Source organism: Arthrobacter livingstonensis, assembly GCF_003219815.1.
Lineage (GTDB): Bacteria > Actinomycetota > Actinomycetes > Actinomycetales > Micrococcaceae > Specibacter > Specibacter livingstonensis.
Genome location: NZ_QJVD01000016.1, coordinates 1 through 114,523, shown reverse-complemented (window position 1 = coordinate 114,523; position 114,523 = coordinate 1). Strand labels below are relative to the sequence as shown.

101 protein-coding genes, 1 tRNA gene and 5 pseudogenes (1 of these 107 cut by a window edge) are annotated in these 114,523 nt (G+C 65.4%); 43 read left to right on the top strand and 64 right to left on the bottom strand.

Annotation, left to right across the window (positions count from 1 at the left end; genetic code table 11):
- Positions 1-1,949, top strand: a pseudogene (locus tag CVV68_RS25085) (Tn3 family transposase); its annotated part reaches 492 nt to the left of the window's first position; the annotation flags it as partial.
- Between the two features lie 160 nt (positions 1,950-2,109).
- Here the strand turns inward: CVV68_RS25085 and CVV68_RS14995 are convergent.
- The gene (locus CVV68_RS14995) at positions 2,110-2,586 is read right to left on the bottom strand and encodes a MarR family winged helix-turn-helix transcriptional regulator (protein ID WP_110501802.1); all 477 of its coding nucleotides are present in this window, start codon (positions 2,584-2,586) and stop codon (positions 2,110-2,112) included.
- Between the two features lie 148 nt (positions 2,587-2,734).
- On the opposite strand from CVV68_RS14995, the gene CVV68_RS14990 reads away from it, so the two are divergent.
- The 5 genes from CVV68_RS14990 (at position 2,735) to CVV68_RS14970 (ending at position 6,931) form a co-directional block, all read left to right on the top strand.
- Positions 2,735-3,670 carry an NADP-dependent oxidoreductase gene (locus CVV68_RS14990; protein WP_110501801.1) on the top strand — a complete coding sequence of 312 codons (936 nt, stop codon included), beginning with the start codon at positions 2,735-2,737 and terminating at the stop codon, positions 3,668-3,670.
- A gap of 984 nt (positions 3,671-4,654) precedes the next feature.
- Complete coding sequence (locus tag CVV68_RS14985; RefSeq protein WP_110501800.1) at positions 4,655-4,984, top strand: PadR family transcriptional regulator; 330 nt, start codon at positions 4,655-4,657, stop codon at positions 4,982-4,984.
- 2 nt (positions 4,985-4,986) lie between these two features.
- Positions 4,987-5,352, top strand: coding sequence for a DUF1048 domain-containing protein (locus CVV68_RS14980; RefSeq protein WP_110501799.1), 366 nt, complete (start codon positions 4,987-4,989; stop codon positions 5,350-5,352).
- 23 nt (positions 5,353-5,375) lie between these two features.
- A complete protein-coding gene (locus CVV68_RS14975; protein ID WP_211320861.1) occupies positions 5,376-6,173 on the top strand; it encodes an ABC transporter ATP-binding protein in 798 nt (265 codons plus the stop codon).
- A complete protein-coding gene (locus CVV68_RS14970) occupies positions 6,170-6,931 on the top strand; it encodes an ABC transporter permease (protein ID WP_110501798.1) in 762 nt (253 codons plus the stop codon). Before CVV68_RS14975 ends, CVV68_RS14970 begins: the two co-directional genes overlap by 4 nt.
- Positions 6,932-6,978: 47 nt before the next feature.
- On the opposite strand, the gene CVV68_RS14965 is transcribed toward CVV68_RS14970, so the two are convergent.
- The 3 genes from CVV68_RS14965 to CVV68_RS24295 form a co-directional block, all read right to left on the bottom strand.
- Positions 6,979-9,369 carry an ATP-binding cassette domain-containing protein gene (locus tag CVV68_RS14965; RefSeq protein ID WP_110501797.1) on the bottom strand — a complete coding sequence of 797 codons (2,391 nt, stop codon included), beginning with the start codon at positions 9,367-9,369 and terminating at the stop codon, positions 6,979-6,981.
- 68 nt (positions 9,370-9,437) lie between these two features.
- Positions 9,438-9,809 carry a VOC family protein gene (locus tag CVV68_RS14960; RefSeq protein WP_110501796.1) on the bottom strand — a complete coding sequence of 124 codons (372 nt, stop codon included), beginning with the start codon at positions 9,807-9,809 and terminating at the stop codon, positions 9,438-9,440.
- A gap of 175 nt (positions 9,810-9,984) precedes the next feature.
- Positions 9,985-10,374: a GNAT family N-acetyltransferase gene (locus CVV68_RS24295; protein WP_245933558.1), complete on the bottom strand. Its 390-nt coding sequence runs from the start codon at positions 10,372-10,374 to the stop codon at positions 9,985-9,987.
- Positions 10,375-10,716: 342 nt separating this feature from the next.
- Between CVV68_RS24295 and CVV68_RS14950 the strand changes: the two genes are divergently transcribed.
- A complete protein-coding gene (locus CVV68_RS14950) occupies positions 10,717-12,141 on the top strand; it encodes a S53 family peptidase (RefSeq protein WP_146238913.1) in 1,425 nt (474 codons plus the stop codon).
- Here the strand turns inward: CVV68_RS14950 and CVV68_RS14945 are convergent.
- The 7 genes and pseudogenes from CVV68_RS14945 to CVV68_RS14920 all read right to left on the bottom strand — a co-directional run bounded on the left by CVV68_RS14945 (position 12,092) and on the right by CVV68_RS14920 (position 17,872).
- Positions 12,092-12,526 carry a P-loop nucleotide/nucleoside kinase family protein gene (locus CVV68_RS14945; RefSeq protein WP_110501794.1) on the bottom strand — a complete coding sequence of 145 codons (435 nt, stop codon included), beginning with the start codon at positions 12,524-12,526 and terminating at the stop codon, positions 12,092-12,094. The two genes, CVV68_RS14950 and CVV68_RS14945, sit on opposite strands and share 50 nt — an antisense overlap.
- 27 nt (positions 12,527-12,553) lie before the next feature.
- Positions 12,554-12,988 (bottom strand): GNAT family N-acetyltransferase, encoded by a 435-nt coding sequence (locus CVV68_RS14940; protein ID WP_110501793.1) that lies wholly within the window; start codon positions 12,986-12,988, stop codon positions 12,554-12,556.
- Positions 12,985-13,719 (bottom strand): phosphotransferase, encoded by a 735-nt coding sequence (locus tag CVV68_RS14935; protein WP_110501792.1) that lies wholly within the window; start codon positions 13,717-13,719, stop codon positions 12,985-12,987. The genes CVV68_RS14940 and CVV68_RS14935 overlap by 4 nt, the downstream gene beginning before the upstream one ends.
- A gap of 249 nt (positions 13,720-13,968) precedes the next feature.
- Positions 13,969-14,511, bottom strand: coding sequence for a GNAT family N-acetyltransferase (locus tag CVV68_RS14930; protein WP_110501791.1), 543 nt, complete (start codon positions 14,509-14,511; stop codon positions 13,969-13,971).
- On the bottom strand, positions 14,453-14,830 hold the full coding sequence (locus CVV68_RS23945; RefSeq protein WP_497707313.1) for a Clp protease N-terminal domain-containing protein: 378 nt from the start codon (positions 14,828-14,830) through the stop codon (positions 14,453-14,455). Before CVV68_RS23945 ends, CVV68_RS14930 begins: the two co-directional genes overlap by 59 nt.
- Before the next feature lie 23 nt (positions 14,831-14,853).
- A pseudogene (locus CVV68_RS25145) lies at positions 14,854-14,955 on the bottom strand (hypothetical protein); the annotation flags it as partial.
- A gap of 121 nt (positions 14,956-15,076) precedes the next feature.
- Positions 15,077-17,872, bottom strand: coding sequence for an aconitate hydratase (locus CVV68_RS14920; protein ID WP_110501790.1), 2,796 nt, complete (start codon positions 17,870-17,872; stop codon positions 15,077-15,079).
- Positions 17,873-18,011: 139 nt separating this feature from the next.
- On the opposite strand from CVV68_RS14920, the gene CVV68_RS14915 reads away from it, so the two are divergent.
- From CVV68_RS14915 to CVV68_RS14905, 3 genes are read left to right on the top strand one after another with little or no spacing between them, the layout of a single operon-like run.
- The gene (locus CVV68_RS14915; protein ID WP_110501789.1) at positions 18,012-18,197 is read left to right on the top strand and encodes a hypothetical protein; all 186 of its coding nucleotides are present in this window, start codon (positions 18,012-18,014) and stop codon (positions 18,195-18,197) included.
- Positions 18,194-18,859, top strand: a complete 666-nt coding sequence (locus tag CVV68_RS14910; protein WP_110501788.1) for a peptide deformylase — start codon at positions 18,194-18,196, stop codon at positions 18,857-18,859. Before CVV68_RS14915 ends, CVV68_RS14910 begins: the two co-directional genes overlap by 4 nt.
- A gap of 41 nt (positions 18,860-18,900) precedes the next feature.
- Positions 18,901-19,854 (top strand): putative RNA methyltransferase, encoded by a 954-nt coding sequence (locus tag CVV68_RS14905; protein ID WP_110501787.1) that lies wholly within the window; start codon positions 18,901-18,903, stop codon positions 19,852-19,854.
- 435 nt (positions 19,855-20,289) lie between these two features.
- Here CVV68_RS14905 and yczE read toward each other — a convergent pair whose 3' ends face one another.
- Positions 20,290-20,997: a membrane protein YczE gene (gene yczE / locus CVV68_RS23540; protein WP_170133189.1), complete on the bottom strand. Its 708-nt coding sequence runs from the start codon at positions 20,995-20,997 to the stop codon at positions 20,290-20,292.
- Positions 20,998-21,056: 59 nt separating this feature from the next.
- Between yczE and yczR the strand changes: the two genes are divergently transcribed.
- From yczR to CVV68_RS14875, 4 genes are all read left to right on the top strand, one after another.
- A complete protein-coding gene (gene yczR, locus CVV68_RS14890) occupies positions 21,057-22,466 on the top strand; it encodes a MocR-like transcription factor YczR (RefSeq protein ID WP_110501784.1) in 1,410 nt (469 codons plus the stop codon).
- Between the two features lie 63 nt (positions 22,467-22,529).
- Positions 22,530-23,015 (top strand): NfeD family protein, encoded by a 486-nt coding sequence (locus CVV68_RS14885; RefSeq protein ID WP_110501783.1) that lies wholly within the window; start codon positions 22,530-22,532, stop codon positions 23,013-23,015.
- A 90-nt stretch (positions 23,016-23,105) separates the two neighbouring features.
- A complete protein-coding gene (locus CVV68_RS14880; RefSeq protein WP_110501782.1) occupies positions 23,106-24,047 on the top strand; it encodes an SPFH domain-containing protein in 942 nt (313 codons plus the stop codon).
- 241 nt (positions 24,048-24,288) lie between these two features.
- Positions 24,289-24,630 carry an RNA polymerase-binding protein RbpA gene (locus CVV68_RS14875; RefSeq protein ID WP_110501781.1) on the top strand — a complete coding sequence of 114 codons (342 nt, stop codon included), beginning with the start codon at positions 24,289-24,291 and terminating at the stop codon, positions 24,628-24,630.
- A 143-nt stretch (positions 24,631-24,773) separates the two neighbouring features.
- Here CVV68_RS14875 and CVV68_RS14870 read toward each other — a convergent pair whose 3' ends face one another.
- The 18 genes from CVV68_RS14870 to CVV68_RS14785 form a co-directional block, all read right to left on the bottom strand.
- Entirely contained in the window at positions 24,774-25,505 is a 732-nt protein-coding gene (locus CVV68_RS14870) for a polyprenol monophosphomannose synthase (RefSeq protein WP_110501780.1), read from the bottom strand.
- Positions 25,506-26,039: 534 nt separating this feature from the next.
- Positions 26,040-27,677, bottom strand: coding sequence for an amidohydrolase (locus tag CVV68_RS14865; protein ID WP_110501779.1), 1,638 nt, complete (start codon positions 27,675-27,677; stop codon positions 26,040-26,042).
- A gap of 66 nt (positions 27,678-27,743) precedes the next feature.
- Positions 27,744-30,626: a DEAD/DEAH box helicase gene (locus CVV68_RS14860; RefSeq protein ID WP_438502645.1), complete on the bottom strand. Its 2,883-nt coding sequence runs from the start codon at positions 30,624-30,626 to the stop codon at positions 27,744-27,746.
- A gap of 52 nt (positions 30,627-30,678) precedes the next feature.
- Entirely contained in the window at positions 30,679-31,473 is a 795-nt protein-coding gene (gene tatC / locus CVV68_RS14855) for a twin-arginine translocase subunit TatC (RefSeq protein ID WP_110501777.1), read from the bottom strand.
- A 59-nt stretch (positions 31,474-31,532) separates the two neighbouring features.
- Positions 31,533-31,823, bottom strand: a complete 291-nt coding sequence (gene tatA, locus CVV68_RS14850; protein ID WP_110501776.1) for a Sec-independent protein translocase subunit TatA — start codon at positions 31,821-31,823, stop codon at positions 31,533-31,535.
- A 23-nt stretch (positions 31,824-31,846) separates the two neighbouring features.
- Entirely contained in the window at positions 31,847-32,176 is a 330-nt protein-coding gene (locus tag CVV68_RS14845; RefSeq protein WP_245933557.1) for a hypothetical protein, read from the bottom strand.
- A 48-nt stretch (positions 32,177-32,224) separates the two neighbouring features.
- Positions 32,225-34,315, bottom strand: coding sequence for a WYL domain-containing transcriptional regulator (locus CVV68_RS14840; RefSeq protein WP_110501774.1), 2,091 nt, complete (start codon positions 34,313-34,315; stop codon positions 32,225-32,227).
- A gap of 107 nt (positions 34,316-34,422) precedes the next feature.
- A complete protein-coding gene (locus CVV68_RS14835) occupies positions 34,423-34,818 on the bottom strand; it encodes an FKBP-type peptidyl-prolyl cis-trans isomerase (RefSeq protein WP_110501773.1) in 396 nt (131 codons plus the stop codon).
- Between the two features lie 28 nt (positions 34,819-34,846).
- Positions 34,847-35,824, bottom strand: a complete 978-nt coding sequence (locus tag CVV68_RS14830) for an FKBP-type peptidyl-prolyl cis-trans isomerase (protein WP_170133192.1) — start codon at positions 35,822-35,824, stop codon at positions 34,847-34,849.
- A 171-nt stretch (positions 35,825-35,995) separates the two neighbouring features.
- Positions 35,996-37,369: a Pup--protein ligase gene (pafA, locus tag CVV68_RS14825; protein ID WP_110501771.1), complete on the bottom strand. Its 1,374-nt coding sequence runs from the start codon at positions 37,367-37,369 to the stop codon at positions 35,996-35,998.
- A gap of 2 nt (positions 37,370-37,371) precedes the next feature.
- The gene (prcA, locus tag CVV68_RS14820; RefSeq protein ID WP_110501770.1) at positions 37,372-38,106 is read right to left on the bottom strand and encodes a proteasome subunit alpha; all 735 of its coding nucleotides are present in this window, start codon (positions 38,104-38,106) and stop codon (positions 37,372-37,374) included.
- 1 nt (position 38,107) lies between these two features.
- Entirely contained in the window at positions 38,108-38,905 is a 798-nt protein-coding gene (gene prcB, locus CVV68_RS14815) for a proteasome subunit beta (RefSeq protein ID WP_110501827.1), read from the bottom strand.
- A gap of 29 nt (positions 38,906-38,934) precedes the next feature.
- Entirely contained in the window at positions 38,935-39,141 is a 207-nt protein-coding gene (locus tag CVV68_RS14810) for a ubiquitin-like protein Pup (protein ID WP_110501769.1), read from the bottom strand.
- Between the two features lie 94 nt (positions 39,142-39,235).
- Positions 39,236-40,813, bottom strand: coding sequence for a depupylase/deamidase Dop (dop, locus tag CVV68_RS14805; RefSeq protein WP_281268295.1), 1,578 nt, complete (start codon positions 40,811-40,813; stop codon positions 39,236-39,238).
- Positions 40,814-40,827: 14 nt separating this feature from the next.
- Positions 40,828-42,624, bottom strand: coding sequence for a proteasome ATPase (gene arc / locus CVV68_RS14800; RefSeq protein WP_110501767.1), 1,797 nt, complete (start codon positions 42,622-42,624; stop codon positions 40,828-40,830).
- A 99-nt stretch (positions 42,625-42,723) separates the two neighbouring features.
- The gene (locus CVV68_RS14795; protein WP_110501766.1) at positions 42,724-43,815 is read right to left on the bottom strand and encodes a tRNA (adenine-N1)-methyltransferase; all 1,092 of its coding nucleotides are present in this window, start codon (positions 43,813-43,815) and stop codon (positions 42,724-42,726) included.
- A 77-nt stretch (positions 43,816-43,892) separates the two neighbouring features.
- Positions 43,893-45,044, bottom strand: a complete 1,152-nt coding sequence (locus CVV68_RS14790; RefSeq protein ID WP_245933556.1) for a site-2 protease family protein — start codon at positions 45,042-45,044, stop codon at positions 43,893-43,895.
- The gene (locus CVV68_RS14785; protein ID WP_110501765.1) at positions 45,041-45,808 is read right to left on the bottom strand and encodes an HAD family hydrolase; all 768 of its coding nucleotides are present in this window, start codon (positions 45,806-45,808) and stop codon (positions 45,041-45,043) included. Before CVV68_RS14785 ends, CVV68_RS14790 begins: the two co-directional genes overlap by 4 nt.
- A 141-nt stretch (positions 45,809-45,949) precedes the next feature.
- Here CVV68_RS14785 and CVV68_RS14780 point away from each other — a divergent pair, with 141 nt between their 5' ends.
- Entirely contained in the window at positions 45,950-46,798 is an 849-nt protein-coding gene (locus CVV68_RS14780; RefSeq protein WP_245933564.1) for a PAC2 family protein, read from the top strand.
- Between the two features lie 173 nt (positions 46,799-46,971).
- On the opposite strand, the gene mshC is transcribed toward CVV68_RS14780, so the two are convergent.
- Together mshC and CVV68_RS14770 are read right to left on the bottom strand one after the other, a co-directional pair.
- Positions 46,972-48,258: a cysteine--1-D-myo-inosityl 2-amino-2-deoxy-alpha-D-glucopyranoside ligase gene (gene mshC / locus CVV68_RS14775; RefSeq protein ID WP_110501764.1), complete on the bottom strand. Its 1,287-nt coding sequence runs from the start codon at positions 48,256-48,258 to the stop codon at positions 46,972-46,974.
- Positions 48,259-48,351: 93 nt separating this feature from the next.
- Positions 48,352-49,188, bottom strand: a complete 837-nt coding sequence (locus tag CVV68_RS14770; protein ID WP_110501763.1) for an undecaprenyl-diphosphate phosphatase — start codon at positions 49,186-49,188, stop codon at positions 48,352-48,354.
- Positions 49,189-49,272: 84 nt separating this feature from the next.
- Between CVV68_RS14770 and CVV68_RS14765 the strand changes: the two genes are divergently transcribed.
- On the top strand, positions 49,273-50,202 hold the full coding sequence (locus tag CVV68_RS14765; protein WP_110501762.1) for an aldo/keto reductase: 930 nt from the start codon (positions 49,273-49,275) through the stop codon (positions 50,200-50,202).
- A gap of 7 nt (positions 50,203-50,209) precedes the next feature.
- Here CVV68_RS14765 and CVV68_RS14760 read toward each other — a convergent pair whose 3' ends face one another.
- Positions 50,210-50,482: a hypothetical protein gene (locus tag CVV68_RS14760; RefSeq protein WP_110501761.1), complete on the bottom strand. Its 273-nt coding sequence runs from the start codon at positions 50,480-50,482 to the stop codon at positions 50,210-50,212.
- A gap of 115 nt (positions 50,483-50,597) precedes the next feature.
- On the opposite strand from CVV68_RS14760, the gene CVV68_RS14755 reads away from it, so the two are divergent.
- Positions 50,598-50,837 carry a DUF5703 family protein gene (locus tag CVV68_RS14755; protein WP_110501824.1) on the top strand — a complete coding sequence of 80 codons (240 nt, stop codon included), beginning with the start codon at positions 50,598-50,600 and terminating at the stop codon, positions 50,835-50,837.
- Here CVV68_RS14755 and CVV68_RS14750 read toward each other — a convergent pair whose 3' ends face one another.
- A complete protein-coding gene (locus tag CVV68_RS14750) occupies positions 50,838-51,989 on the bottom strand; it encodes an acyl-CoA dehydrogenase family protein (protein ID WP_110501760.1) in 1,152 nt (383 codons plus the stop codon).
- A gap of 89 nt (positions 51,990-52,078) precedes the next feature.
- On the bottom strand, positions 52,079-53,383 hold the full coding sequence (locus tag CVV68_RS14745) for a M20/M25/M40 family metallo-hydrolase (protein WP_110501759.1): 1,305 nt from the start codon (positions 53,381-53,383) through the stop codon (positions 52,079-52,081).
- A gap of 195 nt (positions 53,384-53,578) precedes the next feature.
- Here CVV68_RS14745 and CVV68_RS14740 point away from each other — a divergent pair.
- Positions 53,579-53,661, top strand: a tRNA-Leu gene (locus CVV68_RS14740).
- Positions 53,662-53,735: 74 nt separating this feature from the next.
- On the opposite strand, the gene CVV68_RS14735 is transcribed toward CVV68_RS14740, so the two are convergent.
- Positions 53,736-54,224, bottom strand: a complete 489-nt coding sequence (locus CVV68_RS14735) for a hypothetical protein (protein WP_110501758.1) — start codon at positions 54,222-54,224, stop codon at positions 53,736-53,738.
- A 207-nt stretch (positions 54,225-54,431) separates the two neighbouring features.
- Between CVV68_RS14735 and CVV68_RS14730 the strand changes: the two genes are divergently transcribed.
- Together CVV68_RS14730 and CVV68_RS14725 are read left to right on the top strand one after the other, a co-directional pair.
- Positions 54,432-54,962, top strand: coding sequence for a sigma-70 family RNA polymerase sigma factor (locus CVV68_RS14730; RefSeq protein ID WP_281268294.1), 531 nt, complete (start codon positions 54,432-54,434; stop codon positions 54,960-54,962).
- Positions 54,959-55,699 (top strand): zf-HC2 domain-containing protein, encoded by a 741-nt coding sequence (locus CVV68_RS14725; protein WP_170133191.1) that lies wholly within the window; start codon positions 54,959-54,961, stop codon positions 55,697-55,699. The genes CVV68_RS14730 and CVV68_RS14725 overlap by 4 nt, the downstream gene beginning before the upstream one ends.
- 519 nt (positions 55,700-56,218) lie before the next feature.
- On the opposite strand, the gene CVV68_RS14720 is transcribed toward CVV68_RS14725, so the two are convergent.
- From CVV68_RS14720 to CVV68_RS14700, 5 genes and pseudogenes are all read right to left on the bottom strand, one after another.
- Positions 56,219-56,734 (bottom strand): COG4315 family predicted lipoprotein, encoded by a 516-nt coding sequence (locus CVV68_RS14720; RefSeq protein WP_110501823.1) that lies wholly within the window; start codon positions 56,732-56,734, stop codon positions 56,219-56,221.
- A 483-nt stretch (positions 56,735-57,217) separates the two neighbouring features.
- Positions 57,218-58,706: pseudogene (locus CVV68_RS14715) on the bottom strand (MFS transporter); the annotation flags it as partial.
- A gap of 282 nt (positions 58,707-58,988) precedes the next feature.
- Complete coding sequence (locus CVV68_RS14710) at positions 58,989-59,888, bottom strand: MaoC family dehydratase (RefSeq protein WP_110501821.1); 900 nt, start codon at positions 59,886-59,888, stop codon at positions 58,989-58,991.
- A 23-nt stretch (positions 59,889-59,911) separates the two neighbouring features.
- The gene (locus tag CVV68_RS14705) at positions 59,912-61,285 is read right to left on the bottom strand and encodes a 3-oxoacyl-ACP reductase (RefSeq protein ID WP_110501755.1); all 1,374 of its coding nucleotides are present in this window, start codon (positions 61,283-61,285) and stop codon (positions 59,912-59,914) included.
- Between the two features lie 5 nt (positions 61,286-61,290).
- Positions 61,291-62,634 carry an acetyl-CoA C-acetyltransferase gene (locus CVV68_RS14700; protein ID WP_110501754.1) on the bottom strand — a complete coding sequence of 448 codons (1,344 nt, stop codon included), beginning with the start codon at positions 62,632-62,634 and terminating at the stop codon, positions 61,291-61,293.
- Positions 62,635-62,704: 70 nt separating this feature from the next.
- On the opposite strand from CVV68_RS14700, the gene CVV68_RS14695 reads away from it, so the two are divergent.
- On the top strand, positions 62,705-63,418 hold the full coding sequence (locus CVV68_RS14695) for a TetR/AcrR family transcriptional regulator (protein ID WP_245933562.1): 714 nt from the start codon (positions 62,705-62,707) through the stop codon (positions 63,416-63,418).
- Positions 63,411-65,486 (top strand): acyl-CoA dehydrogenase family protein, encoded by a 2,076-nt coding sequence (locus CVV68_RS14690; protein WP_110501752.1) that lies wholly within the window; start codon positions 63,411-63,413, stop codon positions 65,484-65,486. Before CVV68_RS14695 ends, CVV68_RS14690 begins: the two co-directional genes overlap by 8 nt.
- A 142-nt stretch (positions 65,487-65,628) precedes the next feature.
- On the opposite strand, the gene CVV68_RS14685 is transcribed toward CVV68_RS14690, so the two are convergent.
- Together CVV68_RS14685 and CVV68_RS23210 are read right to left on the bottom strand one after the other, a co-directional pair.
- On the bottom strand, positions 65,629-66,321 hold the full coding sequence (locus tag CVV68_RS14685) for a PKD domain-containing protein (RefSeq protein WP_110501820.1): 693 nt from the start codon (positions 66,319-66,321) through the stop codon (positions 65,629-65,631).
- A 197-nt stretch (positions 66,322-66,518) separates the two neighbouring features.
- Positions 66,519-67,226, bottom strand: a complete 708-nt coding sequence (locus tag CVV68_RS23210) for a DUF6318 family protein (protein WP_146238910.1) — start codon at positions 67,224-67,226, stop codon at positions 66,519-66,521.
- A gap of 320 nt (positions 67,227-67,546) precedes the next feature.
- Between CVV68_RS23210 and CVV68_RS14675 the strand changes: the two genes are divergently transcribed.
- The gene (locus CVV68_RS14675) at positions 67,547-69,661 is read left to right on the top strand and encodes an HNH endonuclease signature motif containing protein (protein WP_170133190.1); all 2,115 of its coding nucleotides are present in this window, start codon (positions 67,547-67,549) and stop codon (positions 69,659-69,661) included.
- Positions 69,662-69,977: 316 nt separating this feature from the next.
- Here CVV68_RS14675 and glgA read toward each other — a convergent pair whose 3' ends face one another.
- Positions 69,978-71,177: a glycogen synthase gene (gene glgA, locus CVV68_RS14670; RefSeq protein WP_110501749.1), complete on the bottom strand. Its 1,200-nt coding sequence runs from the start codon at positions 71,175-71,177 to the stop codon at positions 69,978-69,980.
- A gap of 104 nt (positions 71,178-71,281) precedes the next feature.
- Between glgA and glgC the strand changes: the two are divergent.
- From glgC to pepN, 4 genes and pseudogenes are all read left to right on the top strand, one after another.
- Positions 71,282-72,542: pseudogene (gene glgC / locus CVV68_RS14665) on the top strand (glucose-1-phosphate adenylyltransferase); the annotation flags it as partial.
- A 286-nt stretch (positions 72,543-72,828) separates the two neighbouring features.
- Positions 72,829-74,268 carry an SDR family NAD(P)-dependent oxidoreductase gene (locus tag CVV68_RS14660; protein ID WP_110501747.1) on the top strand — a complete coding sequence of 480 codons (1,440 nt, stop codon included), beginning with the start codon at positions 72,829-72,831 and terminating at the stop codon, positions 74,266-74,268.
- Positions 74,262-75,344, top strand: a complete 1,083-nt coding sequence (locus tag CVV68_RS14655; RefSeq protein ID WP_110501746.1) for a YeiH family protein — start codon at positions 74,262-74,264, stop codon at positions 75,342-75,344. The genes CVV68_RS14660 and CVV68_RS14655 overlap by 7 nt, the downstream gene beginning before the upstream one ends.
- A gap of 159 nt (positions 75,345-75,503) precedes the next feature.
- Positions 75,504-78,161, top strand: a complete 2,658-nt coding sequence (gene pepN / locus CVV68_RS14650) for an aminopeptidase N (RefSeq protein WP_110501819.1) — start codon at positions 75,504-75,506, stop codon at positions 78,159-78,161.
- A gap of 76 nt (positions 78,162-78,237) precedes the next feature.
- On the opposite strand, the gene CVV68_RS14645 is transcribed toward pepN, so the two are convergent.
- The 6 genes from CVV68_RS14645 to CVV68_RS14620 all read right to left on the bottom strand — a co-directional run bounded on the left by CVV68_RS14645 (position 78,238) and on the right by CVV68_RS14620 (position 83,040).
- Positions 78,238-79,323 (bottom strand): tellurite resistance/C4-dicarboxylate transporter family protein, encoded by a 1,086-nt coding sequence (locus CVV68_RS14645; RefSeq protein WP_110501745.1) that lies wholly within the window; start codon positions 79,321-79,323, stop codon positions 78,238-78,240.
- Positions 79,320-80,381 (bottom strand): lipoate-protein ligase LplAB, encoded by a 1,062-nt coding sequence (lplAB, locus tag CVV68_RS14640; protein ID WP_110501744.1) that lies wholly within the window; start codon positions 80,379-80,381, stop codon positions 79,320-79,322. Before lplAB ends, CVV68_RS14645 begins: the two co-directional genes overlap by 4 nt.
- A 123-nt stretch (positions 80,382-80,504) precedes the next feature.
- Positions 80,505-80,759: a type B 50S ribosomal protein L31 gene (locus CVV68_RS14635; protein WP_110501743.1), complete on the bottom strand. Its 255-nt coding sequence runs from the start codon at positions 80,757-80,759 to the stop codon at positions 80,505-80,507.
- A 126-nt stretch (positions 80,760-80,885) separates the two neighbouring features.
- Positions 80,886-81,344: a peroxiredoxin gene (locus CVV68_RS14630; protein ID WP_110501742.1), complete on the bottom strand. Its 459-nt coding sequence runs from the start codon at positions 81,342-81,344 to the stop codon at positions 80,886-80,888.
- Positions 81,345-81,353: 9 nt separating this feature from the next.
- Positions 81,354-82,172 carry a TrmH family RNA methyltransferase gene (locus CVV68_RS14625; protein WP_110501818.1) on the bottom strand — a complete coding sequence of 273 codons (819 nt, stop codon included), beginning with the start codon at positions 82,170-82,172 and terminating at the stop codon, positions 81,354-81,356.
- An 82-nt stretch (positions 82,173-82,254) separates the two neighbouring features.
- Complete coding sequence (locus CVV68_RS14620; protein ID WP_110501741.1) at positions 82,255-83,040, bottom strand: ABC transporter ATP-binding protein; 786 nt, start codon at positions 83,038-83,040, stop codon at positions 82,255-82,257.
- Between the two features lie 97 nt (positions 83,041-83,137).
- Here CVV68_RS14620 and serB point away from each other — a divergent pair, with 97 nt between their 5' ends.
- Positions 83,138-84,043, top strand: a complete 906-nt coding sequence (gene serB / locus CVV68_RS14615; RefSeq protein ID WP_110501740.1) for a phosphoserine phosphatase SerB — start codon at positions 83,138-83,140, stop codon at positions 84,041-84,043.
- Between the two features lie 852 nt (positions 84,044-84,895).
- On the opposite strand, the gene CVV68_RS14610 is transcribed toward serB, so the two are convergent.
- Together CVV68_RS14610 and CVV68_RS14605 are read right to left on the bottom strand one after the other, a co-directional pair.
- Positions 84,896-85,636: an SDR family oxidoreductase gene (locus CVV68_RS14610; RefSeq protein ID WP_110501739.1), complete on the bottom strand. Its 741-nt coding sequence runs from the start codon at positions 85,634-85,636 to the stop codon at positions 84,896-84,898.
- 41 nt (positions 85,637-85,677) lie between these two features.
- A complete protein-coding gene (locus CVV68_RS14605; RefSeq protein WP_110501738.1) occupies positions 85,678-86,412 on the bottom strand; it encodes a beta-ketoacyl-ACP reductase in 735 nt (244 codons plus the stop codon).
- 142 nt (positions 86,413-86,554) lie between these two features.
- Here CVV68_RS14605 and CVV68_RS14600 point away from each other — a divergent pair, with 142 nt between their 5' ends.
- From CVV68_RS14600 to CVV68_RS14585, 4 genes are all read left to right on the top strand, one after another.
- Positions 86,555-87,037, top strand: a complete 483-nt coding sequence (locus CVV68_RS14600; RefSeq protein WP_110501737.1) for a DUF3099 domain-containing protein — start codon at positions 86,555-86,557, stop codon at positions 87,035-87,037.
- Between the two features lie 14 nt (positions 87,038-87,051).
- Entirely contained in the window at positions 87,052-87,267 is a 216-nt protein-coding gene (locus CVV68_RS14595) for an acetone carboxylase (RefSeq protein WP_110501817.1), read from the top strand.
- A 3-nt stretch (positions 87,268-87,270) separates the two neighbouring features.
- The gene (locus CVV68_RS14590) at positions 87,271-88,164 is read left to right on the top strand and encodes an SURF1 family cytochrome oxidase biogenesis protein (RefSeq protein WP_110501736.1); all 894 of its coding nucleotides are present in this window, start codon (positions 87,271-87,273) and stop codon (positions 88,162-88,164) included.
- Between the two features lie 116 nt (positions 88,165-88,280).
- A complete protein-coding gene (locus tag CVV68_RS14585) occupies positions 88,281-88,772 on the top strand; it encodes a YbaK/EbsC family protein (RefSeq protein WP_245933555.1) in 492 nt (163 codons plus the stop codon).
- 83 nt (positions 88,773-88,855) lie between these two features.
- Here CVV68_RS14585 and CVV68_RS14580 read toward each other — a convergent pair whose 3' ends face one another.
- Both CVV68_RS14580 and CVV68_RS14575 read right to left on the bottom strand, forming a co-directional pair.
- A complete protein-coding gene (locus CVV68_RS14580) occupies positions 88,856-89,428 on the bottom strand; it encodes a hypothetical protein (RefSeq protein ID WP_146238909.1) in 573 nt (190 codons plus the stop codon).
- A gap of 41 nt (positions 89,429-89,469) precedes the next feature.
- Positions 89,470-90,048, bottom strand: coding sequence for a hypothetical protein (locus tag CVV68_RS14575; protein WP_146238908.1), 579 nt, complete (start codon positions 90,046-90,048; stop codon positions 89,470-89,472).
- Between the two features lie 240 nt (positions 90,049-90,288).
- On the opposite strand from CVV68_RS14575, the gene CVV68_RS14570 reads away from it, so the two are divergent.
- Positions 90,289-93,135, top strand: coding sequence for an AfsR/SARP family transcriptional regulator (locus tag CVV68_RS14570; RefSeq protein WP_110501733.1), 2,847 nt, complete (start codon positions 90,289-90,291; stop codon positions 93,133-93,135).
- On the opposite strand, the gene CVV68_RS14565 is transcribed toward CVV68_RS14570, so the two are convergent.
- Complete coding sequence (locus CVV68_RS14565) at positions 93,122-94,720, bottom strand: ABC-F family ATP-binding cassette domain-containing protein (RefSeq protein WP_110501732.1); 1,599 nt, start codon at positions 94,718-94,720, stop codon at positions 93,122-93,124. The two genes, CVV68_RS14570 and CVV68_RS14565, sit on opposite strands and share 14 nt — an antisense overlap.
- A gap of 135 nt (positions 94,721-94,855) precedes the next feature.
- On the opposite strand from CVV68_RS14565, the gene CVV68_RS14560 reads away from it, so the two are divergent.
- The 3 genes from CVV68_RS14560 to CVV68_RS14550 are packed head-to-tail and all read left to right on the top strand — an operon-like array spanning position 94,856 to position 96,908.
- Positions 94,856-95,515, top strand: a complete 660-nt coding sequence (locus CVV68_RS14560) for a biotin transporter BioY (protein WP_110501731.1) — start codon at positions 94,856-94,858, stop codon at positions 95,513-95,515.
- 20 nt (positions 95,516-95,535) lie between these two features.
- The gene (locus tag CVV68_RS14555; RefSeq protein ID WP_110501815.1) at positions 95,536-96,231 is read left to right on the top strand and encodes an energy-coupling factor ABC transporter ATP-binding protein; all 696 of its coding nucleotides are present in this window, start codon (positions 95,536-95,538) and stop codon (positions 96,229-96,231) included.
- Entirely contained in the window at positions 96,231-96,908 is a 678-nt protein-coding gene (locus CVV68_RS14550; RefSeq protein ID WP_110501730.1) for an energy-coupling factor transporter transmembrane component T family protein, read from the top strand. The genes CVV68_RS14555 and CVV68_RS14550 overlap by 1 nt, the downstream gene beginning before the upstream one ends.
- Positions 96,909-96,934: 26 nt before the next feature.
- Here CVV68_RS14550 and CVV68_RS14545 read toward each other — a convergent pair whose 3' ends face one another.
- The 8 genes from CVV68_RS14545 to CVV68_RS14510 form a co-directional block, all read right to left on the bottom strand.
- On the bottom strand, positions 96,935-98,119 hold the full coding sequence (locus CVV68_RS14545) for a thiolase family protein (protein WP_306415696.1): 1,185 nt from the start codon (positions 98,117-98,119) through the stop codon (positions 96,935-96,937).
- Entirely contained in the window at positions 98,100-99,548 is a 1,449-nt protein-coding gene (locus tag CVV68_RS14540) for a class I adenylate-forming enzyme family protein (RefSeq protein ID WP_110501729.1), read from the bottom strand. Before CVV68_RS14540 ends, CVV68_RS14545 begins: the two co-directional genes overlap by 20 nt.
- A gap of 167 nt (positions 99,549-99,715) precedes the next feature.
- Entirely contained in the window at positions 99,716-100,066 is a 351-nt protein-coding gene (locus tag CVV68_RS14535; RefSeq protein ID WP_110501728.1) for a metal-sulfur cluster assembly factor, read from the bottom strand.
- Positions 100,067-100,087: 21 nt separating this feature from the next.
- Positions 100,088-100,855 (bottom strand): Fe-S cluster assembly ATPase SufC, encoded by a 768-nt coding sequence (gene sufC, locus CVV68_RS14530; RefSeq protein ID WP_110501727.1) that lies wholly within the window; start codon positions 100,853-100,855, stop codon positions 100,088-100,090.
- Between the two features lie 51 nt (positions 100,856-100,906).
- A complete protein-coding gene (locus tag CVV68_RS14525; RefSeq protein WP_110501726.1) occupies positions 100,907-101,263 on the bottom strand; it encodes a non-heme iron oxygenase ferredoxin subunit in 357 nt (118 codons plus the stop codon).
- Positions 101,263-102,582: a Fe-S cluster assembly protein SufD gene (gene sufD / locus CVV68_RS14520; protein WP_110501725.1), complete on the bottom strand. Its 1,320-nt coding sequence runs from the start codon at positions 102,580-102,582 to the stop codon at positions 101,263-101,265. Before sufD ends, CVV68_RS14525 begins: the two co-directional genes overlap by 1 nt.
- The gene (gene sufB, locus CVV68_RS14515) at positions 102,583-104,058 is read right to left on the bottom strand and encodes a Fe-S cluster assembly protein SufB (RefSeq protein ID WP_110501724.1); all 1,476 of its coding nucleotides are present in this window, start codon (positions 104,056-104,058) and stop codon (positions 102,583-102,585) included.
- Positions 104,058-104,828: a helix-turn-helix transcriptional regulator gene (locus CVV68_RS14510; RefSeq protein ID WP_110501723.1), complete on the bottom strand. Its 771-nt coding sequence runs from the start codon at positions 104,826-104,828 to the stop codon at positions 104,058-104,060. The genes sufB and CVV68_RS14510 overlap by 1 nt, the downstream gene beginning before the upstream one ends.
- Before the next feature lie 257 nt (positions 104,829-105,085).
- Between CVV68_RS14510 and CVV68_RS14505 the strand changes: the two genes are divergently transcribed.
- The 3 genes from CVV68_RS14505 to CVV68_RS14495 are packed head-to-tail and all read left to right on the top strand — an operon-like array spanning position 105,086 to position 107,714.
- Positions 105,086-105,985: an ABC transporter ATP-binding protein gene (locus CVV68_RS14505; protein WP_110501813.1), complete on the top strand. Its 900-nt coding sequence runs from the start codon at positions 105,086-105,088 to the stop codon at positions 105,983-105,985.
- A complete protein-coding gene (locus tag CVV68_RS14500) occupies positions 105,982-106,752 on the top strand; it encodes an ABC transporter permease (RefSeq protein ID WP_110501722.1) in 771 nt (256 codons plus the stop codon). The genes CVV68_RS14505 and CVV68_RS14500 overlap by 4 nt, the downstream gene beginning before the upstream one ends.
- A complete protein-coding gene (locus tag CVV68_RS14495; RefSeq protein WP_110501721.1) occupies positions 106,743-107,714 on the top strand; it encodes a COX15/CtaA family protein in 972 nt (323 codons plus the stop codon). The genes CVV68_RS14500 and CVV68_RS14495 overlap by 10 nt, the downstream gene beginning before the upstream one ends.
- 262 nt (positions 107,715-107,976) lie before the next feature.
- On the opposite strand, the gene CVV68_RS14490 is transcribed toward CVV68_RS14495, so the two are convergent.
- The gene (locus tag CVV68_RS14490) at positions 107,977-108,957 is read right to left on the bottom strand and encodes a heme o synthase (RefSeq protein WP_110501812.1); all 981 of its coding nucleotides are present in this window, start codon (positions 108,955-108,957) and stop codon (positions 107,977-107,979) included.
- Positions 108,958-109,316: 359 nt separating this feature from the next.
- Between CVV68_RS14490 and tkt the strand changes: the two genes are divergently transcribed.
- The 4 genes and pseudogenes from tkt to CVV68_RS14470 form a co-directional block, all read left to right on the top strand.
- Entirely contained in the window at positions 109,317-111,473 is a 2,157-nt protein-coding gene (gene tkt, locus CVV68_RS14485) for a transketolase (protein ID WP_110501720.1), read from the top strand.
- A gap of 113 nt (positions 111,474-111,586) precedes the next feature.
- Positions 111,587-112,708, top strand: a complete 1,122-nt coding sequence (tal, locus tag CVV68_RS14480; protein ID WP_110501719.1) for a transaldolase — start codon at positions 111,587-111,589, stop codon at positions 112,706-112,708.
- A 2-nt stretch (positions 112,709-112,710) separates the two neighbouring features.
- Positions 112,711-114,348, top strand: a complete 1,638-nt coding sequence (locus CVV68_RS14475; protein ID WP_110501718.1) for a glucose-6-phosphate isomerase — start codon at positions 112,711-112,713, stop codon at positions 114,346-114,348.
- A 14-nt stretch (positions 114,349-114,362) separates the two neighbouring features.
- Positions 114,363-114,523: pseudogene (locus tag CVV68_RS14470) on the top strand (glucose-6-phosphate dehydrogenase); the annotation flags it as partial.

Here is a 114,523-nt window from a genome sequence, read left to right as displayed (position 1 = left end):
GAGGGTGGCCAGATGACGCCAGCCGATCTGGCCAAGTTCGAACCACAACGCCGTTACGCCACGTTGGTGGCGGTGGCGGCAGAAGGCATGGCTACCGTCACCGATGAAATCATTGACCTGCACGACCGCATCATCGGCAAGCTCTTCAATACGGCCAAGAACCGACACCAGCAACAATTCCAGGCCTCCGGAAAAGCAATCAACGACAAGGTCCGTCTCTTCGGCGCATCGGCAAAGCACTGCTGGATGCCAAGGAAAGCCGCACCGACCCATAGGCTGCGATCGAATCCGTTATGTCCTGGGATGCCTTCACAGCCAGTGTGGACGAGGCTCAAAAGCTCGCCCAACCTGGGGATTTCGACTTCCTACACCGCATCAGTGAAAGCTATGCAACGGTGCGCCGCTACGCACCTGCATTCCAAGCCGTTCTCAAACTGCGGGCAGCACCGGCCGCCAAGGACCTACTTGAGGCCATCGACGTGCTACGTTCCATGAACATCGATACCGTGCGTAAGGTGCCGGCAGAGGCACCACCGGATTCGTGAAGCCGCTGGACCAAACTTGTCTTCACCAGCGAGGGGATCGACCGGAGGTATTACGAGCTTTGTGCGCTGTCGGAGCTGAAGAACGCGTTGCGCTCAGGTGATATCTGGGTACGGGGCTCACGCCAGCTCAAGGACTTCGACGAATACCTCGTTCCCACGGAAACGTTCGTCAATCTCAAAGTTGCTGGCGCCTTGCCATTGGGAATATCCAGCGATTGTGACCACTTCCTGCATGACCGACTCGGATTGCTGGAACAGCAATGGGCGAAGGTCGACCGTCTGGCCGGGAACGACGGTCTGCCCAATGCCATCATCACCGCCTCCGGGTTGAAGGTCACCCCGCTCGACGCCGCTGTTCCCGACGCGGCGCAGGTCCTGATCGATCAGCCAGCAGCACAGCTGCCGAACATCAAGATCACCGACATGCTCACGGAGGTCGATGAATGGACCGGATTCACCGGCCACTTCGCACACTTGAAGAACGGAGACACGGTCAAGGACAAAAAACTCCTGCTGACAACGATCTTGGCCGACGGGATCAACCTCGGGCTGACCAAAATGGCCGAATCCTGCCCTTGCACAACCTACGCCAAACTATCGTGGCTGCAAGCCTGGCACATCCGGGACGAAACCTACGGGGCCGCTCTCGCTGAACTGGTCAATGCGCAATCCCGGCAACCCTTGGCAGGGAACTGGGGCGACGGCACCACATCAATCCCAAATATGGCACGGAGCCGGGGCGGATGTTCTTTACCCACATCTCGGACCAGTATTCGCCCTTCAGTGCCAAGATCGTCAATGTCGGCGTCCGGGACTCAACCTACGTTCTCGACGGCCTGCTCTACCACGAGTCGGATCTGCGGATTGAGGAACACTACACGGACACAAATGGATTCCCCGACCAGGTCTTTGGCCTGATGCACCTACTCGGCTTCCGCTTCGCACCCCGCATCCGCGACCTGGACGAGACCAAGCTGTACATTCCCAAAGGTGACACTACCTATGACGCACTCAAGCCCCTCATCGGTGGCACCCCCAATGTCAAAGCCATCCGTACTCATTGGGACGAGACCCTGCGGCTGGCCACCTCCATCAAACAAGGCACAGTGACCGCATCACTGATGCCGCGCAAGCTCGGCAGCTACCCACGCCACAACGGCCTGGCCATCGCCTTGCGCGAACTGGGCCGGATCGAACGGACACTCTCTATCCTGGACTGCTCCAAAGCGTCGAACTGCGCCGACGGGTCAACGCCGGACTGAACAAGGGCGAGGCACGCAACGCGCTTGCACGCGCAGTATTTTTCAACCGCCTTGGCGAAATCCGGGACCCGGAAATGAACAACAACGCTACCGCGCCTCCGGACTCAACCTCCTCACCGCTGCCATTGTGCTCTGGAACACCCCAAGTTGAAGCACGAAAAGCGCCAGATCTCGGCTTCTGGTTCAACTGAAATGTCTCGATCCTGCCCATCCTTATCACTTCAGCGAATCAAACCCTCGAATCTAGCAATCGGGCCCAGGCCGCAGATTGCGCGGCGGTGTGGGCTGTCGCGGGGACAGCATCACTTGCGGTTGTCGAGTTGTTCGCGGACTGTCCCGGCGATGCGGGAGAGCGCAATTCCGAGGTTGCGTTGCTGCGTAATGCTGAGCGGGTCGAACACGAGCTCGCGCACGCGATTCACATGATCAGGGGCGCTCGCCACGACTTTCTGAACTCCGGTTTCGGTCAGCGTGGCGAGTGTGTATCGCCCGTTGTCCGGATCAGGGCTGCGGGTGACCCAGCCGCGCTGCTCGAAGCGGACCATGACCTTCGATAGCCGGGGCTGGCTGCTGTCGCATTGAGCGGCCAAGTCGCTGAGGCGGAGGGTGAGGTCTGGGGCCATGGAGAGGCGGGCCAGAACGCTGTATTCGTAGTTCGTCGTCTCGGCGTCGCGTTCCAACTGGCGATCGAGCAGCGTCGGCAGCGCGATCACGACGGTGAGCAGGTCCTGCCACACCGCCTGTTCGTGCTCGTCGAGCCATCGGGGGGAATCGGTCATGACACCAAAGCATACCTCAGCTTAAACTCGGTTGACTTGCCGAGGCAAGTCAGGCAGAGTCTTCTCAGTTGCCCAGGCAAGTTCCGGAGCAGCATTCGGCCCTCATTACCGCAGGACCGTTGACCATAAACATCATGAGGAGAGTCCTGTGAAGGCAATTCGATACCATCAGTTCGGCGGCACCGAGGTTCTGCGCGTGGAGGAGGTGGAACTCCCCGTTCCCGGCCCCGGCCAAGTGCTCGTGAAGGTAGCCGCGACCTCGTTCAACCCGGTGGACGGCCACATCCGACTGGGCATGCTCGCGGAAGCCATCCCGACCCCGCTGCCGATCACGCCGGGCCTGGACGTTGCGGGCACGATCGTCGAACTTGGTGAGGGCGTCACCGGGCTCCAGGTCGATGACCTCGTCATCGGGATGTTCCCTCTCAACGAGCACGGCGGTGCCGCGGAGTACGCGGTCATCGCAGCCGAGTTCGTCGCCACAGCACCGCGCACACTGCCGCTGGCCGAGGCCGCGGCACTGCCGCTGACAGGACTGGCGGCCCGGCAGGCCGCCATTGAACTGGCCGATATCCAAGCCGGGCAGAGCGTGCTCGTCAACGGCGCGGGTGGTGCAGTGGGCAGCATCGTCGTGCAACTCGCCGTCGACGCCGGCGCGACGGTGACCGCCGTCGACGGGCTGCAGCATGCCGACCGTCTGCTCGAGCTCGGCGCCTCCCAGGTTGCCGGCCCGCTGGATCTCGATGCTGGCCCAATGGCCGTGGGCGGGCCCTTCGACGTCGTGATCAACCACGTCCGCCTCGACCCGGAGGGTCTGGCGAAACTGAGGGCCTACGTTGCTGACGGCGGTATTGCGGTCAGCTCCGCTGGAGCCGTGCCAGCCGACGATGAGCGCATGGTGCGGACAGCGAGTGTGTGGGTGACGCCAAACGGTTCCCACTTGGCTGACTTGGTGTCGCGCCTGGATCAGGGCCGGATCAAACTCAACATCGTCGACCGCCGGACGCTGCAGGACCTGCGCGCCGTCCACGAAGACGCGGAAAATGGCAAGCTCCTTGGCAAGACCGTCCTGACGGTCAGCTAACGGACGCAGGGGGATGACACTGCGGACACGCGGCGTCATCCTCCCTTTCAACCGGCTCCAACGTTTCAATGGCCGACAGCACAAGCGGAGCTTGTCCGGCCACTCCGTCAGCACGAGCGATGCCTTGGTCTCGTCGAGGGAACCGTGGGTGGCCGCTTAAGTGCCGATGGGGTGAAGCCTGGGGGAGCGAGGCCGGAAGGGTAATCCCAAAGGGCTGCGAAGCCACACCCACCATGCCTGGATCAAGGTCCAAGCGCATCAGTGGTCACGATCACACCAGTACTCAAACCCAACATGGCACCGGTTCGTTGCACAGCGCCACAGGCCCGCAAAGTTGTGTTGCCGCTGGTAAGCGGCGGTGCGTCGGATGGGAGGGAATTCTCGAAGCGGATCATCCAGGAATCCGACAGATGACCGGTTGTGGCGTCAGGGGACAACTGTCAGAAGGATCAGTTACACATCTACTTTACATAATGTAGATTATCGGCGGTAAACCAGTACACATTCCGGCGTTCAAAACAGGCTCAAGTTTAGCGTCCAGGCGCGGCGGGCAAATCGTGAGCCATGTCCCTCCGCTGAAGATCAGCTTATCCATCTCCCGGATGATTCCGACCAGCCTTCGTCGGGCGGCGAAACAAGAATTCGCATCATTTGAAGCGCCCTGACTATTTCGCAAGCCGACGCCCGCAACCCGGCGCCGAACCATTTTGACAAGGAATTCGATCGGGGTGGCCTGCGGCTTCGCCCGCCGTTCAAGCGAGAGCAACTCTCACCTGTGGCGCATCGATGATTTCGCATTGGGACTCGGGACGCTGATTGGTGGAACAGCCCTCGCGCTCCCCCATCGCGCCGAAGGCAAGGCCGGCAGCAAGGCCGACAGAAACTCCGTCGAAGTTTATCCTCGTTGGGGGTGTTGCGCTCCTGCTACTTAACGCTACTATATACTAGTAGCTAGTAACACAGAGTAGTTGAAGGAGGAGCAGAGTGGGCAAGCAAATAACGGAGATGCTCAAGGGCACGCTCGAAGGCATCGTCCTTGCCATCCTTTCCGTGCAGCCCGCGTACGGATACGAGATCACGCAGCGGCTGCGGGAGCAGGGATTCACCGATATTGCCGAAGGCACCGTGTACGCACTGCTCGTCAGGATTGAACGCAACGGCCTCGTCGAGGTGGAGAAGGTCCCGTCAGAGAAGGGTCCGCCACGCAAGGTGTACTCACTGAACGTCCCCGGACGGGAATACCTTGAAGAGTTTTGGACGACATGGGGCTTCCTGGCCGAACGGCTGGGACAGCTGAAGGAGGAAGGGAAATAGCCATGGCCAAGAATTGGATCGAGCTGGTCACCGGCTCGCTCGAGCAAAAGAAGCAGTACAAGCAGTGCAAGGCCCGCACCAAGGCGCTTCCCGCGGACTACCGCACGGCGATCGAGGCGCTGGACCGGTACCTGATGTACTTCGGGTCCATCACAAAAGGGGAAACCCTGGTGTCGATGATGGAGGATCTCGCCGATCTCTTTGAGCAGAGCGCCGCGAATGGAACCACGGTCCGCGACATCGTCGGGGAAGACGCCGTCGAGTTCGCGGAGACGTTCCTGGCGAACTACTCGGAGGGCCAGTGGATCAACAAGGAGCGGAAGCGGCTCACCGACGCGATTAACGGCGTCGCGGACAACGAACCGTAACGGGAGCGGGAAAGGAAATCCCCATGACAACGCATCAGATACAGCTGCCCGCCATTGAAGTGCAGGACCTGGAAAAGTCCTACAAGGAATTGCACGTGCTGCGCGGCGTGACATTCGATGTGGCACCGGGGCGCATCTTCGCCCTTCTGGGCTCGAACGGGGCCGGAAAGACCACTATCGTGCGAATCTCGTCCACGCTTCTGAGGCCGGACGCCGGCACAGCCTCCGTCAACGGCTTCGACGTCGCGACGCAACCGGTCAAGGTTCGCGAATCCATCAGCCTGACGGGGCAGTTCACCGCGGTCGATGAAATCCTCACCGGCAGGGAGAACCTGGTACTGGTTGCCAAGTTGCGGCATCTGCTTGACCCCGGCCACGTGGCGGATACTCTTCTCGCCCGCTTCAAGCTTGCCGAGGCGGCATCGCGCAAGGTGTCAACATATTCAGGCGGCATGCGCCGCCGCCTTGACATCGCGATGAGTCTGATCGGGCAACCGCGAGTGATCTTCCTTGATGAGCCGACCACGGGTCTCGACCCCGAAGCACGCATCGAAGTGTGGCGGGTCATTAAGGATCTTGCCCATCAGGGCACCACCGTTCTGCTCACCACACAGTACCTTGACGAGGCCGAGCAACTCGCCGACCGGATCGCCATTCTTCATCAGGGGCGCATCATCGCCAACGGCACGCTCGCCGAGCTGAAACAACTGCTCCCTCCGGCGAAGGTCGAGTACGTGGAAAAGCAGCCGAGCCTCGAGGACATCTTCCTCGCACTTGTCGGCAATGACGGCAAGGACGAAGCAACCAAGGACCAGCCATGAGCAAATACTTCTTCGCGGACACGGGCGTCCTGCTGGGCCGCTCCATGCGCCACATCACCCGCAGCCTGGACACCATCATCACGACTGCGATCACGCCGATCGCCCTCATGCTGCTCTTCGTCTATGTGTTTGGCGGTGCAATTAAGACAGGCGCCGGCAACTACGTGAACTACCTGCTGCCCGGAATCATGCTGATCGCCATCGCGTCGGGCATCGCGTACACAGCCCTTCGGTTGTTTAACGACCTGAACAGCGGAATTTTCGAGCGCTTCCACTCCATGCCGATCGCACGGTCCTCCGTGCTGTGGGCACATGTCCTGACCTCGCTGGTATCCAACGGGCTCACGCTCGTGATCATTGTGGTCGTGGCGCTTGTAATGGGGTTCCGTACTTCGGCGGGTCCCCTGGCCTGGCTTGCGGTTGCCGGCATCCTGGCGCTGTTCACCCTGGCGCTCACCTGGATTGCCGTTCTCGCCGCCCTGTCAGCGAAGTCCGTGGACGGTGCCAGTGGATTCTCCTACCCGCTGATCTTCCTGCCGTTCATCAGCTCGGCCTTCGTCCCCACCAGCACCATGCCGGGTCCCGTACGGGTCTTTGCTGAGAACCAGCCGGTGACCTCCATCGTCAACACGATTCAGGATCTGTTTGCCCAACGGCCGGCCGGCAGTGACATCTGGGTTGCACTCGCCTGGTGCCTGGGAATTCTCATTCTCGCCTATGTCCTTGCCATGGCCGCCTACCGGCGCAGGATCGCTTAAGGGCAGGGGTCCACTCCCCTGCCGCCGGCCGGACCGCCGGTGCCGGTTCAGCTGCCGACGTAGGCCGCCAGGTGTTCGCCGGTGAGGGTTGACCGGGCCGCCACCAGGTCCGCGGGCGTGCCCTCGAAAACAATGCTTCCGCCGTCGTGGCCGGCGCCGGGGCCGATGTCAATGATCCAGTCGGCGTGGGCCATGACCGCCTGGTGGTGTTCGATCACGATGACCGACTTGCCGGCATCAATCAGCCGGTCAAGCAGCCCCAGGAGCTTTTCGACGTCGGCCAGGTGCAGTCCGGTGGTTGGCTCGTCAAGCACGTAGACCCCGCCCTTCTCCCCCAGATGCGTGGCCAGCTTGATGCGCTGGCGCTCACCGCCGGAGAGTGTGGTCAGCGGCTGGCCCAGCGTCAGGTAACCAAGCCCGACGTCGGACAGGCGGGTGAGGATCCTGTGTGCGGCAGGGAGCGTGGCGTCCCCGGAGCTGAAGAACTCCTGGGCCTGGTCCACCGACATGGTGAGGACATCGCTGATGTTCCGTCCGCCCAGGTGGTACTCCAGGACCGCCGCCTGGAATCGCCTGCCCTCACACTCCTCGCACAGGGTGGCCACGCCGGCCATCATGCCCAGATCGGTGTAGATGACCCCTGCACCGTTGCATGTGGGGCACGCGCCCTCGGAGTTGGCGCTGAACAGGGCGGGCTTGACGCCGTTGGCCTTGGCGAATGCCTTGCGGATCGGTTCCAGCAGCCCGGTGTAGGTGGCCGGGTTGCTGCGGCGGGATCCGCGGATGGCGCCCTGGTCAACCGTCACCACGCCCTCGCGCCCGGATACGGATCCGCGGATGAGCGAGCTCTTGCCCGAGCCGGCCACACCGGTGATGACGGTCAACATGCCAAGGGGGATGTCGACGTCGACCATTTTCAGGTTGTTGGTGTCGGCGCCCCGCACCTCCAGCGCGCCTGTGGCGTTGCGGAAGGACTCCTTCACGGAAACCCTGTCATCGAGGTGCCGGCCCGTAAGGGTGCCGCTGGCGCGCAGGCCCTCAATGGTACCCTCGTACACCACTTCGCCGCCCTGGGTTCCCGCGAGCGGACCAAGGTCAATGACATGGTCGGCAATGGCGATGGCTTCAGGCTTGTGCTCAACCACCAGGATGGTGTTGCCCTTGTCCCGCAGCTGCAGCAGGAGCTTGTTCATGCGCGCAATGTCGTGCGGGTGCAGCCCAATGGTCGGCTCGTCGAAGACGTAGGTGATGTCCGTCAGCGAGGAGCCGAGGTGGCGGATCATCTTGGTCCGCTGCGCCTCGCCGCCGGACAGCGTCCCGGCCGGACGGTCCAGGCTGAGGTAGCCGAGCCCGATCTCCACGAAGGAGTCCAGCGAGTCGCCCAGCGCCCCCAACAGCGGGGCCACCGACGGCTCCTGCAAGGAACGCACCCAGGCGGCGAGGTCGCTGATCTGCAGGGCGCAGGCATCGGCGATGCTGACACCGTTGATCTTCGACGACCGGGCGTGCTCGGCCAGCCGCGTCCCCTCGCACTCCGGGCAGGTGGTGAAGACGACGGCGCGCTCCACAAAGGCGCGGATGTGGGGTTGCAGGGAGTCAACATCCTTGGCCAGCATGGACTTTTGCATCTTGACGATGACCCCCTCATAGGTGAGGTTGATGCCCTCAACCTTGATCTTGGTGGGCTCCCTGTAGAGGAGGTCGTTGAGTTCCTTCTTGGTGAACCCGCCAACCTTCTTGTCCATGTCAAAGTAGCCCGAGCCGGCGAAGATGCGGCCGTACCAGCCGTCCATGCTGTAGCCGGGGACCATGAGGGCCCCCTCGGAAAGGGACTTCCCGGCGTCGAACAGCGCCTCGAGGTTGAAGTCGTTGACCCTGCCCATGCCCTCGCAGCGCGGGCACATGCCGCCGGTGATGGAAAAACTGCGGCGTTCCTTGACCTTCTCGCCGCCGCGTTCAATGGTGACGGCACCGGCGCCCGAGATCGAGGCGACATTGAACGAATAGGCCTGGGGCGAGCCGATGTGCGGCCGGGCGAGCCTGCTGAAGACGATGCGAAGCATGGCGTTCGCGTCGGTGACGGTGCCGACAGTGGAGCGGGGGTTGGCGCCCATGCGCTCCTGGTCCACCAGGATGGCGGTGGTCAGGCCCTCCAGGACGTCAACGTCGGGACGTGCCAGCGTCGGCATGAAACCCTGCACAAAGGCACTGTAGGTCTCGTTGATCATGCGCTGCGACTCCGCGGCAATCGTGCCGAACACGAGGGAGCTCTTGCCCGAACCGGACACGCCGGTGAATACCGTCAGCCGGCGCTTGGGGATCTCGACGCTGATGTCCTTGAGGTTGTTCACGCGCGCGCCCTGTACGCGGATCAGATCGTGCCTGTCGGCAGCGTGCGACGCCGGCGCGGGCGTTTCGGTTCCAGTGTCCGTGGTCATGCTGGCTCGTTTCCCTGTGGCTGGTTGTTGCTGTCTACTTTATCGGTGCCCCAGGACGACGCCGGCGCTCAGCGGTCCTCGACGACGCCCAGTACATTGCCGTCGGGATCGGTGACGCTCGCCACCCAGCGGGTGCCGCCGACGTTGTGGGCCGGTTCCGTCACGGTGGCACCCGCGGCGGTCAGTTCGGCCAGCTTGGCCTCGATGTCCGCCACCTGCCAGTAGGCCACCGGCGCGGCCATGGCCTGCGGACCGCCATTGGGCACCAGTCCGATGTGCTGCCCTGCGGCATCGAAGCCGACGTAGTACGGCGAGTCCGCCTGCGGCTCCATGCCGAGCAAGGCAGCGTACACCCGCTTGGCCGCCGCCAGGTCGCTGACCGGATGCAGCACGATCTTAATTCCTTCAGTGTTCGATTCCTGCCTGGGTGAACCGGTCATGACGACTCCTTCAATGGTGGGCCATGGCGGCCCGGTGTGTGCTGTCGAATTCAACTCTAGGTGCCCGGCGCGGGTGGCGCTTCTTGAATCCTGCCCACATGCCGCCGCCGGTTTCGCCAGCAATTTTTCCACCGGGGAAAGACGGCGACGTTCCGGGACATTGCGGTCTGCTCCTCTATCGAAGGTCCGCCGGGGCGGGCCGCACGGCACGCATGAGCAGCCCGACGCCGCCGGTGAAGCCGGTGGTGTGGCACCTTGGTGCCCGTGCCGCCTCCGCAAAGCCCCATTGCCGGTGGAGCTCGATCGAGGACAGGTTGGAGGCATTGACCACATAGAATGCTTCGCCCGCGCGCGCCCAGATCCAGTCCAGGCGCGTTTGGGTCAAGGCCGTGGCCAGCCCACGCCGTCGAAGTTCCGGCCGGATAACAATGCCGCCCAAATAATGGCCGACCGGAGCCGCTCCGTCCGGCTTATCCCAATAGTGGGTCTTGCCCCAGCCCATGACGACTTCGCCTGCCGTGGCGACGAGGACCAGGCGGTGAGGGTCGCGTACCGCCAGATGCAATGCGGCAACGCTCCCTGGCGGGCGCCCGGAAGCCCTGTTGACGGCAGCGTCCCGGCGATGTCGCCGTCCGTCGCCCGCCGGATAAGGGTGCGTCCATTCGGAAGCAGGTGCCGGCCCCCGTTGGGCGGCCCATTCCGTCCGTCAGCGTTGCCTGGCGTCTGCAGCGGGCCCACCTCCCCTGGTTTTGGCGATTGCAACACCGGGTTGGCACCGCCCTGTCGTTTTGGAACACTTGAACCCGAATGGGACATGAGTTTGCCAATTCCATTTAATTCATTGCAGACGGTCCGGTGGGCGCGTATAACGTTCCTGTAACATTACTCTGATAATGGGGTGGCGGTCATGGCAATTCGACTGCATTTGCGTGCGTTTTGGTGTTTCATTTCTGTCCTGCTCCTCACGGTGGCGATGGCCATGGTGTGGGGCCCCGGGGCAACCGCCCGGGGTGGATCCGTTCCCCTTGCGCCGCCGCCCGGCACTCTCGCAGTATCCCTGCATGCCAGCCTGCCACTGCACATCACCGGGCCAAAAGTTGCACCGAGCGACGCACAGTGCAGGGCGCAGATTGGTGTCCCCTGCTACAGCCCGCAGGAGATCAGGCAGGCCTACGGGCTCACGCCGCTCCTCAACAAGGGCTACACCGGGGCGGGGCAGACAATTGTCATCATTGACTCTTATGGAAGCCCGACGCTGGAGGCGGACCTGGCGGTGTTCGACGCCGACTTCGGACTGCCCGCCCCGCCCAGCCTTAAGGTGCTCGCCCCCCTCGGGACGGTGCCGTTCGATCCGTCCAACAACGACATGCTTGGCTGGGCGGAGGAGACTTCCCTGGATGTCCAGTGGGCACATGCCATGGCGCCGGGCGCCGGCATCGTGGTGATGACCAGTCCGGTGTCGGAAACGGAGGGCGTGCAGGGCCTGCCCGAATTCCTGCAGCTTGAGCAATATGCCGTCAACCACCACCTGGGCAAGATCGTTTCGCAAAGCTGGGCAGCCACGGAAGAGACACTCCTGACGACGTCGGGCCGGGCTGTGATGGCGCAGTTCAATGCGTTCTACCGCCAGTCCACGCTGCGCGGCGTCACGTTCCTGGGCTCCACGGGAGATTCCGGGACCGCCAACGTCGCGGTGGACGGCTCCACATATCCGTACCCGACAGTCAATTTCCCCGCCATCTCACCGTGGGTCACTGCCGTGGGCGGAACCAGCCTGTATGCAAGCACCACCGGTGCCTACCAGAGCGAAACGGTGTGGAATGACGGCATCGGTTCGGCCACCGGCGGCGGCGTCAGCAAGGCAACGGCCGAACCGTTTTACCAGCGGCTGCTGCCGAGGCAGGACCAGCGGATCCTGGCCGGACAGCGTGCCGTCCCGGACATTTCCTTTAATGCGGATCCCAATACGGGTGTGCTTGTCCACCTTGGTTTCCTGGGTGCCGGCAACAACGGCTACTACATCTTTGGCGGCACCAGCGAAGGCTCGCCTGCCTGGGCCGGAGTGGTTGCGGACCTGAACCAGCGCGCGGGATTCGCGTTGGGCTTCCTCAATCCAACCCTGTACGCGCTGGGCGCCGCGAAGCTGATATACCCGGCCGTGCTCCACGATGTGACGGTCGGCAACAACGCCCAGCCGCCCATCGCCGGGTTTAGCGCCGGTGCCGGATGGGACGCGGCCACGGGCTGGGGAACACCCAAGCTGAGCGGTTTCGCCGATTCGTTCATCCGCCAGGCCGCCCGCAGCGCAAGCTCGGGCTTGAACGGCAGGTAGGCGGGGCATCGCGCCACGGGATCGGCTGCCGGGCCAAGTACCGCTCCCAGGCCAGCCGCGCGGGAACCTCACACCAGACTTCAACCATTGCCGGGGTTCCCGCCGCAATGAGACCCTGCTTCACATAGTCCAAGTCACGCGGACCGAACCACCACGATTCCACGATGGCGCGCCCGGGGACCAGTCCCGCCAGCCGCCACATCGTGTCGGAGGCGAGGGCACCCAACGCCGTGCGTCCCACGGTGCCGACGGTGATGTCGGCCAGCGGTTCCTTGATGGCATCCTTTGAAATGACCGGAATGTCCAGGTGGCTCCCCAAGGCCCGCGCCAAGGTTGACTTGCCCGAGGCCGGCAGGCCGTTGACCAGGATCAGCTGCGCTGCCATTATCCTGCCTCCGCCGAGAGCCGGAAATCAGTCGAATCGTACAAAGGCCCGCACCGCTCCCCCGTGAAAATCAACCGTTTCCTGGTATCCAAGCCACTGGTAGAACGCTCTCTGACCAGGCTCGCCGTCGGTCAGCAGCACCTTTTGACGCACCTTCGCATACGGGGCCAGCACCCGGACCACCAATTCGCGGCCAACCCCCAGGCGTTGAAAGCCGGGGTGCACGAGGACGTCCTGCAGGTAGCAGATGGTGGCGCCGTCGGAGATGACGCGGGCCAGGCCCACCAGCAGACCGCCTGACCTGGCGGCCACAACCGTGGAGGAACCGCGCACCGCCGCAGCCAGGGCCTCCGGTTCCTTTGTATAAGTGGTCCAGCCGACGGCATCGAACAACTCCAGCAGCTCCGGGAGGGTTGGGCGGGCCGCAGCCTCGTAGTCAATCGCTGCCGCGGGTCCCGTCATTCCGCCTCCGTCGACACGGCTGCCAGGAACCGGGCGTCGCGCTCGTACATGTCGGCGTCGCCGTTCAGTTCCGGCTTGCCGAGCTCAACCGCCTTCACCCTGGACATGTCCGCCAGGTCCCACAACCTGATGACGGCCACCCGCACCACGTCTTCCCATGTCTCCTCGGAGCCGTAGGCAGCCAAAATGACTTGGACGCGCCTGCGCGCGTGGTTCATCCCTGGAGCGTTCGACGGCGGATCCTGCGTCAGGGGGACGGCGCGGGTTGCGAAGTAGGCGAGGTCCCAGAGCCGGGGGCCCGGCGAGCACATGTCAAAGTCAATGGCACCAGTCAGCTGGCCCGCTGCAAAGGCCAGGTTGTGCGGGGCAAAGTCGTTGTGGCAGATAACTTCCGCCGGGACCTTGGCCGGGGACTGCCATACAGCGCCGTCCATGCCGAACCCGATGCTGGCGTCGTGCAGCTGGCGAAGCCTGCGGGCGCCGTCGACCAGCACGCTTTCCTCCCAAACCCATGTGGGCAGCGGGTACAGCGGCACCTCTCCCCCAACAAATGTCAGCCGCTCCCGCCCGCATTCAACTCCCAGCGGCTGCGGGATCCAGTCCACGCCCGCGCGGGCCAGGTACCGCAGATAGCGGTGGACCGTTGGCGTCCACGGCCCGGCATGGCGGGTGACGGTGCAGCCGTCGCGCTCCACGGCGTTCATGTTCCCGCCGCGCAATGGTTCAGTCATGGTGCCCTTCGGTTCAACTTGGGGAAGGTGCGCGTCCGCGATGAATCCCCTCAGGAAAGTCCCGTATTCGGCGTGGCTGGGGTCCAGTTTCAGGACTTTGTCCGTGTCGACCCAGCGGAGGCCGGAGTGTTCGTTGGGTGCTGCGTTCCGGAAAACGTGGCGACGAAGCCGGCCGAAGGCACATCAAGATGCCGCATGGTCCGGTGGTGCTGCCGACCACGATCTTCTCCGCGGCATCAACCACCCGGGCTAGGAATTCAGCCCAGGTTTCTTGGCCACAAACAGTTCGCAGGTGGCGTTGTAGTACTTCTTGGACAGGCCCTTTCCCTTCATGCCGAGGCGGCGGCACACGCTCTGGGAGGCCTCATTGGCGGGGTTGGTCACCGCCACCACGCGCTCCAGCCCGTGGGCGAAGGCATGCTCCAGCACTGCCTGCGCCGCCTCGGACGCAAAACCGCTCCCCCAGTGGTCGGGATGGAGATGCCAGCCAATCTCGACGTCGTTGGAGGGCTGGAGCGGTTCCTCACCGGAGGCGGGAATGGGTTTCAGGAGCAGGGCGCCCACAGGATCCCCGTCATCCTTGCGGGTCACGGCCCAGATGCCGTGCACCTCATGGTCGACGGCCTGGAAACGGGCCACGCGCTCCACCGCTTCCGAGCGGCTTTCCATGACGCGGGGCTCGTTGCCGATGAAGCGCTGCACCACCCATCGGGAGTACAGGTCAAACACAAAGTCAACGTCCGAGTCTTGCCATGGCCGCAGTATGAGTCGTTCCGTCGTTATGGTCTCCATTTACCCATTCTGCATGGTTTGCCTCGGCATCGGCCTGTGCGGCGGCTACCGTTTGCGTAACAAAGTTCACTGCAGCGGGCGTGTCCACCGCCAATTTGGCTAGAACCCCGGTCCCGGCGCCGTACCCCAGTAGGGCCAGCAAAAGGTGTCCGGTGCCCACATGCTTGTGGCCCAGCCGCAAGGCCTCGCGAAAGGCCAGCTGCAGGACCTTCCCGGCGCCGCCGTCGTACGGCAGGAGCTCGGGAACGGAATCCACGCGCGCGGGGAGCTCTTTGGCCGCAGCATCGCGCACGGCTTGGAGCGGGATGCCCTGCTCCAGAAGCGCCTTACTCCGACGGACTCCGGCTCCGCCAAGAGCCCCGGCACCAGGTGTTCGGCTTGGATATCGGCACTGCCGGCAGCATGGGCCTCATTCTGGGCGGCCACCACCGCATTGCGCGCCTCCGGCGTAAAGCGGCTGAAGCCCTGGCTGGCGTCGAGGTCCGACCAGGACTCCCCCGGCCGGAGCCGGGATGGACGGCGGCGGCCCGGCGCGGCCGTCCATCCGTCCCGAGCACAGGCAGGCTCAGGCGTCCAGCAGCTGCCGCAACACGTACTGCAGGATGCCGCCGTGAACGTAGTAGGCCTCCTCGGCGGGGGTGTCGATGCGCAGGGTGGTCACGACGTCGCGGGAGCCGCCCTCGGCCTCGATGCGTACAGTGATCTCGCGGGGCAGCGGGCTGGCACCGGCGAGTCCCACAATGGAATACGTCTCCATGCCGGTCAGGCCCAGCGACTCCGCAGTGTCCCCGTCCTTGAACTGCAACGGAAGCACGCCCATGCCGATCAGGTTGGACCGGTGGATGCGCTCAAACGACGCCGCGATCACCGCCTTCACACCCAGCAGCATGGTGCCCTTGGCCGCCCAGTCACGGGAGGAGCCCGAGCCGTAGTCGGTGCCGGCGATGACCACCAGCGGCGTGCCCTCTGCCTGGTAGGCGTTGGAGGCGTCGAAGATGGTCTCCACGTCCCCGTCCGCCGAGCGCTTCGTGAAGCCGCCCTCCACGCCCGGCACCAGGAGGTTGCGCAGGCGGATGTTCGCGAAGGTGCCGCGGATCATGACATTGTGGTTGCCGCGCCGGGAGCCGTAGGAGTTGAAGTCGGCCTGGGCCACGCCCTGCTCGAGGAGGTACTGCCCGGCTGGGGAGGACTTCTTGATGTTGCCGGCCGGGGAGATGTGGTCCGTCGTGACCGAGTCGCCCAGCAGGGCCAGCACGCGGGCCCCCACAATGTCGGCCACGGGAGCGGGCTCCCGCTCCATGCCGTCGAAGTACGGTGGCTTGCGCACGTAGCTGGATTCCTCGTTCCAGGCGAACATGTCCCCCTCCGGGACGTGCATGCCACGCCAGTTGTCGTCTCCGTGGTAAACGTCCGCATAGCCGTCGGTGAACATTTGGGCTTCCAGGCTGGAGTCGACCACGGACTTGATCTCCGCCGTCGTCGGCCAGATGTCCTTGAGGTACACGGGGCTCCCGTCGGTGCCCTCGCCCAGGGGGTCGTTGAGGAGATCCACGTGCATGCTGCCTGCGAGCGCGTAGGCGATGACCAGCGGCGGGGAGGCGAGGAAGTTCATCTTCACCTCGGGGTGGATGCGGCCCTCAAAGTTGCGGTTGCCGGAGAGCACGGCGGCGACGGAGAGATCGTTGCCGTTCACAGCCTGGCTGACAGCCGGGATCAACGGCCCGGAGTTGCCGATGCATGTGGTGCAGCCATAGCCCACCAGGTCAAAGCCAAGCTTCTCCAGGTACGGCGTCAGGCCCGCCCGGTCAAAGTAGTCCGTGACCACGCGGGAACCCGGTGCCAGGGTGGTCTTGACCCAGGGCTTGCTGGAGAGCCCAAGTTCCACCGCCTTTTTCGCCAGAAGCCCGGCACCGATCATGACCGACGGGTTGGAGGTGTTCGTGCAGGAGGTGATGGCGGCGATGACCACATCGCCGTGGTCCAACGTCAGCTTCTGTCCGTCCAGGACAAGTTCTGCCGGGTCACTGGGCCACTCGAGCTCGACGCCGTCGTCCTCATACACGCGCGGCGGCGCGTCCCGCGCAATGCGGGAGCTGATGGCCACGGGGTCGCTGGCCGGGAACGATTCGTCCCCGGCGTCGTCCAGCCCGCCGGCCAGCACGGCTTCCTCCTGGGACTCCCCGGCCAGCAGCCCGCGCACGGCACGAGCGGCGCTGCGCAGTGGGATCCTGTCCTGGGGCCGCTTGGGCCCGGCGATGGAGGTTTCGACCGTGGAGAGGTCCAGCTCCACCACCTGGCTGAAGTCCGGCGTGTGGCTGGGATCGTGCCACATGCCCTGCTCCTTCGCATACGCCTCCACGAGCTTGATCTGGTGCTCGCTGCGGCCGGTCAGGCGCATGTAGTCCAGCGTTTCCTGGTCTATGGGGAAGATGGCGCAGGTGGAGCCGTACTCCGGGCTCATGTTGCCCAGCGTGGCCCGGTTCGCGAGCGGCACATTGGCCACGCCGGGACCGAAGAACTCAACGAACTTGCCCACCACGCGGGTCTTGCGCAACAGTTCGGCCACGGTGAGCACCAGGTCTGTGGCGGTGGTGCCCTCGAGCAGTTCGCCGGTCAGCTTGAAGCCCACCACCTGCGGGACCAGCATGCTCATGGGCTGGCCCAGCATGGCGGCCTCCGCCTCGATGCCGCCCACACCCCAGCCCAGCACGCCCAGGCCGTTGACCATGGGGGTGTGCGAGTCAGTGCCCACGAGGGTGTCCGGATAGGCCTGCCTGACGCCGTCGTGGTCCCTGGTGAACACGACACGGGACAAGTATTCGAGATTGACCTGGTGGCAGATCCCGGTGTCCGGGGGGACCACCAGAAAGTCGTTGAACGACTGCTGTGCCCAGCGCAGCAGCTGGTAGCGCTCCTGGTTGCGCTTGAATTCATACTCGGAGTTGATGGAGAACGCGTTGGGCACGTTGAAAACGTCCGCGATCACCGAGTGGTCAATGACGAGTTCCCCGGGGATCAGCGGGTTGATCTTCCTTGGATCCCCGCCCAGGTCGGACATCGCGTCCCGCATGGCCACCAGGTCGACCACACAGGGGACGCCGGTGAAGTCCTGCATCAGGACCCGGGCCGGGGTGTACTGGATTTCCGCGTTAGCTTCCGCCGCAGGGTCCCAATTCCCGACGGCGCTGACTTGTTCGGCCGTGACGAGCCGGCCGTCCTCATTCCGGAGCAGGTTCTCCAGCAGGACCTTCAGGCTGTACGGCAGCCTGGCCGAGCCGGACACCTTGTCCAGCCGGTATATTTCGTAGTCCTGGTCATCAACCGTGAGCCCACTGCGTGCGTCGAAACTGTTGGAAGACATGTCGATCCTTTGCTCATTAACCCTTTTAGGCCCACCATAGCCATAAGCGCACCGATAGCAAGGGCGTGCAGGATGGCCTTGGGTGGGGCCGTTTTTGACACAATGGTTGCCACCGCCCGCCGCACCTGAGGAGCCTGCCATGAAGTTCGTTCTTGAAGTTGTCCTGGACGCCGTTAAAGAGGCGCCCGCCGAGGAGCTGGGACGGATCCTGCACTATTGGGCGGGAAACGTCGGCCACCACCCGCTGGAACCCGGCTCGGGTGAAGCCATCATGGACAGCGCCTACACCGCCGTTGGCTCGTGGCGGATCGAGGACGGCCAATGAGTGCCCGATTCCACGGAGCCACCGGGGGCAGGCTGTTGTACACGGACGCCTACGTCCGGAAGGCCGTGGCCGCCGTTTTGGAGGCCGATACCCTGCCCGCCATTGTCCAGGCGGGCCACCCGGTGCTGCGCGCCCAGGCCGTGGCCTTCACCGGCCAGCTGCCGGCGGCGCAGCTGGCCAGGCTCATCGAGGTCATGCGGGACACCATGCACGCCGCCCCCGGGGTCGGGCTGGCCGCCCCGCAAATAGGCATCCCCCTGCAGCTGGCCGTCCTCGAGGACCTTTATGACGTCCCGGAGGAGAACGCCGAAGCCCGCGACCGCCGGCCGTTGGACTTCTTCGCCATCCTCAACCCGCACTACACCGCGGTGGGAGCTGAAACGGCGTCGCACTATGAAGGCTGCCTCTCCATGTCCGGCTGGCAGGCCGTGGTGGACCGCGCCGCCACCATTGACCTGGCCTACGACGATGAAAACGGCGCCGCGGCAATGCTGCGACTCGCGGGGTGGCAGGCACGGATTGTCCAGCATGAGACAGACCACCTCGCCGGCACCATGTACCTGGACAAGGCCCACACTCGGTCCCTGGCCTCCAACGCCGAGTACGCTGCCAACTGGTCCCTGCCCGACATTGCCGAAGCCCGCGAGACCCTGCACTTTTGAGCCTGCACGTCCGGGCCGGCCCGCCCGCCTAGGATGAATTCATGGACAACCGTGCGCTCGACGCCCTCATCTGCCCTGTCTGCGGACTGGAATTCATGGAGGTCCTGCCCGGGGAGATGTCACTGGTGTGCATCGACGGGCACACCTTCGACATCGCACGCCAGGGGTACGTCAACCTGCTGACCGGGCATGGCACCAAATTCACCCAGGACACCGCAGCCATGGTGGCCGCGCGCGACGAGTTCCTCGACGCCGGCCACTACCGGGCACTGGCCGACGCGCTCGCAGGCACGGTGGAGCACATACTGGCGGCCGCCCGCAGCGGGGCGGCCAGCCCCGCACACCGACCGCTCATCCTCGATGCCGGCACCGGAACGGGCTGGTACCTGCAGCAGCTGCTGGCACGCCGTGGGGATGGCGGGCTGCTGGAGACCGTCGCAGGCGCGGATGCTGACGCGGACGCCAACGCGGGTGCGGGTGCCGAACCGGCCGTCGACGCCATCGGGCTGGACATTTCCAAGTTCGCACTGCGCCGGGCGGCCCGCCGCAACCCCCTCGCCGCAAGCCTGGTCTGGGACCTGTGGCAGCCGCTGCCCATGGAAGCCCACCGGGCCGACGTCGTCCTGGTGGTTTTCGCACCGCGCAACGCCGCGGAGTTTGCGCGGGTGCTCACGCCGGCAGGGCGGCTGGTGGTGGTGACGCCGCGGCCCGGGCACCTGGCGGAGATCGCCCGGCAGGCCGGCATGCTCGGCATCCACCCGGAAAAGGACGCGGCCCTGGCGGCATCCCTGGCATCCCACTTTGAGCTCGAAAGCAGCCAGCCGGTGACGGCCGCCCTGCGCCTGACCGTGGCGGACATCGCCAACGTGGCGCTGATGGGGCCGGCCGGGCACCACCTGGATCCACGGGAGCTGGACCGCACCGTGGCAGGGCTGCCGAAATGGACGGATGTCACGGCCGAATTCACCATTTCAGTGTTCCGCCGGCTTCCCTGACGCCTGCCGCTTCGTCGTAGGTTCGCAACGTGGGGCTGTTTCCATGGTTCCATCCATGGTGCTGACGTGGTCGCAGGGTAGCCGCAGCGATTTCCGGCGTGGGATGACGTTTGGGCTGGTTTTAGCCGTTGGACCGGTAGTTGGGCGTTGGAGCTGGTGTTAGCCGTTGGACCGGTAGTAACAACGGCCTTTTGGTTGCCAACACCAGCCCAAACGTATCTGCCGCTGCGTGCTCCCATTCAACTGAAGCCTGGCCGCACTGCCGGTCTGTATCCCGCCTCAATCATCGAGAAAGCAGCCGGGATCCGGGGAAACTACCCGCATGAACCGCGGCGAGGGCCTGCGTTTGCGAGGGCAAGTTGTGTGGGCCCACTGCCGCGAGGGACCCGCTGTGAACTCGCCAGCAGCAGGAGCGGACGGGGAATATCACAAACCTCAACGAAGGGGATGGTCGCCTTCACCGGAGCAGAGGGCGCCTTCGGCCGGCTGCACCGGCGCGGGAGTCCTGACGTCCACCAGGCGGGACTTGGCGGAGCTGCCGTGCAGGTCCACGTGGAGCCACTTCAGCGTTACCTGGGTTAGCGGCCCCACGCCAAGGGCAAACGCCGCCGTGCCGGCGCCCACCACGCCACCCATGAAGAACCCCACCACCACCACGGTTAGCTCAATGCCCGTGCGGATCACCCAAACCGGCCTGCCCGTGACTCGCACCAGGCCGGTCATCAGGCCATCGCGCGGACCGGGACCCAGGCCGGCGCCAATGTAGAGGGCGGTGGCGAAGGCCAGGATGAACAGGCCCGCTCCAAAGAGCAGGCACTGCAGGAAAAGGTGGTTGGCCTGCGGGATGAGCGCCAGCCCGAGGTCGGCGAAGACGCCGACCAGCACGGCGTTGGCGAAGGTGCCGAAGCCGGGCCTTTGCCTGATCGGTATCCAGAACAACAGCACGATCCCACTGATGATGATGGTGCACAGGCCAAAGGAGATCCCGGTGGTCCGTGAGGCGCCCTGGGCAAACACGTCCCACGGGGAGGCACCGATGTTGCCGCGGATCATCAACGAGATGGCGATCCCGTACAGAAAGAGGCCAACCACCAGGCGGGCCAGGCGGACGGGGAGGTTTGGGGTTGTGACGAGGCGGGGCATGGAACAAGTTTAGCCAAACTGGCCTTATGCACTAGGGCCAATTGCCCTAAGGTGGCTTTATGAACACTCTTGTCACCGGACGGCGCCTGGCGCGGGAACTGGGCGAATGGCGGTCCGCGGGGCCGGCCTACCGTGCACTGGCGGACAGGATACGGGTCCTGCTGATGGACGGACGACTTTCCAGCGGCGCGCGCCTTCCCGCCGAACGGGAACTCAGCACTGCCCTGGCGCTGAGCCGGACCACCGTGGCCGCCGCCTATTCCAAGCTGCGCGACGATGGATACCTCGCCAGCGTTCGCGGTTCCGGCAGCACGCTGGTCCTGCCCGGGCGCGAGCGCGGTGAACACACTCTGCACAACGGCCTTCCGCTGGACTTCACCAAGGCCACAGCACCCGCCTACCCTGGCATGGCTGCCGCCTACCTCGCCGCCGCGCAGGAGATGCCCGGCTACCTGACCCGCGACGGCTTTGACATGGTGGGCCTGCCGGACCTGCGTGAGGCGATCGCGCAAAGCTACCGGGACCGCGGCCTGCCAACATCCCCAGACCAGGTCATGGTGACGGTGGGTGCACAGCATGCGCTGAACCTGGTGACCCGCACCCTCTACTCCCCCGGCGAACGGATCCTGGTGGAACAACCCACCTATCCGCACGCGCTGGACACCTTTGCCTCCGTGGGTGCGCGCATCCTGGCGTTCCCGGTGCGGCAGGACGGTGGCTGGGACCTGCCGGAGGCACTGCTGCAGATCCGCCGCGCCGCGCCGAGCATGGCGTTCCTGATGCCCGACTTCCACAATCCCACCGGCATGAGCATGACCATCCCGGAACGTGAATACCTGGCCGCCGCCGCCGGACGGGAGGGCACCGTGCTGGTGGCCGACGAAACCACGGCACTGCTGGACATTGACCGCGGCGCGCTTCCGCCGCTGGCCTGCTTCTCCCCCAGCGTCATCACGCTGGGTTCCCTGGGCAAGATTGCCTGGGGCGGGCTGCGGATCGGCTGGGTCCGGGCGTCCCGGGAAGTCCTCGCCAGGCTCCTGCGCAACCGCCCGTCGTCGGACTTGGGGACGCCTTTGTTTGAGCAGCTCGTGGCCACCTCCCTGGTCCGTGACCTGCCACAGCTGGCAGCCAGCCGCAGCCTGGACCTGAGGATTGGGCGGGACACGCTCGTTGCCCTGCTGACGGAGCAGTTGCCGCAATGGGACGTCGTCGTGCCCGACGGCGGGCTGTCCCTGTGGATCAACACCGGCACTGTCTCCACCTCGGCCCTGGCGCTGGCCGCGCGCAATGAAGGTCTGGGACTGGTTCCGGGGCCGCGGTTTGGACTGGATGGGGCCTTTGAACGGTTCCTGCGCCTGCCGTTTGGCAACGGCGCCGGGCAATTGCGCGACGGCGTTGCCATACTGGGGCGGATCAGCCCCCAGGTTGGGCCCGATCCCTTGAAGATGCCACTGCAGGCGGTGATCTAATCGGGATATTCCCACACATACGTAGTAGGCTGGATTATACGTTAAGTCACAAAGGGGGACTCAATGCTCCAATGGATCAATGACTTCGGCTGGATCATCTGGCTGACAGTCTTCCTGCTGCTGGCCGTCGCTGAAATGCTGACGCTGAACCTATACTTCATCCTGATGTCCGTCGGCGCCCTTGCCGCACTGGTGGCATTCCTGTTCCACGCCGACCTGTGGCTGCAGATTGTCATCTTCTGCGTGGTTGCCCTGGCCACCACGGTGCTGATCAGACCCCTCGCACTGGCGCATCTGCGCCGCGGGCCGGCCGATTCGCTCTCCAATATTGAGCGCCTCATCGGGCACCAGGCCGTCGTCCTGGAAGCGGTCGGCGCGAATCGCGGACTCGTTAAGATCGGTGGGGATGTCTGGACCGCGCGGACTCGCGGCGGGGTTGACGTCCCGGCCGGCGCCTCGGTTGAGGTCTCCGCCATCGACGGCGCCACGGCCATTGTCAGCTTCCCCAATGTGCATAAAACCACCGGAACCGCCACAACAACCGCCTAGCACCCTCAGGCTGAGGCTGCCGGGCGAGACCTTTCCTGCGCCAAAAGGCGCACGGGATACGCGTTCTTCACATAGAAAAGAGGGGATTTCATGCCAGATGGAGCCGGAGCAGTAGTGTGGCTTTTCGTTGTTATTGTCCTGCTGATATTCGTAGTCATTGTCCTCGTTCGCTCGGTGCGGATCATCCCGCAGGCCCGGGCCGGGGTCGTGGAACGGCTGGGCAAGTACCAGCGCACGCTCAATCCGGGCCTGACGGTGCTGATTCCGTTCGTGGACCGGCTGCTGCCGCTGCTGGATCTTCGCGAGCAGGTTGTCTCCTTCCCGCCCCAGCCGGTCATCACCGAGGACAACCTGGTGGTGTCCATCGACACAGTGGTCTACTTTCAGGTCACCGACCCGCGGGCTGCCACCTACGAGATCGCAAACTATATCCAGGCCGTTGAACAGCTGACCACCACCACCTTGCGTAACGTGGTCGGCGGCCTGAACCTGGAAGAGGCGCTGACCTCCCGTGACCAGATCAACGGGCAGTTGCGCGGCGTGCTTGATGAGGCCACAGGCCGCTGGGGCATCCGCGTCAGCCGCGTTGAGCTCAAGGCCATTGACCCGCCCCTGTCCATCCAGGACTCCATGGAAAAGCAGATGCGCGCCGAACGAGACCGCCGCGCCGCGATCCTGACGGCCGAGGGCACCAAGCAGTCTGCCATTTTGACTGCTGAAGGTGAGCGCCAATCCTCCATCCTGAAGGCCGAAGGCGATGCCAAGGCCGCCATTCTCCGCGCCGACGGTGAGTCGCAGGCCATCCAGAAGGTCTTCGACGCCATCCACAAGGGCAACCCGACGCAGAAGCTGTTGGCCTACCAGTACCTGCAGACCCTGCCCAAGATTGCCTCCGGTTCCTCGAACAAGCTGTGGATCATTCCCAGCGAGGTGGGCGAGGCCCTGAAGGGAATCGGCAACGTCCTGGGGAACACCGCCGCAGACGGCGACAGCGACGACGCGTCCGACGTCGCGCGCGAGGCCCAGCCGTAAGCCTCCGGGTGAAACCGGCACCATCTGCATCAACCGCACGGCCAAGCACGTATAATGGGTGTTTGGCCGTGCGGCGTTTTCCCCGGCCACATTTTCATGCATTGGAGGGAACGGCGGAACATACGCGCCCGGCAATGCGTTGAACCAATGACGAACAAGGTTCCTGCAGGCCGCCCGTACGTGGGCAACGGGAACCGAGCCGGTTCGCCTTGTGAACCGGCAACAACATGAGGGAGAAGTCATGAGCGATCGCAGCTTGCGAGGCATGCGCCTGGGCGCACAGAGCATGGAGACCGAATCAGGGGTGGAGCCGGCACCCCGTCAGCGTGTGGAATACCGCTGCGCCGATGGCGAGCAGGTGTTCGTGACGTTCTCATCCGAGGCGGAAATCCCCCCGGTGTGGGTTTCCAAAACAGGCAAGGAGGCACTGCTCGTCAATGGCGAGGCACCCGACACCTCCAACGACAAGCCCGTGCGCACGCACTGGGACATGCTGCTGGAACGCCGGTCGCTGCCGGAGCTTGAGACCATCCTGGCCGACCGCCTAACCATCCTGCGCGAGAAGCGCGGCGAGAAGGTCTAGTCCCCGGAAATGCCCGAGCGCAAATGACGCCCCTGAGATGATTCTCAGGGGCGTCATTTATTCAGACTGGAATCTGTGTTGCAGTAGGTACATTAAAACCGCTTCGGAGAGCGCTATCCAATGCAATATCTGCAACACAGATGTTATTTGTTGCGGCCTGTCAGCTTGTTCCAGCGGGCGGCCAGGCCCCACTTGGTGACATTGACCATGGCCTCCTGGACGATGTTGCCGCTCATCTTGGAGGCCCCAAATTCGCGCTCCACAAAGGTAATCGGCACCTCCACCACTGTCAAGCCCTTCTGGCAGACCCGCCAGAGCATGTCCACCTGGAAGCCGTAGCCCACGGAGTCCACCGCGTCCAGGTCCAGGGCCTCCAGCGTGCTGCGGCGGAAGGCCCGGTATCCGCCGGTGATGTCCCGCACGGAGATGCCCAGCAGGATGCGGGAGTAGAGGCTGCCGCAGGTGGAGATCAGCTTGCGGTGCAATGGCCAATTGACCACCTTGCCGCCGGGGACCCAACGGGAACCGAGCACCAGGTCTGCGCCCTGCTCCACCGCCTCCAGCAGTAGAGGCAGCTGCTCGGGCTGGTGGGAGCCGTCGGCATCCATTTCCACCAGAACGTCGTAGCCGGCTTCCATGCCCCAGGCAAAGCCGGCCAGGTAAGCGGCGCCCAGCCCCTCCTTGCCCGCGCGGTGCAGCACGTGCACCTGGGGGTCGGCGGCGGCAAACCCGTCAGCGATGCGGCCGGTGCCGTCCGGGCTGTTGTCGTCGGCAATCAGTACGTCAACATACGGAACTGCCGAGCGCAGCCGCGTCAGAGTCTTGGGCAGGGACTCAAGCTCGTTGTAGGTGGGAATGATTGTCAGGACACGCAACAGGGGTGCCTTTCCGTAGGAAAGTGTATAAGGGCAGTGCAGGCAACGGCAGAGCAAGGGGTCGGCACCGACCATCGCCGCCACGTGACGAAGCATCCCATGGAATGCAGCCGGCGCGCGGAGCCAAGTCCCCATTATAGGTGACGGAACGTTGCCGGCCGCTCCCGGAACTGGGCCGGAGCGAGGCCGGAGCGGAATATGCCGGGGGCCAGCACGGGCAAAAAGGGCTGGAAGTAGAGATAAGCCCACGCGCCTTCGGGCCAAACGGGGCTGCGGCCAAGGACCAACCGTCCCGTTTGTTTTCTACTGGCGCGTGAACTTATCTCCCGAGCACCGGAACGGGGTAAGGCCGAATCCGGCTGGGATCCCCCATTGGGGTGGTCCGCTCTAATAGAAACTAATTCCCACCGCCCTGGCTGTCAACACGGCGCTGACCTGCGGTGATGGATATTGCTGCAGGTCAGGCCGTGGTGCCGGCGCAGCGAATGTTCTCCGCGTCCCGGCGTGTTGTGCCTTTGTTCGGCGTGGCGGATCCTAGGCGAAATCACCCGCCGCATAGAGCTCCCGCCCGCGGTGCACGGTTTGCAGGCAGCGGGGGCTGTGGTCCGTGTCCAGGGCGGGCAGCAGGGGCGTGCCGGCACGCGCGTCGGTGGACCAGGACTGCACGCGCTCATCGGCCACCTGAACCATGAGCTGGTCGATTTCCCAGAGGGCGAAGGTGGCCGGCGCACCCGGGGCGAGCTGCCCCAGCATCGGGTCGGACCCGCGGGCGGCCCGCCAGCCGGCGCGGGTGTGTCCTATGAACGCTGCCCTGGCGGATATGCGTTGTGCCGGCTGGTGATGGTTCAGCGCCGCTCGCACGCTGGCCCAGGGGTTGAGGGGGGTGACCGGCGCGTCGGAACCGAAGCAGATCGGCACCCCGGCCTCGTAGAATCCCGCCACGGGGTTGAGCGTTGCGGCCCTCTCCCCACCCAGGCGCCGGGCATACATGCCCTCTCCCCCGCCCCACAGGGCGTCAAAGACGGGCTGGACGGAAACTGTCACGGCGTGATGGGCCAATGCCGCCATGGCGGCGGCGTCCACCATTTCGGCATGTTCGAAGCGGTGCCCGGCGGCGCGGACCTTATCCAGCCCAACCCGTTCGGCCGCACGCGCCAGGCCTTCGGCGGCAATGGCCATGGCGCCGTCGCCAATGATGTGGAATCCCCCGGAAATGCCCAGTTCGGACGTGGCGGCCAGATGGTCGGCCACCTGCCCGGCGTCCAGGTAGGCCTGGCCGTGGTTGCCGGCTGCGCCAGCGGGAAGGTCGGCGTAGGGTCCGCGCAGGAACGCCGAACGCGAGCCCAGCGAGCCGTCAATGTTCAGGTCCCCGGCCAGTCCCAGCACGGGCGTGCCAAGCGACGCCAGCAGCTCGTGTGCCTCCTGAGCACTGGAAACGGCCTGTCCCCAATACGGCAGGACCTGCGGCAGGGCCGCCGGCGCATCGGCGGCCGTTAATGCGGCCAGCGCCGCCAGGTCCTCAGGGGAACCCACATGCGGGGCGGCCATCTCGGCCAGCGCCACATAGCCGTTGGCCGCGGCGTGGCGCAGGGCCCGTTCCTGCGCGCGCCGGCGGCTGCCAGCGTCAAGCCGGCGGGTGGCGTCCCGGGCCGCGGCATGGGCGGGCCCGGTCACCAGTCCGCTCCCGTCCCAGCCGCCCAGGTTCGCCAGCCCGCACCGTTGCGCCAGGGCGGAGGAGACAACGCCTGAGTGCACGTCCACGCGCGCCAGGTAGACTTCGCGGCCGCCGGTGGCTCGGTCGAGCTCAACCGCCGCCAGCGGGCGCTGCTCGGCCCAGGCGGAGTCGTCCCAGCCGTGCCCCAAGACCACGCCCGACCCGGCGGCTGCGGCTGCTGCAACCAGGTCCAGCGCCTGCGCCACGGAACGGGCGCCGGACAGGTCAACGGATTCCAGGGCCAGGCCTGTCTCCGTCACGTGGACGTGTGAGTCCACAAAGCCCGGCGTGATGAGCGCACCGTCGAGGTCCACCAGCCGCATGCGGGCGTCCAGCAGCGAGGCGGCCGCATGCTCGGAGCCCACCCACGCCACGGTGCCGCCGTCAACCAGCATGGCCGTGGCGAACGGGTCGGCGGCGCTGTAGACGGAGCCGTTGCGGTACATGGTCAATGACATGGTGGTGGGGTCCTTTCAAAAAACGGATTCCCGGCGGGTCCGGGACGGGGACAGCAAAAATTGCGGCTATTGAACAACCGTCGTGTAGGCAACCACGCCGCGCCGGATCAAGCCGATGGCCGCACTGCACAACCGGGAGAACTCCCGCTCCATTCCCGGCACCTTGCCCAGCTGGTCCAGCAGGTCCACCACCTGTTTGGTCCAGCGCACAAAGTCGCCGGCCGCCAGTTCGGTGCCCTTGAGTGCTTCCTGCAGGGACCGGCCCCTGGCCCATTTGTACATGGGCCACACCAGCCCGAGTTCCGGCTCCCCCGTCAATGGCAGCCGGTGGGACTCCTCGGCGTCCTCCAGCACGGACCACAGGCGCACCACGGCTTCCACTGACGTTTCCAGGCTGACGCTGGGCATCCGGGGCCGGGTGCCGCCGTCGTCCCGCTTGGCCTGGAAGACCACGGCGGAGGCAAAGGCGGCCAGCTCGGCGGCGTCCAGGTCGCCAAAGGCGCCGTCGCGCAGGGCGAGGGCTATGAGCAGGTCCTTTTCACCGTAGACGCGCCGCAGCCGCTGGCCGTCGGGGCTGGGACGCAGGTCACCGGCGTCGTCCGTCTCTACAAAGCCGTAGGCGGCGAGCAGGTCGGTGACCCGGTCAAACGTCTTGGCAATGGTGTTGGTGCGCTGCGCGATGGCACGGACCAGGCCGTCGGTTTCGCGGCGCAGCTTCCACCAGCGCTCGGACCACCGGGCGTGTTCCTCCCTGTCCGGGCAGCCGTGGCAGGGGTGCGCACGCAGGGCCCTGCGCAAGGTGTCGATGGCTTCGTCCTGGCTGCGCGCGGAGTCCGGAACGGTGAACGCGGATGACCTCTCCGGGCGCAGGGACCCGCTGCCGGCCACGGCGTCCTGGACCTGCTGCGCCAGGTTCCGCCTGTCCTTGGGCAGCTTCGCGTTGAAGCCCTTGCCGATGCGCACGCGGGCCACCGAAACGGCAGGGCCGTCGAGTTCATGGATGCCCAGGCGCCGCAGTTCCCTGCCCGCCGTCAGGATCCCGGGGCGCGGCTCGCGGGCGTGGGGATCGGACTCAAGTACGACGGCGGGCCCCGGGTTCCGGCCGGCCGGCACCATCACCACATCCCCGGGACGCAGCGTGGCCAGGGATTCCGCCACCAGAGCCCGGCGCTGCTTCGCCTTGGTCCTGGACGCGCCGGATTCGTGGTCGGAAAGTTCTCGGCGGAGCTTGGCGTATTCGGTGAAGTCGCCCAAGTGGCAGCTCATGGCCTTTTCGTAGCCGGCAAGGGACTCCTCGCGGGAGCGTACCTGGCGGGCGAGGTCCACCACTGACCTGTCGGCCTGGAACTGCGCGAAGGAGGATTCCAGGATGTCCCGGGTGCGGCGGCGGCCGAACTGGGCCACCAGGTTCATGCTCATGTTGTAGGTGGGCCGGAAACTGGAATTTAGCGGGTAAGTGCGCCGGGAGGCCAGCCCGGCGACGGCGGTGGGGTCCGTGCCCGGCTGCCACAGCACCACGGCGTGACCCTCCACATCGATGCCCCGGCGCCCGGCCCGTCCGGTGAGCTGGGTGTACTCCCCCGCCGTGATGCCCACGTGGGCCTCACCGTTGTACTTTTCCAGTTTTTCCAGCACCACGGTGCGGGCGGGCATGTTGATGCCCAGGGCCAGCGTCTCGGTGGCAAAGACCGCCCGCACCAGCCCGTCGGCAAACAGCGACTCCACCACTTCCTTGAAGCTGGGCAGCATGCCGGCGTGGTGGGCGGCCAGGCCCCGCAGCAGCCCGTCGCGCCAGCCCCAGTAGCCCAGGACCTCGCGGTCCGAATCGGGCAGATCGGCGCATGCGGCGTCGACGCGGCGGGCGATTTCCTCACGTTCGCCCGGGGTGGTGAGCCACAGGCCGGCGGCGGCACATTGCTCCACGGCGGCGTCGCAGGCAGCGCGGGAGAAGATGAAGGTGATGGCAGGCAGCAGGTCCCGGCTTTCCAGCGCTCGGATTACCTGCGGCCGTGAAGCCCGCTTGACCATTCCGCCGTCGGACGGCGCGTGGCCGGCGAAGGATCCGCCGCCCCTCTTGTCCCTGCCGCCCCTGCGGTCCCGCCGGCCCGGCCGGGATCCGTAGCCGCCCCGGTTTGGGCGGCCCGATTCGCTGCGGGCCAGCTTCAGCAGTTCCGGATTGACCTTGAAGCGCCCTGCCGCGGTGGTGGCGTCCGCCCCGTCCCCAAGTTCCGCCGCGATCTCGTCGAAGGACTGGTTGGTGGCGAACAGGTCCACGATGTCACGCTGAACCATGACGTGCTGCCAGAGCGGGACCGGCCGGTGTTCGGAGACCACCACGGCCGTGTCGCCGCGGACGGTGCCGAGCCAGGCACCAAATTCCTCGGCATTGGAGACGGTGGCGCTCAGCGACACCACGGCAACTTCCGTGGGGAGGTGGATGATGACTTCCTCCCAGACGGCACCCCGGAACCTGTCCGCCAGGTAGTGGACCTCGTCCATGACCACGTAGGCCAGCCCGGACAGCGTGTCTGAGTCGGCGTACAGCATGTTGCGCAGCACCTCGGTGGTCATGACCACCACGGGTGCCTCGGAGTTGATGCTGGTGTCCCCGGTCAGCAGCCCCACGTTCCCGGAGCCGTACTTGCGGGCCAGTTCCTGGTACTTTTGGTTGCTCAGCGCCTTGATGGGGGTGGTGTAAAACGCCTTGTAGCCGCGGGCCAGTGCCAAATACACGGCAAACTCGCCCACAATGGTCTTGCCGGCCCCGGTGGGTGCCGCGACCAAGACACCGCGGCCGGCCTGTACGGCACGGCACGCGGTGAGTTGGAACTGGTCAAGGTCAAAGTCATGGCTCTGCCTGAAGGCACCGAAGTCGGTGCCGGCATCCGCTGAATTGTCCTTGGCCGCAGCGTAGCGCTCGGCGGGTGTTGCGGGCTGATTCATCGGCATTCTTCCAGCCTATGCCAGCGCGTGCGGTGCCCGTGACAGGGACAAGCGCAGGCTAGGGGCCTTCGATCTCGGACAAGGGTGAGGCAGTGTCAGCCGTTGCCTCGGTCTCCTGTGTTTTTTTTGCGTTCCTGCGGTCCCGGCGCTTGTCGTTGAGAATGCAGAGGCCGATGGCGCCGAAGTACAGCACCAGCAACGGGATGGCCAGGAAGAACATGGACATGACGTCCGAGCCCGGGGCGGCCATGGCCGAGACAATGGTGACGCCCAAAATGGTGAAGCGCCAGGCCTTCAGGTAGGTCTTCCCCCGGACGAGGCCCACGGCGTTGAGGGCGAACAGCAGCACGGGAACCAGGAAGGCCACACCCATGAACAGCATCAGCTGCATGGCAAAGCGCAGGTAGTCCAGTGCGTCCAGGATGTTGGATCCGCCCGGGGGCGTAAACGACGTCATGGCGCGGACAATGTTGGGCCAGATGATCCAGCCGGCATACACCCCGGCCAGGAACAAAGGCACCGACGCAGCCATGTAGGACAGCGTGTAGCGGCGTTCCTTCTTGGTGAGCCCCGGTGTGATGAAGGCCCACAGCTGGTAGATCCACACCGGCGAGGCGATAACCAGGCCCAGGATGAGCGAGATCTGCAGCTTCAGGTCAAAGGATGTGGTGACCCCGGAATAGTTCAGCGACATGAAGGTGTGCCGTTCCGCGACCATTTGCACCAACGGGGCGGTCAGAGCCGCCATCAACGGCACGTAAAGGATCCAGCCGATGACGATGCCCGGGATCATGGCCAGGGCGCTCTTGAACAGCCGGTTCCTTGCCTCAATCAGGTGTGCCTTAAGCGGCATCCTGCCTTCGGGGTTGGCTTTGCGGCCCTTCGACGCGTTCACCGGCTCTGCGAGAGCTTCTATGACTGGGCGCCGGTGCCCGTGCCGGCACCGTCGCCTGACGTGCTGCCCGGCTGAGTCGGGTTGTTGACGATCTTGCCCTCAACGGGCGGTTCCGGCGTGGCGGCGGGAGCGCCGGCAGGCGGGGTGTCCTTGCCGTCGTTCTTCATTTCCTTGACCTCGGACTTGATGATCCGCATGGACTGTCCCAGGCTTCTGGCCATGCCAGGGAGCTTCGGTGCGGCAAACAGCAACACGACCACAATGATGAGGACAATGATGACAGCCGGGTTCTCAAATATTCTTCCCACGGTTTAACGCCTTTCCTTTTGGTTCATCCTACGTCTTCAAGTGCATTGATGTCGCGCAAGGATTGGAGCTGTCCGCGTTCTTTCCTGCGGGCGACGCGCCGTTGAAGTCGGGCAAAACGCCGTTCTTCCTTGGCAGCTAGGTAATCATCCTTCATTTGTTCCGGTGTTGCAAAGATCGCCGCGCCCGGCACCGCCGTCCGCACTGCCGTCGGCTTTTGTGCAGCGGCACGCTCGCGGTCCGCCCAGTGGGCGCTCAGTTCATCGCCCACTGCCGTGACGGCGTGCAGCGTCTTCGTTCCGTCCCGCCACACCTTCAAGCCCATCAGTACGACGAAGAGCAAGGCCAGCGCCACGAGCGCAACCCAAATTACAATCCATGACCACCAAGGCATAGCTCGAGTCTAGCCATCCAGTCTGGGTGTAGGCGGTACGCTTTCGCCCACAGCGTGATCGCCCGCATAGCCGGCCAGCGCCGCTGCCAGCCAGTCCTGGACCTGGACCCGGACGTTCGCCGGCCCCGCCACCTGCGCGTGCCCGGCCAGCCTGGCCATGAGTGGCGCCACCGTGCTGACATCTCCCACCAGGATCCGCAAGCCCAAAAGCGGCGGCTGCTTCCCGCTGGATGTTTCGTTGGGTCCGCCGGGTTCGGCCGGAACTTCGTGCAGCACGCCGTTGTAGGCCGGTGCCAGGCGGCGGGCCGTGGTGGCGTCAGCCAGCAGCTGGATCTCTGTGTCCCCGGCGCCAGGTGTGTAGGCGCCGTCCGGACGGCCAGGGTCCGGCCGCATGGACTGCACCTGCGGTCCGGCCGCGGCCAGGGACCGGATGTTCTCCACCCTGAAGCTGCGCAGCCCGCCCGCCGTGCGGCACCAGGCGCGCACATACCACGTGGAGTCGATGGAGAAGATCCGGCGCGGTTCAATGATGCGCTCGGTGTATTCATCACGGCGGCGCACCAGGTACTTCATGCCTGCTGCCGTCCGGTCGCGGATCATGGCCTGCAGGGCCGCGATGGTCTCCAGCTCCGTGCCTGTCACCAATTGCAGTGCGACGGCGTCCGCGAGCCAGGCGTCCCGGCCCGCCACGCGCTTGACGGCGTCAATGGCCGTGTGCAGGGAGCCGGCCTCGCTGCTGCCGGAAACGGCTGTCAGTGCTTCCAGGCCGACCAGCAGCGCGCATGCCTCCTCCTGGGTCAGGCGCAGCGGAGCGGAGAGGGTTTCGGCGTCCCGGATGAACACCTGGCCCCGCTCGGTCACGACATCCATCAGGTCTCCGTGCAGGTAGCCGGGCAGGCCGGTGACGCTGAGGGTATCCAGGTCGCGGGCCAGCTGGGCAGGGGCCAGGTTGAATTCGGCGGCAAGTTCTGTTTCGGGAATCCCGGGGTTGGCGACCAGGAACGGCGCCATGGACAGCAGCCTGAGCAGGCGGTCGCGGGAATCGGCCCGCTTCACGGAGCCGCGTTGAACCTCGGGTCCGAATCCGCCGGGCACCACGCCCCGGGCCGCAGCGTCTGCCGCCTGAAGCCGCTGCACCACGGACCGGCGCAGCAAAGCCGGTTCCCGCACAACAGCCTGGGCACCGAGGGAGGCAAGGTCGTCAGCCATCAGTTCGGGTTCCCGGTAGGAGATGGAAAGAAGTTCGGTACCCGGACGTGACCCGGCGCCGGCGATGGCGGTGCCTTCCCGGCTGCGCAGGTGGTGCGCCCCGTCCGTGGGCACCTCGACGAGTGCGCTGGCCGGTTCCCCGGTGCCCAGGCCTTCCAGTACCTGGGCAATGGAGAATCCTTCCGGGCGCTCAAAGTGCCCCGTACTGTCAATGGCCACCTCGGAGGAGATGCGAGAAAGCCGGAAGTTTCTCGGGGCGTCCCTGTCTACGTCAAATCCGGAAAGGTACCACTCACCGTACTTGCTGCCCAGGCCCCAGGGCCGGACGGTCCTGGTGGCGGTTTCTGCGGCACCGGCGCCCCGATAGCCAAAGGACACCGGGTGGCCGTTGCGCAGCGCTGCCCACAGGGGTTCGAAGGCCGGTTCCAGGGTGCGGATGCGGGACTGCACGATGGTGTCGTCGTCGTACCATCCCAGCCCGGCGCGGGTGGCAACCTTGCGCAGGGCGGATTGGGCCGCCTCACTGAAGGCCGCCCCGCTCCACACGTTCGCGGCGACAGCCAGCATCATCATGGACTGTTCGTCGAGGCGGATCTCCGGGACCCGATAGTCGGCCGGGTCGATGCGGTAGAGGGTCTGCTCCTGCTCGTCGTCGTCAAAACTGGTGGCGGAGATGATGGGAATGCCCACCTGGCGCAGGGTGTCCTTGTCGCGCTCGAACATGCGCTCAAAGGCCACCTGCAGCTTTTCCTCCCCGTCGGCGGTCCGGCCTGAGCCGGCATAGCCGTTGACGTTCTGGCGGATGAACTTCCTGCTCCGTCCGCGCCGGGTCCCCAGCAGCGCTATGACCAGGTTGAGCAGGCGTTCGACTGAATCGATTTTCGTTGGCACCCCACCAGACTACTGGGCGGCCGGGCAAATCCATGCTCCATGCCAACGACAACACCGGCCCCCAAGAAAAACCTGGGGGCCGGCGTCGGACATGGACTGCTGGCAGGTCAGCGCACGCCCACAAGGTCAACCACAAAGATCAACGCTTCGTTGGGGCCGATCGCTCCGCCGGCGCCGCGCGAGCCGTAGGCCAGCTCGGAAGGGATCTCCAGGCGGCGGCGGCCGCCGACCTTCATGCCGATCAGGCCCTGGTCCCAGCCCTGGATGACCTGGCCGACGCCGGCGCGGAAGTCCAGCGGCGTGCCGCGGCCCCAGGACGAGTCGAACTCTTCGCCGGAGGAAAAGGCAACGCCCACGTAGTGGGTGGACACGGTGCTGCCGGGGACAACTTCGGTACCCGTGCCCTCAATGATGTCCTCGATGACGAGTTCAGTGGGGACGGCGTGGTCCGGGAAATCAATCTCGGGCTTGGTACGGTCGAAATCGCGGGTGCCAAATGACATGGTGCTCCTTGGGTCTGGGGTGTGTGGATTACTTCTTCGCATCAATCTTAACAACAAACACCAGGGGCCCGGCAGGCTTGCCCGAATCCGGGGAGTCGCCGTAGGCCAGCGAGGACGGAATGGTCAGCAAAACCGTGGAGCCAACCTTTTGTCCGGCCAGGCCAAGGGTCCACCCCGGGATGACACTCTGGAGGCTGAAGTCGACGGGCGCGCCTTTGTCAAAGCTGGAATCAAACTTCTTGCCATCCGACCAGGTCCAGCCGGTGTACAGCGCGGAAACGGAGTCGGTGGCCTTGAGGACCTCGCCCTTGCCCTCCGTCAGGACCTGCACGGCCATGTTCGCGGGTGCGGCCTTCTTCGGGACGGTGATGCTGGGAATGCCCTTGGCGTCAAACTTTGCCGTGGGCAGTCCACCGGACTTTTCCAGGGCCAAGACGTCCTTGGCGCTCATGAGCTTGGCCGGATCCTTGGCGCTGGTGATCTGGAAGACGCTCATGGCGGCACCCCTGGCGGGCTGCGCCGCGGCGGTGGCCGTAGCTGCCACGGCGGGCGTGGCCGGGGTGCCATAGGCAATGTAGGCGCCGACCTTGGCACCGGTGAACGTGCTGTCGACCAGCGGGAACTGGCTCTTGAAGGTCTCGCTCAAAGTGATGGTGCTGCCGGCGTCCTGGGTAAAGTTCTCTCCGACGGTCTTTCCGGTGGTGGCATCCATGGCAATCTCGTGGAAGTCAACCACCTGGCCGTCCTTGACGGCAGCACCCGTGCCGTCCTTGACGATCTTCATGGACTCGGCGGTGATTTTCAGCGGCGACACAAAGGTGACCTTCGGAGCCTTCTTTTTGCCCTGGTCGGCCACCTTGACGGAGGAGAGCACTTCGGCATTGGCCGGCGGAATCGAGACCGAGGCGCCGGCGGTTGGGGAGTCACCCGGCTTCGCCTGTGTTCCCGCGCCACACGCGGTCACCACCAGCAGCAGGGGAAGGAGCAGTATAAGAAGTCGGCGCACAGAGAACACTTTCGATGGCAGGAATCGTGGGGATATCAAGGCCCCGCCTCCTATTGGGGCTCTGGGACCCGTTCAGCCTATCTCCCAAAGCTGAACAAAAGCTGTCCGTCCCTACTGCGTTGCGTCCTGGCCCCGCATCCCTGCCAGTGTTCCGGTCTCAGTAGTCTGGCCTCAGTAGTCCGGCCTCAGAGACGCGATCAGTTCATCGACGCGTTCGTCAGTGTTTTGGAACGGGTCCTTGCACAGGATGGTCTGGTGGGACCGGTCGTTGAGCTTGAGGTGCACCCAGTCCACCGTGTAATCACGGCCGGAGTCACGGGCCGCCTGGACGAAGCGGCCGCGCAGGTGGGCCCGCGTGCTGGGCGGAGCCTCGTCGACGGCGCGTGCAATGGCGTCGTTGCTGGTGACGCGTGCCGTGGCGCCGCGGCGTTCGAGCACGTTGAACAGGCCACGCTGTGGGGAGATGTCATGGTAGCGCAGGTCCAGCTGTGCCACGTTGGCCGAGCCCATGCCGACGTCGTGCCGGGCCGAGTAGGCTGCCAGCAGCTTGAGCTTGATCGCCCAGTCGATTTCGGTGTCGATGGCCGAATAGTCCTGGCTTTCGATGGCGTTCAGGGTGCGTTCCCACAGTTCGAGGATGCGCGGGACCAGCTCGTTGTGGGCGCCGTGTGAGCGGACAAAGCCGGTGACCTTCTCCAGGTAGTGGCGTTGGATGTCGATGGCGTTCATGGTGCGGCCGTCGGCCATCTTGACGGCGTGCTTGCCGGTGAGGTCATGGGAAATTTCGCGGATGCTGCGGATGGGATTTTCCATCCGCATGTCCGTCATGATGGTGCCGGCCTCGATCATGCGAAGGATCAGGTCCACGGTGCCGACCTTGAGCATCGTGGTGGTCTCGGACATGTTGGAGTCACCCACGATCACGTGCAGGCGGCGGTACAGCTCCGCGTCGGCGTGGGGTTCGTCGCGGGTATTGATGATGGGGCGGGACCGGGTGGTGGCGGAGGAGACGCCTTCCCAAATGTGGTCGGCGCGCTGGGAGAACGCAAAGTGTCCGCCCTGCGCGGCGCCGAGCACCTTGCCCGCGCCGGCAATGAGCTGGCGGGACACCAGGAACGGGATCAGGATGTCGGCGACGCGGTTGAATTCACCGCGCCGGGTGATCAGGTAGTTCTCGTGGCTGCCGTAGGAGTTGCCGGCGGAGTCAACGTTGTTCTTGAACAGGAAGATCTTCCCCGAATAGCCTTCCAGTGACAGCCGGGCCTGCGCCTCGGTGACGAGGTCGTTCAGGATCAGCTCGCCGGCCCGGTCGTGGGCAATGAGCTGTTCCAGGCCGTCGCATTCGGCCGTGGCGTATTCGGGGTGCGAGCCCACATCCAGGTACAGGCGTGAGCCGTTGGGCAGGAACACATTGGAGGAACGGCCCCAGCTGACCACCTTCCGGAACAGGTAGCGGGCCACCTCCTCGGGTGACAGGGGGCGCGAACCGGGCGCCGAGTAGGCAATGCCAAACTCCGTCTCGATGCCAAAGATGCGACGGTCCACCGCTAGGCCTTTCCGCTGGAAGTGAGAATGTGCGCCACGTCCGCTTCGGGCAGGCGACGGAAAGCCCTTTGCGTGCCGCGCACTTCACGCACATCGCGTTCCAGCACGGCCACTTCCAAGCTGGCCGCGTCCAGCGGCTCCGGCTGCCCCGGACCGGCGGCCGCCTCGCGGGGGGCCCGGAGTGCGGCAACGGCCCAGGAAAGCGTCAGCGCCAAGTCGGCGCCGCCCCCCCACACGTCGGCGAGCCGCTGTTGGACCAGGCCCGCCTGGCCGCCCATGGCCAGGAAACCCTGTTCGTCGGCGATGGAGCCGTCAAAGGTGAGCCGAAAGATATGGTCCATCGCCTGGGTGGGTCCGACCTCAGCCACGGCCAGTTCCACTTCGAAGGGCTTTTGTTCGGCGGTAAAGACGGTGCCCAGGCTTTGCGCGTAGACGCTGGCCAGCCCGCGTGCAGTGACGTCGGCACGGTCGTAGGAATAGCCGCGCACGTCCGCATAACGCACTCCGGCCTGGCGCAGGCTTTCAAACTCGTTGTATTTGCCGACGGCGGCGAACCCGATGCGATCGTAAATCTCGCCTATCTTGTGCAGTGTGGGCGAGGGGTTCTCGGCCACCAGGGCGATGCCCCCGGCAAAGCTGACCACCACCACGGAGCGGCCGCGGGCTATGCCCTTGCGGGCAAAGTCGGCACGGTCCTTCATGATTTGTTCGGGGGAAACATAGAACTGTTGTGACATCTCAGGCCTCCCTTCCTTCGGCGGTCCGCCGGTCCACGATGCCGTGCACCACCGAAGCCAGCGTTTCGGCCGGGACCCGGGTGGCGCCGTCGTCCGTCACCACGTAAACAATGGGCCAGAGCTTGCGGACCAGGTCGGGGCCGCCGGTGGCCGAGTCGTCGTCCGACGCGTCAACAAGGGCCTCCACCGCCACCTCGACGGCACCGGCCTGGTCCATGTCCGGGCGCCACAGTTTCTTCAGGGCACCGCGGGCAAAGACGGAGCCGGAGCCCACGCTGTGGTGTTCGAGTTCCTCGTACCGGCCCCCGGTGACGTCGTAGGAGAACAGCCGCCCCACGGAACCGTCCGTTTCGACGCCGGCAAACAGCGGCACCACGGACAGGCCCTGCAGCGCCATGGGCAGGTTGGCGCGGATCATGGCGCCGAGCCGGTTCGCCTTGCCCTCCAGGCTGAGCAGCGTGCCTTCGATCTTCTCGTAGTGCTCCAGTTCCACCTGGAACAGGCGCACAATGTCGATCGCGATCCCGGCGGTCCCGGCGATGCCCAGCACCGAGTACCGGTCCGCGGGGAACACCTTCTCAATGTGCCGGTTGGCAATCATGGTGCCCATGGTGGCGCGCCGGTCCCCGGCCATCAACACGCCCCCGGCAAAGGTGAGCGCCACAATGGTGGTGCCGTGCGGGGTGGGGGGCAGCTGGCCGGCGGGCAGGGACCGGCCAAACGGCAGCAGGGCCGGGTTGCTTTGCGTGACGAAGTCAAGGAACGACGACGACGCGCCTGCGGCTTCCAGCGACGGGATGGCACCCCTTTGGTGGAAGTCCACGGAGCCTACTGTCCGCCCTTTTGGACAAATCCGCGCACAAATTCCTCGGCGTTTGATTCCAGCACGCCGTCAATTTCATCCAGGAGGTCGTCAACGCCGGTCGTGGCAGCCTGGCCGGCCCCGGAATCCGGAGCGGGCGTGGGTAGCGGGGCCTCGTCAAGTTGTTCTTCCTCGGTGCGGGAGGAGACGTTCTTTTGTTCCTGGGAAGCCATGATGTGTCCTTATGCCTGGTAGCCGGTCGTTCTCCTCCATCCTGCCACGGCCGCACCTGGAATGCGCTGTGTGGCGTGGCCTGTGTTTGGCAGGCTAGTGTGTTCCGGCGAGCAGCCGGCCCAGGAAGGTTGCCGCGTCCGGGCTGGTCTCAAAGAGCGCGCCCGTGAGTTCCTTCGTGCCGCGCAGCGGTTCCTTGGTGGGGATGCGCTGGAGCCGGCGCTGGTTGGGCAGTTCAAAGATGACCGAGTCCCAACTGGCCCCCACCACATTGGCCCCGTACCGCTGGATGCATTGGCCCCGGAAGTACGCCCTGGTGTCCTCGGGCGGCTGTTGGGCGGCCCGTGCGATGGATTCGTCGCTGACCAGGCGTTCCATCTTGCCCAATTGCAACAATTTGTAATACAGGCCCTTTTCCGGCCGGATGTCCGACCATTGCAGGTCAATGAGCCCAAGCCGGGGATCGTTCCAGGCCAGGGCGTCCCGGGCACGGTACTGCTGGAGCAGGTTCAGCTTGGCCACCCATTCCAGCTGCGGGGCCAAGGCCATGGGGTCGGTGCCCAACCCGTTGAGCACCTGTTCCCAACGTTGCAGCACGGCGGCCGTGTGCCCGTCCCCCGTATCGGGGTCCGAGGAACCGTTGGCCGCGGCATGAGCCGTGGCGGCCTTGAAGTAGCGCCACTGGATGTCCAGGGCTCTGATGCGCCGGCCGTTGGAGAGCAGGTGTGTCCGGGCCAGCTCCCAGTCGTGGCTGACGTCCTGGAGGGTGGCAACGGGATCGGCCAGCTGAAGTTCCGGGCACGTGCCGTGTTCAATCATGTCCAGCACCAGTGCCGTGGTGCCGAATTTCAGGTAGTTGGAGACCTGGCTCAGATTGGCGTCGCCGATGATGACATGCAGGCGCCGGTACTTTTCAGACGTCGCATGGGGCTCGTCGCGGGTGTTGATGATGGGCCGGCGGATGGTGGTTTCCAGCCCCACCTCGGCCTCAAAGAAGTCGGCCCGCTGGCTGATCTGGAACCCGGTTCCGGCCCCGTCCTGGCCGCGTCCCACCCGGCCGGCGCCGCAAATGAGCGCGCGGGTGGCAAAGAACGGGGTCAGTCCGGCCACAATGGCGTTGAACGGCACCGCCCGCGGCATGAGGTAGTTTTCGTGGCTGCCGTAGGAGACGGACTTGTTGTCCGTGTTGTTTTTGTACAGGTTGATGGCCGGCAGCCCCGGTGTGGCGGCGATCCGGCGGACCGCAGCGAGCGCCACAAGGTCCCCGGCCGCGTCCCAGCGGACGGCGTCCAGGGGGTTGGTCACCTCGGGAGAGGAATATTCCGGGTGGGCGTGGTCAACGTAGAGCCTGGCGCCGTTTCCCAGCACCATGTTCATCATCAACGGCCCCGACGGCTCCAGGGTCTCGCCGCCCTCCAGTGCGATCTGGGCGGCCGTCAACTCGGGCTCGACGTCGGTGAGCTGGCTTGGGTCCGCCTGGCTGCGGGGCACGGCCCAGCCGCGGGCATCTGCCAGCGGGTCCTCATCGGTGTAGTCCCAGCGGGTCTCCCCGCCTGCCGCGGCGCGGTGCCCGGTCTCGCGTGAATAGGCGTGGACCACCTGCGTGGACAGCCACGTGGCGTTGAACGTGTTGGTTCCGGGGGTGTGGATGCCGTATTCGGTTTCCGCCCCCATGACCCGGCAAACGCTCATAGGTACTGGCCCGTGTTGTGGACTGTTTCCAGGGTCCTGCCCGGCACCTGACCTTCCTTGCTCTGGACAATGGTGCGGATATACGTGATCCGTTCGCCCTTCTTCCCGGAGATCCGGGCCCAGTCGTCCGGGTTGGTGGTGTTGGGCATGTCCTCGTGTTCACGGAACTCGTCCACCACGGCCCGAAGCATGTGCTCGATCCGGATGCCCCGCTCGCCGCTGAGCAGCAGGTCCTTGATGGCGTATTTCTTGGCCCTGTCCACCACGTTTTGGATGACGGCGCCGGAATTGAAGTCCTTGAAGTACAGCATCTCGGTGTCGCCGTTGGCGTAGGTGACTTCCAGGTATTCGTTGGACTTGTCCGTGGCGTACATGGCCTCGACAGTGCGCTGGATCATGGCGTCGACGGTTTCCTGCAGGCTGCCATTGTTCGCTTCAACGTCGAAGCGGTGGAACGGCAGGTCCGTGGTGACGTACTTGGCAAAAATGTCGGCGGCAGCCTCGGCGTCGGGCCGGTGGATCTTGACCTTCACGTCCAGCCTCCCGGGACGCAGGATGGCCGGATCGATCATGTCCTCCCGGTTGGAGGCGCCAATGACAATGACGTTGTCCAGCCGTTCCACGCCGTCGATCTCGCTGAGCAGCTGGGGGACGATGGTCGTTTCCACGTCGGAGGAAATGCCTGTGCCGCGCGTGCGAAAGAGCGAGTCCATCTCATCAAAGAAGACGACGACGGCGCTGCCGTCAGCAGCCTTCTCGCGGGCACGGCTGAAGATGAGCCGGATTTGGCGCTCCGTCTCCCCCACGTACTTGTCCAGCAGTTCCGGGCCCTTGATGTTCAAAAAATAGCTCTTTTGGTCCTTCACGCCGGAGCGTTCCGCGGCGCGCTGGGCCAGCGAGTTCGCCACGGCCTTGGCGATGAGCGTCTTGCCGCAGCCGGGAGGGCCGTACAGCAGGATGCCCTTGGGTGCCTTGAGCCCGTGCTCGCGGTACAGGTCCGGGTGCAGGAAGGGCAGTTCCACGGCGTCGCGGATTTGTTCGATCTGGGAGGCCAGGCCGCCAATGTCGGCATAGGAGATGTCCGGAACCTCCTCCAGAATCAGGTTCTCCACCTCGGAGCGCGGGATCTTTTCCAGCGCGTAGCCGGTCTTGCCTTCGACCGTCAGGGCGTCGCCCACGCGCAGCCGTTCCTCCTGCAATGCCCCGGAGAGCCGGACCACCCGTTCGTCGTCGGAACGGCCGGTGACCAGCACGCGGTCGGTGCCCAGCAGCTCCTTGACCGTGACCACCTCGCCCACCCGTTCAAAGCCAAGCCCGGCGATGATGGTAAACGCCTCGTTGAGCAGCACTTCCTGGCCCACGCGCAGCTGGCCGATCGGCACCAGAGGGCTAACGCCCACACGCATCTTGCGCCCGGACGCGTAAACGTCGACGCTTTCCTCGGTGACGGCGACGCCCGCTCCGGCAGTGCCGGCGGCGGCCGGCCCTGCCACTGCGCGCGGGTGCAGCGCCACCACGGTGCCGAAGCCGTACGGCGGCTGGCCATCGTCCTCCAGGGCACTGCGCAATTTCTGGATTTCAGCCTTGGCGGTCTCGAGCACGGTGACGAGCCTGGTGTTGTTTTGTGTGGCCGTGGAGAGCTGCCGGTCCAGGTTGCGGGCCTTGTCGCGCAGTACGTTGAGCTGGCGCTCCAGCACTGCCAGCTGGCCGGGACCTGCCGCGTACGGGAACGCCCCGGGCGCCGGTGGTTCGGCCGCGCCGTGGCCGGCTGGATTGTTCGTTGCGTCGCTCATGATGCTGTGTCCTTCCGCAAGGATCCGGTGGCGGTGCGGCCGGGGGCCGGCGCTCCGCTGCTACGTGCTGCAGATAGCCAAATGCTTCTACTACTGACCTTACTGGTCGCCTGGGCCACCGGGTGTTTCGGTGGCGGCATTTTCATTTTTGCTCTTGGTGCGCTTGGTTTGCACGGTGGAGGCCGCGTCGCGGGCGGCACGGCGGAGCTTGCGGTCGGAAACGGCACGCTCCCCCACAGCCTCCGGCGTCCAGTGGCTCAGGTCTTCGTCACTGAATTCGGCCTTGGCCTTCTTCTTCAGGTTCAGCCCTGTCACCCCGTCGGCCAGCCGGCGGGTGACCATGAGGAAGCCGGTGTGGGCCACCATGCGGTGGTCCGGCCGCACGGCCAGCCCTTCCAGGTGCCAGCCGCGCACCATTGATTCCCACGCATCCGGCTCGGTGAAGCGTCCGTCGGCGCGGATGGCCTCCGCTGTCCGGGAAAGCTGGGTGACCGTGGCAACGTAGTTGACCCAGACGCCTCCGGGGGCCAGCACGGTGGCCACGGCATCCAGGCACTCCCACGGTGCCAGCATGTCGAGCACCACGCGGTCTATGCTGCCGGGCGCCTCCTGGGCCACCACCTGGTCCTGAAAGTCCCCTAGGGAGATCTTCCAGGCAGGGTGCGGGCCGCCGAAAATGGTCTCGACGTTGCCGCGGGCGATGTCGGCAAACTCCTCGCGGCGTTCAAAGGAATGCAGGTAGCCGGAGTCCCCCACGGCGCGCAGCAGCGAGATGGACAGGGCGCCGGAGCCGACTCCGGCCTCCACCACCCGTGCGCCGGGGTAGATGTCCCCCATGGTGATGATCTGGCCGGCGTCCTTGGGGTAAACCACTGCGGCGCCGCGCGGCATGGACAGCACAAAGTCGGAGAGCAGCGGACGCAGGGCCTGGTACTGCTGCTCCACATTGTTCTCCACCACGGAGCCTTCCACCTGGCCGATCAGCAAATCGTGGTTCAGGAAGCCCTTGTGCGTATGGTAGGCCGTTCCCGGCGTCAGCGTGATGGTGTTCATCCGGCCGCGCTCATCCGTCAGCTGCACCCGCTCGCCGGAACGGAAGGGCCCGCGGCGGGCTGCCGCGCCGTGCGGTTCGCCGGTTTCGGCCGTGCCGGGTGTGGTGCCTGTGTTGTTGTTGTTTTCGCTTTGGCTCATGCGTGGTGTCCTAACGGGCGTCGTGGCGCGAAGTGATGTTGGTGCGGGGTTTTGTGGTGCAGGTGCAGGCGGCGATGCTATTTTCCGGTGATGGCGGCAACCACCTTTGCCTGGCTGAGCAGTCCCGTCACCCGGCCCCGGGCGTCGATGACCGCGTACTCTGTATCCGGGAGCTGGGACAGGTACTGGACCAGTTCCTCCCCGAAGGCGGATTCCGGCACAAAGGCCCCGGCCGTCAGCGAGCGGGCCACCGCGTTGGCGGGCGTTTGGCCGGCTGCGTGGGGCGGCACCGCGGCCAGCGCATGTTCGTCGACGACGGCGGCAGGGCGGCCGTCCGCCGAGCACAGCACGATGGGTTCGTTGGGATACCGGGACCTCAGTGTCCACAGCTGTGCAACACTGCAGTCGATGGCGGCGCTGACGGCAGGGGCCGCCAGCGCCGAAGCGTTGATGGCGGGCAGGCGCAGCCGGATGGCGGCACCCTTGATGGACGCCGACGCCCCCATCCACAGGAAACCGGCCAGCAGCACCACAATGAACGTGGTGGTCAGGTCCGGCTGTGTGCCGCGCACATAAGGCAGCACCAGGACACCCACCACAATCAGCACCACGATGATGCGCCCGGCCCAACCGGCAGCCAGGGTACCCTTTTCCTGGTTTCCCGTGGCCTTCCATACGATCGATTCCACCAGCCGGCCGCCGTCCAGCGGCAGGCCGGGCAGCACGTTGAACAGGCCGATGAGCAGGTTGGCCCAGATGAAGATGTTGGCCAGCAGCAGCACGATTGACCCTGAGAGGGATGTTGGATTCGAGGCAGCCAGCTGCAACGGCCACGCGAGTCCGGCCAGCACAAAGTTCGCGACAGGCCCCGCAAAGGCAACCACGAGGGCCCGGCCGGGTGTGGCTTTCGTAAAGTCGAATTCAGTGTGCCCGCCCCAAAGGTTGAGCACAATCTTGTGGGTGGGCCAGCCGTACACCTTCGCGGCGACGGCGTGGCTCAGTTCGTGGACAAACACCGAGAACAGCAAGAGAAGGGCGTAGGCAAAGGCCACCAGATAGGCGCCCGCGCCCAGCGACGGACGCGCGTTCAGAAGTTGCGGGCCAAACACGATCACGGTGAACCCGGCAATCAGGAACCACGAGTACGCCAGGATGATCGGGGTACCACGTACGGAGCCCAGCACAATACCTTCGCGCCGGGGCGCCTTCCCGGTGGCGGAACTGCTCACAAGGCGGCCCCGGCGGGACCGCCACTTGCGGCCAAAACAGCGGCAACGTCGTCGTACGTCCGCCCTGCAAGGGTGTGCCAGGTGGCGCGCCCCGCGTCCTCGGGCAGCGGCACCACATGCGGTATTCCGATGGTGGCCACCTGCGCCGCCATGGCGGACGCGACGCCGGGAATGGAATCCTCCAGGGCCACGCAATCGCCGGCCGTGAGCGTCGGATCCGTTTCGCGCAGGATCTCAATGGCGGTCAGATACGGCTCCGGGTGGGGCTTGCCGCGGCGCACCTGGTCCCCGGTGACGAGAAATTCAAAGTATGGTTCATCGAGCGCATTGACGATCTCCTGCGCCAGGGGGCGTTCGCTCATCGTCACCAGCACGCAGCGCACGCCGCGGCCGTGCAGCTCGGCCAGCAGTTCCCGGGCACCGGGGCGCCAGGGCAGCTTCCGCCGCACCCCGGCAACCACTTGGGCGGAGAGGTGCTCCACGATCTCACGGACGGACAGTTTCACGCCAAGGCCCTGGAAGATTTCCGCGGATGATTCCAGTGCGTTGCCCACCAGCGTGGTGGCCATTTCTTCGTCCCACTGGCCGCCGTGGGCGGCGACCAGCTCGATTTCAGCGGCAATCCAGTAGGGCTCGGTGTCCACGAGCGTGCCGTCCATGTCCCAGAGGACGGCCTTGAGTGCGGGGGACGTGGCGGGTGTCGGCGCAGCACTGGATTCCAGCGCAGTACTGGATTGCAGCGTGGCGGCAGGGGGTAAATGCATGCCTCCAGTCTACGTGGCCCGGCGCGGCGCATTACTTCCGCAGCGCGCCTGCGGGCGGTTTGCAGTGGCGCAAATCGCTGTGCGACGTAGGCTGGAGGCGTGACGACTGAGAACAACGGCCAAGCCGCAGACTTCCACCGCCTGCTCGGCCCGGCCGGCGGCGGCGGACGTGCCACCGTGATGATGGCCGCCTTCGAGGGGTGGAACGACGCCGGCGAGGCGGCCAGCGATGCCCTGAAGTACCTGCACCGCCTGTGGGGAGCCAAGCGCGTTTCCGTCATCGAACCTGACGAATATTACGATTTTCAGTTCACCCGGCCCGAGGTGCGCCGAACCGCCACGGGGGCCCGCAAGATCAAGTGGCCCGTGACCAAGATTGCCAAGGCGACCATTCCGGGCACGGACGTCGATGTGATCTTTGTGCACGGCATCGAGCCGTCCTACCGCTGGCGCGCCTACACCGCAGAGCTGCTGGCGAAGGCGTCGGAACTGGACGTGAACTATGTGCTTTTGGTGGGCGCGTTGCTGGCCGATGTCCCGCACTCCCGTCCCATCCCGGTGACCGCCACGTGCGACGATGACGAACTGCGCGAACGCCTGGACCTGCAGGCCAGCGAATACGAGGGCCCCGTGGGCATAGTGGGCGTGCTCAATGAGCTGTCGCTGCTGGCCGGGCTGCCCACCATTTCGCTGTGGGCGGCCGTGCCGCACTATGTTGCGCAGGCACCTTCGCCCAAGGCAGAGCTGGCGCTGCTGAACAAGATCGAGGACTTCCTCCAGGTTGCGCTGCCCACGGGCGAGCTTGCCGACGACGCCCAGGCCTGGGAGCGCGGGGTGAACGAGCTGTCGGCCGGTGACGCCGAAATCGCCGCCTATGTGCACCAGCTGGAGGAAGCCAAGGACACCGAGGACCTCCCGGAGGCCACGGGCGAGTCCATTGCCAAGGAGTTTGAGCGCTACCTGCGCCGCCGCGGCCGCGACCAGCCGTAGAGCGCGACCAGCCATAGAGACAGCCGCCCGGGGTATTGAGGTTGTCGAGATCCCGCGCCGGAGTCGGTATTTTTTGTAGTCCGGCGTCAGGGAGGCCCGGAGGCCGCCCGCGGACGAGGACCGGAAAGCCGGACGGAAAAATGCCGACTCCGCCGCATGCTTCTAACCAGAAATTAGAGCTCGACGCCGAGCAGCGCTTCAATGGCGTCCGACACCAGCGCGGCGTCGCGCTCCGAACGTTCCTTCTCCCCTGCAAGTGCCTGCCGGGCCCAATGGTCGACGGCGGCCAGCGCCCTGGGTGCGTCGAGGTCGGCCGCCAGCGCGGCCCGGATTTCTCCCACCACCGCGGTTGCGGAGCCTTCCGGGGCGGCATCCACGGCCTTGCGCCAGGTAGCCAGCTGCTGTTGCGCATTCTTTAGCAGGGAGTCGGTCCAGCTCCAGTCGGAGCGGTAGTGGTTGGCAAGGATGGCCAGCCGGATGGCGGCCGGTTCCACGCCGTCGGCGCGCAGCTTGGAGACAAGGACCAGGTTGCCCTTGGACTTGCTCATCTTTTCCCCGTCGAGGCCCACCATGCCCGTGTGCGCGTAGTGCCCGGCCATGGGGACGTGGCTGAGGGCGAAGGCGTGCCCGGCGCCCATCTCATGGTGCGGGAAGATCAGATCGGAACCGCCGCCCTGCACGGTGAAGGGCTCGGGAAGGAAGCGCTGGGCGATGACGGTGCATTCAATGTGCCAGCCGGGGCGGCCTTCGCCGAGGGAAGCGCCGTCCCAGCTGGGCTCCCCATCGCGGGCCACGCGCCACAGCAGGGCGTCGAGGGGATGCTTCTTGCCGGCGCGGCCGGGGTCGCCGCCGCGTTCGGCGAAAACGGGGAGCATTTCCTCCTGCGTCAGCCCGGACACCTGCCCCAGCCACCAGGGGCCTTCGATGCCGCCCTGATCCGTGGCGGCGGACGCGGCTTCCACGGAGAAGTAAATGTCGCCGTCGGGCTCGCCGCCGGCGCCGGCGACAGGGTACGCCAGGCCGGACTCAACCAGCTTCTGGACCTTCGGCACAATCCATTCGATGGCCTCAACGGCCCCGATGTAGTGGTTGGGTGCCACGACATTGAGTGCTTCCATGTCCGCCTGGAACAGGGCAGTCTGCGCGGCGGCCAGCTCTCGCCAGTCAACGCCGTCGCGGGTGGCACGTTCCAGAAGGGGATCATCCACGTCCGTGACGTTTTGGACGTAGCTGACGGTGCGGCCGGCGTCGAGCCAGGCCCGGTTCAGCAGGTCAAAGGCGACATAGGTGGCTGCATGGCCCATGTGGGTGGCGTCGTAGGGGGTGATGCCGCAGACGTAGAGGCTCGCCAGGTCTCCACCGGGTAACGCGATGACGCGATTTTCGGTCGTTTCATGGAGAAAAAGCTCCGAGATGGCGCCGGGGAGTTCAGGAACAGGACGGGATTTCCAAGTTTTCACATCCCCCAGCCTAGCGTCCGGGGGGCCCCGGGTGAGCGCAGCGAGTTTGGGGAGGGCGCGACGGCGCTGGCGTCCGGGGGGCCCCGGGCCAAGTCAGGCTGTGATGACGCCCAGGCCCAGCAGGATGAACAGCAGCAGGCCAAGGGCAATCCGGTACCAGACGAACGGGCGGAAACTCTTCGTGGAGATGAATTTCAGGAACCAGCCAATAATGAGATATCCCACACCGAAGGCGATGACCGTGGCCAGCGCAATCTGGCCGATGTTGAAGGGCCCCTCCGCACCTTCGTGCTTGCCCAGCACTTTGTAGAGTTCGTACAGGCCACTGCCGAAAACGGCGGGGATGGCGAGCAGGAAGGAGTACCTGGCGGCGGCTTCACGGGTGTAGCCCATGAGCAGGCCGGCGGTGATGGTGCCGCCGGAGCGGGACACGCCCGGAATCAGGGCCAGGGCCTGGGCGAATCCGTAGATGATGCCGTGTTTATAGCTGAGGTCCTTAAGTTCACGCTCCTGGCTGGCCACGGAGTCCGCCACGGCCAGGATCAGCCCAAATACGATCAGTGTGCACGCCACAATCCACAGGTTGCGCAGCGTCGATTCAATGTAGTGCTGGAAGACCACGCCGAGTATGGCGATGGGGATGGTGCCGATAATGACCAGCCAGCCCATGCGGACGTCGGGCGTGTCGCGCGGGACGGATCCGCGGAGGGAACCGAACCAGGCTTTGATGATGCGCACGATGTCACGCCAGAAAAAGACCAGCACGGCGGTTTCGGTGCCGAGCTGACTGACCGCGGTAAAGGCTGCGCCGGGGTCCTCACCCGTTGGCAGGAACTTGCCGACAATAAAGAGATGGGCGCTTGAGGAAATGGGGAGGAATTCCGTCAGGCCTTGGATCAGGCCCAGGAAGGCCGCTTCAAACCAGTTCACGGGCTTTAGCCTAAAGCATCCCGGCAGCGGGCCGCGGTGACCGCGCCGCAAAAGCACCGCCGTGTTCCCCGTAAGCTGGAGCGCATGGAACAACGATTCGTGGGCACCAGCGGACTGCGGGTGTCCGCACTGGCACTGGGCACCATGGCATGGGGACGGGAAACCGACGCGGAAACCGCCAGCGAGCAGCTGCGCGCATTTGTGGACGCGGGCGGAACCACCGTGGACACGGCCATGAGCTACGGCGAGGGCCGCAGCGAGGCCATCCTTGGCGAATTGCTCGGCGACGTGGTGCCGCGCAGCGATGTGGTGCTCGTTTCCAAGGCCGGCGTCAGCCACCGCGGCGGCAGGCAGATGGTGGATACCTCGCGTCGGGCCATGCTGGCCAGCCTGGATGCAACATTGGCACGGCTGGGAACTGACCACCTGGACCTGTGGCTGGCCCACGTCTGGGACGAGAACGTTCCCCTGGAGGAGACCCTGAGCGCCCTGGACCTGGCCGTTTCAACGGGCCGTGCCCGGTACGCCGGGGTCTCCAACTACACCGGCTGGCAGCTGGCGCGGGCCGCGACGTTGTCTGAAACCGCCCTGGTGGCCAACCAGGTGGAGTATTCCCTGTTGGCCAGGGGTGTGGAAGATGAAGTGATGCCCGCCGCCGAACATGTTGGCAGCGGCGTGCTGTGCTGGGCCCCCCTGGGCCGCGGCGTGCTGACGGGGAAGTACCGCGGGCAGATACCTGCGGATTCCCGTGGCGCCAGTGAAACCATGGGCAGCTATGTGGAGCCCTACTTGAAGGGCCGGCCGAGCCGGATCACCGAGGCCCTGGTCACCGCGGCCAAGGGCCTTGGCCGGCCTCCCCTGGACGTGGCATTGAGCTGGGTTCTTGACCAGCAGACAGTGGCCGGCGCGGTGGTGGGGCCACGCACCACCGAACAGCTGGAGGAAATTCTTCAGTCCTCCCTGGACCCGCTGCCGGAACAGATTGCCACGGTGCTCAATGAAGTATCCGGCTGACCGGGCGTCAGCCGTCGATGGGGTCCAGGTCGTCGTCGAGGGCCTCGCCTGAGTCGTCATCGTCAAAGCCTGCCTCGTCCTCGCCGTAAATGACCAGCGGGGTCACCTCGTCAAATGCATCAAAAAGCGCTTCCTCATAGACTTCAAAGGCATCAATGATGCCGAGGAAGGTCGCTTCCACAATGGGGTCTTCCTCTCCACGGCGTGCCGAAGCCGCAATCAGGTGTTCCTCGAGGGCGGTGGTCAAGGCACTCAATGCTGCACGCGGATCAATGCTCATGCGCACGACGCTACCAGTGTGTCTGCCAACATGAAAGACCCCTGGCGGGCACTGGAACGGGTAGCTTTAAGCAAGAGGGTATGCACCCCGCGTGGCGGATGAAGAATGGATGGCGATGAAGGAAACGTTGCAGCCGGTGCGCACCGGAAAAGGTGCGCCGAGCCGGCAGTACGAGTATTTGATACTGTCGGTACGCCCCGACGAACCCGTCCCCATTGCCTACCAGCGGCTGCGCGAGCATGCCGAGTACGGCAAGTGGGAGCTGGAGCGCACCCGCCTCTACATTGGCGGCAGCCGCAGGTATTGGATGCGGCGCAAGGTGATGCGGGTCGAACGCACGCTGGACGTGTACTGACTACTCTTCGATGGGCCCCAGCCACGCGTTGGCCACGGTGCCGTGGGCGGATTCGTCGTCGGACGGGTGGAACATGCCGGCCAGGACGTCCCGGTACAGCCGGCCGAGCTCACTGCCAGAAAAATAGCTGCCGCCGCCGCTGACCCGGATTGCCGCATCCACCACGGTGCGGGCGGTTTCGGTCGCCCGGACTTTCAGGCCCACCAGTTTCGGGAACCACATGGCGCCGTGGTTAACCAGTGCGTCCACGTCGCCTGCCACGGCGTCCAGCTGCGGGTACAGGCCGTCCATGGCGATGGCGGCGTCGGCCAGGCGCCAGCGGATGTCCGGATCCTGTGAATACGGTTTGCCGGACTTCTTGGACATGCGCCTGTGTACTGTCTCCACGCCAATGTCCAGGGCCCGCTCCCCCAGCCCCGTGTAAACGGCCGCAAGGAGGGTTTCAAAGCAGGCAAAAATGGCGAAGATCAGCGGGTCGGCGTTGGGTCCCACGGGCAGCTTCCGGAACACGCGCCCGGCAGGTGCGACGACGCCGTCGAGCACGGTGGTGTTGGACTGGCTGGCGCGCATGCCCAGCGTGTCCCAGTCGTCCTTGATGGTGTAGCCGGGTGTCTGCCGCGTAATGAAGGCGTGGACCAGCACGGGTTCTTCGCCGGTGGAGTCCTTGCCAAAGATGCCCAGTCGCGTCCAGGCGGGCGAAAGCGAGGTGAAGATCTTGGTGCCCGTGAACGAGTAGCCGCCATCCGCAAGGGGTTTCGCCACGGTGTTGGAATCAAACAACACCGAGTCATTGCCGGCCTCCGAATTGCCGAAGGCAAACACCTCCCCGGCCACCGCCTCCCGAAGCACGTAGTGGAGGGAGTCATCTCCGCGCGCCTGCAGGAGATGGGCGACGCCGGTCCACACCAGGTGCATGTTGACCGCCAGGGCGGTCGCCGGGGCAGCGGTGGCGAGCCTGCGCTGCGCGGCGGCGGCCTGTTGGAGCCCAAAGCCGAGACCGCCGTCGTCCGTGGCCGCAAACATGGCCAGGTAGCCCTGCCCCTTGAGCTCAGCCAGGTCCTCGTGGAAGAACTCGTTGCGTTCGTCGTAGCCCTTGGCGCGGATGCGGAACCGCTCCAGCATTTCGTCCGGCAGCAAGTCCTCGGGTGTCATAATTGTGCCTTCCGTGGTCGAAGGTGGGCCCACGCCGGCCAGGTTGCCGGGAAATCGCGTCAGCGATTTGTCGGCCCGGCCGGTGGGGATTAGTAGTTGGTCAGCAGCCTGTCGAGGACCCGGGCACCGAATTTCAGCGAAGCGGTGGGCACGCGTTCGTCGACGCCGTGGAACATGCCGGTGAAATCCAATTCCGGCGGGAGCTGCAGCGGCGCAAAGCCGTAGCCGGTGATGCCCAGGCGCGAAAGTGACTTGTTGTCGGTACCGCCGGAGAGCGTGTAGGGCAGGACGGTGGCGCCGGGGTCCTCCGCGTGCAGGGAGTCGATCATGGCGTCCACCAGGTTTCCGGCGAACGGGGTTTCCAGGGACACGTCGTCGTGGATGGTGGTGACGTCCACGCCGTCCCCGGCCAGCTCCCGAACCAGCTCCAGGACCCGTTCGTGCTGGCCGGGCAGGGTGCGCACGTCCACCATGGCCTCTGCCGTGGCCGGAATAACGTTGGCCTTGTAGCCTCCGGAAAGGAGCGTGGGATTGGACGTGTTTTGCAAGGTGGCACCGACAAAGCGGGACACCGTGCCCAGCTGGTCCAGCAGGGTTTGCGGGTTTCCTTCGTCAAATTCAACGCCGGTCAGCTCGGAGACGCCCTCAAGGAAGGCGCGGGTGGTGTCCGTGTACTCAATGGGCCATTCGTGCGCACCGATCCGGGTCACTGCACGGGCCAGCCGGGTGACGGCGTTGTCAGTATTAATCTGCGAACCGTGTCCCGCGCGGCCGTGGGCGGTCAGCCGGAGCCAGGCCAGCCCCTTCTCGGCCGTCTGGAGCAGGTAGGCGCGCCTGCCGCCAATGTCCGCGGAGAAGCCGCCCACCTCGGAGATCGCCTCGGTGGCGCCCTCAAAAAGTTCGGGGCGGTTCTCCACCGACCACCGGGCGCCGTATATGCCCCCGGCTTCCTCGTCGGCGAAGAAGGCAAACACGATGTCCCGTTTTGGCTTGCGTCCGTCCCGCGCCATGGAACGCATCACGGAGAGGATCATGGCGTCCATGTCCTTCATGTCGACGGCGCCGCGGCCCCAGATCAGCCCGTCCTTCTCCTCCGCACCGAACGGGTCCACGCTCCATTCGTGCGCCAGGGCAGGCACGACGTCGAGGTGTCCGTGCACCACCAGCGCCGGCAGGGAGGAATCGCTTCCCGCCACCCGGGTGACCACATTGGCGCGGCCCGGATCGGATTCGTAGAGTTCCGGGGACAGCCCCACCTCGGAGATCAGGGCGGCCACGTGTTCGGCCGCCGCACGCTCCCCGGGCCCCTCATTGTTGCCAAAGTTGCTGGTGTCAAAGCGGATAAGATCCTGACAAATGCTTACGACTTCGTCTTCCGGCCGAACGGTGTTCACGCGTGACTCCTTGGGGCTTTTCGGGTGTTCACTTCAGCCTACATCCGTGCCCCAACAGGTCCGTGAACCGGGCCGTGAAAGGTCCGCAAATTACCCGATTGTTGTTTCAGTCAAAAGCTGTGCTATCGTATTTCTCGCTGCTTCGGGGGCGAACGATTAGTCCGTTAGGAAGATCGCTCCTCCCGTAATCACCTTGCGCGGGTGGCGGAATGGCAGACGCGCTAGCTTGAGGTGCTAGTCCTGGAAACGGGGTGGGGGTTCAAGTCCCCCTCCGCGCACACACAGCCCGGAAGATCGTCACTGATCTTCCGGGCCTTTTTTGTGTATGACGCCTCACCCGGCCCCGCACCGCCTAGGACCCGAGGACACCGCCCCAAACGGCCCGCGAGCCGGCCTCACCGGTGACCACCACGTCAGCCGTGGCGCCCGCGCAGACGGCCAACACCGCAACGATGAGGAGCACCGCCGCGGTGCGGCCCCACCCGGTTCCCAAGTGGACGGCGATGCGCTTTTGCATTGACACGCGGTGCCACAGCCAGGCAGCGAGCGACGCCCCCAACAGCGCCCAGGCCCACGGGAGCAGCGTCCTGCCGTCGTTTGCGTGGGCCAAAATGGCGGGGGTGTGCCCCACCCGAAGCAGCAGCCACTCCCCCGCCTGCTGGGTGACAAACACGAGGGCAGGACACACCAACCCCAGCAGTGGAGTGGCCATACCCAGTCGGCGCCTGGCGGTGGGCCACAGCATGGTGGCCGCCGTACACAAAGCAGCAACGGGAAGTGCGACCACCACGGCATGAACGAGGAGTATATGCAGTGGAAGGCCGTTGAATTCATAGTTCATGGAACCGCCCCCTGGCAGTGGAAACTGGTTTATTGGCAATGCAACCCACAGCCGTAAGACGGTCTCCTGCCCTGAGGGGTTCAACGGGCGGCTGCAACGGGCAGAATTCCATCGGGCCGTCAAGGCAGTGAACCAATCGGGCCGGGGCTTCGTAGTATGGGTACACCGCAGCTGCGGCAGAGCCATCCTGGAGCAGAAAGGGGCGCCGTGGAACAGCATGCACGCACCGGCGCGCCGGCACGCGAAGAGGCCATGCGTGCGCTGCACCGCGACTACGCCCCGCAACTGGCGCGCTTCGTTCAGCGCCTGACCAGCGAGGGCACGGTGGCGCAGGACGTGGTGGCTGAGACCCTGCTCCGCGCCTGGGAGAATCCGGAAGTCCTCCAGCGGCCGGAACCCGGGCTGCGCGCCTGGTTGTTCACCGTGGCCCGCAACCTGGTCATTGACGACTGGCGCAGCGCGCGGCACCGCCGCGAGATCGGCACCGACCAACTCCCGGAACAGCCCGGGCCCGACCAGACGGACCGCATCCTCGACGCCTGGCTGGTCGAGGACGCCCTGCTCACGCTGACCCCCGAACACCGCGAGGTCATCCGGCTCGCCTACTTCGACGGCCAGGACACCCGCACCATCGCCGGCGCGCTGGGTGTCCCGGACGGCACCGTCAAATCCCGGCTGCACTACGGCCTGCGGGCCCTGCGGCTGGCCCTCGAGGAAAGGGGCGTGAGCAGCCGGTGACCCCCACCCCGTCCCCCCTTGACCCGCACGCGGACTGGGATGCGGCCTACGTGCTGGGCTCGCTGCCCCCGTCCGAGCGCCACGAGTATGAACAGCACGTGGCCGGCTGCGCCCGGTGCCGCGGCCGCCTCGCCGAGCTCTCCGGCCTCCCGGGCCTGCTGGGCCTTGTTGACGCGGGCGCACTGGATCCCGCCGCGCCACCGCTGAATCCGGCACCTTATGCTGTTTTTGCCCAAAAAGTACGACGCCGGAGGGCCGGTTGGGCGGCCGCCGCAGCTGCCGCTGTGCTTGTTTTGGCAGGCAGCACGGCTGCGGTGACCGCCGGCCTGCTGCCACAGGGACCCCCTTCGTCTGCCCAGACAACGGCCACGCCTGGCACGGCCGGCGTGCAGCTTGCCTTCACCTCGACCGGCCAGCAGCTGCTGGCCGCGCACGGCCAGGCACGGCCGGAACCGTGGGGAACACAGCTGTCGTGGACGTGCAGCTACAGTGCGTCAGGCAGCCGCCCTGGCGAGAACTCCCGTTACAGTCCCACGGCGGCTGCGACGGTGTATGAGCTCGTGGTGGTCACCACGGCGGGCGACCACGTCGTCGTTGCGACGTGGCAGGCTGCACCGGGAAGCACCGTCTCCCCGGTCGCCACCACCACGATTCCGGTGGCGTCGATGAAGGAGCTGCTCATCCAGGAAAATGCTTCCCCCGGCCCGTTGGCCCCGTTGCTGCGCGCGCAACTCTAGCGTCAGGGTTCCAATGGGCCGGTCACTGCGGAGGCGGCCCACTGCCGGGGCCGTCTACGCCGTTGCCTGGCCAAGCCGGTTTTCCGCGGGGGCTACGTCGATTTCATCCACTGAACCGTCCTTTACGGTGGACATCCGAGGCCCTGCCTCGAGGGTGCCTGAACAGTCCTGGATGGGTGCCGCCTTCCACATTATGAGGGTGACTGGCACGGATACGGCGCGAAGCCTGCAACCCCAGTCTCGCCGTCCAGCCAGTCTCGCCGTCCAGCCAGACATGGTGCGCGTGCCGGAGGTGGCTTTTCGCGTTCGGCAGTGCGGTGTCGATGACCTAGTGCGGGCGCGTGGAAAACTCGCCCTGGAGGCCGTCGAGTGCAGTTATGAAGTTGGCCAGGGGGGCATGGTCGTCCTCTTGCGGCGGAGCCGCCGGGGGCAGGGACTTGCCACAGGGTGCCGAAGGGCCGGTTCGCGGAGCCTGGCACCAGGCCCTGACTGAGGAACAGGCCCCCGCCGGCCTTGCCGTCAGTACCCCTGCCCCGATGATCCGCTGGTGGCTGGTGCCGGTGTTGCGGCGACCTTGTTGCCGTCAGGCCCGACGACCCACCAGATTCCACCGTACCCCTGGCCGGCATCCTCGCCCGGCTTGGTGTCGGGCGTGTACGTGTACAGCGGCAATCCGTTCACGGTGACCTGCCTGGTCCCATTGGGCAGCGCGATCGTGGCGACCTTGCCGGTCACACCGTTGACCTGCGGGCTGGCCGTGGGCGAGGTGATGGCGGGCCACAGGGCGATGCAGGGGCCGGTGCAGGCGCTGGTGCCGGCATTGGCGGTGTCCTTGTCAAAGACATAGGCGGTCATCCCCTGCCCGTTCACCACGATGGTGCCCAATGCCGTCTGCCCAGTTTTGAGTGCCACGGACGGTTGGCTGCCGGCAACGGTCGATGAGGCCGGAGGCGCGGTGCCGCCGCTGGAGCATCCCGCCAGGAAGAACGCCCCCAGTGCCGTTGCGGCTGACAGTTTCCAGATTTGCCGTTTCATGATGGTGCGCTCCATTCGCTGCAGGCTCGCGGCATTCAGCTGCCGCATTTCTTGAACGCAGTGGCACCGCCGCTGGTTCAGTGTCCGGCAACTTCCCTCTCCAAAAGCCTCGAATGTGGGCACCGTGGCCCTGGCGGCGGCAGACAAGCCGTCAGCGCGCAGCCGCCATGCCCCGGCGCCCGCCGCGGAAGCCAGGTAGGGCCCGGTCCGCAAAGCTGGCCGCATGGAGGTCCGCAAGCAGGGGGCCCCAGTGGGTCCTTGTTTAAGAGACGGCAGCCGGTGCAAGTTGTGACAACTGGCACCACCTGCGCGCCCCTGCGGGCTTGATGTCCTACTTCGTTGGTTCGGGGGCTCCGACGACGGCGTCAGCCATGGATTCCAGGGACTCCTCGGCAACGGTTACGACACTTTCGCTGCCAGCAGCATGCCTCCCCGCCCCTGCACTGCCTGCACCGGGCTCGGCTGCCGGTTTGGTGTCCACCATGTCGATGGTTCGGCGCAGCGGGATTTCCTTCATGAACAGCACTGCGATCAGTGCCACCACCGTGATGATGGCACTGATCATGAAGATCAGTGCGGCGCCGTCGCCGTAGGCTGCGCGCACAATGACCTTCACGGGCGCCGGCAGGCTGGTCAGGTCCATGGTGGCGCCCGAACCGCCGGCGGGCTTGATGCCGATTTTGGCCAGGCCCTCGTTGATGAGGTTCGCGACGCGGGTACTCATGAGGGCGCCAAGGACTGCCACGCCGGCCGCACCGCCCACGGTGCGGAAGAAGGCGACTGCCCCGGATGCCGAGCCAATGTCCTTAACGGCCACGGTGTTCTGGACTGCAAGGACCAGGTTCTGCATCATCATGCCCAGCCCCAGGCCGAAGATGAATGTGTAGCTGCCGACCAGCGTCAGGTTGGTCTCGTGGCTGATGGTGCCGGTGAAGCCCAATCCGACGATGAGCAGTATGGCCCCACCCACCAGGAACCGCTTCCACTTGCCGTACCGGGTGACCATCTGGCCGGAGAACACGGCGCCGGCCAGGTTGCCCGCGATCATGGGCAGCGTCAGCAGGCCGGCCTCGGTGGGAGTGGCCCCGCGCGCGACCTGATAGTACTGGCCCAGGTAGGTCGAAGCGGCGAACATCGCAATGCCCACGGAGACCGAGGCGATGATGGCCAGGGCAGGGGTCCGCTGGACGATGATCTTCAGCGGGATGATGGGCTGGGAAACCTTGGTTTCTACCCAGATCAGCGCGGCGAGCAGGACGACGGTGCCGCCGACCATGAGGGCGGACTGCACCGAGATCCAGTCATAGTAGCCGGCCTGTCCGGCAAAGGAGACCCAAATCAGGATGAGGCTGACACCGGAGGCGAGCAGCAGCGAACCGACCCAGTCAACCTTGGCGGGGCGGCGGATGTGCTCAATCTTCAGGGTGAACTGCAGGAGCAGCAGGGAGAGCACGGCCAATGGCACGCAGACGAAGAACGTCCAGCGCCAGCCCAGGGGGCTGTCCACAATGTAGCCGCCCAGAAGTGGTCCACCTGCGGTGCCCACGGCCATGACGGCACCCATGTAGCCGGAGTACCGCCCGCGCTCGCGGGGGGCGATGATGGTGCCGATGATCGCCTGGGCCAGGGCGGTCAGCCCGCCCATCGCGATGCCCTGGATGACGCGCGCCGTCAACAGGAACGGGATGGTGGTGGCGAAACCGGCCATGACCGAGCCGCCCACGAAGATGATGATGCTCACCTGGACCAGCAGCTTCTTGTCAAAGAGGTCCGCCAGCTTGCCCCAGATGGGCGTGGTGGCAGCATTGGCCAGCAGGGATGCCGTGATGACCCAGGCAAAGTCCGTCTGCGTGCCGTGGAGCTGGTCCATGATGGTCGGCAGGGCGTTGGCCACGATGGTGGAGGAGAGGATTGCCGTGAAGAACGCGGCCAGCAGGCCTGTCAGTGCCTGAAGGACCTGGCGGTGGGTCATTCCTGCGCTGTTGGTGGCAGAGGCGGGGGTGGCCCGTGCCGCCTTCTCAGGTGGGGCCGGGGTCGATCTGTTTTTCATGGTGCCTATTCGTCTTAGTGCTCAAGGTGGGGGGGTGCGGCGTCGGCGCCCACAGCGGGACGACATTGGAAGTTGCCTTTCACAACTATAAAACCCGGGAATCCTTAGGGCAACTAAATAGTGAGGGGAGATGCGTCACTTAAAAGGCAACGCCCGCCACCGGTGACACTGGTGGCGGGCGGGCACTGCGTCCGGGAGGGCAGCTCAGGCCTGCTTGGTCCCGGCAGCAACGCTGCCGCGGAAGTGCAGCCGGGCGCTGCGGGCATTCCAGGCGGTGAACTCGCTGCCCAGCCAGCCGCCGTCGTCCGCCCTGGTGTCCGCGATGTGCAGGGACACCGTGGCCGGAAGGAACACCGGGGACTCAAAGGTGATGTCCCAGCTGAAGGCGTCCGGCTTGGGCGAACCAATGTCGGAGACAACGCGGGAAGCGGCATACATTCCATGGGCGATTGACCGCCGCCGCCCCAGCGCCTTCGCCGAAAGCACGCTCAGGTGGATCGGGTTGAAGTCGCCGGACACGGCTGCGTAGGCGCGCCCGGTGTCTACGCCCAGCTTCCACTGCGCGGTTGGCCGCGGCGGCGAGAACGTCTCGCGGGGCGCTCCGGCGGGGCGGGCCGCAGGCTTGTCCAGTCCGGGCAGGTAAATGCCCTTGGCCAGGTAAGTTGACACGCCGCGCCAAAGAAGTTCGGTGCCCTCGCTGTTGCGCACCTCCACCACCAGCTGCACCTGCGTGCCTGCCCGGTGGCCCGCCAGGTCCCTGGCCCAGGACCGGATGGTCAGTACGTCCGTAAACAGCACGGGGGCGTAATGGTCCACTTGGTTGCGCAGGTGGATCATCCCCAGCAGCGGCAGCGGAAAGTCCTCCTGGACCATGACGCTCATCGCCACGGGGAACGCCAGGGCGTGGATGTAGCCGGAGGGCAGCACGTCGCGGGCCGGCTTGCCCATCAGGTGCTGGAACTGCGTCAACCTGGCAAGGTCTGCGGTGACGCCGCGGACTTCCAGCGCCCGCGGGGGCAGCGCCACCACGGGTTCGACCCGCTTGATCCGCGCCCGGGCCGCAGTGGCCGCCGCGTTGACATAGAGCTTGGACAGGGACGGCATCTCCGTCAGCACGTGGTCCGCGGTCACTGTCCGACCAGGTTCTGTCCGCACACCCGCAGCACGTTGCCGGTGACGCCGTCCGACGCCTCCGACGCGAAGAAGGCGATGGCCTCGGCGACGTCGCCCGGCTTCCCTCCCTGCTGCAGGCTGTTGAGCCTGCGGGCCACCTCGCGGGTGGCAAACGGGATCTTCGCCGTCATGTCCGTTTCAATGAAGCCCGGTGCCACGGCGTTGACCGTTCCCCCTTTCCCGCTCAGGAGTGGGGCCGTGGCGCGGACCATGCCGATGACGCCTGCCTTGGACGCCGCGTAGTTCGTCTGGCCCCGGTTTCCGGCAATGCCGCTGGTGGAGGAGACACTGATGATCCTTGGATTGTCCGTGAAGTGGCTGCTGGCCAGGAACGCCTGGTTCATGCGCAGCTGGGCGGCGATGTTAACGGCAATTACGGAATCCCAGCGGCCGGGATCCATGTTGGCCAGCAGCTTGTCCCGGGTGATGCCCGCGTTGTGCACCACAATGTCCAGCCGGCCGTGGCGCTGCGCCGCGTGATCCAGGATGCGGGCGCCAGCCTCGGTGACGGTGATGTCCAGCTGGAGCGCCGTCCCGTGGATTTCATTGGCGACGGCGGCCAGGTGGTCCCCCGCCGCCGGCACGTCCACCACCACCACGCGGGCGCCGTCCCGGGCGAGTGTGCGGGCAATGGCGGCGCCAATGCCGCGGGCCGCGCCGGTGACGACGGCCACCCTCCCCTGAAGCGGCTTGTCCCAGTCCTGCTGCACCGCGGTGCCCTCGGCGGCGGCCGTGAGGAACTGTCCGTCCACGAAGGCCGAACGCGCGGAAAGGAAGAAGCGCAATGCGGACAGGGCACTGGGCGCGTTGGCCAAGACGCCGTTGGCCAGGACCACACCGTTGGCGGTGGAGCCGGCCCGAAGTTCCTTCGCGAGCGAGCGCATGATTCCGTCGACGGCGTTGCGGGCGGCTGCCACCTCGGGGGCATCGTCGCTGCGGACCTGCCCGGAGATGCTGATAATCCGTCCATTGCGGTTGAGGTCGCGCAGCGCAGCGCCCACCTCCCGCAGGGGAGCGGAAAGCTGGTCCGGATGAGCCAGTTCGTCCAGCACCAGCACCACGGCGCCGAGTTTCTCCTTGGGTGTGGCGTGGCGGCGCACGTCCTGGCCCCATGAAAGGAGAACCGAAGCAACGGCATCGGACCCTTCGGTGTGGCCGACCACCAGGATGGGACCCTGAACCAGCGGCGCACCCGGGGTGTAACGGCGCAGGACTGCCGGCTGAGGCAGCCCCAGCCGCTTGGCAAGGTCGCGGCCCAGGCCGCGGCTGACAAACTCGGTGTACTTGTCCGGGTGATCGTTCTGCTGTGCAGGTTTCTGTGCAGCCATGCCCTCTACCTTGCTTCCAACAGTGCGACAACGCCCTGGCCGCCGGCCGCGCAGACGGAGATGAGTCCGCGGGCCGGGCGGCCGTCGACCTGGCCGCGCTCGCTGAGCATCTTGGCCAGTGTGGCGACCAGGCGGCCGCCGGTGGCGGCGAACGGGTGGCCGGCCGCAAGTGAGGAGCCGTTGACGTTGAGCCTGCTCCGATCAACCGTGCCGAAGGCGCCGTCAAGACCCAGCCGCGTCTTTCCGAATTCCTCGTCCTCCCACGCGGCCAGGGTGCTCAGGACAGTGCCGGCAAAGGCTTCGTGGATTTCAAGGTAGTCAAGATCGGCCAGTGTCAGCCCGTTGCGTGCCAGGAGGCGCGGAACGGCGAACGCGGGCGCCATGAGGAGCCCGTCCTTGCCGTGGACAAAGTCAACTGCGCCGGCTTCGCCGTCGACCACGTTGGCGAGCATGGGGAGGTCGTGGGCCTGGGCCCAGTCTTCGGAGGCCAGGAGCACCGCCGAGGCGCCGTCCGTGAGGGGGGTCGAGTTGCCGGCGGTCATGGTCGCGGCGTCGCCAAGGTTTTTGCCAAAGACGGGCTTGAGCTTGGCCAGCTTTTCCAGGGTGGAATCGGCGCGAAGGTTGGAATCGCGGGTCAGGCCGCGGTACGGCGTCACGAGGTCATCAAAGAAGTGGCGGTCATAGGCGGCGGCCATGTTCTTGTGGCTGGCCAGCGCCAATTCGTCCTGGGCTTCCCGGCTGATCTTCCACTGCGCAGTGGTCAGGGCCTGATGCTCACCCATGGACAGCCCGGTGCGCGGCTCTCCGGTGGACGGTGCATCCGGGGACAGGTCCTTGGGGCGGATGCGGCCCAGGATCTTTACCTTGTCCGTCAGGGACTTCGCGCGGTTGAGGTCCAGGAGGATGGTCCGCAGGCCCTCGCTGACAGCTATGGGGGCGTCGGAGGCGGAATCGACGCCGCCGGCAATGGCGGAGTTGATCTGGCCGAGCTTGATCTTGTTGGACAGCCCGATCACGGCTTCCATGCCCGTGGCGCACGCCTGCTGGAGGTCGTAGGCAGGGGTGGTGGCCGAAAGCGCCGAGCCAAGCACGGCCTCGCGGGTGAGGTTGAAGTCGCGTGAGTGCTTGAGGACCGCACCGGCGGCGACCTCGCCGATGGCTTCATCCTGCAGGCCAAATCGTGCCACCAGTCCGTCCAGCGCGGCCGTGAGCATGTCCTGGTTGGACGCGTGGGCGTAGGCTCCGCCCGACCGGGCGAAGGGGATGCGGTTTCCGCCGACGATGACCGCCTTGCGGATGCCTCGGTTGGCGGCGGGGCGTGCCGTGTTTTCTGCCGTGGGGGAACTCATGGAGCGGTCTCCTTCGATGTGCCTTGGATTACTGATACCCAGCGTACCTGATACGCTGGGTATCGTGAACATGTTACAGACAGGGCAGGCCATGCCGCCGCCGGCCCCCTCTCCCGACGGCGCCGGCACAACAGTTGACGGGCGCTCGGCGCGGTGGGAAGTGCACCGCGAGGAACGCCGTCGTGAGCTCATCAAGGCAGCCCGCCGGGCCATCCACCAGCTTGGCTTTGACTCGTCCATGGAGGACATTGCGGCCAATGCCGGCACCTCAAAGTCCGTGTTTTACCGCTATTTTGGCGACAAGGCCGGGCTCCAGCAGGCGGTGGGCAAGGTGGTGATCGGCCAGATGCAGGCCACCATCGTGGCGGCCGGGAAGACTGCCAGGACTCCGCGCGAGGGCCTGGTCAACATGGTCACCGCGTACCTGCAGATGGCCGAGACGTCCCCGAACGTCTACACGTTTGTGACGTCACCCTCCGATGCCGGAGCCCTGCCGCAAGGCGAGCTCAGCGGATTCTTTGACGCCGTGACGGCCATGATCTCCGAACCCCTGCGTGACCTGCTGGGCGACGCCGACTCGCCCCTGTTGGGCTACTGGCCGACGGCGGCGATCGGTCTGGTGCGCACCGCGGGGGAATTGTGGCTGAAGACGCCAGCCTCCCGGGCAAAACCAGACCACCGCGCAATGGCTGAACAAATGTCCGACTGGCTTTTCGACGGCGTCGGGCAGCAAGTCTCCCCCGCCCACTCCAACAACTTCAATCAGAAGGAATTCCATGACTGACTTATTGACCCCTGCAGCGAAGGCCTCGGGAGACGACGGTGCGAGCGTTGACGTAGCGGCCCTGGGCCGGGCACTGCTGGGCCGGTGGGCCGATATCCGGCTCCAGGCCCGTGAGCTGGCCGGCATGCCCGAACTGCACAAGGTGGAGGGGCTCACCCACACCGAACACCGAGAACGGGCCTTCAAGCAGCTGGGCATCCTGGTGGAGCAAAACGGCGTGCACCGCGCGTTCCCTTCACGGCTGGGCGGCAGCGACGACCACGGAGGAAACGTTTCCGGCTTTGAGGAACTCGTCACGGCGGACCCGTCGGTACAGATCAAGGCCGGGGTGCAGTGGGGCCTGTTTGGTTCCGCAGTGATGCACCTGGGCTCTCAGGAACACCAGGACAAGTGGCTGCCCGGGATCATGTCGCTGGAGATCCCCGGCTGCTTTGCCATGACGGAAATTGGGCACGGATCCGATGTGGCCTCCATCGCCACGACAGCAACGTACGATCCCGCCACCGAGGAGTTCGTCATCAACACCCCGTTCCGGGCGGCGTGGAAGGAATTCATCGGCAACGCCGCCGTCGACGGCCTGGCCGCAGTGGTGTTTGCCCAGTTGGTCACCCGCGGGGTGAACCACGGCGTGCACGCGTTCTACGTTGAACTTCGCGACCCTGACACCAAGGAGTTCCTGCCGGGCGTTGGCGGCATTGACGACAACATTAAGGGAGGGCTCAACGGCATCGACAACGGCCGCCTGCACTTCGCCAATGTCCGCATCCCGCGCACCAACCTGCTCAACCGCTATGGCGACGTGGCCGTGGATGGCAGCTACTCCTCCCCCATCGCCAGCCCTGGGCGGCGTTTCTTCACGATGTTGGGCACGCTGGTGCAGGGACGCGTATCCCTGGACGGCGCCGCCGTAGCAGCCTCCAAGGTGGCGCTGAAGATCGCCATCCAGTACGCCACGGAACGACGCCAGTTCAACGCGGCTTCCGACACTGAGGAAGTGGTGTTGCTGGACTACCAGCGCCACCAGCGCCGGCTATTGCCCCGCCTGGCCACGACTTACGCCGCTGCGTTTGCCCATGAGCAGCTTTTGCAAAAATTCGATGACGTGTTCTCCGGGGCGCACGACACCGACGAAGACCGCCAGGACCTTGAAACACTGGCTGCCGCGTTTAAGTCGCTGTCCACATGGCATGCGCTGGACACCCTGCAGGAGTGCCGCGAGGCCTGTGGAGGGGCAGGTTTCATGGTGGAGAACCGCTTCACGTCGCTGCGAGCGGATCTGGACGTATACGCAACGTTCGAGGGCGACAACACGGTGCTGCTGCAACTGGTGGCCAAGCGTCTGCTGGCGGACTACTCCAAGGAATTCCGAAACCTGGACTTTGGCGTGCTGGCCCGGTTCGTCGTGGGCCAGGCCGCCGATTTGACCTGGCACCGGACGGGCCTGCGGGCGGTGGCCCAGTTCGTGGCCGACTCCGGCTCGGCACAAAAGTCCGCGAAGGCGCTCAAGGACGAGGACACCCAGCACGAGATGCTGGCGGATCGCGTGCAGACCATGGTGGCGGAGGTCGCCACTGCCCTGAAGGGAGCGGCGAAGATGCCCAAGGAGAAGGGCGCGGAGATCTTCAACGAGCACCAAAATGAGCTGATCGAAACTGCGCGCGCCCACGCTGAATTGTTGCAGTGGGAGGCGTTCACCGCAGCACTGCGCGGGATTACCGACCCGGGCACCCACAAGGTGCTCACGCGCCTGCGTGATCTCTTTGGCCTGACGCTCATCGAGAAGCACCTGGACTGGTACCTCATGAACGGGCGCATCTCGATGCAGCGTGCTCGCACCCTGTCGCCCTACATCAACCGCGTGCTGGCCAAGCTACGCCCGCACGCCTTGGACCTCGTCGACGCTTTTGGGTATGGTCCCGAGCACCTGCGGGCCACCATCGCCACCGGCATTGAGCGTGAGCGCCAGGACGAGGCCCGCGAGTACTACCGGACCCTGCGTGCCAGCAAGGACGCGCCCGTGGACGAAAAAGTCCTGCTGCAGAAAGCCAAAGCGCACGGCAGGAAGTAATTCGAGCGACTGCTCCGCTTTGTGGGGAGATCCGCTTTGTGGGGAGAGGCTTCCCACCGCGGGCTCAGAAGTTGAAGTTCGACGGCGGCAGCCGGCCAGGCGCACTCGCCTGCCGGGTGCCGCCGTTGGAGTTTTGATGGCGTCAGCAGCCGGTGCCGTTGGGGTTTTCGTTGCAGTTGTCGGCGTAGTTGTGGGTGACGGCGCGCCAGACGGTCAGGCCCAGGGGGTTGGAGGCGATGTTGCCTTGGCCGGGGATGGGGAGGTTGGGTCCGCCGTTGACCGTGTAGGTGCCGTTGAAGTGGGTGGTGAGGTTGATGGCGTATTTGCCGGTGGCGGTGTAGATGTGGCTGGTTTTGGTTTGTTCGCCGATTCGTTCGTCGGGGAGGGGTGCGCCGGCGCTGATGGTGGGGCCCCAGAGGGTGCCGTCGCCGTAGTTCCAGGTGTAGGTGGCGGGGGTGGCGGTAATGTGGACTTTTTGGCCCAGGAGGGTGATGTTGAATTCCTGTACTGTGGCGTCGGCGTAGAAGTTGGTTTCCTGGCCGCGGAGGGTGTGGGGGCCGGGTTGGCTGCCGACGGTGGCTGGTTGGATCGGTGATTTTTGGAATTCGTGGGCGATTTGGGCTGCGATTTCGGCTAGGATGTCGCGGGGCTTTTCGGCGTAAATGCAGGTCGCACGGGATACGACAGTCCAGCGCTGTGGATTCGGCGGCTTAAGTGATCTAAACCAGTCGACAGACTGTCCGCCCTCCGCCGCAGTGCACTCACGAGCGCCTATGATGCAGTTTGTTGCCTGGTTTGAGTTTGATTCGGTGCAGGATAAAACGTACTTGAACATGTATGGGTCGAACGGCCCAGACTCAGGAATCGGGCCGAACAAGTCCTTTCCAGAAACCTTGCTCCAGACATCAGTCCCAACTCCAGTGTCGCCCCAGTTCGACCTATGGCGGTCGCTGGACGCGAACACGACGGATGCACCCGGCACCAAAGAGAAAAAAGAGATAAGCACCATCGAAGCAATGAATCGGCGCATTTCTATTCCTTGGTCAAATGCTCAGCCGTTTGCGCAGTCCACCCAGCGTCGGTATACGTGGCTACTACGATGTCCGCCCGGGCCACGGTGGGGTCTAGTGCTTCGTCGAGGGTACCGTCGGGGGTGTAATAGCTCACCTGGGCCTGTTCGATCATGAGGACTGCCTGGTATGAACCATCTGACGCCTGCTGGAATGAGCTGGTCGATGAATAGACCTTCATCTTGCCACCAGTTATCCACCCGCCTGACTCGTACCACTCGCTGGCAGGACCATTAGTTCGTGCACACGTTTTACAAGATGGGTCCGTAATGGCCATCATTGGCTCCGAATTACCCGTCTCATATACGTAGCCGAGGGTGGAGTACCAGTAGCGGGCGAATTCTTCGAGGCCCGCTTTGGAGTATTCCTTGGCTTTGACGGGCAGGACGGGTACCGGCACGTTTTGGGCTCGGCCGTTGGCGGTCGCCGGTTTGTAGACCGGTGCGGCTGGCGGCGTTGTGGGCGCGGAACTCGTGGCCGGTATCGTTGCACGTGCCGTGGCCGGGTCGGTTCCGGCATTGAGCGGGGCGTCCTTGGGAGTGCAGCCGGTCAGGGACAGTGCCGTGGCGAGTGCCAGGGTGAGGAAGGCCGCGGCCAGGTGCTGCCGCCGTCGACGGTGCCGGCGCGTTGGGGTGCGATGTGGCTGTGAGTGCAAACTGATGGTAATCATGCGGGCCCCCGCGGGAATCTATTCCGGGGATCCGCCCTGAGGGGACCCCACTTCAGCTAGACAACAAGCTACCCCAAATAAGTGACCCCGACCACATGATATCCACAGCCCAGTCATGCTGGGTGGAGTGGGCTGCCATGGCCAGCGAGATCCCAAGGGAGGACTTTGCGTGGCCAGACAGGCCCGTGAACGGGCACGGAAGGCGGCCAGGGATGCATCTTTTGGGGTGGCTTCCTCCACAGCGTATATATGTCCTAGTGTTTTCCACATTCTCGGTACCTTCTCGTAGAATGTCAGTGGTCTCCGGTAAAATTTTGGGTATGGAAGATAAGGCACGGCAGCCGGGAAAAACCGGCAACCACACAGGGAGAGGGACCGCTGGTGAACACGTTCACCAGATCCTTCACCTTGCTGCCGCCCTCACCATCGCCACCCGGGCAGCCGCAGCCCGTCCCGCAGACGGCCATCCGCAGGCAGCACCCGCCAGCGATTTTGCCGGCACCGACCAGGGCACTGGGCAGGGGTTGGTCGGCGCGCCCCTGGGGCTGGACCTTGAAGCGCTAGCGGATGCGCAGCTAACGGACTGGGCACAGGACCTTGAAGCGCTCTCGCACGTCATGGAGGCCCTGCAGGTCCAGGTCGCCGCGGCCCTGGCCGGGCGGGTGCGGGCGGGCCGCTTCGACGCCGAGGGCGTGAAGCAGCCTGCAGACTTGTTTTCAGCCACGCTCAAGCTCAGCCGGGCCGAATCGGCCCGCCGGCTGCGCCTGGCTGAGCACTTCATGCCCACCACGAACGCCCTGACACTTGTCACGACCCCGCCTGCCCAGCCGGTCGCGGCGTCGGCGTTTTTCGCCGGGAACCTCTCCGCGGAACAGGCCCACACGGTCTCCCGCTTCACCGAGGAAGCGCAACATCTTGTAGAGGCAGGCCAGATCGAGCCAGAACTGGCCGCCGAACTGGAACGAACACTCACCCGGCATGCCCGGGACATGGACCCGGACTCCCTGGCCCGCATCGGGACCCGGGCCGTGAACGTGCTGGACCCCGACGGGCAACAACCCAGCGAAGGCGAACTGCGAGTCAAACAGGGACTGGTCTTCCGCCGTCCACGCCGCGGACTCGTCGGCTTCAACGGCTATCTGACGATCGCCCAATACGAGATGTGGCGCACGGCCATCGAATCTGCTTTGAACCCCCACGCACACAATGACATCAACACGGTCAATGCCGATGCGGACCCGCTCAACCCCGCAGATTCCCTGAGACCCGACCCCGAGCCCGGCAGCACATCCAGCCCGCGGACCGATCCCGCTGACGTGATCCCCGGGCAGACGGAATTCTTGGACTTGCTGCGCAACGCCACCACCCCGGCACCCGCAGCACCAGAACCCGCCACCACCCCGGCACCCGCAGCACCAGAACCTGCCACCAGTGGCACAGGATCCGGCCGGGCAGGTCCAGGTCGGCCGTTTGCATGGTCAGCTGACGTGGCCGGGGGCACCGCTGCCTGGCCGCCAACCCAAGGTCCCATCCCGGACTGGGCCCAGGCACCCCTGCCGCCGACGAAAGCCGAGGACAACGGCTGGATTCCTCTCCCCGATACCGGCACGGATGACGGCTGGGTCACGCCGAACCAATCCCAAGACAGCCATGGCTGGTCGCTGCCGGGCATTCATAACCCAGGCGCCGGCATCGGCGCAGGCGGTGCCGCGCTGGGAACGGAACCATGGCCTCACATGGTCGACGGCATGAGTGTGTCCGAGCCCGGCACCGACGAAGACATCCCCGGCCTGAACCCCATTGACCCCGCCAGCACCGACGCGGCAACCCAGGACACGCGCTCCCGCGCCCAACGACTCCTCGACGCCAGCATCGACTGCATCAAACTTGCCGCACGCAAGGGCCTGCTGCCCATGAATGGCGGGCTGAAGACCCAATTGTTCATTGGCACCACCAAAGCAGACCTCCAACGCTGCACCAAGGACGGCAGGCCCGGCGGCATCGCCTTCCTGCCCTACTCCGGCCCCCAGCCGCTTGTGCTCTTCGCCCCAGACCTCTGCGACGCGGACGTCACCACCATGGTCCTCGGCGACGGCCATGACATCCTCAACGTGGGGCGCACCCAACGCCTGTTCACCTTCGCACAACGCAAGATTTTGACCGCCCGCGACATCGGGTGCGCTTTCCCCGACTGCACGCGCCCGGCCTACTGGACTGAAGCCCACCACATCATTCCCTGGCAGGACGGTGGCAAGACCAACATCGGCAACGGTGTCATCGCATGCAGCTACCACCACCACCTGCTCCACGACACCGATTGGACGGTCAAACTCGTCCACGGCATCCCGTTGTTCACACCACCCTACAAAATCGACCCCGCCCAACGCCCCCGCCGCAACACCTACCATCACGGCCTTCCCCGCGACACTGACTGAACCCAGACCTCGACGCCCGGCGTCGACAAGGGTCCACCCCCGAGGGCCGGCCAAGAAACGGCGCGGGGAATGGGTCCGGGGAACGGTTGGGGACCGACTGCCGGGAACCGACCTCGACAGGCTATCCGGCCCCGACATGGGGACACCCCCGCAAGAATGGCCCAGGGCAATGAATGAGACCGGGAACGGCTGGGGACCGACTACAGGGAACCAGCCTCGGCGGGCTACCGATCCCTACATGGGGGCCAAGACCACGGACGGCCCGGCCGAGAAATGGCTCCGGGGATCTGCCCGGAACCGGCCACCGGGTCCGCAACTATTGCGGCAAGACGCTTCGATACACCGCAAGGGTCTTTTCAACTATTGATCCCCACGAGAAGTTTTCCTGTGCACGGACTCGCCCCTTCTCCCCCATCGCGCGGGCGCGGTCCGGGTCGCTGACAACCTCGATGAGGGCGGCCGCAAAGTCGGCAACGAACTTCTCCTGGTCCAACGGCGTGCCTGTTCCGTCGGTGACCTGCTCCAACGGCACCAGCAGGCCCGTCTCACCGTGGGCAACCACTTCCGGAATGCCACCCGTGGCGCTGGCCACCACGGCCGCTCCGCAAGCCATGGCTTCGAGGTTCACGATGCCCAACGGTTCATATATCGAAGGGCAGGCAAACACGGTGGCGTGGCTGAGCACCTGGATGAGTTCGTTGCGCGGCAGCATTCGCTCAATGACGATCACACCGTCGCGCTGGGCCCTGAGCCCTTCAATAAGGGAATTCACCTCGGCGCCGAGTTCGGGAGTATCGGCAGCCCCCGCGCACAGGACCAGCTGCACCTCCGGCGGAAGCGCCGCGGCCGCCTTCAAAAGATAGGGCACACCCTTCTGCCGCGTTACGCGTCCGACCCACACCACGCTGGGACGGCCGGGATCAATCCCCAGCGAACGGACGACGTCGTCCTTCTCATCACGCTGCCAGGAATCAACGTCTATGCCGTTGTGGATTACCTTCACCTTGGCGGGGTCGACGTCCGGGTAGCTGCGCAGGATGTCCTGGCGCATGCCATCGGACACGGCGATGATGGCTGCAGCTGCCTCATACGCCGTCTTCTCCACCCACGAAGAAACGGCGTAACCACCGCCGAGCTGCTCAGCCTTCCACGGGCGAAGTGGCTCCAGGCTGTGGGCGCTGAGCACATGGGGAATTCCGTGCAGGAGTGATGCGAGGTGCCCCGCCATGTTCGCGTACCAGGTGTGAGAGTGCACCAGGTCCGCACCGGCAATGTCGGGGACGATCTGCAGATCCACCCCCAGCGTCTGCATCGCCGCATTGGCGCCGGCCAGTTGGGGAAGGTTCCCATAGGAGGACACGACGGCACCGTGGAAGCCGGGTTCCCGGTCCGCACCAAAGGCGTGCACCCGCAAGTCCACCTTCGCGGCCAGGACGCGGCTAAGCTCGGCGACATGGACGCCGGCACCGCCGTATATCTCCGGAGGAAATTCTTTAGTCACAATATCGATACGCACGTTCCCAATGTAGTGTCTTTGAACTGGTTGTTCTAGTGTGAAGGTGTTGTACCCGTTCGCGGGACGTTATTCATCGCAACATTCAAGCTGTCGGAGGTTGGGGTATGGCTGTCAAGAAAGTACTGGCGATTGTGTTGGCGGGCGGTGAGGGCAAGCGTTTGATGCCCTTGACAGCAGACCGTGCCAAACCTGCAGTGCCATTCGCCGGATTCAGGCTCGTCGATTTTGCATTGTCAAACCTGGTTAATTCCGGGTACCTGAAAATAGTGGTGTTGACGCAGTATAAGTCGCACAGCATGGACCAGCACATTTCCCAGACCTGGCGAATGTCCACTCAGCTGGGCAATTATGTGGCCAGCGTTCCGGCGCAGCAGCGCCGCGGCAAAAGCTGGTTTTTGGGCAGCGCGAACGCCATTTACCAGTCCATGAACCTGATCGTTGACGCCGCACCGGACATTGTGGTGGTGGTCGGCGCCGACCACGTCTACCGCATGGACTTTGAGCAGATGGTCGAGAGCCACATCAAGTCCGGCGCACGCGCCACTGTTGCCGCCGTGCGCCAGCCGCTGACCATGGCCGACCAGTTTGGCGTCATCGAGGTGGACACCTCATTCGACACCGGTGCTGTCGGTGCCCACAAGATCTCCGCCTTCGTCGAAAAGCCGGCATCAACTCCCGGCCTGCCCGACGCTCCGGACCAATTCCTGGCCTCCATGGGCAACTACGTCTTCGATACCGACGCCCTGGTCGAGGCGCTCGAGCAGGATGCAGTCAAGAGCGACACCAAGAACGACATGGGCGGGGACATAATCCCACACTTCGTGGACCGCGGAGAAGCTTTTGTCTACGACTTCAGCACCAACGACATCCCCGATGCCACGGACCGTGACCGCAACTACTGGCGCGATGTGGGGACCATCGATTCCTACTACGACGCGCACATGGACCTGATCTCCCCGCTGCCGATCTTCAACCTCTATAACCGTGCCTGGCCGATCTACACGCGCAACACCACCTCGCCGCCGGCCAAGTTTGTCCACGGTGAGCACAACGCCGTTGGCGCGGCCCTGGACTCCATCGTTGCCCCCGGCGTGGTGGTTTCCGGCGGCGTGGTGGAAAATTCCGTCCTATCCAACGATGTTTTTGTAGGCACCGGTGCCCGGGTCATGGATTCAGTACTTATGGACAGCGTGGTGGTGGGAGCGGGCGCCGTGGTCAAACGCGCGATCATTGACAAGTCCGTGCGCATTCCTGCCGGTGCCACGATCGGCGTCAATCCGGAACTCGACCGGGCACGTGGATTTATGATCACCGAGTCCGGGCTTACGGTCCTGAGAAAAGGTCAGATCGTTCCGGCGCCGGCAGCCGAAGAAGTGGCCGTCGCCAAGGCGGCCGCCGCGGCGACGCCAGCCGCCCTGGAACTCGCCATCGCCGAGCACCGGTTGTCGAAGGAGACGATGGACCTGGTGGTGGGCAACCAGCTCACTGCAGCTGACTCGGCTGCCCTGCGGGACGCAGGCTCGGCTGTGGGACGGGACGGCGTGCTGACGGCCGGCTCCGCCCCTGATTCCGCGGCCGGTTCGTCCAACGGTCCAGCTGGTCTGGCGGGCAACGTGTCGGAGCCCGACGGGGAAGCGGCTAAAATTGTGGAGTGACTGCCGCTGAACTGACTCCCGAAGAAATCCAAAACTGCATCAAGGTTTTAGAAAATATTCACATCTATGACGAAGACAATTCGGATTACGTTAAAGTCCGCCGGGCAACCGGAAAAATGTTCAAGGCGGTAAAGCGATATCGCCGGAACGTTAAAAGGGACGCCGTAAATGAGGCGGACCGTGCCGTAATTGCAAAAACGGCCACGGCAGCTCCGGACCGAGTTGACGATGAAACGCGCGGCAACAAGCTCAAGGCATCCGCGACAGGTAAAATGGCGGGAACGCTGCAGCGTTCCCGCCCCTGTTACATCTGCAAACAGCACTACACGCAGGTTGATGCCTTCTACCACCAGTTGTGCCCCGAATGTGCCACGTTCAACCACGCCAAGAGGGACGCCCGCACGGACCTATCCGGCAAGCGCGCCCTGCTGACCGGCGGCCGTGCAAAAATTGGCATGTACATCGCCCTGCGCCTGCTGCGCGACGGCGCCCACACCACCATCACCACCCGTTTTCCCAAGGACGCCGCCCGCCGCTTCGCAGCCATGGAGGACAGCTCCGACTGGCTGCACCGCCTGCGCGTCGTCGGGATTGACCTTCGCGATCCAGCACAGGTCATCGCCCTGACGGATTCCCTGAACGAAGCGGGCCCGCTGGACATCATCATTAACAATGCGGCGCAGACAGTGCGCCGCTCGGGCAACGCCTACAAGCCACTGGTGGATGCTGAATTGGAACCACTCCCCGACGATTCCCCCCTGCCGGAACTGCTCACGTTTGGGCACGCCCACGACAAGCACCCGCTGGCCCTTGCCGGGCAAATCACCTCCCACCCCCAGCTGGGAGGGGATGAAATCGCCGCCTTGGCCCTTTCCATGGGTTCGGCCTCCCTGGACCGGGTTGCTGCCGGCACGGCCATCGACGCCGGCGGCCTGGTCCCCGACGTGGCCACCATCAACAGCTGGACCCAGGTGGTGGACCAGGTGGATCCGCTGGAAATGCTGGAGGTGCAGCTGTGCAACGTCACCGCACCCTTCCTGCTGGTCTCCAGGCTTCGCCCCGCCATGGCCGCCTCCCCCGCACGCAGGAAATACATCGTCAACGTCTCCGCCATGGAGGGCCAGTTCTCCCGCGCGTACAAGGGCCCGGGCCACCCCCATACCAACATGGCCAAGGCAGCACTGAACATGCTCACCCGGACCAGCGCCCAGGAAATGCTTGACGCCGACGGCATCCTCATGACCGCCGTGGACACCGGGTGGATCACCGACGAACGGCCCCATCACACCAAGATCCGGCTGGCAGAGGAGGGCTTCCACGCGCCCCTTGACCTGGTGGACGGCGCGGCCCGCGTCTACGATCCCATCGTCACGGGCGAATCCGGGGAAGACCAATATGGCGTGTTCCTCAAGGACTACAAGCCGAGCCCTTGGTAGGCGCCACCCGGCAGACCGGCAAGGGTTGGCGCGTACGCACCGTACCCCTTGCCCCCGGCCTTGCCGCCGCCCTCGCCGCTGTTGCCGTTGCCCTGGCGGTCCACAGCCTGGTGCCGGTCCTCCCGGCCATGACCATCGCCGTCGTGCTTGGCATTGCCGCGGTGAACCTTCCCGGGACGTCGGCGCTTTGCGACGGGCCGCTGCGCGCCGGACTGAATTTTGCCGGCAAGCACCTCATGCGGGTGGGCATCGTCTTTCTGGGGTTGAAGCTGAGCCTGGGCGACATCGCGAGCCTTGGCTGGGTGACGGTGGCCCTGGTGGTGGGCGTGGTGCTCCTCAGCTTTGCCGGCACCTACGCACTCGGCCGGCTCTTCAGGCTCGACGGCGACCTGCCCCTCCTGATTGCCACCGGCTTTTCCATTTGCGGCGCGTCAGCGATCGGGGCCATGGCCGCCGTCAAGGGCACCAAGCACAGCGACACAGTGCTCCCCGTGGCTCTGGTGACCCTCTGTGGGACGCTGGCCATCGGCGTGCTGCCGCTGCTGATGAACCCGCTCGGCCTTGACGCCCTGCAGTTCGGCCAGTGGGTGGGCGCCGGCGTGCACGACGTCGGACAAGTGGTGGCAACCGCCCAGACTGCCGGGACAGTGGCCCTGAGTGCCGCCATCGTCATCAAGCTCACCCGGGTGGTGCTGCTGGCCCCCATCGTCGGGGTGGTGGGCGGGCTGGAACGACGCCGGCACGTCCGCCGCGCGCAGGCCGCCGATGCGCCTGCCGGCCCGCTTGGCACCGATTCCGCCGGCAAGCCAAGGTTCCCGCCGGTGGTGCCCCTGTTTGTGGCGGGCTTCCTGGCCATGATTGTGTTGCGCACCACCGGCTGGCTGCCCGCCGGCGTGGTCGGGGCCGGATCGGTTGCGCAGGACATCGCCCTGGGCGCGGCGCTCTTTGGCCTTGGCGCATCCGTGCGCGTGGGCCAACTCTTCAAGACGGGTGTGCGGGCCACCATGATGGCGCTCTGTGCGTGGGCGCTCATCGCCGCGCTGGCATTTGGCGCCGTCCACCTGATGGGGTCCTGACCGCGTAGACGGGCCCAGTGCGTCCACGCGGTCTGCCCGCAGGCAGGGCGCCGGGCGCAGGGGCTCTCCGACGCCCGGACTGGCCGCCGTCGCCCGCACCGCCGCCGTACTGGGCTCTCCGCCGCCCGGACTGGCCGCCGTCCGTGGTTGAATGAAATGGTGTCGAATTCAAACCTCAGCCGTGCCGAAGCTGCCACGCGAAAATCACTGATCAAGGTCCACTCCTACGACGTCCGGGTGGACATCAGCAACGCCGCCAGCCTGGACGACCCCGGGTTTGCCACGCAAAGCACCATCGCGTTCAGCTGCACCACCGCCGGGGCGGAAACGTTCCTGGACTTCATCGGTCTGGGCGTGGAGTCCGTGGTGCTCAACGGTGTCGAACTGGACGTGAGGCAGGTGGTCCGGGACGCCCGCATCCTTCTGCCGGGGCTCGCGCTGGAGAATGAGGCCACGGTCAGGGCCACAGCGGCTTACTCGCGCAGCGGCGAAGGCCTGCACCGCTTCGAGGATCCTGCCGACGGCAAGGTCTACACCTACACGCAATACGAGCCCGCAGACGCCCGCCGCGTTTTTGCCAACTTTGAACAGCCCGACCTCAAAGCCCCGTTTACCTTCCACGTCACGGCCCCGGCGAACTGGGAGGTTGCCTCCAACCAGCCAGTCGCCGGGTACGCCGACGTCGAGGTGGATGCCCTCGGCGATGCTGTGGCCGGTTGCTGGGACTTTGCGCCCACGCTGCCCATCTCCACCTACATCACCGCCATCCTGGCGGGCCCCTACTTCAAGGTGTCGGACCAGTTCAACATGACGTTCGGCCCGGACAGCGCGCACGCCGGGACCCGCCTGGAAATCCCGCTGACGTCTTATTGCCGGGCCTCGCTATCCGCCAACTTCGACACCGACCCCATCTTCGCGGTCACCAAGGCGGGGCTTGCCTACTTCAATGAACTCTTCGACTACCCCTACCCCTTCGGCAAGTACGACCAGGCGTTCGTGCCCGAATACAACCTCGGCGCCATGGAGAACCCCGGGCTGGTGACGTTCACCGAGTCCTACATCTACACGTCACGTGCCACGGACACGCAGTACCAGCAGCGTGCCAACACGATCATGCACGAGATGGCGCACATGTGGTTTGGCGACCTCGTGACCATGGCCTGGTGGGATGATCTGTGGCTGAAGGAGTCCTTCGCCGACTTCATGGGCCACCTGGCCGTCGCCGAGGCCACCGAATGGGGAGACAAGTCGTGGACCCTGTTTGCGAGCCGCCGCAAGGCCTGGGCGTACGTGCAGGACCAGCTTCCCACCACCCATCCCATCGTCGCCGACATTCCACATTTGGAGGCGGCGAAGCAAAATTTTGACGGCATTACGTACGCCAAAGGCGCTTCAGTGCTCAAGCAGCTCGTGGCCTTCGTGGGCCGCGACGCATTCATGGCCGGTTCCCGTGAGTACTTCCGAAACCATGAATACTCCAACACCTCCCTGGCGGACCTGCTTGGGCCCCTGGGTGCCGCGTCCGGCCGCGATTTGGCCGGCTGGGCGGCCGACTGGCTCCAGACCGCCGGCATCTCCACCCTGACGTCCGCTGTCACGGTGGAAGACGGGAAGATCACGGACTTTTCGATCGCGCAGGAGGCAGTGGATCCGGTGACGGGCCGCCCCGCCCTCCGACCGCACCGCCTGTCCGTGGGACTGTTCAACTTCGCCCCCGACAGCAACGACGCCGGACGCCTGGTCCGTACCCACTCGGCCGCTGTCGATGTGTTGGGGTCCGTAACGGACGTGGCGGAACTGGCAGGGCTGCCGGCGCCGGCCCTGATTGTGGTCAACGACCAGGACCTCACGTATGCCAAGGTCAGGCTCGATCCTGCGTCCCTGGACACGGCATTGGCCTCACTGGGCGCCGTGGACGACGCGCTGGCGCGCAGCCTGGTCTGGTCGTCGCTGTGGAACGCCGTGCGGGATGCCGAGCTGCCGGCCCAAAGCTACGTGCGTGCCGTCTGCGACCACGCCGCCGGTGAGCCGGACATTGCCCTACTGCAGACGCTGGCGGACAACGCGCGGTTCGCAGTCGTCAACTACAGCCCGCCCGAAGCGCGCGGGGACGTGCGGGCGGAACTGCTGGCCGGCATCGAACACCACCTGGATTCGGCTGCCCCGGGCAGCGACGAACAACTGGTGTGGGCCCGGGCCCTTGCGACACTGGGGAGGGGAACCGATGCGTCCACCGTGCGTATTCGGGCGCTACTCGATGGAACCGGCATCCCGGCAGGCCTGCGTGTCGACACGGAGCTGCGTTGGCTGCTGTGGCAGGCACTGGCGGCCCGGGGCCGGGCAACCGGGGCGCAGCTGGATGCGGAACTGGCGCTCAACACCACGGCGGAGACGCGCGTTGCCAGGACCACCGCCGGTGCGTCATTGCCCGAGGCGTCGGCCAAGGCCGCGGCCTGGTCGGACTCCGTGGTGGGGACGGGTCTGACCAATGAGCTGCTCAGCGCCACGATAGAAGGTTTCATGGTGGGCGGGCATGATCTGCTCGACGCCTATGTGGAACCGTACTTTGCCGCCTTGAATGACGTGTGGGACCAGCGCAGCATTGAAATCGCCGGCCGGATTGTGCGGGGGCTGTTCCCGGCCCGCCAGGACCTGTCCGCCGGAATGGACCCGTTGGCGCACCCCGTGGTGTCCCGGACGGATGCGTGGCTGGCCGGCAATGCCGATGCCGCCACGGGCCTGCGCCGCCTGCTGGTGGAACAGCGCGACCACTTGGTCCGCTCCCTCACTGCACAGGCCGCCGCCCGCGGCGCCTGACCACCGGAAGGGCTGTGGGTCGGACACTGCCCTGAATGGGTATTGCAAAGGCCTTTTCAGGCCGGCTTTTCGATTCTTAGCCACCTGCCGGGCGGCGGAGTGAAGCCATGGCCACGGCAACCATGCCGGCGGCAACCAGGAGCCACGCTCCCACAGCAATCCAGTTCGCCCACTGGCCGACGAGAGCCACCAGCGGCATGCCGTTCTCGTGCCCGAAGCGGTACGTGGCAACGGAGAACATGCCCAGCGGAAACACGATAGACCAGAGGGCGGTGGAGTACTTCAGCGGGTCGCGCCGGATGATGTGCCGCCAGATGCCGAACGCCACCAGCAGTGGCACCCACCACAGGCCGAACGCCCACAGCAGGTAGCTGAGGCCGCCCACTGTGGGCGCCGCCAGCTCCAGCACGGGCACGCCCGCCGGCAGGTTCAGGATCATGGACCCGGCCAGGACGGTGATGGCCGTGGCACCCATGAAGATCCAGTTCGCCGGCACGATCCCGCCGCGGTTCTCGCCGCCGGTAAGCAACCGGAGGATCACCATGGTGGTCAGCGTCAGATAGAGCAGGATGCCGATGCCCCAGAAGGCAACGGCTGCGTCGCTGAGCAGCCGGATGGACGTGTCACCGCCAGCCAGGGTGGCGGCGGCCACGGACAGCGACTGCGTGGAGACCACCCAGAGGAACCAGGTGCCGTCCACCGGCAGCAGGCGCGGCTGGACGCTTTCCCCCATTTCCGTGCGCAGCATCATGGACAGCGGAATGCCATAGGCCAGGAAAAGCCAGAGTGGAAGGCTGATGATGGCCAGCGTCCACGTGACGGCCGGATGCGTCGGGTGAAAGCCCGCACCGACAACGTTCATGGCGGCCACCATGGTCAGGTAGCCAAAGCCGGCGTGGGGGTTGCGGAAGTCGGCCACGGCGGCACCGCGGCCGGTGGCCAGCCGGCCCACCAACCCAATGGTCAGCACCACCAGTCCGGCGGCGGCCAGCCACAGGAGCACCAGCCCGGCCCCAGCGGCGCCGGCATCCGCCAGCGCGGCCGAGACGATGCCCGTGGCCATGACGAACGCAAAGGCTGCCGGCGGCTGGTGGCGCCACCAGCGTCGCAGGAACGACTGCGGGCCGGTACCTGCGGCAGTGCCGGGCCCTGCGCCGCTCACGGGATTCGGTTCAGCCAGGCGGACGTGCCGAACTTGCTTTCCACGCGCCGGGCGGCCTCGTCCAGCTCCTGCTCCGTGAGCTGCGCCGGCGAGGCGTTGTAGCGTGCCGTGAACGTCTCCATCATGCGCGCCAGGATTTCCGCACGCGTCAGGCCGGTCTGGCGCCGCAACGGGTCAACCCGCTTCTTTGCCGACCGGGTGCCCTTGTCTGAGAGCTTTTCCTGCCCGATGCGCAGGACCTCGACCATCTTGTCGGCATCAATGTCATAGCTCATGGTGACGTGGTGGAGCATGCTGCCGTTGCCGAAGCGCTTTTGTGCTGCCCCGCCAATCTTGCCCTGGTCGGTGGCGATGTCGTTCAGCGGCACGTAAAACGCCTGCACGCCGATGGATTCCAGGGCTGACATGACCCAGGCGTCCAGGAACTTGTACGAGTCCTCAAAGGTGAGCCCGTCCACGAGGCTTTGCGGGAGGTACAGCGAGTAGGTGATGCAATTGCCGGCCTCCATGAACATGGCCCCGCCACCGCTGATCCGCCGGACCACGTTGATGCCGTGCCGTGCGACGCCGGCAGGGTTCAGTTCATTGCGCACCGACTGGAAGCTGCCTATCACCACGGAGGGCTCGTTCCAGTCCCAAAATCGCAGCGTGGGGTTGCGCCGTCCGGCACCAACTTCCTCCGCCAGCACCTCGTCCAGGGCCACGTTGACGGCCGTGGGCAGAACGGTGGGGGCGATGATGTCCCACTCTTGGTCCAGCCAGCTGGTGGCTTTGGCCAGGGCACGCCGCACGGCAACGGCCACGGCCTGCGCGGAAAAGCCAAAGAGGACGACGCCGTCGGGCAAAGCCGCGTTGATGGCGTCGGCCAGCGCCCTGGCAGGAAGGTCGGCGGCGAGGCCCGTCAACGCACTGTTGATGTCATCGAGTGCCTCGTCGGGCTCCAGGAAGAAGTCTCCGCTGACGGAGACGTTGGACAGTTTCGCTTCAGCCACCTCCAGGTCCACCACCACCAGTTTGCCGCCGTGGACCTTGTATTCGCCATGCAGTTGGGATGCCATGCCCCTAGTTTCCCAAGTAATGGCGCGGTGGCGCAAAAGCTGCCCCAAAAGAGGCGGAAAAACAGGTCGGGCCCGCACCAAATGGTGCGGGCCCGACGTCGGCAATGCCGGTGTGAAGCAGACTTACTTCTTGCCGAAGCCTGCGAAGCGGGCGTTGAAGCGCTCCACACGGCCGGCGCTGTCCATGATGCGCTGCTTGCCCGTGTAGAACGGGTGCGACTCGGAGGAGATTTCCACATCGATGACCGGGTAGGTGTTGCCGTCTTCCCACTCAATGGTCTTGCTTGACGTCGCGGTGGAGCGCGTCAGAAACTTGGTGCCCGAGGCCAGGTCGTTGAAGACGATGGCTTCGTACTTGGGGTGGGTGTTCTGCTTCACGGGTTACCTCTAAATGTGATCGCCTGGTTTTTGCCAGACTGATGAATGTTATGGCCACACGGGCCAGCTACGAACTTTACCGGTTCCGGCCCCTTTTCGCCAAGCCGGGCGCACCGGACGGCGGAGTCAGGCCAGCGAGGCCAGCGCGGCGAGGGCGTCGTTGGCGTGCACGTCCATGTTGGTCTCGCTGGAGACCTGAAAGCGCACGGTCCGCGACGGGTCAACAATAAACGTGGAGCGTTTGGTGGGCAGCGTCCTGGCCAACAGGTGCCGCCTGACCCCAAACTGCTCCGCCACCTCGCCATTGGGGTCGCTCAGCAGCGGGTAGCTGAAGTGGTTTTCCGTGGCGAAGGCAAGCTGTTTGGCCGGCGCATCGGTGCTGATGCCCACAATCGAGGCACCCGCGGCGGCAAATTCCTTCTCCAGATCGCGGAAGTGGCAGGCCTCCTTGGTGCAGCCGCCGCTGCCCGCCAACGGGTAAAAGAAGATCACCAGTGGGCCGTTGGCCGCCAGCACGGAGAGTTTCCGCGCATTTCCGTGCTGGTCCGGCAGTTCAAAGTCCGAAACAACGTCACCAATTTTCATGGTGCCATCCTACGCCGGCACGCCGGGCGCGGGCTGGGTGGCGAAGAAGGCCACGGAGCTGGCGGCGGCGACATTAAGTGAGTCGACGCCGGCATGCATGGGGATCATGACGGCGTGGTCGGCGTCTGCCAGTGTCCCTGCGCTGAGTCCGTCGCCCTCGGTGCCCAGGATCAGGGCCAGTTTTTCGTCGTGGCGGGCGGCGAGTTCCTGGATGGTCAGCGAGTCGTGCTTCAGCGCCAGGGCCGCCGTCGTAAATCCGGCCGAACGCAGCATGGACATCCCCCCGGGCCATGCGGGCAGCCGCGCCCAGGGAACCTGGAAGACGGTGCCCATGCTGACGCGGATGCTGCGGCGGTACAGCGGGTCGCCGCAGCGGGGGCTCACCAGCACGGCATCCACGCCCAGTGCGGCGGCGGAACGGAAGATGGCACCAATGTTTGTGTGGTCGACAATGTCCTCCAGGACGGCCACGCGGCGGGCCCCGGCCAGCATTCCGGCAATGTCACGGGGTGTGGGCCGGTGCATGGCGGCCATGGCCCCGCGGTGCAGGTGGAATCCGGTGATGTCCTCGAGCATGCGGGCCGTGCCCACGAACACGGGGACGTCCGGGTGCGCGCCGAGGACGTCCGAGAGCTCCGGCAGCCATTTTTCGGTCATGAAAAAGGAGCGCGGCTGGTGCCCTGCGTCCAGGGCACGGCGCAGCACCCTTGAGCTCTCGGCGATGTACATGCCTTCAGCTGGTTCGCGCACTTTGCGCAGCTGGACATCGGTCAGGGAGGTGTAGTCGCTGACGCGCGGATCTCCCGGATCGTCCAGGTGGATAATCATGAGCGGCCCGTCCACGGCACTGCCCGCAAGGATTTTGACCGTGGACACACGGCGAGAGGATGCACCGCTAGTGAAGGCACCGCTAGTGGCGGGCCGTTGCCGCGTAGCGGCCGCCGTTGTTGGTCACCGAGAGCGGCAGGCCAAAGGTGGCGCTGAGGTGTTCCTCGGTCAGCACCGCGTCGATGGGGCCCTGCGCCACAACACCGCCGTCGCGCAAAAGCAGGGCGTGCGTGAAGCCCGGCGGGACTTCCTCGAGGTGGTGGGTAACCAGCACGGTGCACGGCGCCAGGGGATCCGCGGCCAGTTCGCTCAACCGGCGGACCAGGTCCTCGCGTCCGGCCAGGTCCAGCCCGGCGCCGGGCTCGTCCAGGAGTAGCAGTTCCGGATCGCTCATAAGTGCACGGGCGATCTGCACGCGCTTGCGCTCCCCTTCGCTCAGTGAGGCGAACGGACGGTTCAGGAACGTGGACATGCCCCAGTCCTCCAGCAGGCGGAAGGCGCGGCGTTCGTCGTCACGCTCATAAGTCTCTCGCCAACGCCCCGTGACGCCGTAGGAGGCGGTGACCACCACGTTGAGGACCTTTTCATGTTCCGGGATCTGGCTGGCCAGTGAGGCAGAGGCCAGCCCGATCCGCGGTCGCAGTTCAAAAACGTCGACGGCGCCGAGCACCTCGTCCAAGATGCCCACCACTCCGCGGGTGGGGTGCATGCGCGCCCCGGCAATCTGCAGCAGCGTGCTCTTACCGGCACCGTTGGGGCCCAGGACCACCCAGCGTTCGCCGTCGGCCACACGCCAATCGATGGAATCCAACAGCGTCTTGGTGCCGCGGACCACGCTGACACCGGCCAAACCCAAAACTTCGCTCATAAGCCATGAGCCTATGACACTCGGGGCTGGCAACGCGAACTGTGCGGTCCCGCCACACATGCACAACGTGGTGGAGCCGTTTCGATAGAATCGGCTCATGCCCTCCACCTTCACCGCGGTCAGCTACGGCCCGACACTCCCCCCGCAAATTCTCCGCCACATCCGCTCCGTGCTGGTGGCCGGCGGGTTCGCGATCACCGCAGAAGCCGACGAAGGCCACCCGGGCTTTGAATGCGCCACCTTTGCCCTGGCCGCAAGCGAAAATGACATGGACGACGCCGTCTCCCGCCTGCGTGCCGCACTCGCCGCCGCGCCCATGGAGAACGTGGACACCGCCGTCGTGCCCGACACGCTGCGCAACGCGGCACGCAAGTTCATCATCATGGATGTCGACTCCACTCTGATCCAGCAGGAGGTCATTGAGCTGCTGGCCGCCCATGCCGGCACGGAGGCCGAGGTGGCGAAGGTGACAGCTGCGGCCATGCGGGGAGAACTGGACTTTGCCGAAAGCCTGCACCACCGCGTTGCGACGCTGGCCGGGCTGCCCGAAAGCGTGCTGGCCGAGGTGGGCGCAAAGATCAGGCTGTCCGTCGGCGCCGGACGCCTGGTGGCGCAGGCCAAGGCGGCCGGACATACGGTTGCCGCGGTTTCCGGCGGATTTTCCCAGATCCTCACTCCCCTGGCCGACCGGCTCGGGCTCGACTTTGCGCTGGCCAACGACCTTGAGATCATCGACGGCCGGCTCACCGGCAAGGTGTCCGGGGCCGTGGTTGACCGCGCAGCCAAGGCTGCTTCGCTGCGTGCATGGAGCGCAGCGGCCGGAATCAGCCAGTGCGCCACCATGGCGATCGGCGACGGCGCCAATGACCTCGACATGATGGCCGCCGCGGCCCTTGGCGTGGCCTTCAACGCCAAGCCCGCCGTGCGGGCAGTGTCGGATGCCCAGATCAACCTGCCGAACCTTGATGTGGCGCTGGCGCTGGCCGGCATTCCCGGTCACTGACCCTTGGAAATGAGCGGGTCACTGACTCTTTGAGATAAGCGGCTGTATATGTCGCTGCCGTGTTGCCGCGGGTCGGGCATGGTTCCACTCCGCCCTTTGGCGCCGGAGCCGGACCGGGAAACAATCAGGCGGCGTACTTTTTGGGTGCGGGGTTAGTTGTGGTCATTCGCCCCCGGTGCACCGTGCGCGAATGGTAGTAACCACCCCCGCAACCACCACGAAAATCCGCAACGGCAGCAAATGACCACAACGCCCTGCCCCACACCTTAAGGACATCAGGGCACACCCACCACGCGACGAGCCCGCCAACCGCGGCCAAGCAAAACGCTCACATCACCTCAGACACATGGAAAGCCTCCAACCGGGTCCGGGTCCGGTACTGGGTGGGGGCCGGCCACCAGGCATCCGGTGCTTCAGTTGGGCTGGTGTTAGCCGCGACAGATTCGTTTGGGCTGGTGTTCGTTTCCAGAAGGACGTTGTAACTACCGGTCCAACGCCTAACACCAGCTCCAACGGCTGGCACCCCGGAAGCCGCTGTGGTTGCACTCTCGCGGTCGGCGACAAGTGGCCATTCCTGATGCTGATGTGCGGACGGGGCAAACGTCCTCATTCAAGATTCAGGATTCAAGGCTGGCGCCGAGAGAACCGTCCCCGACCTTGCGCTGTGGGAGCGCGTGGCGCCTTACAGTCTCATTTACGCTGGCCACGGAAACACCGGATGCGCCGCCATTCGGGTGTCGGGGCGGCGGAGCCGGCATTTTTTGTAGTCCGGCGTCAGGGAGGCCCGGAGGCCGATCGCGGCCGAGGACCGGAAGGCCGGACGGAAAAATGACGGTCCACAGCGGCTCGCGGCTACTTGAAGGAGTCGGCCCCGCCAACGTACTCGGTGTGGCCGGTCTCAACGTCGGCCGTGGCCATCGCGGCGATCTCGGCGGCAAACTCGGCCACGGAGTAGAGGCGGCCGGCCTCTGCGCGGCGGGCCTCGATGGCGCCGGGGTTGGCACGGTCCAGCAGTGTGGCCGTGACGGTGCCTTCAATCATGTCGCCGGAGACCACCACCAGGGAGATGTCCTCGGCGGCCAGGTTCGGGATCAGGGCGCGCAGCGCATCTTCGCCGGCGCGCTTGCTCTTGGCAACGGGCTCGTATTCGGCCATGGTGGGCACGGTGTCAATGAAGTGGGCCTGGTGGCTGGTGACGAACACCACACGCGAGCCGGGTTTCATGACGGGCAGTGCGGCATTGAGCAGGTTCACCTGGGCGTCGCGGTTGAGCTTCAGCGCGTAGTTTTCGGCCATGCCGGATTCCATGCCGCCGGAGGCGTTGAGCACCACCAGGTCCAGTGAGCCAAAGTTCTCCATGGCGGCGCTGACCAGTGCCTGCACGCCTGCCTGCGTGGTCAGGTCCGCACCCACGGCCACGGCGCGGCCGCCGGCCTCAACGATCTGGGCGACCACTTTGTTGGCGCGCGGGGCCTTCTGGCGGTAGTTGACCACCACTGCGGCACCCTCCGCGGCCAGGAACTTGGCCACGTCGGCACCCACTCCGCGCGAGGACCCAGTGACAATAACGCTCTTTCCGTCAAGCTTTCCCATAAACATTCCTTCGTTTCTCAATGATCAAGTGAAGTGCGGGCCTAGTGGCCCATGCCCAGTCCGCCGTCGACCGGGATGACCGCGCCGGAAATGTAGGCGGCCTCGTCGCTGGCAACCCAGCGAACCACGTTCGCCACTTCGCCGGCGGAGGCAAAGCGTCCTGCCGGGATGGTGGAGAGGTACTGCTTTTGCGTGTCCTCCGGCAGGGCTGCAGTCATGTCGGTGCTGATAAAGCCCGGGGCCACCACATTGGCCGTAATGCCGCGGGAACCGAGCTCGCGCGTGAGCGAGCGGGCAATTCCCACCAGTCCGGCCTTCGAGGCGGCGTAGTTGATCTGGCCCGGTGAACCGTAGAGGCCAACGACCGAGGAAATCAACACCACGCGGCCCTTGCGCATGCGGATCATGCCTTTGGAGGCACGCTTGATGACGCGGAACGCGCCGGTCAGGTTCGTGTCCACCACGGAGGTGAAGTCCTCTTCGCTCATGCGCAGCAGCAGGGTGTCCTTGGTGATCCCGGCGTTGGCCACCAGCACTTCGACGGGTCCGTGGGCTGCTTCAATTTCGGTGAACGCGGCATCGATGGATGCGGCGTCGGTGACGTCGGCCTGCACGCCCAGGATGCCGGCCGGCAGCTCGGATGGACTCCTGAAGGTAACGGCAACCTTGTCGCCGTTTGCCAGGAAGGCCCGGGCGATGGCCAGGCCGATGCCGCGGTTTCCGCCGGTGATCAGGACACTGCGGCCCTGGGCGGGTGCACTTGCGGGTTCATTCATGTATTCCTCCAAGATGTTTAGCTCGGATTGAATCCTACGGTGAAAGCGCCTAGCCCACACACTTTCACCGTTTTAAGGACAAAGCCTTGCTTTTGGATGTGCACACCCGCAGTGAGAGAATGGGAACGTCCCTTGGAGGGTGATGAAAGACCAAACAGCCATGCCGTCGTCCGGCGCCCCGCGCAGGAATCAGTACCGCCACAGCGCCGCCGTCCCCGAGGTCCAATCCATCACCAACGCCGCCGAGGCGCACAGCCAGGAGATGCACGGCAGGGTCGTCAAGTACGCCACGGCCATGGGCATCCGCATGGTCTGCATTGGCTTGATTTTCGTCGTTGACGGCTGGTTCAAACTGGTGCCCATGGTTGGCGCCGTGGTCCTGCCCTGGATTGCCGTGGTCATTGCCAATGGCGGTGCGGACACGAACCAGCAGGAGACCGACACCCTGCTTGACGAGGCACCCCGGTACGAACTGGACGAACCCCGGGCGGAGGACGACGGCGACTCCCCCGTGGTGCTCGAAGGTGAGCTGGTCGACAATGAACGGGACGACGCCGGCGACGGCTCACAGGACAATGCCCGCGACGGTGACACCGGCGCCACTCCCGAGGAGAAGCAGCAGTGAATTTGTTGGACCTGATGGCACAGGAGCCGGCGGAGGCGATCTGCTCCCGGAAGGGATGCCGGTCCAAGGCGACCACCCAGCTGCTGTGGAACAATCCCAAAATCCACACGCCCGAACGCCGCAAGATCTGGCTCGCCTGCGACGAACACGCCGCCTGGCTGCAGGACTACCTTCAGGGGCGGTCACTGTGGAAGGAAACCCTGTCCATGACGCCCGAGGGACCTGCCTGATACATGAAGACCTACAGATTCCTGTTCTCCAGCAAGTGGGCCGGCTACTTTGCCGTTGCCGTGGTGTTTGCCATTGCCTGTGTGGCGCTGGGCAACTGGCAGATGAACCGCAACAACGACACGATGGCGAACATCGCCAAGATTAAGGCCAACTACTCCGGGACACCCGTGGACTACCTGCAGTTGAAGGGCGACTTCGAGCACCTGGATCCCGCCAAGGAGTGGACCCAGGTCACCATGAAGGGGACTTACATGACGGCGGATCAGCGCGTGGTCCGCAATCGTCCCCTCAATGGAGCAGCCGGCTACGAGGTCATCGTGCCGCTGAAACTCGACAACGGCGACACCGTCATCATCGACCGCGGTTGGCTCCCCATTGGCAACAAGGAAGCCGGACACCCCGACGTCGTGCCCCAACCGCAGCCCGGGACCGTCACCGTGGTGGCCCGGCTGAGGCCGCCGGAACCAAAACTTGACCGCGGCGCACCTGCCGGGCAGATCGCCTCGATTGAACTCAACGACTACGCTTCCCAGCTGGGCTACCCGATCAAGACAGGCGCCTACGGCCAGCTGGCCAGCGAATCCCCCGCCGCCGCTGCAAACCCCACGCCCTTCCCGGCCCCGTCCATCGACCCGGGCTCCCACCTCAGCTACGCCCTGCAATGGATCTGCTTCGGTGTGCTGGCCTTTGTGGGCTTTGGCTATGCGGCCCGCATGCAGGGCCGCAATGACGAGTACGATGCGCTGGAGGCCGCCGAAAGCGGTGTGCCCGTCGAGGAAGTCTATGGACGCGGATCGCCGTTCCACCCGCGCGTCATCAAGAAGACCCGCAAGCCCGGTGCCCGCCCCACCGCGGAAGAGGAAGAGGACGCCATCCTGGACTCACAGGGGTACTAACCGCGTTTTCCCCGCTTGTGGGCGCTTTCGCCGCTCAAAAGCCGTTGACGAATCACCTATGAGCGGGGAAAGCGCGGTTACGCGGCGACTGTGGCGTTCATCATAGACTGGTCCGTGTGAATGCTGACTTGAACCAGGAAACCGTCAACCCCGTGGTGGAAAACGTGCGCGCGGCTCTTGCAGCGGCCGGCCTGCCGGACACCGTCGTCGTGGTCGACGACTCCGTTGCGACGGCGGCCACGGCTGCGGCGGTGCTGGGCTGTGAAGTGGGAGCCATTGCCAACAGCCTGATCTTTGAATGTGGCGGAGCGCCCCTGCTGATCCTGGCGAGCGGTGCGGCCAAGGTGGATGTGAAGCTGGTGGCGCGGGAGCATGGCCTGCCCAAGATCAGCAGGGCCACCCCCAAATTCGTGCTGGAGCACGCCGGCCAGCCCGTGGGCGGTGTCGCACCGCTGGGCCACAAGGAGCACATTCGAGCGTTTCTGGACACGGACCTGGCCCAATACCCGGTGCTGTGGGCGGGTGCCGAAAGCCACACCGCCATGCTGTCGCTCAGCTATGCCGAACTGGCACAGGCCACGGGTGCGGTGCCGACGGCGGTCCGCTGACCCTGTGCGGTCGTGACAAGACAGGGCCCCGCAGCCAAGAGGTGTGGGGCCCTGTCAGGAAATAGTGGGAAACGGTCGAGGCGCTAAAGGAATACGTAGCCATTTCCGGCGGAGCACTGAGCAGTTGACCGGCCAACGCATTGGTAGTCGCCCAGTTGGCTGTAAATGACGTAACGGGTGCCAAGGATTCGAGTTTGTGCCGGGTTGAGCCAGCTGATGGCAACAATGATTCGGAATGCTCCTGTCTGCCCCTGATAGAAGTCTTCTGCACGCACGTATCCGCCGGTGGTTCCTGCACGCAGCGTCCGCAATTCGCTGTGGGTATCTACTACGACCCAAGCTCCGTTGATGAGGCGGTACAGGTTTGTCATGTGGAGGATCGTTTGGTTGCCTGACAACGCTGGTGCCCGGTAAATGTAGGGTGCCGGAACATAGATCCTCGGGTTCTCGCAGGTGTATGCCTGGTTCGGACAGGAGTTGTAGTGCATTCCCTGAACCTTGTATTCATAGACCCCGCCGACGGACCCGGAGTACTGCATCGTGGTTGCCGCTGCAGGCGTTGCGGGCAAGAGCGCCAGCAGTATTCCCCCCATCAACACTAGTGTTGCAACGATTGAACGGATTGGAGTCCGCTTCTTCTGGTGCATGGTGATCATCTTCTTCTACTCGAGCAAGTGAATGAACCGATAGCGGTGGGTTACAGCCCGGGTGATCTGAGATAGACGTATCCGTTTTGGGCGTTGCATGAGGCGGTGAAACGGCCGACGCATTGGTAGTCGCCTGCCTGGTTGAAGTCGATGACCCGCGTGCCGTAGTTGTGTGTACGTGTGGGATTCAGCCACGTGAACCCGACGCCGACCTTGTAGTATCCCGCCTTGCTGAGTGTGAAGTTCTCTGCCCGCACGTACCCGCCGGGCGTCCCTGCCGCAAGGGTGCGGAGTTCACTGCGAGTCGCGATCACCACCCATGCCGAACCGCTCCACCGATAAAGCGTTGTCATATGAAAGACGGTTTGGTTGCCGGCCAATGCCGGCGAACGGTAGACGTAAGGTGCCGGAACGTTGACATCCGGGTTGTAGCAGGTCTTGAGCGTTCCGGCGCAAGCGTTGTAGTGCAGTCCCTGGACCTTGGTGACGTAGATGCCCCCTGGCCTGCCGGAGTTCTGGGCGGTGTAGGCCGACGCCGACGTTGCCGGCAAGAGCGCCAGCACCATCGCAGCTCCGAGTGCGAGTGTTGCCAGCAACGAACGGATTGAAGACCGCTTCCTCTGGTTCATGATGATCATCTCTTTCTGATTCTCAAACGAGTGAATGAACTGATGGAAACCACTATCACCGGTGCCACTTATTGCGCGCTTATCGGACCCGTATCCAATAATGGCGGGAACCATCCCGGTGCCAGTGGGTGAATGGGGAAAAGAATTCCATTGAACTAGTTGCTGTTCCGAGCCGTATCAGCGGAGAATTCCCCTAGATGCGTTCCTGCGGATCGGTCTTCTGCGTGATGGGTGGTCCTGATGTTCATTCGGCTGTTGGGCGAAGTCTCCTTCGGCGAGGACTCCACCGCCCTGATGGCTCCCCCGGGTATGATTCCTTCCGCGGTCCTCGCCCACCTGGCCTTGGCCCGGGGTCGCGTCCTGACCCCCGAAATCCTCACTGAGGCCGTGTGGGACATTGGGCCCAATTCCTCACGAAACTCAATTCAGGTCGCTATTACAAGACTGCGCCGGCTGCTCGGGGCCGGGATTATTGAAGCCAGCCGTGTCGGCTACCGGCTCCGAACGGATCTCCTTCGCATTGATTGGTTCGAGGCAGAGCACCATTTGGACGCATCCAGACAAGATCTTCAGACGGGGCGCTATGCGGACGCGCTCTCCTCTGCACAGGCCGCGGAGGATCTCTATGCGGGAACACCATTAGCCAAACTCTCCTCGGCGGCGGCAGAAACGTCACGCCAGGCCGCCAATGAACTACGCGCAGCCGTGGCGATTTGTACGGTAAGGGCCCTCCAGGGGCTTGATCGGATGGATGAATCCACCGTCGTGCTCAGGGGTGAAGTGGCCAAGGACCCGCTCAACGAACCCCTCCAGGCCCTCCTCATTCAGTCCTTGGCCGCTGTCGGGCGGCAAGCGGACGCCGTCGCCGCCTATGACTCCTTGAGGCGAAGACTGCGTGACGAGCTCGGCATCTCCCCCTCGGCTGCCACCCAGGACCTCTTCAAGCTCGTCCTGGCCGGAGGTCCTGGGCGGCCGCTTCAAGTTCACCCGCCACGCCCGGTTCGCACACTGGTCCTCCCCCGCCCGGGGAGTTCCCTCATCGGGCGTGAGGAAGACATTCATGTGGTGAGGAAGTTGTTTGATGACGGGCATCATCTGGTGACCCTTGTGGGACCTGGCGGAATTGGCAAAACCCGGTTGGCCATCGAAATTGCACGACAGATATCAGTGGATCAAGAGCGCTCGGCCATTTTTGTAGACCTGACCACGGCAGACAAGGATGGTGATGTCCCACATTGCCTCGCATCGGTCCTGGAATGCGAGGCTGCCGACCTGGGTGGTCTATTGCAGAACTCGCCCACCCTCATAGTCCTGGACAATGCCGAGCACGTCATTCACGGCACGGCGCAGATGGCGCAGCAATTGGTGGCAATCGAGGGTATTGACGTGATGGTCACCTCCCAGCGGCCTCTCCACCTGCACTCCGAGTTCGTCCTCGACATTGATGGCCTGGCTGTTGAGGGGACCACAAGCCCTGCCATGCGACTCCTGGCGGATCGTGCGGGGATCAGGGGCTCCGACATGGTCGAGCTTCGTCGGGACTTGGACTCCCTGGTGAGAAAGGTCGACGGCGTCCCGCTGGCGCTCGAGCTGCTGTCCTCCGCGCTTCGGTGGCAGACGGCGCACCAAATCCTTGCCGAACTCCCCGCCACACTCAATGCCATCGAGGATGCCTCCGCACGGGACCACGTCGACCGTCATTCGAGTATTTCTGCTGCCGTCCAATGGAGCATGGCGAACGCCGGCACTGCCGCACGGCTCGGCCTGGAAGCCCTTTGCGTACTCCGGGGTAGTTTCTCCGAAGCCGCAGCGACGGCGCTGATTGAAGCCTCCGGGGTTGAAGTCACTCCCCGCATCGTCCTGGCACACCTGATCGATCTTTCCTTGGTCAAGAGACTGAATCAGTCCGGTGAAGTGCGGTTCAGAATTCTCGAACCAATCCGGCTCAGTTCCCAAAGTGCGGGCCGGACCTCCCCCGAAATGATGGCGGTGCATGGGTCCTTCTACTTGAACGCCCTGGCTCGGGCACACGAACAATTTTTTACGGCATCGGGTGCTTTTGAACAGTTCGTTCGCGTGGAGGAGCAGAACCTCAAGCAGGCGGTGTCCTGGGCTTGGGCCCCCGCCCCCGAATGGACCATTGGCTTCTTGCCGCCATTGCTCTTCGGCTGGTACCGCAACGGCCGTCGGGAAGAGGTGAAGGAATGGAGCGACAGGGCCATTTCCAGCAAGCTGGGAACCCCACTGGAGCGCAGCATGATCATCATCGTGCTGCTCCTGGGCCTCGGCGAGGCTCCCGACGTCGACCTGGAACGCCTTAGGTCCCTGTCCATGCAAGTTGCTCCACTCGCTCAGTCACTTGACAATGAATGGTATCGACGGTGGATCTTGGCGGAAGTGACACGCATCCGGCTTGAGGGTGATTTGTTACAGGCGCTTGCCCTGACCGAACAGTTTCCTCGCTCGACGGCCCTGGGAAGGATTACCTACAATCATGAACGCGGGTCGATCTTTGCTTGCCTGGGACGGTGGCAAGAGGCCCGCGATTCCATCTACGCGGTGCTGGAGGACGAACTTGAGCACCACAGCGAATCTCAGGTTTGTAGGCTGAACAGCTTGGGGTACCTCTCACTTGTGCAAGGAGACTTTGACGAGGCCGGCCTGCACCTTGGCCAGGCCTTGTCCCTGGCCCGCCACGAAACAACGCCATTCTCTCTCATCCAGGTCCAGTCGAATCTGGCCTGGCTGTCCCTGCAGACAGCCAGGCCGGGCGAGGCGCTGGAGCGCATTGCCGCCACGTTCTCGGAGTCCTTGGATGTCAGGAATCCGGTTCTCCTGGTCGAGGCCTTCACCATTGCCGGTCTTGCCCTGCTGGGCGTTGGCAAGACCGGGCTGGCACAGACACTGGCCCGGGCCGCGCAGTACTACTCACTCAAGGCCAGAGGTACGGCAGATGTCTTTCTCAACGACGCCATCGCCCAACTGACGGATGCGGTTAACATCCACGACGCCGAACCGGTCGAGCCAAGATCCCTGCTGGACTTGGTGCTTCTGATCCGACGGGCGGCGGAGCCTATGCCAGGGTGATGAGGTCCAGGTAGTCCTGGTTCCAGAGGTCCTCATCACCGTCGGGCAGCAGGACCACGCGCTCGGGGTCCAGGGCGGCAACGGCACCTTCGTCGTGGCTGACCAGCACCACGGCGCCGGTGTAGTTCTTCAGCGCACCCAGGATCTCGGCGCGGCTGGACGGGTCAAGGTTGTTCGTGGGCTCGTCCAGCAGCAGCACGTTGGCGCTGGAAGCAACAATGGTGGCCAGGGCGAGACGGGTCTTCTCGCCGCCGGAGAGAACCCCGGCAGGCTTGTTGACGTCGTCCCCGGAAAACAGGAACGAGCCAAGAATGCCGCGCACCTCGGCGTCGTTCATGTCGCCGGCGGAGGCCCGCATGTTTTCCAGCACAGTCCGGGTGACGTCCAGCGTGTCGTGCTCCTGGGCGTAGTAGCCAACCTTCAGCCCGTGGCCGGGGATGATCTCGCCGGTATCGGGCTGGGCGACGCCGGCCAGCATGCGCAGCAGCGTGGTCTTTCCAGCACCGTTCAGGCCCAGGATGACCACCTTCGAACCGCGGTCAATGGCCAGGCTGACGTCCGTGAAGATCTCCAGGGAACCATAGGACTTGCTCAGGCCCTCGGCCATGAGCGGGGTCTTGCCACAGGGTGACGGATCGGGGAAGCGCAGGGCCGCCACCCGGTCCTGAACACGGACGTCCTCCAGCCCGGCCAGAAGGCGTTCGGCCCGCTTGGCCATGTTCTGGGCAGCGACGGCCTTGGTGGCCTTGGCGCGCATCTTGTTCGCCTGGTCCATCAGCACGCCGGCCTTCTTCTCCGCGTTGGCGCGTTCGCGGCGCCGTGCCCGTTCATCGGTTTCCCGCTGGGCCAGGTACTTCTTCCAGCCCAGGTTGTACTGGTCAATGGTGGCGCGGTTGGCGTCCAGGTGGAACACCTTGTTGACGGTGGCTTCCAGCAGTTCGGTGTCGTGGCTGATCACGATCAGCCCGCCCTGGTGGCTCTTGAGGAAGTCCCGCAGCCAGGCGACGGAATCGGCGTCCAGGTGGTTGGTGGGCTCATCCAGGAGCATGGTCTGGGCGCCGGAAAACAAGATCCTGGCCAGCTCCACGCGGCGTCGCTGGCCTCCGGAGAGCGTCCTCAGCGGCTGGTTCAGGATCCGCTCCGGAAGGGCAAGGTTGGAGGAGATGGCGGCGGCCTCGGCCTCGGCGGCGTACCCGCCGCCGGCCAGGAATTCATTTTCGAGCCGGTCGTAGCGGCGCATGGCCTTGTCGCGCACGGCCGCGTCCTCGCTGGCCATGTCCTGCTCCGCGGCGCGCAGCTTGGTAATGACCTTGTCCAGGTCGCGGGCCGCCAGAATGCGGTCCCGCGCCAGCTGCTCCATGTCCGGGGTGCGGGGATCCTGGGGCAGGTAGCCGATCTCGCCGGTGCGGGTTACCTTGCCGCCGGCGGGCAGGCCTTCACCGGCCAGGACCCGTGTCAGCGTCGTCTTGCCGGCACCGTTGCGCCCCACCAGGCCGATCTTGTCACCCTTGTCGATCCGAAATGACACTTCGTCCATGAGCAGGCGCGCCCCGGCGCGTAACTCAAGGTCTTGGACCGTTATCAACGTAGTAACCTTTCAGGTAAGGGGGCAGGTGATGCAAAACGCACACTGCCAAGGGTTGGCCACAGGTGGCACAACCTATACAGTCTAACGACGTTCGGGCACCACAGCAGCCCGGCGCGAGGAAAGTCACTCTCAATGAATCCCACATCACGGTCACGGCCTGCGCCAGACGTCACGGCCAAGGGCCCGACGCCGCAGCCCTCCTCCGCTTCCACCGCCGCCCGGGCGGTCCGCCGGCAGCGTTTCAATGCCGTCGACCTGTCCCTGATCGCCGTGTTTGCCGCACTCCTCGCCGCCTCGATCGCCATCCCCGGCATCAACGTCGGGCCGCTGGGCGTTGCCATCACGCTGCAGACCCTGGTGGTCAGCCTGTGCGGCCTGGTGCTCGGCTTTGCCCGGGGCACCGCCGCGGTGGGGCTGTACATCCTGCTCGGCCTGGTGGGCCTGCCCATTTTCAGCGGCTTTCGTGCCGGCCCGGCAGTGCTGGCCAGCCCGTCCGCCGGCTACATCATCGGCTTTATCTTTGGCGCGGCTGTGGTGGGGCTGCTGGCCGCCTGGGCCGTGCGCAGCCGTTTCAAGACAGCCGCGCTGTTTGGTGCCGCACTTGCCGGCATGGTGGTCATCCACGTCTTCGGCATTATTGGGCTCACACTGAAGGGCATGGCACTGCCGGCGGCCATTGGTGCCGATGTCATCTTCCTGCCCGGCGACATCCTCAAGAACGTCATTGCCGTGGCCATTGCCCTGAGCCTGCACCGCGCCTTCCCCGACCTTTTGGTGCGCCGCCGCCGGTGAGCGCTTCCGCACGACAGTCAATTGTCCTGTCCGCCGCGGGGGTGGACATCGTCCCGGCCGATGCCGCGGCTGCCGGTCCCAAGACCATCCTGAAGCCGCTGACGCTGGAACTGGCCGAACAGCGTATTGCCGTCATCGGCGCCAACGGCTCGGGCAAGTCCACGCTGCTGCGCCTGCTTAACGGCCTGGTGCTCCCATCCACCGGCTCGGTGCGCGTGAACGGCCTGGACACGGCCGCCGACGGGGCCGCGGTCCGCCGCACGGTGGGCTTTGTCTTCACCGATCCGCTCTCCCAGCTGGTCATGCCCACGCCGGTGGAGGATGTGGAGCTCTCGCTGCGGCGGCTGAAGCTGCCCAAAAAGGAGCGCCGGGCCCGTGCCCTGGACATTCTGGCCGGCTACAGGCTGGCGCATCTGGCGGGCAACAGCATTTATGAACTCTCCGGAGGGGAGCGGCAGATGGTGGCGCTGGCCACGGTCCTGGCCGTGGAGCCGTCCATTCTGGTCCTGGACGAGCCCTCCACGCTGCTGGACCTGCGCAACACCAGGCTGCTGCGCGAGCGCCTGGCCTCCCTGCCCCAGCAGGTGGTCATGTCTACGCACGACCTTGACCTGGCCGCCGATTGCGGGCGGGTGCTGGTCGTGGACGACGCCGGCATCGCCTTTGACGGTCCCCCGGACGACGCCGTGGCCCGGTACCGGGCACTGGTGGGCTGATGCGCGGGCACGCGCACCTGGTGGCCGGGTACATCCCGGGCCGTTCACCGTTCCACCGCATGCCGTTGTGGGTGAAGGCCGTCCTGCTGCTGCTAGTGGCCGTGCTGTGCCTGGCCTCCCCCGCCGTCTCCGTGCCAGCCGGTGCCGCGGTCACCACCGCGGTGCTGCTGGCGGCGGTGGCGTCCCATGGCGTTGCCAGGCTGCCGTGGGGGCGACTGTGGCGGGCCGTGAAGTTGATGCTGGTGTTTTTGGTGCTCATTGCCGCCTACCAGTGGTGGGAGCACGGCGCCCTGGTCGCGTGGCAGGTTGTCGCGGCCATCGTCGCCACCGTGCTGGCCTCCAATGTCCTCACGGCCACCACTCCCGTGGATGAACTGCTGGACGGCCTGGCCGCCATGGTCCGGCCGCTGGAGCGTTTTGGCGCCGATCCCGAACGGTTTTCACTCACCGTTGCACTCATGCTGCGCAGCATTCCCTTTGTCATTGGCGCCTTCAGCGACGTCCGCGACGCCGCCCGCGCCCGCGGACTCGAGCGCAACCTGCTGGCCCGTTCGCTGCCCGTGGTCATTGCCACAGTGGGCTATGCCCGCGCCACGGGTGAGGCGTTGGTGGCCCGGGGGCTTGGGGACCCTGAGCCGGATGACGACGCATCGGGCGGGACGGGGCCCGGCCGCTGAAGCGCTGGCCGTTACAAGGCAGGCTGCTACAACGCCTGCCACGAGAACGCGGCGGTGACTCCCAGGCCGCCGGCCGCGCTGATCATCGCCACCGCGTCCAGGCCCGTTTCGCCGCGTGTCCGTGCCTGGGCGAACAGCCTCGCCACCAGCACGGCCCCCGACGCGCCGTAAGGGTGCCCCAGGGCCAGGGCGCCGCCGTCGCGGTTGAACAAGGCGGGGTCAAGGTCCAGCATGTCGGCGACGGCGAGGACCTGCGCGGCAAAGGCTTCATTAAACTCCACCAGCCCCCGGCCCAGGGCTGGGGCATCGAGCGCCCCTGTATCCATGAGCGCCCGGGTGGAGCAGGCCGCGCCCAGGCCCATGAGCGTGGGGTCGTTGCCGGCCGTTGCACTGTCGCGGAACACGAGGCCGTGGGCGGCGAGGCGCCGCGCCCTCGCCAGTGTGGTGACGACAACGGCGGCCGCACCGTCGCTGTAGGGGCACGAGTTCCCGGCCGTGACGGTCCCGCCCCCGACAAAGGCCGCAGGGAACCGGGCCATGAGCGCGGGATTCAGCGTCCTGCGCGGGCCCTGGTCCGAGGTGAGCCCGGCCAGCGGCACAAGTTCGGCATCAAGCACGCCGTTGTCCGCGGCGGAGGAGGCCCGCCGGTGGCTTTCGAGCGCGTACGCGTCCTGGCGCTCCCGGCTGATGCCACACCGCGCCGCAACATTCTCCGCCGCAACGCCGGCGTCGGGGTCTCCCCGTTCCAGCGGGGCGAACTGCGCGCGGTCAAAGAATTCCAGGCCCCCGCCGTCCAGCCGGTGGGCGCGGGCAGGGGCCGTGCTGATGCTTTCCGCTCCGCCGGCAAGGTAGACCTCCCCGGCGCCGGCCTGAAGGAGCCGGCAGGCAAGCACAACGGCCTCCAGTCCCGAGGCGCACTGCCGGTCCACCGTCAGCCCGGGGATCGACTCCGGCAGGCCCGCCGTCAGGGCTGCCAGGCGCGCCATGTTGCCGCCCCCGCCGGTGGCATTGCCCAGAATGACGTCGGCTACGTCCGCGGCCGGCACGCCGGAATCGGCCAGGGCCGCCCGGAGCACGGGCGCGGCAAGCTCGTGGACCCGCAGGCTCCGGTAGGCGCCACCGACCTTCGCGTTGGGCAGCCGCCGGGCGGCAATGATGACGGGGGTGCGGTCCGCGTCCATGCCCGCCGGGTCAGTGGATCCGCTGTGCACGGGCGTCCCGTTCGCTGATCCAGGCCTGCAGCAGGGCACGGCTGGGCTTCCCGCTGCCGGTCAGGGGCAGTTCGGACAAGGCAAAGTATTGGGTGGGGCGCTCATGTGCGGGCAGGCCCGCGGCATGTTTCCGGCAGGCTGCCAGCAGCTGCGCCATGGTCTTCGCGGGGCCGGCCGTGCCGGTGAAAAGCCCCGCGGCGACCCGCTGGCCGCGCACCGTGTCCGGCACCCCGGCCACCACCACCGTGCCGGGGCCCGCTGCCGTTGCCAGTTCCGCTTCCACCTGCTGCGGATAGACATTGACCCCGCCGGTGACAATCATGTCCGACGCCCGTCCCACCACATGCAGCCTCCCGGAGGCGTCGGTGAAACCCTGGTCGTGGACGGTGTACCACGCCTCCCCCGCCGGATCGCTTCCAGGCAGCGGGTTAAACGCCAGGCCGTCGTCGCCCCACGCATATCCGTTGCTGACATAGGGCCCGCGCACATAGATGCTGCCGCAAACGCCCGTGCCGGCCACCTCCCCGTCGGAGCCGCGGACCGAGATTTCCACTCCCGGAAATGCGGGGCCGACGCACGGGTATCCGGCCCCCACACCGGCCTCCGATGCCGCGACGAAGCCGAGTTCGGACGCGCCGTAGTAATGGAAGATTGTGGCGTGGGGCGCCCATTGGCGGGCCAGGTCCAGCACCTCCGCGGGCAGCGCCGAGCCGGCACAGACGATGGATGTGACGGCCCCGGCCCCCTGCCCCGCCTCCAGGCCGCGCCGGGCAACCACGGCCAAAACGGTGGGGACCAGCACCAGGCGCGTGACGGCGTCGTGCTTGATGGCGTGGAGGGCCGCGTCGGCGCTGAACTGCCGCAGGGACACAAAGGTGGAGCCGGTGGACAGCGCCTCACCCAGGGCATAGAGGTTCATGCTCGACGCCATGGGGCCGGGCGCCAGCGTCACGTCCGACGGGGTCACGCCAAAATAGCGGGCACTTTGTGCAAGGGACGCCCGCCATGACTCCCGCGACCTGGTGAACGCCTTGGGCACTCCGCTGGTGCCGGAGGAGAGCCCGAGCAGGAAGGTGGAGCCGGGCGGGCCATCCTGAAAGCCGGATGCCGGGGCCGGGCAGGCCTGCGCTGCCGCCCAGGCCCCCGCCTTGGCCGAGACCGCCGCCTTGAGTCCGGCAGGCCAGGCCGCATCCACCACGGCAGCCACACCGTGCCCTGCCACGGCGGCGCAGAATTTCACCGCCAGGCCCGTGCCGTTCGGCTCGTCGATGACCGAAAACGCCGGCGCCCCGGAGGCCTGCACCAGGGCTTGGGCCCGCGTTGCAGCGTCGCGCAATTCGACAAAGCTGAGCCTGTCCGGGCCCACCACGACGGCGGACCGGTGCGGTTGCGCACGGGCCCAGTACTGGAGCTGGTCAATAAAGGGCATTGGACATTTCTTTTGGCGGCGGACCGCCGTGGCCTCCGCGACACAATCAGCGTCCCGGCGGTCCAGCCAACCGACTAAAAAGGCGCCAGTTTTTTTGGGGCCGGGGGTGGCATCGGGCGCGCGCGGGCGGGACCCCAAAAAACTGGCGCCGTTGGGAATGCGGGCGGCTAGATGTTGAAGCCGAGGGCTCGCATCTGGTCGCGGCCGTCGTCCGTGATCCGTTCCGGACCCCACGGTGGCATCCACACCCAGTTGATCCGCCATTCGTCCACGATGGGCCCAAGGCTGTTTTCAACCTGTTCCTCGATGACGTCCTGCAACGGGCACGCCGCCGTGGTCAGCGTCATGTCCAACAGCAGGGCGCCGTCGTCGCCGTAACGCATGCCGTACAGCAGGCCCAGATCGACGATGTTGACGCCCAGCTCGGGGTCGATGACGTCCTTGAGGGCCTCCTCGACGTCTTCGAGGTCGGTTGGCCCGGCCGTGGACGGGGCGCTTGTTTCGCTGATGTCAGTCATGATTCCTTCTTCGCTTTTCGCCTAGGCCGTTGCCGGCGCGACAGTCAGGAAGCGGTCGTAGCCTTCGTCTTCGAGGCGGTCGGCCAGTTCCGGGCCGCCCTGCTCGGCGATGTTGCCATCGACGAACACGTGGACGAAGTCCGGCTTGATGTAGCGCAGGATGCGGGTGTAGTGGGTGATGAGCATGGTGCCCAGCCCGCCGGCGTCGATTGCGCGGTTGACACCCTCGGCGACGACCTTCAACGCGTCAACGTCCAGGCCGGAGTCTGTCTCGTCAAGGACCGCGAACTTGGGCCGGAGCAGTTCGAGCTGGAGGATTTCGTGGCGCTTCTTTTCGCCGCCGGAAAAACCTTCGTTGACGTTGCGCTCGGCGAACTCCGGCTCAATGCGCAGCTGGGCCATGGCGGCCTTGACGTCCTTCGTCCACGTGCGCAGCTTCGGGGCTTCGCCGTCGATGGCCGTCTTGGCGGTGCGCAGGAAGTTCGTCATGGTGACGCCCGGGATCTCAACGGGGTACTGCATGGCCAGGAACAGGCCAGCTCGGGCACGCTGGTCAACGGTCATGGCCAGGACGTCTTCGCCGTCAAGCGTGATGGAACCGCTGTCCACGGTGTAGCGGGGGTGGCCGGCGATGGTGGAGGCAAGGGTGGACTTGCCGGAACCGTTGGGGCCCATAATGGCGTGGGTTTCGCCCGTATTGATGGTCAGGCTGACGCCCTTGAGGATCGGCTTGACGCCCTGCTCGGTTTCGATGCTGACGTGCAGGTCCTTGATTTCCAGAGTAGACATACTCTATTTTCTCCTAAGAATGTTTTGTGTGGCGGGTGTGTTGGGACGCTGTTACTGCGTACTGACACCGTTAAGAATGTTGGTGACGTCCACATAGACGTCGCTGCCGTGAACCGACAGGGCGAAGACCGGCACGGGTTCAAACGCGGGCAACGTCACCGGTTCGCCTGTCTTCAGGTCAAACGAGCTGCCGTGTGCCCAACATTCAATGGTGCCGTCCTCCACGTCGCCTTCGCTAAGCGAGATTTCCGCGTGGGAGCAGGTGTCGCCGATGGCGTGCAGCTCCCCGTAGGAGTCCCGGACAATGGCGATGGGGTAATCGTCCACCTCAACCAGCAGGGACGACTTGACCTGGACGTCGCTGTCCTGACAGACAATGACGCCGGCCGGCGCGGAGGTTTCGGTCATTACGCTGATGCCGCCAGCTCACGTTCCACGGCGTCGCGCAGGCGCTCTTCCAGAGCGGGAACCTTGATGTGCTGGATGACCTCGTTGAGGAAGCCGCGCACCACCAAACGGCGGGCCACGTCTTCGGCGATGCCGCGGGACTGCAGGTAGAACAGCTGCTCGTCGTCAAAGCGGCCGGTGGCACTTGCGTGTCCGGCTCCTTCGATCATGCCCGTTTCAATCTCCAGGTTGGGCACCGAGTCGGCGCGTGCCCCCTGGGTCAGGATCAGGTTGCGGTTCAGCTCATAGGTGTCCGTGCCCTCGGCTTCCTTGCGGATCAGGACGTCGCCAATCCAGACGGCGTGTGCGCCGTCCCCCTGCAGGGCACCCTTGTACGTGACACGGGACTTGCAGTTCTTGGTGGAGTGGTCAACGAACAGGCGCTGCTCCAGGTGCTGGCCGGCGTCGGCAAAGTACAGTCCGTACATTTCCACGTCACCGCCGGGTCCCGAATACCGGGCCGACGGCGTGGTGCGCAGCAAGTTGCCACCCAGGTTGACGACGACGTGCTTGACCTTGGCGTCGCGGCCCACCTTGATGTGCTGGGCACTGGCGTGCACGGCGTCGTCGTTCCAGTCCTGAATGCTGACCACCGTGAGGTTGGCGCCGTCCTCGACCAGGATTTCCACGTTTTCGCTCAGCACGGCCGTGCCGCGGTGGTCCAGGACCACAATGCCGGTGGCGAACTTCTTGGCGTGCACCAGGATGTGCGCCGCGGCGGGGGTCTCGCCGGAGCCGGTCAGCGTCAAGGTGGTGACGTCCTCGACTGTGCCGGCGTATTCCGCCGGCAGCGTGACAACCGTTGCCTCCTTGAAGTGCTCCCAGGCGGCAGCTGCCACCCGGTCCTCGGGGATCCCGGCGGAACCGATACGGGCGTCGTCGCGGCCCACGGTCTCAACCGTGACGGCGTCGGGCCCGGTGGCCTCAACGGCGGGCGCGGCACCATTGAGTTCCTGGCCCTTCACGCCCACCCGGTCAAGGCCGCGCAGGCGCTTGAGCGGCGTGAAGCGCCAGTCCTCTTCCCGGCCGGTAATCAGCGGGAAGTCGGCCAGCTTGTAGGAGGTCAGGCGGCCGGCGCGTGAGCTGTCGGGGATGCCGATGCCGCCGCCGTGGCTGTCGCCGTGCGAATGGGCCTTGACGGCACTGCCGCCCAGGGGGCCGGACTCGGGGTTGATCTCGGAAAGCTGCTCGCCTTCCTCCGTCATTCCCTTGATGAATCCCTGCGACCAAACCTTTCCGTCAGCGGAATCAATTACTTTTTCTTCGGTGAGCTCGGTCATTTAGCCGACGGCCCCTTCCATCTGCAGTTCGATCAGGCGGTTCAGTTCCAGCGCATACTCCATGGGCAGTTCCTTCGCGATCGGCTCGATGAAGCCGCGCACGATCATGGCCATGGCCTCGTCCTCGGGCATGCCGCGGGACTGCAGGTAGAACAGCTGCTCTGCACTGACCTTGGACACCGTGGCCTCGTGGCCCATGGAGACGTCGTCTTCCCGGACGTCCACGTACGGGTACGTATCCGAGCGTGAGATGTTGTCCACCAGGAGGGCGTCACAGCGCACGGTGTTGGCGGAGTGGGTGGCGCCTTCCCGGATCTGGACCAGGCCCCGGTAGGCCGAGCGTCCGCCGCCGCGGGCAACCGACTTGGAGATGATCGAGGACTGCGTGTTGGGCGCAATGTGGACCATCTTGGACCCGGTGTCCTGGTGCTGTCCCTCGCCGGCAAAGGCGACGGACAGGGTCTCGCCCTTGGCGTGCTCGCCCACCAGGTAAACGGCCGGGTACTTCATGGTGACCTTGGAGCCGATGTTGCCGTCGACCCATTCCATGGTGGCGCCCTCGTGTGCAATGGCGCGCTTGGTCACCAGGTTGTACACGTTGTTGGACCAGTTCTGGATGGTGGTGTAGCGGACGCGGGCGTTTTTCTTGACCACAATTTCGACGACGGCCGAGTGCAGTGAGTCCGAGGTATAGATCGGGGCCGTGCAGCCTTCGATGTAGTGGACGTAGCTGCCCTCGTCGGCGATGATGAGCGTGCGCTCAAACTGGCCCATGTTTTCGGTGTTGATGCGGAAGTACGCCTGGAGGGGGATTTCGACGTGGACGCCCGGGGGGACGTAAACGAAGGAGCCACCGGACCAGACGGCCGTGTTCAGCGAGGCGAACTTGTTATCGCCCACCGGGATCATGGTGCCGAAGTACTCCTGGAAGATTTCCGGGTACTCGCGCAGCGCCGTGTCGGTGTCGGTGAAGATGACGCCCTGGGCTTCCAGGTCCTCGCGGATCTGGTGGTAGACAACCTCTGACTCGTACTGGGCCGTGACGCCGCCGACCAGGCGGTTGCGCTCGGCTTCCGGGATGCCCAGCTTTTCATACGTGTTGCGAATGTCCTCGGGAAGTTCTTCCCAGCTGCCGGCCTGCTTCTCGGTGGACCGGACAAAGTACTTGATGTTGTCGAAGTCGATGCCGGAGAGGTCGGCACCCCAGGTGGGCATGGGCTTGCGGTCAAAGTACTTCAGGCCCTTCAGGCGCATGTCCAGCATCCACTGGGGCTCGTTCTTTTTGGCCGAGATGTCGCGGACGACCTCTTCGCTCAGGCCGCGGCGCGCGTTATCGCTGGTCGCGTTTTTGTCCGACCAGCCGAAAGCGTAGTTGCCCAGGCCCTCCAGCTCCGGGTTTCTTTGGAGGATATCGTGGTTGGTGGCGTCTTCCACCACATCATTCGCGCGTACATCCTGCGCCAATTGATCCGTCATCACGGCCTTTCTTGCTGATGGTTGGGAATATTGCTCGACGGGCGCTCAATGCTCTCGGACACTGTGGCCCGTTTGCGTACTACAGCGCGTCCCGTAGGTACATGGGTGGTGCACACGTGCCCGCCACTTGCCATGGTGGAGAGCCGGCGCACGTCGACTCCGAGAAGGCGGGAAAAAACTTCCGTCTCGGCGTCGCAGAATTCGGGAAAGCTGGTGGCCAGTTCCTGGATCGGGCAATGGCCCTGGCAGAGCTGTTCGGCGGCCATGGCCGAATGCGGGTTCAGTGAATTGGAGGTTGCCACGAAGCGGTCCGCATTCAGGGCCAGGGCCAGGGCCCTGGAGCGCGCGGCCACGTCGCTGCCGGCGGCGTCGACCAGTGGCTGGTAGTTCGCCTCCATGGTGGCGAAGCGCCGTTCGGCGAAGTCAATGACGCCCTGGTCGCCGCGCGTGGCAGCGATTTCCGCCAGGGCAAGCCTGGCGATCTCCAGGTAGTCGTCGCCAATTTCGGTCTGACCCTGCCGGGAAACCACGTAGCGGCGCGCCGGCCGCCCGGCACCGTTCTTGGCGTTGCTGATGAGCTTGACTTCGATGACGCCGTGCCGTGACAGCGTGTCCAGGTGGCGGCGGACGGCGGCGGGTGTCAGTCCCAGCAGCTTGCCCAGCTGCGCGGCACTGACCGGGCCGTGTTCGAGAACTGCCGTCAGTACGCGGTCGCGGGTCCGTTCGTCCGGCTCCAGGGCGGGTGCCCGCCCTACGTCAACTTCCGTCATTCCCGGCACCTCCGCCACATGGATAGAACCACAACAATAAACAACACAAGTATGTCGTAATTAGCCCCGACATTCCAGTAAGGCGACCCTACCCGCGGGAGGCGGGCGGGCCGGCCGGCGCCGGGCAATGCATTCCGGGGTACTACATCACGTAGAATAGGCCCGTGACACCGACTACCTCCCCCTCCCAGGACGCTGCCCTGGTCATCTCCGGCCTCGTCAAGGATGTTGGTCCCATCGCCGCCCTTGACGGGCGGATGAAGAGGATCGTTTCCAACATTAGCCTTCAGGCCCACTTTGGCCAGGTGACAGCACTGCTGGGCGCCAACGGCGCCGGCAAGACCACCACCATCGAGTGCGCCCAAGGCCTGCAGCGCCGCACCGGCGGCAGCATCTCCCTGCTGGGCCGGGACCCTGAGAATGCCGACGCCGGACTCCGTGCCCGCGTTGGTGTGATGCTCCAGGACGGCGGGCTGCCGCCCGCGGCCCGGCCCGTGGCCCTGTTGCGCCACGTGGCCAGCCTGTACAGCAATCCGCTCAGTGTTGATGCGTTGGTGGACCGGCTGGGTATTGCCGAATTTTCCAACACCACCATCCGCCGGCTTTCCGGAGGCCAAAAACAGCGTGTAGCTTTGGCCGCGAGCCTGCTGGGAAATCCCGAGGTCCTGTTCCTGGATGAACCCAGCGCCGGCCTGGACCCGCAGTCGCGCCTGATGGTCTTCGAGCTGATCCGCGAACTGCGTGGCGCCGGCAAGGCGATTGTGCTCACCACCCACCTGCTGGACGACGCCCAGCGGCTCGCCGACTACGTCTACATTGTCAACCACGGCGAATCCGTCACCCAGGGAACCGTGCCGGAACTGCTGAGCCAGTCGACCGCCACCGAGTCCCACCGCGTCATGACCTTTGAGGCGGTGCCCGGACTGGACACCGCCGCCCTCTGCCATGCTGACGTCAGCTGTGAGGAAACCCGGCCGGGAAGCTACCGGCTGTCCGGTTCGCTGGAGCCGGCCGACCTGGACCGCTTCGGGCAGTGGTGTGCCGGCCTCAACGTCATGCCGACGTCGGTGCACCTGGCATCCCAGTCGCTGGAGGACGTGTTCCTGGCCATAGCGGCCTCAGTGGAACCGCAACCCCTGAAAACGGAGATCGCATGAGCACCCTGTTCCACGATGCCACCGCGGGCCTTCCGGCGTCGCTGGCCCGGCGCGTCCTTCGCCAGGGCGGGTACGAGGCGGCCACCATGCTGCGCAACGGCGAGCAGTTGGTGCTGATGATTGTCATGCCCCTGCTGGGACTTATTGCCTTGGCTGTCACCCCGATTCTGGACGGGATGGGCAATTCCCGAATCAACGTGGCCACCCCGGGCATCCTGGCCCTGTGCGCACTCTCGACGGCGTTCACCGGCCAGGGCATAGCCACCGGCTTCGACCGCCGTTACGGCGTGTTGCGCTTCCTCTCCACCACTCCACTGGGCAAGGCCGGTCTTATTGCCGGGAAGGTCATTGCCGTGCTGGCGGCCCTGGCCATCCAGGTGGCCATCATCTCCACCGTGGCTGCGTTCATGGGGTGGCGCCCCTCGGGCGCCGGAATTGCGTTGGGCATCCCGTTGCTGGTGCTTGGTGCCATCACGTTTACGGCGCTGGGCCTGCTCATCGCCGGCACCGTCCGCCCCGAGGCAACGCTGGCCATCACCAACCTCGGCTGGATTCTGCTGGCCGCGTTGGGCGGCATTGTGCTTCCCGCAACAAAGTTCTCCGCCACCATGGCCGCCATCGTTGACTGGCTGCCGTCCGGCGCGCTGGGCACCTTGATGCGTGCGGCACTCCTGGAGGGCCGTCTTGATGTATTTGCAATTGTCATCCTGCTTGCCTGGGCCGTAGCCGGTTCCGTGGCGGCAATCAAATGGTTCAAATGGAACTGAAAGACGTGAATGAAGTGAGTCAAAGCAACACGAAACGCCCCGTCACGGACAAGCTGCCCACCTCCGTCACGCCCGCGATCCGCCGCCTGTCCGTTGGCCTGCTCATTGGCCAGGGCATCCTGATTGTCTCCGGCGGGGTGGTGCGCCTGACAGGATCCGGGCTGGGCTGCCCGACCTGGCCGCAGTGCACCGCCGGGTCACTCACCAACACCCCGGCCATGGGCATCCATGGGGTCATCGAATTTGCCAACCGCACCCTGACGTTTGCCCTGGCGGCCGTGGCACTGGCCCTGCTGGTCATGCTGTGGAACCTCCGCAAGGAACGCAGAGACCTGTTCTGGCTCACGTTCTCCCTGCTGGCCAGCATCCCGGTCCAGGCCGTCATTGGCGGCATCACGGTGCTTTCCGGGCTGAACCCCTATGTCGTGAGCCTGCATTTTCTGGTGTCCGCCGCGTTGGTGGTTTTCTCCATGCTGCTGGTCAACCGGGCCTATGGGCGCACGGGCAGGACCGCGCCGGCCGGGGCCGTCCGACCGCGCAAAACCATCCGCCAGCTGACCGTGGTGGCCGCCGCGTGCACGTACCTTGCCGTGGCGCTGGGCACCCTGGTCACAGGCTCAGGCCCGCACTCCGGCGACGCCACGTCCCCGCGCACCAACCTGGACGGATATCTGGTCACCCGCATCCATGTGCTGCCGGTCTACCTCCTCGTGGCCGTGTCCCTGATCCTGCTGGTGCTGCTGTGGAGCCGCGGCCGGGGCGACATCCTGCGCAACGCCGCCATCCTGCTCATCCTGACAGTGGTCTACCAGGGAGCGATTGGCTACTGGCAGTACTTCACCGGCGTGCCGTCGCTGCTGGTGGGCCTGCACATGGCGGGTTCCTCATTGCTGCTGGCAAGCGCCACCAACATCGTGGACGTGGCACTGCGCCGGGGCACGGACACCGTCCGGTCCTCCTAAGAAGTGGGCTTCGACGGCGGCCCCTTGCCGTCACGCGGTGCTTCATGCGTGAAAAATGACACCGATCCCGCCATTCGACACCGGGATCCCGGGCTCTGAATGCGGGATCGGTGTCATTTCCGTGAGGCTCCGGGGCAGGCTTGACAAAACCCCACGGTGCACCACTGATGCAGTGGTGCCCAGCTTAACCAACAGCGGCCGGCAACCTCCGTGTGGAAGGTGCCGGCCGGCGTCGTGCGCTGTGAAGGACGCGGTGAAAAAATCAGCCCATCAGGGCGGAACCCACGAAGGGATCGACGGCCAGGGACAGGAACACCAGCGTCAGGTACGTGATGGAGGCGTGGAAGACCTTCATGGCGTTCTTCTTGGTGACGAGGTCCTTCTTGGCGTTGCTGTACAGCGTGTGGGCCTCCACCAGGAACCAGGCGCCGGCGGCAAGAGTCACCACGGTGTAGACAATGCCGGCGCCGCCCAGCGGAATCATGAGCAGCGAGCAGGCCACCATGGCCCAGGTGTAAAGGACCACCTGGACGGCGACGGTGCGGGAGCCGGCCACTGCGCCCAGCATGGGGACGTTGACGGCATTGTAGTCGTCGCTGTAGCGCATGGACAGCGGCCAGTAGTGCGGCGGCGTCCACAGGAAGATGATCATGAACAAGATGACGGCGGGCCACTGCACGCTGTTGGTGACGGCGGACCAGGCGATGAGCACGGGCATGCATCCGGCGGCGCCGCCCCAGACGATGTTTTGCGTGGTGCGGCGCTTGAGGATCAGCGAGTACACCACGACGTACAGGAAGATGGCGCCGATGCCGAGCACGCCGGTGAGCGGGTTGATGCTCCACAGCAGCGCGACGGCCAGGACCGTCAGCACCCAGGAGAAAACGAGCGCTTCGCGCGGGGTGATGACGCCGGTGACCAGCGGACGCTTGGACGTGCGGTTCATCACCTTGTCAATGTCGCGGTCAATGTAGCAGTTAAACGCGCCGGAGGCACCGGCGGCCAGAGCGCCTCCCACCATGGTGGCCACCATGAGCCACACGTTGGGCAACCCGCCCCTGCCGGAATACCCCTGGGCAAAGAACATGGTGGGCAGCGTTGTCACCAGCAGGAGCTCCACCACCCGGGGCTTGGTCAGGGCCAGATACCCCTTGGCTTTAGCGGAAAATCCCACCCGTGCCCCGGGAGCATCCGGTGGGGTTCCGGCGATCGGGGCATGCGTTGCACTCACGTGTGATGTCACCATGTTCTTCTCGGTTGTCCACTGCATCTTCATTCGGTCCGGCGCTGCAGCCTGGCACGCCCCGCCATCCCGCCGAGAGGGGAGACAGCAGACCAAACCTCTAAATATCATAGCTGCCCGCGCGAGAAAAGGCATGAATGCGTATAAGTCAAGGGATTGCGCCAAGTTAATGAAAACTAGATCAAATGCCCTGCCGCCGGCGGCTTTGTGAATTCCGCCCAGCACTCCCGTTTGGGCCTGTCCGGCACCAGTGGCGCTAAGCTGAAGAAAGATGAAAGTTTCCACGCTGGACAGTGCGCAGTACCGGGTGGCGGACGAGTTCACGCCCGCTGGCCACCTGTGTGCCGCGCACCTGTTTTATGCACGCACCCAACGAGAGGGACCTGTCAGTGTCAAATCCTGAATCAGCAACATTCAACTGGACGGCCGATGACCAGCGGGCAGTGGACACTGTTCGCGTATTGGCCGCCGACGCAGTGGAGAAGGTGGGCAACGGACACCCCGGAACCGCCATGTCACTGGCGCCGGCCGCCTACCTCCTGTTCCAAAAGGTGATGCGCCTGGACCCGAAGAACCCGGACTGGATGGGCCGCGACCGCTTCATCCTCTCCCCCGGCCACACCTCCCTGACGCTGTACATCCAGCTCTTCCTCTCCGGCTACGGCCTGGAACTGAAGGACCTGGAAGCCCTGCGCACCTGGGGTTCCCTGACGCCGGGACACCCTGAGTACAAGCACACCAAGGGCGTGGAGATCACCACCGGCCCCCTCGGCCAGGGCCTTGCCTCCGCCGTCGGCTTTGCCTACTCCCAGCGCCGCATGCGCGGGCTCATGGACCCCGACGCCGCCCCCGGCACCAGCCCGTTCGACCACACCGTGTGGGTCATCGCGTCCGACGGCGACCTCCAGGAAGGCGTGACCAGCGAGGCCTCCTCGCTCGCTGGCCACCAGGAGCTCGGGAACATGGTGGTCATCTACGACTCCAACCACATCTCCATTGAAGACGACACGAACATCGCCTACTCCGAAGACGTGCTCAAGCGCTACGAGGCCTACGGCTGGCACACCCAGCGCGTGGACTGGACCAAGACCGGCGAATACGTCGAGGACGCGGCCGAGCTTTACACGGCACTCGAAGCAGCGAAGGCCGAGACCTCCAAGCCCTCGATCGTGCTGCTGCGCACCATCATCGGCTACCCCTCGCCCAAGAAGCAGAACACGGGCGGCATCCACGGCTCGGCACTTGGCTCCGCCGAGGTGGCCGCGCTGAAGACCGAACTCGGCTTTGACCCGGAGAAGCACTTCGACGTCGACCCGGCGATCCTGGCCCACGCCCGCAAGGTCATCGACCGCGGAGCGCAAGCCCGTGCCGAGTGGACCACCGGCTTCAACGCCTGGAAGTCCGCGAACCCGGACAACGCAGCCCTGCTCGAGCGCATCGAGAAGAAGGAACTCCCGGCAGGTTGGGAAGCGCAGCTGCCAACGTTCCAAGCCGGCAAGGACGTCTCCACCCGTGCGGCCTCGGGCAAGGTCCTCAACGCCATTGGCGGCGTGCTGCCTGAACTTTGGGGCGGCTCCTGCGACCTCGCCGGGTCCAACAACACCACCATTGAGGGCTTCGGCTCCTTTGTGCCGGCGTCCAAGCAAACCGACACCTGGTCCGGGACCCCCTACGGCCGGGTACTGCATTTTGGCATCCGCGAGCACGCCGCGGCCGCCATCGTGAACGGCATCCACCTGGGCGGGCCCACCCGGGCGTTCTCCGGCACGTTCCTGATCTTCAGCGACTACCAGCGACCGGCCATCCGCCTCTCCGCCCTCATGGGCGTCCCGTCCATCTATGTGTGGACGCATGACTCCATCGGCCTGGGCGAGGACGGCCCCACCCACCAGCCCGTGGAGCAGCTCGCCACCCTGCGTGCCATCCCGGGCCTGGACGTCGTCCGCCCCGGCGATCCCAATGAGGTTGCTGCCGCGTGGAAGAAGATCCTGGAAACCACGGACAACCCGGCCGGCATTGTCCTGACCCGCCAGAACATCCCGACCTATGCCCGCGGCACCGGCACGGCCACGGCCACCGAGTTCGGCTCCACCGATGGCGTTGCCAAGGGCGGCTACGTCCTGGCTGAGGCCGTGTCCGACGGCGCCGTGGTCACCCCCGCGGTGATCCTGATCGCCACCGGTTCCGAGGTCCAGCTCGCCATGGAAGCCCGCGAGGCACTCGCTGCCGACGGGATCGCCGCACGCGTGGTCTCCATGCCGTGCGTCGAGTGGTTCCACGCCCAGACCTCGGAATACCGCGAGCAGATCCTGCCCGCAGCCGTCAAGGCCCGCGTCTCCGTCGAGGCCGGACTGGCCCTGGGCTGGCGCGAATTTGTCGGCGACGCCGGCCGCTCCATCTCACTGGAACACTTCGGTGCCTCCGCGGACTACAAGCGCCTGTTCCAGGAATTTGGCATCACCACTGAGGCCGTCACAGCGGCGGCCAGGGAATCCCTGGCCGCCGCCGGCGCCTAGGAAGTTCATCCCGTTGCGGCCGGTGCAGCGGGACGGCCACGCGGCCGTTCCGCTGCACCGGGGCGGCCCACCCGCTCATCCGTCCATCTTTTTTGAAGGAAGTAGCACAAGACATGACCAACGAAACCCCCACCGCAAAGCTTTCCGCCGCCGGCGTCTCCATCTGGCTTGACGACCTGACCCGCGCCCGCCTGAACTCGGGCAGCCTGGCTAAGCTCATCGAGGAAAAGAACGTGGTCGGCGTGACCACCAACCCGAGCATCTTCGAGGCCGCCATCACCAAGAGCGACGACTACAAGGCCGAGCTCAAGGACTTCTCCGCCCAGGGCGTCAACGCCGAGGACGCAGTCTTCGAGATCACCACCGCCGACGTCGCCGCCGGCTGTGAGCTGTTCGCGCCGGTCGCCGACGCCACCAAGGGTGTGGACGGCCGCGTTTCCATCGAGGTGGACCCCCGCAAGGCATGGGACACCGAAGGCACCATTGCCGAGGCCAAGCGCCTCTACGCCAAGGTGAACAAGAAGAATGTCTACATCAAGATCCCCGCCACCCAGGAGGGCCTGGCCGCCATCACGGCGACCATCGCGGAGGGCATCAGCGTCAACGTAACACTCATCTTCTCCCTGGAGCGCTACCGCGCGGTGGTGAACGCGTTCCTCAGCGGACTGGAACAGGCCAAGGCCAACGGCCACAAGCTGGCCGACATCCACTCCGTCGCGTCCTTCTTCGTCTCCCGCGTGGACACCGAGATCGACAAGCGCCTGGACGCCATTGGCACCGACGAAGCGAAGGCACTCAAGGGCAGGGCCGGCGTCGCCAACGCCCGACTTGCCTACCAGGTCTTCGAGGAAATTTTCTCCTCCGAGCGCTGGGGCCTGCTGGCCGACGCCGGAGCGCTCCCCCAGCGCCCGCTGTGGGCTTCCACCGGTGTCAAGGACCCGGCGTACCCCGACACGCTGTACGTCACGGGCCTTGTTGCCGCGAACGTGGTCAACACCATGCCGGAGAAGACGCTTGACGCCACCTTCGACCACGGTGTGGTCACCGGTGACACCATCGCCGGCACCTACGACGAGTCCAACGCGCTGCTGAACCAGCTCGAGGGCCTGGGCATCTCCTACAACGACGTTGTGGGCCTGCTGGAATCCGAGGGCCTGGAGAAGTTCGTCGCCAGCTGGAAGGACCTCCTGAACCACGTCCAGGACGCCCTGGACGCCGCAGGCAAGGAGGCGTAGGCATGACCTCCCTGGCATTCGCGGCCACAGGAGCCGCACAGGCCGCCGGTGCGGCCCACCTTCCAACACTGGTCTCCGACCAGGTGGCCTCCAAGATCTTCGCCAAGGACGCCACCCTCTGGGGCCCCGATGCGGAGAAGGAATCCCGTCTCCGCCTGGGCTGGGTGGAGGCCCCCGCGGTCTCCGCGCCCCTGGTGGCGGAGATCATTGCACTGCGTGCCGAGTTCACGGCCGAGGGCGTCACCCACATTGTGCTTTGCGGCATGGGTGGCTCCTCCCTGGCGCCCGAGGTCATCACGGCCACAGCCGGCGTCGAGCTGACGGTGCTGGACAGCACCGAGCCCGGCCAGGTCCGTGCCGCCGTGACGGACCGCCTGGCGCAGACCGCCATTGTGGTCTCCTCCAAGTCCGGCTCCACGCTGGAGACGGATTCGCAGCGGCGCATCTTTGAGCAGGAGTTCACGTCCGCCGGCATTGACGCGAAGCAGCGGATCGTCATTGTCACCGACCCCGGCTCGCCGCTGGACAAGTCTGCCAGAGAGGCCGGCTACCGCAAGGTGTTCAACGCGGATCCCAACGTGGGCGGGCGGTATTCCGGCCTGACCGCGTTTGGGCTGGTTCCCTCCGGCCTGGCCGGCGTGGACATCACGGCCCTGCTGGACTCGGCCGAGGAAGCCGCCGAGATCCTGCGCGACGATGACGCCGACAACATCGGGCTGCGTCTCGGCGCGGCCCTGGGCGGGACCGTCCCACTGCGCAACAAAGTGGTCATTGTCGATGAAGGCTCCGGCATTGTCGGTTTCGCGGACTGGGCCGAACAGCTCATCGCGGAATCCACCGGAAAGCTCGGCACGGGCCTCCTGCCGGTCGTCGCCGATCCCGGCTCGCCGGAGATCGGCGAAGGGCTCGGCGACGTCCTGGTGGTCCGGCTGGTGGGCGCGGATGCCGACGTCGAACTTGGGGCAAATGAAGTCTCGATCGCCGGCGAGCTGGGCGCCCAAATGATGGTGTGGGAGTTCGCCACGGCCGTGGCGGGGCGCCTGCTGGGCATCAACCCCTTCGACCAGCCCGATGTGGAGGCCGCCAAGGCCGCCGCGCGGGGCCTGCTCGATGCCACCCCGAAGGCAACCCCCGCCATTTTCACCGACGGCGCCATTGAGGTCCGCACGGCCAACGACGACGCCGGCTGGCTGGCTGGGGCGTCCACCGTGGCCGAGGCGCTGGCAGCGCTCAATGCCACCCTGCCGGCCGACGGCTACCTGAGCGTGCAGGCCTACCTTGACCGCCTGGCCAACGCTCCGCTGGCCAGGGTCCGCGACGAACTCGCCGCGGCCACGTCCCGCCCCGTCACGTTTGGCTGGGGGCCGAGGTTCCTGCACTCCACAGGGCAGTTCCACAAGGGTGGACCGGCCATTGGCGTGTTTCTGCAGGTGACAGGCACGGCCCCCGAGGATTTGGCAATCCCGGACCGTCCGTTTACCTTTGGTGAGCTGATTGCCGCCCAGGCGGCAGGCGACGCGCAGGTGCTGGCCGACCATGGCCGCCCGGTGCTCCGCCTGCACCTGAGCGACATTGACGCCGGAGTAGAACAACTGAAGACCGTGGTGGCCGCACTTGCCGGCCGCCACACTGACGCATAAGGCCGAACCCCTCCATGCCCATGAACGCTGCAAAACTACAAGCAAACCCGCTCCGGGACGGCCGCGACCGCCGTTTGTCCCGGGTGGCGGGCCCGTCGTCGCTGGTGCTCTTTGGCGTCACTGGAGACTTGGCACGCAAGAAACTCATGCCGGCCGTCTACGACCTGGCCAACCG

Excerpts from the sequence above, each read along its gene's own strand:
- yczR (WP_110501784.1), top strand. The coding sequence starts at position 21,057 with ATGAACACTCTTGTCACCGGACGGCGCCTGGCGCGGGAACTGGGCGAA.
- CVV68_RS14505 (WP_110501813.1), top strand. The coding sequence starts at position 105,086 with ATGAAGAGGATCGTTTCCAACATTAGCCTTCAGGCCCACTTTGGCCAG.
- CVV68_RS14710 (WP_110501821.1), bottom strand. The coding sequence starts at position 59,888 with ATGCCGTCCCTGTCCAAGCTCTATGTCAACGCGGCGGCCACTGCGGCC.
- dop (WP_281268295.1), bottom strand. The coding sequence starts at position 40,813 with ATGGGGGCGGAAACCGAATACGGCATCCACACCCCCGGAACCAACACG.
- CVV68_RS14595 (WP_110501817.1), top strand. The coding sequence starts at position 87,052 with ATGGCACAGGAGCCGGCGGAGGCGATCTGCTCCCGGAAGGGATGCCGG.
- CVV68_RS14865 (WP_110501779.1), bottom strand. The coding sequence starts at position 27,677 with ATGTCATTGACCATGTACCGCAACGGCTCCGTCTACAGCGCCGCCGAC.
- CVV68_RS14600 (WP_110501737.1), top strand. The coding sequence starts at position 86,555 with ATGAAAGACCAAACAGCCATGCCGTCGTCCGGCGCCCCGCGCAGGAAT.
- CVV68_RS14540 (WP_110501729.1), bottom strand. The coding sequence starts at position 99,548 with ATGCCCTTTATTGACCAGCTCCAGTACTGGGCCCGTGCGCAACCGCAC.
- sufD (WP_110501725.1), bottom strand. The coding sequence starts at position 102,582 with ATGACCGAGCTCACCGAAGAAAAAGTAATTGATTCCGCTGACGGAAAG.
- CVV68_RS14785 (WP_110501765.1), bottom strand. The coding sequence starts at position 45,808 with ATGCATTTACCCCCTGCCGCCACGCTGCAATCCAGTACTGCGCTGGAA.
- CVV68_RS14810 (WP_110501769.1), bottom strand. The coding sequence starts at position 39,141 with ATGGCTTCCCAGGAACAAAAGAACGTCTCCTCCCGCACCGAGGAAGAA.
- CVV68_RS14700 (WP_110501754.1), bottom strand. The coding sequence starts at position 62,634 with ATGAGTTCCCCCACGGCAGAAAACACGGCACGCCCCGCCGCCAACCGA.
- CVV68_RS14875 (WP_110501781.1), top strand. The coding sequence starts at position 24,289 with ATGAGCGATCGCAGCTTGCGAGGCATGCGCCTGGGCGCACAGAGCATG.
- CVV68_RS14885 (WP_110501783.1), top strand. The coding sequence starts at position 22,530 with ATGCTCCAATGGATCAATGACTTCGGCTGGATCATCTGGCTGACAGTC.
- arc (WP_110501767.1), bottom strand. The coding sequence starts at position 42,624 with ATGAGCGACGCAACGAACAATCCAGCCGGCCACGGCGCGGCCGAACCA.
- CVV68_RS14880 (WP_110501782.1), top strand. The coding sequence starts at position 23,106 with ATGCCAGATGGAGCCGGAGCAGTAGTGTGGCTTTTCGTTGTTATTGTC.
- CVV68_RS14510 (WP_110501723.1), bottom strand. The coding sequence starts at position 104,828 with ATGACGGAAGTTGACGTAGGGCGGGCACCCGCCCTGGAGCCGGACGAA.
- CVV68_RS14590 (WP_110501736.1), top strand. The coding sequence starts at position 87,271 with ATGAAGACCTACAGATTCCTGTTCTCCAGCAAGTGGGCCGGCTACTTT.
- CVV68_RS14760 (WP_110501761.1), bottom strand. The coding sequence starts at position 50,482 with ATGAGCATTGATCCGCGTGCAGCATTGAGTGCCTTGACCACCGCCCTC.
- CVV68_RS14500 (WP_110501722.1), top strand. The coding sequence starts at position 105,982 with ATGAGCACCCTGTTCCACGATGCCACCGCGGGCCTTCCGGCGTCGCTG.
- CVV68_RS14570 (WP_110501733.1), top strand. The coding sequence starts at position 90,289 with ATGTTCATTCGGCTGTTGGGCGAAGTCTCCTTCGGCGAGGACTCCACC.
- CVV68_RS14945 (WP_110501794.1), bottom strand. The coding sequence starts at position 12,526 with ATGGCAGCGCAGCTGATCCTGGTCAACGGCCTGCCGGCCTCGGGCAAG.
- tal (WP_110501719.1), top strand. The coding sequence starts at position 111,587 with ATGACCAACGAAACCCCCACCGCAAAGCTTTCCGCCGCCGGCGTCTCC.
- CVV68_RS14835 (WP_110501773.1), bottom strand. The coding sequence starts at position 34,818 with ATGTCATTTGGCACCCGCGATTTCGACCGTACCAAGCCCGAGATTGAT.
- yczE (WP_170133189.1), bottom strand. The coding sequence starts at position 20,997 with ATGCCCCGCCTCGTCACAACCCCAAACCTCCCCGTCCGCCTGGCCCGC.
- CVV68_RS14605 (WP_110501738.1), bottom strand. The coding sequence starts at position 86,412 with ATGAATGAACCCGCAAGTGCACCCGCCCAGGGCCGCAGTGTCCTGATC.
- CVV68_RS14750 (WP_110501760.1), bottom strand. The coding sequence starts at position 51,989 with ATGACACCCGAGGACTTGCTGCCGGACGAAATGCTGGAGCGGTTCCGC.
- CVV68_RS23210 (WP_146238910.1), bottom strand. The coding sequence starts at position 67,226 with ATGATTACCATCAGTTTGCACTCACAGCCACATCGCACCCCAACGCGC.
- CVV68_RS14950 (WP_146238913.1), top strand. The coding sequence starts at position 10,717 with ATGGCAATTCGACTGCATTTGCGTGCGTTTTGGTGTTTCATTTCTGTC.
- CVV68_RS14705 (WP_110501755.1), bottom strand. The coding sequence starts at position 61,285 with ATGGCTGCACAGAAACCTGCACAGCAGAACGATCACCCGGACAAGTAC.
- CVV68_RS14720 (WP_110501823.1), bottom strand. The coding sequence starts at position 56,734 with ATGAAACGGCAAATCTGGAAACTGTCAGCCGCAACGGCACTGGGGGCG.
- CVV68_RS14755 (WP_110501824.1), top strand. The coding sequence starts at position 50,598 with ATGAAGGAAACGTTGCAGCCGGTGCGCACCGGAAAAGGTGCGCCGAGC.
- tkt (WP_110501720.1), top strand. The coding sequence starts at position 109,317 with ATGCACGCACCCAACGAGAGGGACCTGTCAGTGTCAAATCCTGAATCA.
- CVV68_RS14995 (WP_110501802.1), bottom strand. The coding sequence starts at position 2,586 with ATGACCGATTCCCCCCGATGGCTCGACGAGCACGAACAGGCGGTGTGG.
- CVV68_RS14620 (WP_110501741.1), bottom strand. The coding sequence starts at position 83,040 with ATGAGCGAAGTTTTGGGTTTGGCCGGTGTCAGCGTGGTCCGCGGCACC.
- CVV68_RS14695 (WP_245933562.1), top strand. The coding sequence starts at position 62,705 with ATGTTACAGACAGGGCAGGCCATGCCGCCGCCGGCCCCCTCTCCCGAC.
- CVV68_RS14550 (WP_110501730.1), top strand. The coding sequence starts at position 96,231 with ATGCGCGGGCACGCGCACCTGGTGGCCGGGTACATCCCGGGCCGTTCA.
- CVV68_RS14920 (WP_110501790.1), bottom strand. The coding sequence starts at position 17,872 with ATGTCTTCCAACAGTTTCGACGCACGCAGTGGGCTCACGGTTGATGAC.
- CVV68_RS14905 (WP_110501787.1), top strand. The coding sequence starts at position 18,901 with ATGGACAACCGTGCGCTCGACGCCCTCATCTGCCCTGTCTGCGGACTG.
- CVV68_RS14910 (WP_110501788.1), top strand. The coding sequence starts at position 18,194 with ATGAGTGCCCGATTCCACGGAGCCACCGGGGGCAGGCTGTTGTACACG.
- CVV68_RS14630 (WP_110501742.1), bottom strand. The coding sequence starts at position 81,344 with ATGAAAATTGGTGACGTTGTTTCGGACTTTGAACTGCCGGACCAGCAC.
- CVV68_RS14960 (WP_110501796.1), bottom strand. The coding sequence starts at position 9,809 with ATGACCGGTTCACCCAGGCAGGAATCGAACACTGAAGGAATTAAGATC.
- CVV68_RS14930 (WP_110501791.1), bottom strand. The coding sequence starts at position 14,511 with ATGGAGACCATAACGACGGAACGACTCATACTGCGGCCATGGCAAGAC.
- lplAB (WP_110501744.1), bottom strand. The coding sequence starts at position 80,381 with ATGGCATCCCAACTGCATGGCGAATACAAGGTCCACGGCGGCAAACTG.
- CVV68_RS14935 (WP_110501792.1), bottom strand. The coding sequence starts at position 13,719 with ATGACTGAACCATTGCGCGGCGGGAACATGAACGCCGTGGAGCGCGAC.
- CVV68_RS14765 (WP_110501762.1), top strand. The coding sequence starts at position 49,273 with ATGGAACAACGATTCGTGGGCACCAGCGGACTGCGGGTGTCCGCACTG.
- prcA (WP_110501770.1), bottom strand. The coding sequence starts at position 38,106 with ATGTCACAACAGTTCTATGTTTCCCCCGAACAAATCATGAAGGACCGT.
- CVV68_RS14915 (WP_110501789.1), top strand. The coding sequence starts at position 18,012 with ATGAAGTTCGTTCTTGAAGTTGTCCTGGACGCCGTTAAAGAGGCGCCC.
- CVV68_RS14940 (WP_110501793.1), bottom strand. The coding sequence starts at position 12,988 with ATGACGGGACCCGCGGCAGCGATTGACTACGAGGCTGCGGCCCGCCCA.
- tatC (WP_110501777.1), bottom strand. The coding sequence starts at position 31,473 with ATGCCGCTTAAGGCACACCTGATTGAGGCAAGGAACCGGCTGTTCAAG.
- CVV68_RS14580 (WP_146238909.1), bottom strand. The coding sequence starts at position 89,428 with ATGATCACCATGCACCAGAAGAAGCGGACTCCAATCCGTTCAATCGTT.
- CVV68_RS14535 (WP_110501728.1), bottom strand. The coding sequence starts at position 100,066 with ATGACTGACATCAGCGAAACAAGCGCCCCGTCCACGGCCGGGCCAACC.
- serB (WP_110501740.1), top strand. The coding sequence starts at position 83,138 with ATGCCCTCCACCTTCACCGCGGTCAGCTACGGCCCGACACTCCCCCCG.
- CVV68_RS14575 (WP_146238908.1), bottom strand. The coding sequence starts at position 90,048 with ATGAACCAGAGGAAGCGGTCTTCAATCCGTTCGTTGCTGGCAACACTC.
- CVV68_RS14610 (WP_110501739.1), bottom strand. The coding sequence starts at position 85,636 with ATGGGAAAGCTTGACGGAAAGAGCGTTATTGTCACTGGGTCCTCGCGC.
- CVV68_RS14495 (WP_110501721.1), top strand. The coding sequence starts at position 106,743 with ATGGAACTGAAAGACGTGAATGAAGTGAGTCAAAGCAACACGAAACGC.
- CVV68_RS14970 (WP_110501798.1), top strand. The coding sequence starts at position 6,170 with ATGAGCAAATACTTCTTCGCGGACACGGGCGTCCTGCTGGGCCGCTCC.
- CVV68_RS14525 (WP_110501726.1), bottom strand. The coding sequence starts at position 101,263 with ATGACCGAAACCTCCGCGCCGGCCGGCGTCATTGTCTGTCAGGACAGC.
- CVV68_RS14560 (WP_110501731.1), top strand. The coding sequence starts at position 94,856 with ATGAATCCCACATCACGGTCACGGCCTGCGCCAGACGTCACGGCCAAG.
- sufB (WP_110501724.1), bottom strand. The coding sequence starts at position 104,058 with ATGACGGATCAATTGGCGCAGGATGTACGCGCGAATGATGTGGTGGAA.
- CVV68_RS14675 (WP_170133190.1), top strand. The coding sequence starts at position 67,547 with ATGGAAGATAAGGCACGGCAGCCGGGAAAAACCGGCAACCACACAGGG.
- CVV68_RS14795 (WP_110501766.1), bottom strand. The coding sequence starts at position 43,815 with ATGAGCCAAAGCGAAAACAACAACAACACAGGCACCACACCCGGCACG.
- CVV68_RS14690 (WP_110501752.1), top strand. The coding sequence starts at position 63,411 with ATGACTGACTTATTGACCCCTGCAGCGAAGGCCTCGGGAGACGACGGT.
- CVV68_RS14975 (WP_211320861.1), top strand. The coding sequence starts at position 5,376 with ATGACAACGCATCAGATACAGCTGCCCGCCATTGAAGTGCAGGACCTG.
- CVV68_RS14685 (WP_110501820.1), bottom strand. The coding sequence starts at position 66,321 with ATGTTCAAGTACGTTTTATCCTGCACCGAATCAAACTCAAACCAGGCA.
- CVV68_RS14965 (WP_110501797.1), bottom strand. The coding sequence starts at position 9,369 with ATGACCACGGACACTGGAACCGAAACGCCCGCGCCGGCGTCGCACGCT.
- CVV68_RS14980 (WP_110501799.1), top strand. The coding sequence starts at position 4,987 with ATGGCCAAGAATTGGATCGAGCTGGTCACCGGCTCGCTCGAGCAAAAG.
- CVV68_RS14475 (WP_110501718.1), top strand. The coding sequence starts at position 112,711 with ATGACCTCCCTGGCATTCGCGGCCACAGGAGCCGCACAGGCCGCCGGT.
- sufC (WP_110501727.1), bottom strand. The coding sequence starts at position 100,855 with ATGTCTACTCTGGAAATCAAGGACCTGCACGTCAGCATCGAAACCGAG.
- CVV68_RS14625 (WP_110501818.1), bottom strand. The coding sequence starts at position 82,172 with ATGATTATCCACCTGGACGATCCGGGAGATCCGCGCGTCAGCGACTAC.
- CVV68_RS14735 (WP_110501758.1), bottom strand. The coding sequence starts at position 54,224 with ATGAACTATGAATTCAACGGCCTTCCACTGCATATACTCCTCGTTCAT.
- CVV68_RS14860 (WP_438502645.1), bottom strand. The coding sequence starts at position 30,626 with ATGCCGATGAATCAGCCCGCAACACCCGCCGAGCGCTACGCTGCGGCC.